The sequence below is a fragment of the Paracoccus sigandri genome, from assembly GCF_003709565.1.
Classification (GTDB): Bacteria; Pseudomonadota; Alphaproteobacteria; order Rhodobacterales; family Rhodobacteraceae; genus Paracoccus; species Paracoccus siganidrum.
Genome location: NZ_QNRC01000012.1, coordinates 1 through 111661, shown reverse-complemented (window position 1 = coordinate 111661; position 111661 = coordinate 1). Strand labels below are relative to the sequence as shown.

107 protein-coding genes, 1 tRNA gene and 3 pseudogenes (1 of these 111 cut by a window edge) are annotated in these 111661 nt (G+C 68.9%); 71 read left to right on the top strand and 40 right to left on the bottom strand.

Annotated elements, in window-relative coordinates:
* The 4 genes in view from ruvC to ruvB are tightly spaced (at most 9 nt apart) and all read left to right on the top strand, a layout consistent with a single transcriptional unit that may run on beyond the window.
* Positions 1-168: the 3' end of a crossover junction endodeoxyribonuclease RuvC gene (gene ruvC, locus C9E82_RS12810; RefSeq protein ID WP_119896560.1), read on the top strand. Its footprint begins 342 nt before the window's first position; 168 of the gene's 510 nt are visible here — the last part of the coding sequence; its start codon lies beyond the left edge, outside the window; the stop codon is at positions 166-168.
* Positions 165-857, top strand: coding sequence for a Holliday junction branch migration protein RuvA (gene ruvA / locus C9E82_RS12805; RefSeq protein ID WP_119896559.1), 693 nt, complete (start codon positions 165-167; stop codon positions 855-857). Before ruvC ends, ruvA begins: the two co-directional genes overlap by 4 nt.
* Before the next feature lie 9 nt (positions 858-866).
* Positions 867-1703, top strand: a complete 837-nt coding sequence (locus C9E82_RS12800) for a M48 family metalloprotease (protein ID WP_122449293.1) — start codon at positions 867-869, stop codon at positions 1701-1703.
* Positions 1700-2731 carry a Holliday junction branch migration DNA helicase RuvB gene (gene ruvB, locus C9E82_RS12795; protein ID WP_119896557.1) on the top strand — a complete coding sequence of 344 codons (1032 nt, stop codon included), beginning with the start codon at positions 1700-1702 and terminating at the stop codon, positions 2729-2731. The genes C9E82_RS12800 and ruvB overlap by 4 nt, the downstream gene beginning before the upstream one ends.
* Positions 2732-3013: 282 nt before the next feature.
* Here ruvB and folD read toward each other — a convergent pair whose 3' ends face one another.
* The 14 genes from folD to C9E82_RS12725 form a co-directional block, all read right to left on the bottom strand.
* Entirely contained in the window at positions 3014-3889 is an 876-nt protein-coding gene (gene folD / locus C9E82_RS12790; RefSeq protein ID WP_119896556.1) for a bifunctional methylenetetrahydrofolate dehydrogenase/methenyltetrahydrofolate cyclohydrolase FolD, read from the bottom strand.
* On the bottom strand, positions 3886-4188 hold the full coding sequence (locus tag C9E82_RS12785; protein WP_119896555.1) for a chorismate mutase: 303 nt from the start codon (positions 4186-4188) through the stop codon (positions 3886-3888). Before C9E82_RS12785 ends, folD begins: the two co-directional genes overlap by 4 nt.
* A gap of 182 nt (positions 4189-4370) precedes the next feature.
* Positions 4371-6263 (bottom strand): ATP-dependent zinc metalloprotease FtsH, encoded by a 1893-nt coding sequence (gene ftsH / locus C9E82_RS12780; RefSeq protein ID WP_119896554.1) that lies wholly within the window; start codon positions 6261-6263, stop codon positions 4371-4373.
* 59 nt (positions 6264-6322) lie between these two features.
* Entirely contained in the window at positions 6323-7558 is a 1236-nt protein-coding gene (gene tilS / locus C9E82_RS12775; protein WP_119896553.1) for a tRNA lysidine(34) synthetase TilS, read from the bottom strand.
* Between the two features lie 10 nt (positions 7559-7568).
* Complete coding sequence (locus C9E82_RS12770; RefSeq protein WP_119896596.1) at positions 7569-8531, bottom strand: tol-pal system YbgF family protein; 963 nt, start codon at positions 8529-8531, stop codon at positions 7569-7571.
* A gap of 8 nt (positions 8532-8539) precedes the next feature.
* On the bottom strand, positions 8540-9076 hold the full coding sequence (gene pal, locus C9E82_RS12765; protein ID WP_119896552.1) for a peptidoglycan-associated lipoprotein Pal: 537 nt from the start codon (positions 9074-9076) through the stop codon (positions 8540-8542).
* 10 nt (positions 9077-9086) lie between these two features.
* Entirely contained in the window at positions 9087-10406 is a 1320-nt protein-coding gene (gene tolB, locus C9E82_RS12760; RefSeq protein ID WP_119896551.1) for a Tol-Pal system beta propeller repeat protein TolB, read from the bottom strand.
* A 60-nt stretch (positions 10407-10466) separates the two neighbouring features.
* Entirely contained in the window at positions 10467-12254 is a 1788-nt protein-coding gene (locus C9E82_RS12755; protein ID WP_122449292.1) for a protein TolA, read from the bottom strand.
* A gap of 3 nt (positions 12255-12257) precedes the next feature.
* On the bottom strand, positions 12258-12713 hold the full coding sequence (gene tolR, locus C9E82_RS12750; RefSeq protein ID WP_119899801.1) for a protein TolR: 456 nt from the start codon (positions 12711-12713) through the stop codon (positions 12258-12260).
* A gap of 3 nt (positions 12714-12716) precedes the next feature.
* Positions 12717-13409, bottom strand: coding sequence for a protein TolQ (gene tolQ / locus C9E82_RS12745; protein ID WP_119899804.1), 693 nt, complete (start codon positions 13407-13409; stop codon positions 12717-12719).
* Between the two features lie 134 nt (positions 13410-13543).
* Positions 13544-13948, bottom strand: coding sequence for a tol-pal system-associated acyl-CoA thioesterase (gene ybgC / locus C9E82_RS12740; protein ID WP_119899806.1), 405 nt, complete (start codon positions 13946-13948; stop codon positions 13544-13546).
* 16 nt (positions 13949-13964) lie between these two features.
* On the bottom strand, positions 13965-14543 hold the full coding sequence (locus C9E82_RS12735) for a hypothetical protein (protein WP_119899809.1): 579 nt from the start codon (positions 14541-14543) through the stop codon (positions 13965-13967).
* A 153-nt stretch (positions 14544-14696) separates the two neighbouring features.
* Complete coding sequence (locus tag C9E82_RS12730) at positions 14697-15323, bottom strand: 3-oxoacid CoA-transferase subunit B (protein WP_119899811.1); 627 nt, start codon at positions 15321-15323, stop codon at positions 14697-14699.
* The gene (locus tag C9E82_RS12725; RefSeq protein ID WP_119899813.1) at positions 15323-16027 is read right to left on the bottom strand and encodes a CoA transferase subunit A; all 705 of its coding nucleotides are present in this window, start codon (positions 16025-16027) and stop codon (positions 15323-15325) included. The genes C9E82_RS12730 and C9E82_RS12725 overlap by 1 nt, the downstream gene beginning before the upstream one ends.
* A 269-nt stretch (positions 16028-16296) precedes the next feature.
* Here C9E82_RS12725 and C9E82_RS12720 point away from each other — a divergent pair, with 269 nt between their 5' ends.
* A complete protein-coding gene (locus C9E82_RS12720) occupies positions 16297-17025 on the top strand; it encodes a prephenate dehydrogenase (protein WP_119899815.1) in 729 nt (242 codons plus the stop codon).
* 1 nt (position 17026) lies between these two features.
* Here C9E82_RS12720 and topA read toward each other — a convergent pair whose 3' ends face one another.
* The 3 genes from topA to tldD all read right to left on the bottom strand — a co-directional run bounded on the left by topA (position 17027) and on the right by tldD (position 22517).
* Positions 17027-19720 carry a type I DNA topoisomerase gene (topA, locus tag C9E82_RS12715; RefSeq protein ID WP_119899817.1) on the bottom strand — a complete coding sequence of 898 codons (2694 nt, stop codon included), beginning with the start codon at positions 19718-19720 and terminating at the stop codon, positions 17027-17029.
* A 112-nt stretch (positions 19721-19832) separates the two neighbouring features.
* Positions 19833-20990 carry a DNA-processing protein DprA gene (dprA, locus tag C9E82_RS12710; protein ID WP_119899819.1) on the bottom strand — a complete coding sequence of 386 codons (1158 nt, stop codon included), beginning with the start codon at positions 20988-20990 and terminating at the stop codon, positions 19833-19835.
* Between the two features lie 105 nt (positions 20991-21095).
* Positions 21096-22517 (bottom strand): metalloprotease TldD, encoded by a 1422-nt coding sequence (tldD, locus tag C9E82_RS12705; protein WP_119899821.1) that lies wholly within the window; start codon positions 22515-22517, stop codon positions 21096-21098.
* Between the two features lie 201 nt (positions 22518-22718).
* Between tldD and coxB the strand changes: the two genes are divergently transcribed.
* The 10 genes from coxB (at position 22719) to C9E82_RS12655 (ending at position 31732) form a co-directional block, all read left to right on the top strand.
* Positions 22719-23621 carry a cytochrome c oxidase subunit II gene (gene coxB, locus C9E82_RS12700; protein WP_119899823.1) on the top strand — a complete coding sequence of 301 codons (903 nt, stop codon included), beginning with the start codon at positions 22719-22721 and terminating at the stop codon, positions 23619-23621.
* Between the two features lie 29 nt (positions 23622-23650).
* Entirely contained in the window at positions 23651-24568 is a 918-nt protein-coding gene (gene cyoE / locus C9E82_RS12695) for a heme o synthase (RefSeq protein WP_119899825.1), read from the top strand.
* Entirely contained in the window at positions 24562-24819 is a 258-nt protein-coding gene (locus C9E82_RS12690) for a hypothetical protein (protein ID WP_338068125.1), read from the top strand. Before cyoE ends, C9E82_RS12690 begins: the two co-directional genes overlap by 7 nt.
* Positions 24816-25379 carry a cytochrome c oxidase assembly protein gene (locus tag C9E82_RS12685; RefSeq protein WP_119899827.1) on the top strand — a complete coding sequence of 188 codons (564 nt, stop codon included), beginning with the start codon at positions 24816-24818 and terminating at the stop codon, positions 25377-25379. The genes C9E82_RS12690 and C9E82_RS12685 overlap by 4 nt, the downstream gene beginning before the upstream one ends.
* Before the next feature lie 32 nt (positions 25380-25411).
* Positions 25412-26212: a cytochrome c oxidase subunit 3 gene (locus C9E82_RS12680; RefSeq protein ID WP_119899829.1), complete on the top strand. Its 801-nt coding sequence runs from the start codon at positions 25412-25414 to the stop codon at positions 26210-26212.
* Positions 26213-26333: 121 nt separating this feature from the next.
* Positions 26334-27005, top strand: a complete 672-nt coding sequence (locus C9E82_RS12675; RefSeq protein ID WP_119899831.1) for an SURF1 family protein — start codon at positions 26334-26336, stop codon at positions 27003-27005.
* A 10-nt stretch (positions 27006-27015) separates the two neighbouring features.
* Positions 27016-28398, top strand: coding sequence for a threonine synthase (gene thrC, locus C9E82_RS12670; protein ID WP_119899833.1), 1383 nt, complete (start codon positions 27016-27018; stop codon positions 28396-28398).
* On the top strand, positions 28395-29669 hold the full coding sequence (locus C9E82_RS12665; protein ID WP_276312120.1) for a M16 family metallopeptidase: 1275 nt from the start codon (positions 28395-28397) through the stop codon (positions 29667-29669). Before thrC ends, C9E82_RS12665 begins: the two co-directional genes overlap by 4 nt.
* Positions 29669-30250, top strand: a complete 582-nt coding sequence (locus C9E82_RS12660; protein ID WP_119899835.1) for a GNAT family N-acetyltransferase — start codon at positions 29669-29671, stop codon at positions 30248-30250. The genes C9E82_RS12665 and C9E82_RS12660 overlap by 1 nt, the downstream gene beginning before the upstream one ends.
* Before the next feature lie 75 nt (positions 30251-30325).
* Entirely contained in the window at positions 30326-31732 is a 1407-nt protein-coding gene (locus C9E82_RS12655) for an FAD-binding oxidoreductase (RefSeq protein ID WP_119899838.1), read from the top strand.
* On the opposite strand, the gene C9E82_RS12650 is transcribed toward C9E82_RS12655, so the two are convergent.
* Positions 31729-32262, bottom strand: a complete 534-nt coding sequence (locus tag C9E82_RS12650) for an adenine phosphoribosyltransferase (protein WP_119899840.1) — start codon at positions 32260-32262, stop codon at positions 31729-31731. The genes C9E82_RS12655 and C9E82_RS12650 overlap by 4 nt on opposite strands.
* Complete coding sequence (locus C9E82_RS12645; protein WP_119899843.1) at positions 32259-32861, bottom strand: flavin reductase family protein; 603 nt, start codon at positions 32859-32861, stop codon at positions 32259-32261. Before C9E82_RS12645 ends, C9E82_RS12650 begins: the two co-directional genes overlap by 4 nt.
* 113 nt (positions 32862-32974) lie before the next feature.
* Between C9E82_RS12645 and C9E82_RS12640 the strand changes: the two are divergent.
* Positions 32975-33451: pseudogene (locus tag C9E82_RS12640) on the top strand (GNAT family N-acetyltransferase); the annotation flags it as partial.
* 85 nt (positions 33452-33536) lie between these two features.
* Positions 33537-34319, top strand: a complete 783-nt coding sequence (locus C9E82_RS12635) for an EcsC family protein (protein ID WP_119899847.1) — start codon at positions 33537-33539, stop codon at positions 34317-34319.
* A gap of 114 nt (positions 34320-34433) precedes the next feature.
* On the opposite strand, the gene C9E82_RS12630 is transcribed toward C9E82_RS12635, so the two are convergent.
* Positions 34434-35504: an ABC transporter substrate-binding protein gene (locus tag C9E82_RS12630; protein ID WP_122449296.1), complete on the bottom strand. Its 1071-nt coding sequence runs from the start codon at positions 35502-35504 to the stop codon at positions 34434-34436.
* 512 nt (positions 35505-36016) lie between these two features.
* Positions 36017-37186 carry an aromatic ring-hydroxylating oxygenase subunit alpha gene (locus C9E82_RS12620; protein ID WP_119901129.1) on the bottom strand — a complete coding sequence of 390 codons (1170 nt, stop codon included), beginning with the start codon at positions 37184-37186 and terminating at the stop codon, positions 36017-36019.
* A gap of 119 nt (positions 37187-37305) precedes the next feature.
* Here C9E82_RS12620 and C9E82_RS12615 point away from each other — a divergent pair, with 119 nt between their 5' ends.
* Positions 37306-38235 carry a LysR family transcriptional regulator gene (locus C9E82_RS12615; RefSeq protein WP_119901128.1) on the top strand — a complete coding sequence of 310 codons (930 nt, stop codon included), beginning with the start codon at positions 37306-37308 and terminating at the stop codon, positions 38233-38235.
* On the opposite strand, the gene C9E82_RS12610 is transcribed toward C9E82_RS12615, so the two are convergent.
* The 8 genes from C9E82_RS12610 to C9E82_RS12575 all read right to left on the bottom strand — a co-directional run bounded on the left by C9E82_RS12610 (position 38225) and on the right by C9E82_RS12575 (position 46216).
* Positions 38225-39430: an NAD(P)/FAD-dependent oxidoreductase gene (locus tag C9E82_RS12610; RefSeq protein ID WP_119901127.1), complete on the bottom strand. Its 1206-nt coding sequence runs from the start codon at positions 39428-39430 to the stop codon at positions 38225-38227. The genes C9E82_RS12615 and C9E82_RS12610 overlap by 11 nt on opposite strands.
* A gap of 214 nt (positions 39431-39644) precedes the next feature.
* Positions 39645-40484, bottom strand: coding sequence for an alpha/beta fold hydrolase (locus C9E82_RS12605; RefSeq protein ID WP_119901126.1), 840 nt, complete (start codon positions 40482-40484; stop codon positions 39645-39647).
* A 60-nt stretch (positions 40485-40544) separates the two neighbouring features.
* Complete coding sequence (locus C9E82_RS12600; protein WP_119900743.1) at positions 40545-41333, bottom strand: enoyl-ACP reductase FabI; 789 nt, start codon at positions 41331-41333, stop codon at positions 40545-40547.
* Between the two features lie 25 nt (positions 41334-41358).
* A complete protein-coding gene (gene fabB, locus C9E82_RS12595; protein WP_119900742.1) occupies positions 41359-42588 on the bottom strand; it encodes a beta-ketoacyl-ACP synthase I in 1230 nt (409 codons plus the stop codon).
* A 24-nt stretch (positions 42589-42612) separates the two neighbouring features.
* A complete protein-coding gene (gene fabA / locus C9E82_RS12590) occupies positions 42613-43122 on the bottom strand; it encodes a bifunctional 3-hydroxydecanoyl-ACP dehydratase/trans-2-decenoyl-ACP isomerase (protein WP_119900741.1) in 510 nt (169 codons plus the stop codon).
* 140 nt (positions 43123-43262) lie between these two features.
* Positions 43263-44630: an anti-phage deoxyguanosine triphosphatase gene (locus C9E82_RS12585; RefSeq protein ID WP_119900740.1), complete on the bottom strand. Its 1368-nt coding sequence runs from the start codon at positions 44628-44630 to the stop codon at positions 43263-43265.
* 12 nt (positions 44631-44642) lie between these two features.
* The gene (locus tag C9E82_RS12580; RefSeq protein WP_119900739.1) at positions 44643-45509 is read right to left on the bottom strand and encodes a glycosyltransferase family 2 protein; all 867 of its coding nucleotides are present in this window, start codon (positions 45507-45509) and stop codon (positions 44643-44645) included.
* Positions 45506-46216 carry a hypothetical protein gene (locus C9E82_RS12575; protein WP_240643681.1) on the bottom strand — a complete coding sequence of 237 codons (711 nt, stop codon included), beginning with the start codon at positions 46214-46216 and terminating at the stop codon, positions 45506-45508. Before C9E82_RS12575 ends, C9E82_RS12580 begins: the two co-directional genes overlap by 4 nt.
* A 208-nt stretch (positions 46217-46424) precedes the next feature.
* On the opposite strand from C9E82_RS12575, the gene infC reads away from it, so the two are divergent.
* From infC to C9E82_RS12550, 5 genes are all read left to right on the top strand, one after another.
* Positions 46425-46964 (top strand): translation initiation factor IF-3, encoded by a 540-nt coding sequence (infC, locus tag C9E82_RS12570; RefSeq protein ID WP_119900738.1) that lies wholly within the window; start codon positions 46425-46427, stop codon positions 46962-46964.
* 78 nt (positions 46965-47042) lie between these two features.
* Positions 47043-47540, top strand: a complete 498-nt coding sequence (gene dut / locus C9E82_RS12565) for a dUTP diphosphatase (RefSeq protein ID WP_119900737.1) — start codon at positions 47043-47045, stop codon at positions 47538-47540.
* Positions 47540-48589 (top strand): HesA/MoeB/ThiF family protein, encoded by a 1050-nt coding sequence (locus C9E82_RS12560; protein WP_119900736.1) that lies wholly within the window; start codon positions 47540-47542, stop codon positions 48587-48589. Before dut ends, C9E82_RS12560 begins: the two co-directional genes overlap by 1 nt.
* Positions 48590-48634: 45 nt before the next feature.
* Positions 48635-50659, top strand: coding sequence for a M3 family metallopeptidase (locus C9E82_RS12555; protein WP_119900735.1), 2025 nt, complete (start codon positions 48635-48637; stop codon positions 50657-50659).
* A gap of 27 nt (positions 50660-50686) precedes the next feature.
* Positions 50687-51076, top strand: a complete 390-nt coding sequence (locus C9E82_RS12550; RefSeq protein ID WP_119900734.1) for a hypothetical protein — start codon at positions 50687-50689, stop codon at positions 51074-51076.
* Between the two features lie 34 nt (positions 51077-51110).
* On the opposite strand, the gene C9E82_RS12545 is transcribed toward C9E82_RS12550, so the two are convergent.
* Positions 51111-51749, bottom strand: coding sequence for an SH3 domain-containing protein (locus tag C9E82_RS12545; protein WP_244936024.1), 639 nt, complete (start codon positions 51747-51749; stop codon positions 51111-51113).
* Between the two features lie 190 nt (positions 51750-51939).
* Here C9E82_RS12545 and C9E82_RS12540 point away from each other — a divergent pair, with 190 nt between their 5' ends.
* The 3 genes from C9E82_RS12540 (at position 51940) to C9E82_RS12530 (ending at position 54750) form a co-directional block, all read left to right on the top strand.
* A complete protein-coding gene (locus tag C9E82_RS12540; RefSeq protein ID WP_119898234.1) occupies positions 51940-52947 on the top strand; it encodes a 2-hydroxyacid dehydrogenase in 1008 nt (335 codons plus the stop codon).
* 99 nt (positions 52948-53046) lie between these two features.
* On the top strand, positions 53047-54210 hold the full coding sequence (locus tag C9E82_RS12535) for an MFS transporter (RefSeq protein WP_205962171.1): 1164 nt from the start codon (positions 53047-53049) through the stop codon (positions 54208-54210).
* 123 nt (positions 54211-54333) lie between these two features.
* Complete coding sequence (locus C9E82_RS12530) at positions 54334-54750, top strand: VOC family protein (RefSeq protein ID WP_119898236.1); 417 nt, start codon at positions 54334-54336, stop codon at positions 54748-54750.
* Between the two features lie 86 nt (positions 54751-54836).
* On the opposite strand, the gene panB is transcribed toward C9E82_RS12530, so the two are convergent.
* Both panB and panC read right to left on the bottom strand, forming a co-directional pair.
* The gene (panB, locus tag C9E82_RS12525; RefSeq protein ID WP_119898237.1) at positions 54837-55646 is read right to left on the bottom strand and encodes a 3-methyl-2-oxobutanoate hydroxymethyltransferase; all 810 of its coding nucleotides are present in this window, start codon (positions 55644-55646) and stop codon (positions 54837-54839) included.
* A 9-nt stretch (positions 55647-55655) separates the two neighbouring features.
* Complete coding sequence (gene panC, locus C9E82_RS12520; RefSeq protein WP_119898238.1) at positions 55656-56513, bottom strand: pantoate--beta-alanine ligase; 858 nt, start codon at positions 56511-56513, stop codon at positions 55656-55658.
* Between the two features lie 173 nt (positions 56514-56686).
* Between panC and C9E82_RS12515 the strand changes: the two genes are divergently transcribed.
* On the top strand, positions 56687-59188 hold the full coding sequence (locus tag C9E82_RS12515; protein WP_119898239.1) for a GcvT family protein: 2502 nt from the start codon (positions 56687-56689) through the stop codon (positions 59186-59188).
* 26 nt (positions 59189-59214) lie between these two features.
* Here C9E82_RS12515 and C9E82_RS12510 read toward each other — a convergent pair whose 3' ends face one another.
* Together C9E82_RS12510 and C9E82_RS12505 are read right to left on the bottom strand one after the other, a co-directional pair.
* On the bottom strand, positions 59215-59802 hold the full coding sequence (locus C9E82_RS12510; protein WP_170162081.1) for a TetR/AcrR family transcriptional regulator: 588 nt from the start codon (positions 59800-59802) through the stop codon (positions 59215-59217).
* A 286-nt stretch (positions 59803-60088) separates the two neighbouring features.
* Positions 60089-60163: transfer RNA gene (locus tag C9E82_RS12505), tRNA-Gly, on the bottom strand.
* Positions 60164-60322: 159 nt separating this feature from the next.
* Here C9E82_RS12505 and C9E82_RS12500 point away from each other — a divergent pair.
* On the top strand, positions 60323-60940 hold the full coding sequence (locus C9E82_RS12500) for a DUF5671 domain-containing protein (protein WP_119898241.1): 618 nt from the start codon (positions 60323-60325) through the stop codon (positions 60938-60940).
* Positions 60933-61343: a hypothetical protein gene (locus tag C9E82_RS12495; protein ID WP_122449291.1), complete on the top strand. Its 411-nt coding sequence runs from the start codon at positions 60933-60935 to the stop codon at positions 61341-61343. The genes C9E82_RS12500 and C9E82_RS12495 overlap by 8 nt, the downstream gene beginning before the upstream one ends.
* Before the next feature lie 11 nt (positions 61344-61354).
* Here the strand turns inward: C9E82_RS12495 and C9E82_RS12490 are convergent, their stop codons facing one another.
* The gene (locus C9E82_RS12490; RefSeq protein ID WP_119898243.1) at positions 61355-61720 is read right to left on the bottom strand and encodes a DUF4260 family protein; all 366 of its coding nucleotides are present in this window, start codon (positions 61718-61720) and stop codon (positions 61355-61357) included.
* On the bottom strand, positions 61717-64581 hold the full coding sequence (gene uvrA, locus C9E82_RS12485) for an excinuclease ABC subunit UvrA (RefSeq protein ID WP_119898244.1): 2865 nt from the start codon (positions 64579-64581) through the stop codon (positions 61717-61719). The genes C9E82_RS12490 and uvrA overlap by 4 nt, the downstream gene beginning before the upstream one ends.
* Positions 64582-64686: 105 nt before the next feature.
* On the opposite strand from uvrA, the gene C9E82_RS12480 reads away from it, so the two are divergent.
* From C9E82_RS12480 to recN, 42 genes and pseudogenes are all read left to right on the top strand, one after another.
* The gene (locus tag C9E82_RS12480) at positions 64687-65037 is read left to right on the top strand and encodes a GFA family protein (protein ID WP_119898268.1); all 351 of its coding nucleotides are present in this window, start codon (positions 64687-64689) and stop codon (positions 65035-65037) included.
* Positions 65038-65136: 99 nt separating this feature from the next.
* Positions 65137-68583, top strand: coding sequence for a pyruvate carboxylase (locus C9E82_RS12475; protein ID WP_119898245.1), 3447 nt, complete (start codon positions 65137-65139; stop codon positions 68581-68583).
* 389 nt (positions 68584-68972) lie between these two features.
* Positions 68973-69338 carry an NADH-quinone oxidoreductase subunit A gene (locus C9E82_RS12470; protein WP_119898246.1) on the top strand — a complete coding sequence of 122 codons (366 nt, stop codon included), beginning with the start codon at positions 68973-68975 and terminating at the stop codon, positions 69336-69338.
* Complete coding sequence (locus tag C9E82_RS12465; RefSeq protein WP_119898247.1) at positions 69329-69862, top strand: NuoB/complex I 20 kDa subunit family protein; 534 nt, start codon at positions 69329-69331, stop codon at positions 69860-69862. The genes C9E82_RS12470 and C9E82_RS12465 overlap by 10 nt, the downstream gene beginning before the upstream one ends.
* 2 nt (positions 69863-69864) lie before the next feature.
* On the top strand, positions 69865-70485 hold the full coding sequence (locus C9E82_RS12460) for an NADH-quinone oxidoreductase subunit C (protein ID WP_119898248.1): 621 nt from the start codon (positions 69865-69867) through the stop codon (positions 70483-70485).
* Positions 70482-70910 carry a thioesterase family protein gene (locus C9E82_RS12455; RefSeq protein ID WP_119898249.1) on the top strand — a complete coding sequence of 143 codons (429 nt, stop codon included), beginning with the start codon at positions 70482-70484 and terminating at the stop codon, positions 70908-70910. The genes C9E82_RS12460 and C9E82_RS12455 overlap by 4 nt, the downstream gene beginning before the upstream one ends.
* 3 nt (positions 70911-70913) lie before the next feature.
* Positions 70914-72152, top strand: a complete 1239-nt coding sequence (locus C9E82_RS12450; protein WP_119898250.1) for an NADH-quinone oxidoreductase subunit D — start codon at positions 70914-70916, stop codon at positions 72150-72152.
* Positions 72153-72271: 119 nt separating this feature from the next.
* Positions 72272-73168 (top strand): annotated as a pseudogene (gene nuoE, locus C9E82_RS12445) (NADH-quinone oxidoreductase subunit NuoE); the annotation flags it as partial.
* 47 nt (positions 73169-73215) lie between these two features.
* Positions 73216-73758 carry a hypothetical protein gene (locus C9E82_RS12440; RefSeq protein ID WP_119898252.1) on the top strand — a complete coding sequence of 181 codons (543 nt, stop codon included), beginning with the start codon at positions 73216-73218 and terminating at the stop codon, positions 73756-73758.
* Positions 73758-73982: a DUF5337 domain-containing protein gene (locus C9E82_RS12435; protein WP_119898253.1), complete on the top strand. Its 225-nt coding sequence runs from the start codon at positions 73758-73760 to the stop codon at positions 73980-73982. Before C9E82_RS12440 ends, C9E82_RS12435 begins: the two co-directional genes overlap by 1 nt.
* Positions 73983-74012: 30 nt before the next feature.
* Entirely contained in the window at positions 74013-75308 is a 1296-nt protein-coding gene (gene nuoF / locus C9E82_RS12430; protein ID WP_119898254.1) for an NADH-quinone oxidoreductase subunit NuoF, read from the top strand.
* 104 nt (positions 75309-75412) lie between these two features.
* Positions 75413-75817 carry a DUF5333 domain-containing protein gene (locus C9E82_RS12425; protein WP_119898255.1) on the top strand — a complete coding sequence of 135 codons (405 nt, stop codon included), beginning with the start codon at positions 75413-75415 and terminating at the stop codon, positions 75815-75817.
* Positions 75818-75828: 11 nt separating this feature from the next.
* Positions 75829-77850: an NADH-quinone oxidoreductase subunit NuoG gene (gene nuoG, locus C9E82_RS12420; protein ID WP_119898269.1), complete on the top strand. Its 2022-nt coding sequence runs from the start codon at positions 75829-75831 to the stop codon at positions 77848-77850.
* Between the two features lie 6 nt (positions 77851-77856).
* Entirely contained in the window at positions 77857-78615 is a 759-nt protein-coding gene (locus tag C9E82_RS12415) for a hypothetical protein (protein ID WP_119898256.1), read from the top strand.
* An 18-nt stretch (positions 78616-78633) separates the two neighbouring features.
* On the top strand, positions 78634-79665 hold the full coding sequence (gene nuoH / locus C9E82_RS12410; RefSeq protein ID WP_119898257.1) for an NADH-quinone oxidoreductase subunit NuoH: 1032 nt from the start codon (positions 78634-78636) through the stop codon (positions 79663-79665).
* Positions 79666-79669: 4 nt separating this feature from the next.
* Positions 79670-80161, top strand: coding sequence for an NADH-quinone oxidoreductase subunit NuoI (gene nuoI / locus C9E82_RS12405; protein WP_119898258.1), 492 nt, complete (start codon positions 79670-79672; stop codon positions 80159-80161).
* Complete coding sequence (locus C9E82_RS12400) at positions 80158-80571, top strand: carboxymuconolactone decarboxylase family protein (protein WP_119898259.1); 414 nt, start codon at positions 80158-80160, stop codon at positions 80569-80571. Before nuoI ends, C9E82_RS12400 begins: the two co-directional genes overlap by 4 nt.
* Complete coding sequence (locus tag C9E82_RS12395) at positions 80568-81170, top strand: NADH-quinone oxidoreductase subunit J (RefSeq protein WP_119898260.1); 603 nt, start codon at positions 80568-80570, stop codon at positions 81168-81170. Before C9E82_RS12400 ends, C9E82_RS12395 begins: the two co-directional genes overlap by 4 nt.
* A 66-nt stretch (positions 81171-81236) precedes the next feature.
* Positions 81237-81542: an NADH-quinone oxidoreductase subunit NuoK gene (gene nuoK / locus C9E82_RS12390; RefSeq protein ID WP_119898261.1), complete on the top strand. Its 306-nt coding sequence runs from the start codon at positions 81237-81239 to the stop codon at positions 81540-81542.
* 6 nt (positions 81543-81548) lie between these two features.
* The gene (nuoL, locus tag C9E82_RS12385) at positions 81549-83687 is read left to right on the top strand and encodes an NADH-quinone oxidoreductase subunit L (RefSeq protein WP_119898262.1); all 2139 of its coding nucleotides are present in this window, start codon (positions 81549-81551) and stop codon (positions 83685-83687) included.
* Between the two features lies 1 nt (position 83688).
* A complete protein-coding gene (locus C9E82_RS12380; RefSeq protein WP_119898263.1) occupies positions 83689-85242 on the top strand; it encodes an NADH-quinone oxidoreductase subunit M in 1554 nt (517 codons plus the stop codon).
* 9 nt (positions 85243-85251) lie between these two features.
* On the top strand, positions 85252-86739 hold the full coding sequence (gene nuoN / locus C9E82_RS12375) for an NADH-quinone oxidoreductase subunit NuoN (protein ID WP_119898264.1): 1488 nt from the start codon (positions 85252-85254) through the stop codon (positions 86737-86739).
* Complete coding sequence (locus C9E82_RS12370; protein WP_119898265.1) at positions 86732-87505, top strand: biotin--[acetyl-CoA-carboxylase] ligase; 774 nt, start codon at positions 86732-86734, stop codon at positions 87503-87505. The genes nuoN and C9E82_RS12370 overlap by 8 nt, the downstream gene beginning before the upstream one ends.
* 1 nt (position 87506) lies before the next feature.
* Positions 87507-88286 (top strand): type III pantothenate kinase, encoded by a 780-nt coding sequence (locus tag C9E82_RS12365; RefSeq protein ID WP_119898266.1) that lies wholly within the window; start codon positions 87507-87509, stop codon positions 88284-88286.
* Positions 88279-89955: a ribonuclease J gene (locus C9E82_RS12360; protein ID WP_119898267.1), complete on the top strand. Its 1677-nt coding sequence runs from the start codon at positions 88279-88281 to the stop codon at positions 89953-89955. The genes C9E82_RS12365 and C9E82_RS12360 overlap by 8 nt, the downstream gene beginning before the upstream one ends.
* Before the next feature lie 146 nt (positions 89956-90101).
* The gene (trmB, locus tag C9E82_RS12355; RefSeq protein WP_122449289.1) at positions 90102-90815 is read left to right on the top strand and encodes a tRNA (guanine(46)-N(7))-methyltransferase TrmB; all 714 of its coding nucleotides are present in this window, start codon (positions 90102-90104) and stop codon (positions 90813-90815) included.
* Between the two features lie 533 nt (positions 90816-91348).
* The gene (locus C9E82_RS12350; protein WP_119898563.1) at positions 91349-94003 is read left to right on the top strand and encodes an Rne/Rng family ribonuclease; all 2655 of its coding nucleotides are present in this window, start codon (positions 91349-91351) and stop codon (positions 94001-94003) included.
* Positions 94004-94123: 120 nt separating this feature from the next.
* Positions 94124-94867, top strand: a complete 744-nt coding sequence (locus C9E82_RS12345; protein WP_119898562.1) for a cytochrome c biogenesis CcdA family protein — start codon at positions 94124-94126, stop codon at positions 94865-94867.
* Between the two features lie 75 nt (positions 94868-94942).
* Positions 94943-95809, top strand: a complete 867-nt coding sequence (locus tag C9E82_RS12340; protein WP_119898561.1) for an urea carboxylase-associated family protein — start codon at positions 94943-94945, stop codon at positions 95807-95809.
* A gap of 157 nt (positions 95810-95966) precedes the next feature.
* Entirely contained in the window at positions 95967-97130 is a 1164-nt protein-coding gene (locus tag C9E82_RS12335; RefSeq protein WP_119898560.1) for an FtsW/RodA/SpoVE family cell cycle protein, read from the top strand.
* On the top strand, positions 97130-98215 hold the full coding sequence (locus C9E82_RS12330; protein ID WP_119898559.1) for a UDP-N-acetylglucosamine--N-acetylmuramyl-(pentapeptide) pyrophosphoryl-undecaprenol N-acetylglucosamine transferase: 1086 nt from the start codon (positions 97130-97132) through the stop codon (positions 98213-98215). Before C9E82_RS12335 ends, C9E82_RS12330 begins: the two co-directional genes overlap by 1 nt.
* On the top strand, positions 98212-99639 hold the full coding sequence (gene murC / locus C9E82_RS12325) for a UDP-N-acetylmuramate--L-alanine ligase (protein ID WP_119898558.1): 1428 nt from the start codon (positions 98212-98214) through the stop codon (positions 99637-99639). The genes C9E82_RS12330 and murC overlap by 4 nt, the downstream gene beginning before the upstream one ends.
* Positions 99636-99902, top strand: a complete 267-nt coding sequence (locus C9E82_RS12320) for a DUF2484 family protein (protein ID WP_240643568.1) — start codon at positions 99636-99638, stop codon at positions 99900-99902. Before murC ends, C9E82_RS12320 begins: the two co-directional genes overlap by 4 nt.
* Before the next feature lie 9 nt (positions 99903-99911).
* A complete protein-coding gene (locus C9E82_RS12315) occupies positions 99912-100301 on the top strand; it encodes a hypothetical protein (protein ID WP_119898557.1) in 390 nt (129 codons plus the stop codon).
* 79 nt (positions 100302-100380) lie between these two features.
* Positions 100381-101325 carry a UDP-N-acetylmuramate dehydrogenase gene (gene murB / locus C9E82_RS12310; protein WP_119898556.1) on the top strand — a complete coding sequence of 315 codons (945 nt, stop codon included), beginning with the start codon at positions 100381-100383 and terminating at the stop codon, positions 101323-101325.
* A 207-nt stretch (positions 101326-101532) separates the two neighbouring features.
* Positions 101533-102423, top strand: a complete 891-nt coding sequence (locus C9E82_RS12305; protein ID WP_240643567.1) for a D-alanine--D-alanine ligase — start codon at positions 101533-101535, stop codon at positions 102421-102423.
* Positions 102411-103358: a cell division protein FtsQ/DivIB gene (locus C9E82_RS12300; protein WP_338068119.1), complete on the top strand. Its 948-nt coding sequence runs from the start codon at positions 102411-102413 to the stop codon at positions 103356-103358. Before C9E82_RS12305 ends, C9E82_RS12300 begins: the two co-directional genes overlap by 13 nt.
* A gap of 3 nt (positions 103359-103361) precedes the next feature.
* Entirely contained in the window at positions 103362-104696 is a 1335-nt protein-coding gene (gene ftsA, locus C9E82_RS12295; RefSeq protein ID WP_119898554.1) for a cell division protein FtsA, read from the top strand.
* A gap of 220 nt (positions 104697-104916) precedes the next feature.
* Positions 104917-106521 carry a cell division protein FtsZ gene (gene ftsZ / locus C9E82_RS12290; protein WP_119898553.1) on the top strand — a complete coding sequence of 535 codons (1605 nt, stop codon included), beginning with the start codon at positions 104917-104919 and terminating at the stop codon, positions 106519-106521.
* A gap of 229 nt (positions 106522-106750) precedes the next feature.
* On the top strand, positions 106751-107683 hold the full coding sequence (gene lpxC / locus C9E82_RS12285) for a UDP-3-O-acyl-N-acetylglucosamine deacetylase (protein ID WP_119898552.1): 933 nt from the start codon (positions 106751-106753) through the stop codon (positions 107681-107683).
* A 184-nt stretch (positions 107684-107867) separates the two neighbouring features.
* On the top strand, positions 107868-108722 hold the full coding sequence (locus tag C9E82_RS12280; protein WP_119898569.1) for an outer membrane protein assembly factor BamD: 855 nt from the start codon (positions 107868-107870) through the stop codon (positions 108720-108722).
* 31 nt (positions 108723-108753) lie between these two features.
* Complete coding sequence (gene recN, locus C9E82_RS12275) at positions 108754-110397, top strand: DNA repair protein RecN (RefSeq protein ID WP_119898551.1); 1644 nt, start codon at positions 108754-108756, stop codon at positions 110395-110397.
* Here recN and C9E82_RS12270 read toward each other — a convergent pair.
* The 4 genes and pseudogenes from C9E82_RS12270 to C9E82_RS12255 all read right to left on the bottom strand — a co-directional run.
* Positions 110387-110587, bottom strand: a complete 201-nt coding sequence (locus tag C9E82_RS12270) for a YgaP family membrane protein (RefSeq protein WP_119898550.1) — start codon at positions 110585-110587, stop codon at positions 110387-110389. The genes recN and C9E82_RS12270 overlap by 11 nt on opposite strands.
* Before the next feature lie 86 nt (positions 110588-110673).
* Positions 110674-111015 carry a hypothetical protein gene (locus C9E82_RS12265; protein ID WP_119898549.1) on the bottom strand — a complete coding sequence of 114 codons (342 nt, stop codon included), beginning with the start codon at positions 111013-111015 and terminating at the stop codon, positions 110674-110676.
* Between the two features lie 90 nt (positions 111016-111105).
* Complete coding sequence (locus C9E82_RS12260) at positions 111106-111411, bottom strand: hypothetical protein (protein WP_119898548.1); 306 nt, start codon at positions 111409-111411, stop codon at positions 111106-111108.
* Between the two features lie 98 nt (positions 111412-111509).
* Positions 111510-111661: pseudogene (locus C9E82_RS12255) on the bottom strand (NAD-binding protein); the annotation flags it as partial.

Sequence of the window (111661 nt, the reverse complement as noted above, 5' to 3'; positions counted from 1 at the left end):
GTCGGCGTCGGCCATGCCGGCAAGGAACAGGTGCAGCACATGGTGCGGGTGCAACTGCCCGGCGTGAGTTTCGACAGCCCGGATGCGGCCGACGCGCTGGCCATCGCCATCTGCCACGCCCGCCACCTGCAGGGCCGCAGCCTGCGCATCGTGGCGAGGTCGGCATGATCGGGCGGATCGCCGGGATCATCCTGCACCGCGCCCGCGATCACGTGATGATCGACGTGCGCGGCGTGGGCTATATCGTCCATGTCAGCGAAAGGACCGCGGCGGCGCTGCCGCCGGCGGGGCAGGCGGTGGCGCTCTATACCGACCTGCTGGTGCGCGAGGACCTGCTGCAGCTGTTCGGCTTTCCGACGCTTCTGGAAAAGGAATGGCACAAGCTGCTGACCAGCGTGCAGGGCGTCGGCGCGAAGGTGTCGCTGGCGGTGCTGGGCACGCTGGGCCCCGAGGGGCTGGCGCGGGCGATCGCGCTGGGGGACTGGTCGGCGGTGCGCAAGGCGCAGGGCGTCGGGCCGAAACTGGCGCAACGCGTGGTGCTGGAACTGAAGGACAAGGCGCCGCAGGTCATGGCGCTTGGCGGCGACCTGACGGTCGATGCCGGCAGCGCGCCCGGCCCGGCCATCGAGGCCGAACCGGGCGCGGTCCCCGCCCCCTCCGGGGCAGGGACGGCCGCTCCCTCGGCGGCCGTGGCCTCGGCCCGCATCGCGGCGGATGCGCTGTCGGCGCTGACCAATCTGGGCTATGCCCAGTCCGAGGCCGCCGCCGCCGTGGCCGAGACGCAGGCCGGGGAACCGGGCGCCGACACATCCGCGTTGATCCGCGCGGCGCTGAGGTCGCTGGCTCCGAAGGGGTGAGGCAGGAAGATGGAAGGAAACGCACGGACATTCATCCTGATGGCGGCGCTGACCGCCATCGTCATGGCGCTTGGCTGGATGATGGGCGGGCAGGGCGGCGCGGTCATCGCGCTCTTGATCGCCGGGGCGGGCAACCTGTTCGCGCTGTGGAACAGCGACAAGATGGTCCTGCGCCAGCATGGCGCGGTGGAACTGACGCCCGCCCAGGGGGGCGATCTTCACGCGCTGACGGCGGCCCTGGCCGAACGGGCCGGGCTGCCGATGCCGAAGCTCTACCTGCTGCCGACCGAGCAGCCCAATGCCTTCGCCACCGGCCGCAACCCCGACAATGCCGCCGTGGCGGTGACCCAGGGCCTGCTGCGCGGGCTGAACCGCGAGGAACTGGCCGGCGTCATCGCCCATGAGCTGGCCCATATCCGGCATCGCGACACGCTGACCATGACCGTCACCGCCACCATGGCCGGCGCCATCGCGATGATGGGCAACATGCTGCTGTTCACCGGCGGGCGCGAGGGCCGGGGCGGCGGGCTGGGCGCGATCCTGGCGATGGTGCTGGCGCCGCTGGCGGCGGCGATGGTGCAGATGGCGATCTCGCGCACCCGCGAATACGAGGCCGACCGGACGGGCGCCGAGATCTGCGGCCAGCCGATGGCGCTGGCCTCGGCGCTTGCGCGGATCTCGCAGATGGCCGGGCGCAGCATGAACATCCCGGCCGAGCGCAACCCCGCCTCGGCCGCGCTGTTCATCGTCAACCCGCTGAACGGGCTGCGCATGGACAATCTGTTCGCCACCCATCCGCCCGTCGAGGAGCGTATCGCCCGGCTCAGCGCCATGGCCCGCCGATGACCCAGCCCGACCCGGCCCTGCGCCCCGAACGGCTGGAAGGCGAGCCCGAGGACCGCGCCCTGCGCCCCCAGTCGCTGTCCGATTTCGTCGGCCAGGCCGAGGCGCGCGCCAATCTGCGGGTCTTCATCGAAAGCGCGAAGATGCGCGGCCAGGCGATGGACCACACGCTGTTCTTCGGCCCGCCGGGGCTGGGCAAGACCACGCTGGCGCAGATCATGGCGCGCGAGCTGGGGGTGAATTTCCGCATGACCTCGGGGCCGGTCCTGGCGCGGGCGGGCGACCTGGCGGCGATCCTGACCAATCTGGAAACCCGCGACGTGCTGTTCATCGACGAGATCCACCGCATGAACCCGGCGGTCGAGGAGGTGCTCTATCCGGCGATGGAGGATTTCGAGCTGGACCTGGTCATCGGCGAAGGCCCCGCCGCCCGCACCGTCAGGATCGAGCTGCAGCCCTTCACGCTGGTCGGCGCGACCACCCGGCTGGGCCTGCTGACCACGCCGCTGCGCGACCGCTTCGGCATCCCGACCCGGCTGCAATTCTACGAGATCGACGAGCTGGACCTGATCGTGCAGCGCGGCGCGCGGATGATGGGCATCGATGCCGACAAGGACGGCACGCGCGAAATCGCCCGCCGCGCCCGTGGCACGCCGCGCATCGCGGGCCGGCTGCTGCGCCGGGTGGTGGATTTCGCGCTGGTCGAGGGCGACGGCCGCCTGACCCGCGCCATCGCCGATGCGGCGCTGACCCGCCTGGGGGTGGACGACCTGGGCCTGGACGGGGCGGACCGGCGCTATCTGACGCTGATGGCGGAACATTACGGCGGCGGGCCGGTGGGGGTCGAGACCCTGTCGGCGGCACTCTCCGAGAGCCGCGACGCGATCGAGGAGGTGATCGAGCCCTATCTGCTGCAGCAGGGCCTGATCGCCCGCACCCCGCGCGGCCGGCAGCTTGCTGCGCGCGCCTGGCGGCATCTGGGACTGGACGCGCCCCGGCCGCCGGGACAGGCGGCGTTGTTCGAGGATTAGGTCGCATCGAGGACCGGCCGCGGCGGGACGAAGAAGGGGGGCGCTGCCCCCGCCGCCATTCCGGCGGCTCCCCCGGGATATTTCAGGACCAAAGCAGGATCGGAGAACGCCCCGCCCTGGGAAAGGACGGGGCGCCTGCTTCGGTCACGGTCATCGGCGTCCCCGCCTGTACCGTAACGCCACTCTGGCAGCGAAGGGTTAAGACACGGTTAAGCCGCCCCTGCTTTGGTCCTGAAATATCCCACGGGGGTCCGGGGGTGTGAAACCCCCGGCGCGCGCGGTTCAGGGCGTCAGGCCCTCAGGATCGGGCAGGCCGTTGGCGCGGGCCGTGGCGGTCAGCGTATTGGCCAGAAGGCAGGCGATGGTCATCGGGCCGACACCGCCGGGCACGGGGGTGATCGCGCCGGCCGCCTGGCGGGCGCCGGCGAAATCGACATCGCCGACCAGGCCGGAATCGATGCGGTTGATGCCCACGTCGATCACCGTGGCGCCGGGCTTGATCCAGTCGCCCTTGACGAAATGCGGCCGGCCCACCGCCGCGACCAGGATGTCGGCGCCGCGGCAGAGCGCGGGCAGGTCCTGCGTCCTGGAATGGGCGATCGTCACCGTGCAGCTGTCGCGCAGCAGAAGCTGCGCCATCGGCTTGCCGACGATGTTGCTGCGGCCGATGACCACGGCGCTTTTCCCCGACAGATCGCCCAGCCGGTCGCGCAGGAGCATCAGGCAGCCCAAGGGCGTGCAGGGCACCATCGCCTTCTGGCCCGTCGCCAGCCGGCCGGCATTCAGGACGTGGAAGCCGTCCACGTCCTTTTCCGGGCGGATCGCGTTGATGACCGCGGCCTCGTCCATATGGGCGGGCAGGGGCAGCTGCACCAGGATGCCGTTCACCGCCGGATCCTCGTTCAGCCGCGCGATCAGGGCCAGCAACTCGGCCTCGGGCGTCTCGGCCGGCAGGCGGTGCTCGTAGGAATTCATGCCGACCTCGACCGTCATCCTGCCCTTGGAGCGGACATAGACCTGGCTTGCCGGATCCTCGCCCACCAGCACCACGGCAAGGCCCGGCGTGATGCCGCGATCCTTCAGCGCGGCGGTCTGGGCGGCGATGCGGGCGCGCAGCCCGGCGGCGAAAGCCTTGCCGTCGATCAACGTGGCGGTCATGAACGGTCCCCCTTCAGATGGCGGTCTTCCTGCGCGATGGCGGCATCGACCAGCTGGCGCCAGATTGACTCGAAAAGCGCGCCGTCCAGCCCCGCGGCAACGGCATGACGGCGCACATTCGCGACGACTTCCTCGACCCGCGCGTCGATCCGGGCGGGCAGGCCCTCGCGCGCCTTGATCCGCGCGGCGCGGTCGATCAGGGCGTGGCGTTGCGCGAACAGCGCCACCAGCTGCTGGTCCAGCGCGTCGATATGGGCGCGCAGGGTGGCCATGTCGTTGATGTCGTCGATCCGGGTCATGGCAGCCTTCCTTTCGCCAAGGGGGATGCACCGGGGCGGGCCGGGACGCAAGGCCCCAGGAGGGCGGCAAGGCGTCGCCGGGCCGCAGAATGGCGGGGCACGGCCGTCGCGGCCGGCCGCGCGACGCCCCCGCAACCGAAAACCCCGGCCGGGGCCGGGGTTCGCGCGCATTCGGGAATGGATCAGGCCGGGGCCGGATCGCCGCCCGGCGCGGGCTTGCCGCCCGCCTTCGGCACCGAGGTGACCGAGGGGATCACGCTGCCCGGCGTGTCGTCGTCGCCCCCCAGCTGCTCGCCGCGAAGGATCTTGCCGATCTCGTCGCCGGTCAGCGTCTCGTATTCCAGCAGGCCCTTGGCCATCCGCTCGAATTCCTCGGATTTCTCGGTCAGGATGCGATGGGCGGTCTGATAGCCTTCCTCGATCAGGTCGTGGACCTCGCGTTCGATCAGCTCCTTCGTCGCCGCCGAGACCGAGAAGCCGCCGGTATTGCCGGAATAGCCCTCATGCGCCTCGGCATAGTCGATATTGCCGACCTTGTCGGACATGCCCCAGCGCATCACCATCGCACGGGCCAGCTGGCTGGCCTGCTGGATGTCGCCCGCCGGGCCGTTCGAGACGCCCTCTTCGCCGTATTTGATGATCTCGGCCGCCTTGCCGGCCATGGTCATCGCCAGCTTCTGCTTGGCCTCGTCCTTGTGGAAGTTCAGCCGGTCCATTTCCGGCAGGCTGACCACCATGCCAAGCGCGCCGCCGCGCGGGATGATCGTCGCCTTGTAGACCGGGTCGCATTTCGGCAGGCTGAGCCCGACGACGGCGTGGCCGGCCTCGTGATAGGCGGTCTTTTCCTTCTGCTCGGGCGTCAGCACCATCGAGCGGCGCTCGACCCCCAGCATCACCTTGTCCTTGGCGTTCTCGAAATCTTCCATGGAAACGAAGCGGCGGCCGATTCGCGCGGCCATCAGCGCGGCCTCGTTCACCAGGTTCATCAGGTCGGCGCCGGAAAAGCCCGGCGTGCCGCGGGCGATGATGCGCAGGTCCACGTCGGGGCCGACCGGCACCTTGCGCGAATGCACGGCCAGGATCTTCTCGCGGCCCTTGATGTCGGGATTGGCGACATAGATCTGCCGGTCGAAGCGGCCGGGGCGCAGCAGCGCCGGGTCCAGCACGTCCTTGCGGTTGGTCGCGGCGATGATGATGATGCCCTCGTTGGATTCGAACCCGTCCATCTCGACCAGCAGCTGGTTCAGGGTCTGCTCGCGCTCGTCATTGCCGCCGCCGATGCCGACGCCGCGCGACCGGCCGACCGCGTCGATCTCGTCGATGAACAGGATGCAGGGGGCGCTTTTCTTGGCCTGCTCGAACATGTCGCGCACGCGCGAGGCGCCGACGCCCACGAACATTTCCACGAAGTCCGAACCCGAGATGGTGAAGAAGGGCACGCCCGCCTCGCCGGCGATGGCGCGGGCCAGCAGCGTCTTGCCGGTGCCCGGAGGGCCGACCAGCAGCGCGCCTTTCGGGATCTTGCCGCCCAGGCGGCTGAACTTCTGCGGGTTGCGCAGGAATTCGACGATCTCCTCAAGCTCTTCCTTGGCCTCGTCGATGCCGGCCACGTCGTCGAAGGTCACCCGGCCGTGCTTTTCGGTCAGCAGCTTGGCGCGCGACTTGCCGAAGCCCATCGCGCCGCCGCGCCCGCCGCCCTGCATCCGGTTCATGAAGAAGATCCAGACCCCGATCAGCAGGATGAAGGGCAGCCAGACGCCCAGCATCGACATGAAGCCGGATTGCTGCTGCTTGACCACCTTGACCTCGACCCCCTGGGTGATCAGCCGGTCGGCGATATCCTCGCCCAGGGGGCGGACCGAGGTATATTGCTGGCCGTCGGCGCCGGTGATCACCAGATCCTCGCCATCGATGGTCACGGCGGTGACCTGGTCGTTCTGGACCCGCTCGATGAAGTCCGAATAGCTGATCTGGCGCCCGTTCATGGTCGAGGCCCCGTCGCTGAACAGGTTGAACAGCGCCAGGATCATCAGGAACAGGACGACCCAGAAAGCGAGATTGCGTGCGTTGCCCAAAGACGGCTCCTCCGGCGGGAAATCGGTTTGCGTTGAAAATAGGGATTATCGGCGCAGGTTCAATGCGCCATCACCAGCCTGCGGAATTCTGTCGCGCCGCGCAGGGGCGAAACCCGCAGGGGCGGCGCGGGCCGCAGCAGCGGCGCGGCGATCAGGCGGCCGCCCTGCCAGATCGCGGGGCTGGCGGCGGCCTCGTCGCGGGGCAGGCCCGACAGCCGCCAGTTCACCTGGGCCAGCGCCTCCAGCCCCAGCGCGGCGACATGCTGGCCGGGCCGCAATCCGGTGATTCGCCAGCGATTGTCCCAGAGCGGCCCTTCCGACGGCTCGGCGCGCATCGCGGCGGCGGGTTCGCGCGACAGCCGGATGCGGTCGCCCGCCGGCTCGATCAGCGCGCCGTCCAGCGTCACCCGGCTGCCCGCCGCCATGGCGTTCAGCGCGTGCAGCAGGGTGGCGCGGCGGGGCGGATAGTCGGCGCCGGTGATCCAGCGGCAGCCCGCGACCAGAAGCCGGCGCCGGATCTCGGCGGGCGCGTCGCTGAACGGGCGGCGGGGCAGGATCAGTGCGCCGTTGCGGATGATCGCCCCCTGCGAGGCCAGCGCGGCATAATGCGACAGCGCATCGCGCGCCTCGCCGATATGGGCGGCGGCGCGGGCCAGGGCGGCGATGTCCAGCCCCATCGCCGCGATCGCGTTGCGGATGCGGATGCGCTCGAATTCCTCTTTCTCGTTGCTGGGATCCTCGATCCAGGGAATGTCGCGGGCGCGCAGCCAGTCGCGCAGCTCGTCGCGGCCCACGCCCAGCATCGGGCGCAGCCAGCGGATGCCGAAGGCGTCGCGCCATTCGGTCATCGCGGCCAGCCCGTCGATGCCCGAGCCGCGCGCCAGCCGCATCATCAGCGTCTCGGCCTGGTCGTCGGCGGTATGGCCCAGGGCGACGGCGGCCAGCTCGTTGCGCTGCGCCCAGGCCGACAGCAGCCGCAGCCGGGCGTCGCGGGCATGGGCCATCAGGTTGCCGGCCTCGGTCTCGCGCTGCCACAGAAGCGCGGCATGGGGCAGGCCAAGCGCCCTGGCGGCCTGGCCGACCTGGCGCGCCTCGGCCTCGCTTTCGGGGCGCAGCCCGTGATCGACGGTGGCGACCATGATCCGCCGCCCGCGCGCCCATTCGGCGATGATCCGCATCAGCGCGACCGAATCACCCCCGCCCGAGACCGCCACCCCCAGCGAGGGCATGTCGCCCGCCAGCCGGTCCAGCGCGGCGCGGATGCGAGCGGCCGGATCGCGGGGCGGGGCGGTCATCGGCGTCGCCTCACTGATGCTCGGCCATGTCGGCTGCGGCTTCCGGGTCCTCCATCAGCCCGTCCAGCGTCGCCCCGGCGGCCCCCAGGCCAAGCTCGGCCGAGCCGCATTGCAGCGCGGCCATTCGGCGGTCGGCCTCGGCGGCATGGTCGCTGCCGGGAAAGCGGGCCGGGATCTCGGCCAGATACAGGCAGGCGGCCATCGCGTCGCCCTGATCGGCGATGACGCGGGCGATGCCCAGCAGGTTTTCCCCGGCGCGCGGCCCGTCGGGATCGGCGGCGAAGCCCTCCAGCCAGGCGGCGGCGGCGGCGCGCGGCTCTCCGGCGCTGTCCAGCGCGGCGCCGCGCAGATACAGCGCCTCGCCGGTCAGCGGGCCGCCCGCGTGGTTCTGGGCGACGGTGGCGAACAGCTCGGCCGCGCGGCGGAAATCGCCCTGGCCCAGCACCTGCCGGGCAAGGTCGAAATCGGCCTGCTCGGCGGCGCTGGCGGCCTTGGCGCCGTTCGCGCCATCGTTGCCTGCCGGCGCCGAGGGCAGCACGTCGACCGAGATCGCGCCGCCGCCGATCATCTCCATCCCGCCCAGCTCGGGCGAGGTCAGCGCGCTGAGGTCGCAGGTCTCGTCCATCTCGCAGAGCCGGAATTCCAGGTCGCCGATGCGGCGGGTGCCGTCCTCGACGATGCGGTTGATGCGGTTCTGCGACTGCTCGATCCGGTCGGTCAGCCGCGCGATCTGGGTCTCCATCGCATTCATGCGGTCGATGGCGCTGTCGCCGCCCGCCGCCTGGAAACCCTGCGCGCCCGAGGCGACCAGCTCGGCCCGCAGCGATTGCAGGCCCTGCTGCACGGCGGCCAGTTCCGCCCACATCTCGGCCAGCGTCGCCCCGTCCTGCTGCGCGGCGGCCGGCAGCGCCAGAAGCGCGGCCAGCCCCAGCCCGGCAAGTCCCAGCCTGGCAGGCCCCAATCTGGCGGTCATGGCGCGCATCACGTTCCGGGCCCGGCCGGGGTGACCACGGTCACGACGCGGCGATTCTGGGCATAGCAGGCCTCGTCCGAGCAGACGGCGGCGGGGCGTTCCTTGCCGAAGCTCAGCGTGCGGATGCGGCTGGCGGGCACGCCCTGGGCGATCAGGTATTCCTGCACCGCGCTGGCCCGGCGGGCGCCAAGCGCGAGGTTGTATTCGCGGGTGCCGGTTTCCTCGGCATGGCCCTGGACCACGGCGTTGAAATCCGCGTGCCGGTTCAGCCATTGCGCCTGGCGCGACAGCGTCGCCCGCGCCTCGGCGCTCAGCGTGGTCTGCTCGGCCGCGAATTGCACGGTGTCGCCGACCTGGGCGCGGAAATATTCGGCGCTGGCCTCGCCCCCCAGCGCGCCGCCGGGTAACCCGCCCTGATACAGCGCGCCCGAGCCCATGTTCGCATAGGGGTCCACCACCGGCGCCTGCTGCTGGGGGGGCGGGGCGCAGGCGGCCAGCCCGGCCAGGCAGGCGGCGGCGATCAGCGGGGCAAGGCAGGGTTTCATCGCGCTCTCCTTATCGCAGCAGCGGCCCCCACGAGGGGTCCGAGGCGGCAAAATCGAGTTTCAGGGGCCGCATGTTGCGGCCGGTAATATCCACCGAATGCAGACGCGGCTCACCATTGCCACCCGGTGTCACGCGGGTGAACATCACGACGCGGCCATTGGGCGCCCAGGTCGGGCCCTCGTCAAGGAACGATTCCGTCAAAATCTTCTCATCCGAGCCGTCGGTGCGCATCACGCCGATATGGAACTTGTCGCCCAGCCGCTTGGTGAAGGCGATCATGTCGCCCTTGGGCGACCAGGCGGGCGTGCCATAGCGGCCCTCGCCGAAGCTGATCCGGGTCGGCTCGCCGCCCGTGACGGGCATGATGTAGAGCTGCGGCGTGCCCGAGCGGTCGGATTCGAACACCACCCGCTTGCCGTCGGGGCTGAAGCTGGGCGAGGTCTCGATCGCCGGGGATTGCGCCAGCGGGCGTTGCGCGCCGGTCGCGGCATCCATCAGCCAGATGTCGGTATTGCCGCCCTGTTCCAGCGAATAGACGATCCAGCGCCCGTCGGGCGAGAAGCGCGGCGAAAAGGCCATGCTGTCGCCGCCCTGGGTCAGCGGGCGCGAGGTGACGGTGGCCACGTCCATCGCCCGGATCTGGGGGAAACCACTGTCGAAGCTGGTATAGAGCAGCTGCCGCCCGTCGGGCGAGAAATGCGGCGCCAGCACCAGCGACGAGCTGTCGGTCATCCAGCGGATGTTCTGGCCGTCGTAATCCATCACGCCGATGCGCTTGATGCGGGCGTCCTTGGGCCCGGTCTCCTGCACGAAGGCGATGCGGCTGTCGAAATAGGGCTGCTCGCCGGTCAGGCGCGAATAGATCTGGTCGGCGATCTTGTGGGCGGCGCGGCGCCAGTCGCCGGCGCGGGCGTCGAACTGCATCCCGTCGCCGAGCGGCTGGCCGGCGAAGACGTCGAACAGGCGGAACTTGACGCTGATCTCCTCGCCCGAGCGGGTCACCTCGGCGGTGACCAGCGCCTGGGCGTTCACCGCGCGCCAGTCCTCGTAGGCGACGGCGGCGGCGAAGCTGTCGGGCTGGGCGATCATCGCCTCGGAGGGGATCTCGCGGAACAGGCCGGTGCCGGTCAGGTCGTCGGCGACCACCCGGCGGATCTGCTGGGCGGCCTCGGAATCGCCGTGGAAATCGGCGATGGCGATGGCCATCGGCTCGACCACGCCGTCGGTGATCTCGATGCGCAGCGGGCCGTCCTGCGCGGCAAGCGGCAGGGCGGTCAGGGCGGTGGATCCGAATCCCAGGATCAGGGCGACGGTCAGCGTGCGGAACATGACGTCCTCTTTATCTCGATTGCGCAGGGGGAAAAAGCCATCCGGGTCCTGCTTTTTTCGTCACTGGAAGCCGATGCCGTCGGGACGGAAATCGACGACGACATCCTGCCAGCGGCCGTATTTCTCGCGCGGCAGGGGGAAACCGTTGCGGCCGCACATGCGGATCGCGCGGCTGGCCACCTCGAAGGCGTGCTGCGCGGCGCCTTCCGAGCCGTCGCGGTAGCCGGCCAGCCGCAGGCTGGCGGGGTCGGGGCGGCCGTCCGGCGTCATGCGGAAGCCGACCGAGACGGTCATGCGCGAGGCCTCGACCGACAGCGCGCCCAGGTTCCAGCATTCGCGCAGCGCCATGCGGAAGCCCTCGCGCTCGGACAGCGACAGCGGCTCGCCCATCGGCAGCCCGCCGGGGGGCGCGGCCGCGGCCTCGGGCTCGGTCGCGGGCTCGGGCAGCACGGTCGGCCGGATGGTCGAGGGCGCCAGGGGCATCACCTCGCCGGTTTCCGCCGGCGCGCCGGATTCGGCCCCGGATTCGGAGTTGCGGCCCTGCGCCATGGCCCCGGCCAGCGCCGCCGCCAGCGGGTCCTGCGCGGCCGAGGCGCCGTCGCCGCCCTCGATCCGCTGCGCGCCGCCGAAGGGGTCGGTCCCGGTCGTGGCCGTGTCGGTGCCTTCCGCGCCCGCCTCGCCCTGCCGGGCCTCGCGCAGGGCATCCTCCAGCGCGCGCTGGCGTTCGGCCTCGGCGGCGCGGCGTTCTTCCTCGGCGCGTGCCTCCGCCGCCCGGCGCTCTTCCTCGGCGCGAGCTTCGGCCTCGCGACGTTCCGCCTCGGCGCGTTCCGCGGCCCGGCGCTCCTCTTCCGCACGCGCCTCTGCCTCACGGCGTTCCGCCTCGGCGCGCTCGGCCGCGCGACGTTCTTCCTCTTCGCGTGCGGCGGCTTCTGCGGCCCGGCGCTGCTCCTCGGCACGGGCTTCCGCAGCCCGGCGTTCCTCCGCCGCCTGACGCTCTTCCTGCGCCCGCGCTTCGGCTTCGCGGCGTTCCTCGGCGGCGCGCGCCTCGGCAGCCTGCCGTTCTTCCTCGGCGCGGGCCTCGGCCTGGCGCTGCGCTTCGGCCGCGCGCTCGGCCTCCTGCCGGGCCGCTTCCTGACGCGCGGCCTCTTGGGCGGCGGCGGCTTCCGCGGCCTGGCGTGCGGCCTCGGCGGCGGCTGCCGCCTGGCGCGCCGCCTCGGCGCGGGCGGCTTCCTGCGCGGCGATTCGCGCCTCATAGGCCTCGACCAGCCCCTCGGGACGCCCGCCCGGACGCGGCGAGTCGTCCAGCGCCAGCGCCGAGCGCGGCGCGACCGGCTGGGCCGCGTCGTCGGGCGCCGGAGAGGCGGGCAGGGCGGGGCTGGCCTCGGTCACCGGGGGCTGCGCGGCGGCGGGCGCGTCGGGCGCGGCCTCGGGTTCGGGCTGGCTGGGCGTCGGGCGCGGCAGGTCGGTGGCGACGGTGACCGGCTGGGTCGGGGTGAAATCGCTCAGGTCGGGCTCGGCCTCGGGTTCGGCGGGCGCGGGCAGCGGCTGCGCCTCGGCCTCGGCCACGGGCGGGCTGGCCTCGGCGGGCGCGGTGGCGCTGTCCTCGGGTTCGGGCGCGGGGGCGGGCATGGTCGCCACGGCGGTGGCGTCGCGGCCCACCGGCCCCGCGCCCCGCGCGGCGGCGGCATAGGCCTCGAACTCGGCGCCGCTCATGGTCGCCACCTCGGTCGTGCGGATCGCCGGGCTGGGCTGCGGCCGGAACAGCACGCCGCCAAGGATCGCCCACAGGATCACGCCCGTATGCACGATCCCCGAGATCCACCAGCCGATGCGTCCGTCGCGATCCATCGCTCAGCCGTCCATTCGCGGGCCGCCGGTATCGGTGACCAGCACGATGTCGGAAAACCCCGCCGCATTCAGCGCGCCCATCACCTGCACGACGCGCGCATAGGGAAGCGCGCCGTCCGCGCGCAGGAAAATGCGCTGCGACTGGCGCTGCTCAATCACCGCGCGCAGCCGGGTGACGATCTGGTCCTCGGCCAGGGGCTCGTTCATCAGCGTGATCTCGCCCTCGGCCGGGATCGAGATCACCAGGGGCTCCTCGGGCTCGGTCGGCATGGCGGTGGCGGCGGTGCGCGGCAGGTTCAGCGGCACGCCCGCCGTCATCAGCGGCGCGGCGACCATGAAGATCACCAGCAAGACCAGCATCACGTCGACGAAGGGGGTGACGTTGATTTCCGACATCGGCGCGTTGCGGCGCCTGCCCCTTCCCTTGCGCGCGACCCTCTTGACGACATCCGACGACATGGCTCAGTCCTCGTCGAGCTGGCGCGACAGCAGGGTCGAGAATTCGTCGGCGAAGGTTTCCCAGTTGCCCACGACGCGCTCGGCATCGCCCGACAGCTTGTTGTAGAAGATCACCGCCGGGATCGCGGCCAGCAGGCCAAGCGCGGTGGCCAGCAGCGCCTCGGCGATGCCGGGGGCGACGACGGCCAGGCTGGTGTTCTGGGTCATGGCGATGCCCTCGAAGGCGGTCTTGATGCCCCAGACCGTGCCGAACAGCCCGATGAAGGGCGCGGTCGAGCCGGTGGTCGCCAGGAAGGACAGGCCCTTGAACAGCCGCGCCTCCTCGCGCTGGATGGCGACGTTCATCGCCCGGTCGATGCGCTGCGGCCCGCCGGGGATCAGCCTGCCGTCGTCGCGATGGCTGCGGCGCCACTCGGTCATGCCGGCGGCGAAGATGCGCTCGGAGGCGCCCGAGGGGCGTTCCCCCAGCCGGTCGTAGAGATCGTCCAGCGGCTCGCCCGACCAGAAGCTGCGGTCGAAGCGGGTGGCCTCGCGCCTCGCATTGGCGAAGGCGATCATCTTCTGGATGATGATCGCCCAGGCCCAGAACGAGGCCACGACCAGCAGCACCATCACGATCTGGACCGTCAGGGATGCCCGCGCGAACAGCGCCACGAGCGAGAAATCAACGGCCTGCGCGGCCTGAATGGGTTCCATTTGCTGCCTCATCGTCACGGACCGTCAGTCGCGGCCTTCTAGCGCCTCTCTAGCAGGGGTTTTACCCCCCTGCGTAACACAAAGCCGTCAATTTCGGGAGAGTGGCCGCGGCGCGACAGCGGCCGGGGCGCGGCTCAGATCACCCCGCCGCCGCGAAGCGCGTCCATCACCCGGACCGGAATCCGCGCCGGGCGGCCGTCGGGAGCCAGGCAGGCGATGGTCACGCGGGCGGTGAACAGCAGGTCGTCCCCGCGCATGACCTGCTGGGACAGGACCAGCCGCGCCGGGGTGATCTGCGCGACATCGGTCCTGACCTCCAGCATCTCGTCGAAGCGGGCCGGGCGCAGATAGTCGGCCTCGATCCGGCGGACCGCGAAGACCTCGCCGGTCTCGGCCTTCATCGCCGACTGCTCCACCCCCAGCTCGCGCAGCCATTCGCTGCGGCCGCGTTCGATGAATTTCAGGTAATTCGCGTAATAGACGATCCCGGCAAGATCGGTGTCCTCGTAATAGACGCGCAGGCGGAAGGAATGCGGCATGGCTTGGGGTCCGGGTTCAGGGCGTGGGGGCGAGGCGCGCGGCAAGCCGCATCGCGTGGCTGGGATCATGCGCGGCCACCGGCAGGACCGGGTCATAGGCGGCGCGGATCAGGGCGGCCAGGGCGGGGCCGGGCACGACCTCGCCCGCGAAGCTCAGGGCCGAGCGCATCACCAGCGCCTCGGCCAGTTCCGCCGGATGGCTGTCGGCCAGCGCCCCCGACATGCGCAGGAAAGCCAGGCAGGCGCGGATCCCGCCATCGCCGTCGAAGCGGAACAGCCGGTACTGGTCGGCGCCCTCGGCGGCCAGCCGCGCGGGCAGGCCCGGCATGCCGGTCAGCCGCTCCAGGTCGGGCACGGCCTCCAGCTCGGACCAGTCGCGCAGAAAGAACAGCATCAGGTTGGCGCCCATCTCGGGATCGGCATCGGTGACCGGATGGCCCGCATGGGCGAAACCGGCGCGGATCGCGGCGCGGAAGATGTCCAGGCTCTCATCCGCCAGCCCGAAGACGACCGGCGCCACCGGCCGCCCCCAGCGGGCGCAGAGATAGCTGCCATCCGGCCGCGTGAACAATGCGGCGATCTGTTCTGGCGTCATGTCCGGCCTCCGCCTCTCACTCGTCAATCGCGGCGCGCCGATTCGCGGCACCCCGCCCCCCTTCATCTTGGCACCAAATATCCTGGGGGGAGTCGCCAGATATGGCGACGGGGGGCAACGCCCCCCGCCGCGACGGCTTTCGGGGCGTGCCCTTCAGCCGACGATGGTCGCCTCGGTCGCGCTGCGCAACTCCTCCTCGCTGACGCCCTCGGCCAGCTCGACGATCCGCAGCCCGCCTTCTGCCACATCCAGCACCCCCAGGTTGGTGATGATCCGGTCCACGACGCCCTTGCCGGTCAGCGGCAGGGTGCAGGCCTTCAGCACCTTCGATTCGCCGGCCTTGTTGGTGTGGTCCATGACCACGATCACCCGGCCGACGCCCGCCACCAGGTCCATCGCGCCGCCCATGCCCTTGACCAGCTTGCCGGGGATCATCCAGTTGGCCAGGTCGCCGTTCTCGGCCACCTCCATCGCGCCCAGGATCGCCGCCGCGATCTTGCCGCCGCGGATCATGCCGAAGCTGGTCGCGCTGTCGAAATAGGACGTCCGCGCCAGTTCGGTGATGGTCTGCTTGCCGGCATTGATCAGGTCGGGATCCTCCTCGCCCTCGAAGGGGAAGGGACCCATGCCCAGCATGCCGTTTTCCGATTGCAGGGTGATGTCCTTGTCGCCGACATAATTGGCCACCAGCGTCGGAATGCCGATGCCCAGGTTCACATACATGCCGTCTTCCAGCTCCTCGGCCGCGCGGGCGGCCATCTGGTTGCGGTCCCAGGGCATCAGGCGGTCTCCTTCTTGCGGGTGGTGCGCTGCTCGATGCGCTTCTCGTGCTGCCCCTGGATGATCCGGTGGACATAGATGCCGGGCAGGTGGATGTGGTCGGGGTCCAGGCTGCCGCGCGGCACGATCTCCTCGACCTCGGCCACGCAGACGCGCCCGCACATCGCCGCCGGCGGGTTGAAGTTCCGCGCCGTCTTGCGGAAGACCAGGTTGCCGGTGTCATCGGCCTTCCACGCCTTCACGATGGACAGGTCGGCGACGATGCCGCGCTCCAGGATATAGGTCTCGCCGTCGAATTCCTTGTGCTCCTTGCCCTCGGCGATCACCGTGCCGACGCCGGTCTTCGTATAGAAGCCGGGAATGCCCGAGCCGCCGGCCCGCATCCGTTCGGCCAGCGTGCCCTGCGGGTTGAATTCCAGCTCCAGCTCGCCCGACAGATATTGCCGCATGAACTCGGCATTTTCACCCACATAAGAGCTGATCATTTTACGGATCTGCCGCGTGTCCAGCAGCTTGCCCAGCCCGAAGCCGTCGACGCCGCAATTGTTGCTGGCGATGGTCAGGTCCTTGACGCCGCTTTTCACCAGCGCGTCGATCAGCAGCTCGGGGATGCCGCACAGCCCGAAGCCCCCGGCGGCGATGGACATGCCGTCCTGCAAAAGCCCGTCAAGCGCCTCATCCGCATTCGCATAGACCTTCTTCATCGGCCCTCCCCTGATGAAATCCGAAACCTGTCCCGAGTTGTGGCCCGCGGGTCGGGCCAAGTCAATCTGGCGGCCGACTGTTTGCGACAGCACTTGACTTCGGCGGCCCGAACGGCCCATCAGGGCGGCATGAACCGGATCGCTGCCGCCCCTGCCGCCTATTATCGCCCGCTGAAATAGCGGGGGCAGCATCATGTCAACCGCGCGGGGCCCGGCGGTTGACAGCATCCAGTAACCACGACCTTGCGCCAATCGGAAAGGTCGTTCCCATGCCCCGCCACCTCGCCTCCCCGCCGCGCATCGCCATCATCGGCTTCGGCGCCTTCGGCCAGCTGATCGCCCGCCACCTGCGCGATCACGTCCCGCTTTGCATCTGCGATCCGCAGGTCCGCGCCAATGACCTGCCGCAGGTCCCGCTGGCTGCGGCCGCCCGCTGCCAGGTGGTGGTCCTGGCCGTGCCGCTGTCACAGCTTGAAGGCGTGCTGCGCGGGATCGCCCCGCATCTGCGGCCGGGCGCGCTGGTGGCCGATACCTGCTCGGTCAAGGTCCGTCCGGCCGAGCTGATGCGGCAGATCCTGCCCGCGCATTGCGACCTGCTGGCCTGCCATCCGCTTTTCGGTCCGCAAAGCGCGGCGACGGGCCTGGCCGGGCATCGCGTCGCCTGGTGCCCGCTGCGGGGTCGGGGCCACCTGCGGGCCGCGGCACTGCTGCGCCGGATGGGCCTGCGCCTTCTGCCCACCACGCCCGAACATCACGACCGAGAGATGGCGGTGGTGCAGGGGCTGACCCATCTGATCGCCCGCGGCCTGGCCGGGCTCGGCCCGCTGCCTGACCGGCTGGCCACCGCCAGCTTCCGGCACCTGGCCCGCGCGGTCGGCATGGTCCAGGCGGATTCGCCCGAGCTGCTGCGGACGATCCTGGCCGAGAACCCCTATGCCGAGCCGGTGCGGAAGCAGTTCCTGGCCGCCGCCGATCTTGCCGCGCGGCAGGCGGGCTAGCTCACTCGCCCGCCTTCGCCTCGGCCTTGGCGGCGGTCTTCTTGCCGGCCGCCTTCACTGCGGGCTTTTTCGTCCCGGCTGCCTTCGCGGCTTTCGCGGCCGGTTTCTTCGCCCCCTTCCTGGGCGATTTCGCCGCCTTGGCCGCGATCAGCTCCAGCGCCTGCTCGGTGCTGATATCCTCGGGCGACATGTCGCGCGGCAGGGTCGCATTGATCTTTTCCCATTTGACATAAGGGCCATAGCGGCCGTTCATCACCTGGATCGCGCCGCCGTCGGGATGCTCGCCCAGCTCTTTCAGCGGTGCGGCCGCCGCGGCGCGGCCGCGGGTCTGCTTGGCGGCAAGAACCTCGACCGCGCGGTTCATGCCGATGGTGAAGACCTCATCGACCTCGGGCAGGTTCGCGTATTTCGCGCCGTGCTTCACATAGGGGCCGTAACGCCCGATCCCGGCCTCGATCAGCGCGCCGTCCTCGGGATGCGGGCCGACGGGGCGGGGCAGGGACAGCAGCTGCAGCGCCTTTTCCAGGTCCAGCTGCGCGGGGTCCCAGCCCTTGGGGATCGAGGCGCGGGGCGGCTTCGGGTTCTCGGCCGTGGCCTCGCCGCGCTGCACATAGGGGCCGAAGCGGCCGGTCTTCAGGCTGATCTCCTCGCCTGCGTCATGGCCCAGGATGCGGTCGCCCACCGGCTCCTCGCCATCGGGGGCGGAAAGCGGGCGGGTATAGCGGCATTCGGGATAGTTCGAGCAGCCGATGAAGGCCCCGCCCGAGCGCGCCGTCTTCAGGTTCAGCCGCCCCTTGCCGCAGAGCGGGCATTCGCGCGGATCGCCGCCATCGGCGCGCGGGGGGTAAAGATGCGGGGCCAGCGCCTCGTCGATCGAGTCCAGCACCTCGGAGATGCGCAGCTCGGACGTGCCCTCCAGCGCCTTGGAAAAATCCTTCCAGAAGCGCCCCAGCACGTCGCGCCACATCAGGTCGCCGGCGCTGATCTCGTCCAGCTCGTTTTCCAGGTCGGCGGTGAAGTCATAGCTGACATAGCGCGGGAAATACTTGACCAGGAAGGTGGTCACCAGCCGGCCCTTGTCCTCGGGGATCAGCCGGTTCTTGTCCTTGCGGACATATTCGCGGTCCTGGATGGTGGTGACGATGCTGGCATAGGTCGAGGGCCGGCCGATGCCCAGCTCCTCCATGCGCTTGACCAGCGTGGCCTCGGTATAGCGGGGCGGCGGCTGGGTGAAATGCTGGCGCGCGGCGACGGCGGCCGCGTCGGACATCAGCAGGCCCGGCGCGGCGCGCTGGCCCTTCGGCGCCTCGGGGGGCGTCGTCTCCTTGTCCCGCGCCCTGGCGAATTCGGCCTCGAAGGCCTGGGCGACCAGCGTCGCGGGCTCGCCCTGGGCGATGGCGGGCAGGCGGGCGCTGTCCTCGCCCTCGTCGTCGTCGCGGCCCTGGTCGTAGACCCGCAGGAAACCGTCGAACAGCATCACCTGGCCGGTGGCGCGCAGCCCGACCTGGCCGTCGGGGCTGGCGATCTCGACCGTGGTGCGCTCCATCCGCGCGGCCTCCATCTGGCTGGCGATGGTGCGCTTCCAGATCAGGTCGTAGAGCTTGCGCTGGTCATCCGCGCCGACCTTCAGCCGGTCCGTGGACAGCATCATGTCGGTCGGGCGGATGCATTCGTGGGCTTCCTGGGCGTTCTTGGCCTTGTTCTTGTACATGCGCGGGCTTTTCGGCAGGTATTGCTCGCCGAAGCGCGCCCGGATCGCGTCGCGCGCGGCCATCACCGCCTCGGGCGCCATGTCGATGCCGTCGGTCCGCATGTAGGTGATCAGCCCCGCCTCGTAGAGCCTTTGCGCCGCCGACATGCAGGCCTTGGCGCCCATGCCCAGCTTGCGCGAGGCCTCCTGCTGCAGGGTCGAGGTCATGAAGGGCGGCCAGGGGTTGCGGCTGGCGGGTTTGGCGCTGACGCCGGTGACGCGCAACTCGCGGCTGGCGACCGCGCTGACCGCCATCGCCGCCCGTTCGGCATCGGCCAGGTCGAAGCGTTCCAGCTTCGATCCTGCCAGCGAAACCAGCTGCGCATCATATTCGTCGCCGCCCGGAGTGGCCAGCCGCGCATGGACCGACCAGTATTCGCGGGCCTTGAAGGCCTCGATCTCCATTTCCCGGTCGACGATCAGGCGCAGGCAGACCGATTGCACGCGGCCCGCCGATTTCGCGCCGGGCAGCTTGCGCCACAGGACCGGCGACAGGTTGAAGCCGACCAGGTAGTCCAGCGCGCGCCGGGCCAGATAGGCATCGACCAGCGCCTGGTCGATCTGGCGCGGCTGGGCCATCGCCTCGGTCACGGCGTTCTTCGTGATGGCGTTGAAGGTGACGCGGTTGACCGCGCTGCCCTTCTTCAGCGCCGGGGCCAGCGCCTCCAGCAGGTGCCAACTGATCGCCTCGCCCTCGCGGTCGGGGTCGGTGGCCAGGATCAGGTTCTGGTCCTCCTTCAGCGCGTCCCTGATCGCCTTCAGGTGTTTCTTGCTGTCGCTGGCGACCTCCCATTTCATGTCGAAATCCTGGTCGGGATCGACGCTGCCGTCCTTGGGGGGCAGGTCGCGGACATGGCCGAAGCTGGCGAGAACGCGGTAATCGCCGCCGAGATATTTCTCGATGGTCTTGGCCTTGGCCGGGGATTCGACGACGACGACGGGCATTCTTACCTCGGGCGGTTGCAATGGCCCGGCAACATGGGTTCAGGGGCGGGGACTGTCAACGGCCGAGGATGGTGCGGCGATCAACAAGGCTTGTGGTCGGGCTGTCCTCCGTTCAGCTGAGCGCCAGCCTTCCCCCCGCCAGCCGGTTCAGCCTGCCCTGCAGTTCCAGCGACAGGATCGCGGCGCTGGCGGTGGCGGCCGGGACGCCCAGGTCGCGGATCAGGTCGTTCTCCTCGGTCGGGCTGGGACCCAGCCGCGACAGGATCCGCGCCTCCAGATGGACGGGGCCGCCCGAATCGGGTAGCCGGGCCGCGGGTTGGGGCGGTGCGGGGGGCAATGAAGGGGTCGCGGCTTCGGGCCTTGCGGGACGGTCCCGGCCGGCGGCCAGCGCCTCGGCCACGTCGCCCGCGCCGCGCACAAGCAGCGCGCCGTCGCGGATCAGCATGTTGCAGCCAGCCGCCCGCGCGTCCATCGGATGGCCCGGCACCGCCATCACCTCGCGGCCCTGGTCCAGCGCGTTCTTCGCGGTGATCAGCGTGCCCGAGCGATGCGCGGCCTCGATCACCACCACGGCGCGCGACAGGCCCGACACGATGCGGTTGCGCGGCGGGAAATGCCGCGCGGCGGGTTCCGTTCCGGGCGGCTGTTCGGAAATCAGCGCCCCCTTCTCGGCGATCTGCGCGGCCAGGACCGCGTTCTCGGCCGGATAGATCACGTCGACGCCCCCGGCCAGCACCGCGACGGTCCCGGTGGGCAGCGCCGCGTTATGGGCGGCCGTGTCGATCCCGCGCGCCAGCCCGGCGACGACGCAATGCCCGGCCTCGCCCAGGCCCGCCGCCATGCCGCGCGCCATGCGCAGCCCCAGCGACGAGGCGTTGCGCGCGCCGATCACCGCCACCGGATCGCGGGTCATCCAGGCGGGATCGCCGCGCAGCCACAGCACCGGTGGCGCGCCGTCGATCTCCTTCAGCGCCGGCGGATAGAGCGGCGAATCGCAGCGGATCAGCTGCGCGCGCGCCCGGCGGCCGGCCGCCAGCTCGGCCTCGGCCACGCCTTCGGGGCAGGGCTGATAGTCGCTGATGCCCGCCGCCGCGGCGATCTGGGGCAGGGCGCGCAGCGCCTCGCTGGCCGAGCCGTGTTCGGCCAGCAGCCGGTGGAAGGTCGCCGGCCCGACGCGGCGCGAGCGGATGAGGCGGAGGACGCTCAGGTCGTCTTCCGCCGAGTTGGGTGGGGTTGGGGGAACGCCGAAAGACCTGGACCCGATACGCATGTTGCCTCTGCCTCATCCTGGGACAAGGCATAGCCGGCAGTCGTTAACACAAGGTTAGCGCCGGGCGGAATTCCTGCGGTCCGGCGGGGCGCGCGCCCGGCGGCCTCAGGCGGCCGAGCCGCCCACCGTCAGCCCGCCGATCAGCAGCGTCGGCTGGCCCACGCCGACCGGCACCCATTGCCCCTGCTTGCCGCAATTGCCGATGCCGGGGTCCAGCCTCATGTCGTTGCCGATGGCCCGGACCTGCTGCAGCGCGGTGGCGCCGTCGCCGATCAGCGTCGCGCCGCGAATCGGGTCGCCCAGCACGCCGTCCTTCACGCGATAGGCCTCGGTGCAGGAAAACACGAACTTGCCGTTGGTGATGTCGACCTGCCCGCCGCCGAAGCCCACCGCATAGATGCCGTCCTTCAGATCGGCCAGGATCGCCGCCGGGTCGGCGTCGCCGCCGGGCATGTAGGTATTGGTCATGCGCGGCATCGGCGCATGGGCGAAGCTTTCGCGGCGGCCGTTGCCGGTCGGCGCCACGCCCATCAGCCGGGCGTTCTGGCGGTCCTGCATGTAGCCCACCAGGATCCCGTCCTCGATCAGCACGTTGCGGGCCGGCGGCGTGCCCTCGTCGTCGATGCTGATGCTGCCGCGCCGGTCGGGGATGGTGCCGTCATCGACCACGGTGACGCCGGGCGCGGCGACGCGGCTTCCCATCAGCCCGGCGAAGGCCGAGGCCTTCTTGCGGTTGAAATCGCCCTCCAGCCCGTGGCCCACGGCCTCGTGCAGCAGGATGCCCGGCCAGCCGGGGCCCAGCACCACGTCCATCACCCCGGCGGGCGCGGGGACCGAGCGCAGGTTGACCAGCGCGATTCGCAGCGCCTCCTCGACGGCGGGGCGCCAATGGGCCGGGTCCATCAGCCCGGCCAGCGGCACCCGCCCGCCGCCGCCATGGCTGCCGGATTCCCGCCGGTCGTTGTTTTCCACGATGACTGCGACATTCAGTCGCGCCATGGGCCGGACATCGCCGGCCAGCCCGCCCTCGGGGCGCAGGATGAACACCTCCTGCAGCGATGTGGCGATCGAGGCGGTCACCTGCACCACCCGCGGGTCCAGCGCGCGGGCATAGTCGTCGATCTCGCGCAGAAGCTCGATCCGGCGGGCGAAGGGGATGCCCTCGGCCGGGTCGATCGCGGCATAGAGCGGGCGGACCTGCATCGGCGCCGGATCGGCGGCCACGCCGCCGCCCGCGCCCACCGCCAGCCGGGCGGTTTCGGCGGCGCGGCGCAGCGAAGCGTCGGAGATCTCGGTGGAATGGGCGAAGCCCGTCACCTCGCCGCGCACCGCGCGCAGGCCGAAGCCCTGGGCCGCGGTATAGTTGGAATTGCGCAGCCGCCGGTCGTCATAGACCAGCGTCTCGGCGGTCGAGCGTTCCAGGAACAGCTCGCCATCGTCGGCGCCGCTCACCGCGTCGCGCAGGACGGCCAGCGCGCGGTCGCGATCCAGAAGCTGGGCGAAGGGGTCGAAGGGGTCGCGGCTCATGGCGGATATCCTGCTTGTTGCGGGGCGCCCGCGTGGCATCCGGGGCAGGGATGCGGCGGGAATTCGTATCTATTTCTTAGGTATCACTTGCCCGAGAGGACGAGATATGGTCATAGAACGGTCACTGTGAAAGGGAAAGGGGCGGCCTTCCGGCGGCCCTTGCGGTCCATTTATGGGCCAGACCAAACGCTACGGGATGGAATGATGGCAAATGCGATGATTCGCCGTGCAGGCGCGGCAGCTTCGGGGTTCGCGACCGCGGCAATGTTGGGCGGCGCTGCCTGGGCGCAGGACGCACTGGGCGATCTGCCGGTGATCGGCAAGCCCGAGGCGAGGGGCCTGGGCTTCCAGCCGGCGGCGACCGAACTGGCGCGCGACCAGCAATGGCTGGACTATTTCGTGCTGATCATCATCACGGTGATCACGGTCTTCGTCTGCCTGCTGCTGCTGATCGTCATCTTCCGCTATAACAGCCGCAGCAATCCCGTTCCCGCCAAGTTCACCCACAACACACCGCTGGAGATCGCCTGGACGCTGGTGCCGGTGCTGATTCTGGTGGCGATCGGCGCCTTCTCGCTGCCGGCGCTGTTCCGCAGCCAGGAAATGCCGGAAAATCCCGATGTCGTCATCAAGGCGACCGGCCATCAGTGGTACTGGTCCTATGAATATCCCGACAATGGCGTGATGTTCGATTCGATCATGCTGGCCAAGGAAGAGCTGGAGGCGAACGGCTATGCCGAGGACGAATACCTGCTGGCCACCGATACCGCCGTGGTCGTGCCGGTCGGCCGGACCGTGCTGCTGCAGGTGACCGCCAGCGACGTGATCCATTCCTGGACCATCCCGGCCTTCGCGGTGAAGCAGGACGCCGTTCCCGGCCGGATCGCCCAGGCCTGGTTCAATGTCGAGCAGGAAGGCGTCTATTTCGGCCAGTGCAGCGAGCTGTGCGGCATCAACCACGCCTACATGCCGATCGTCGTGAAGGCGGTCAGCCCCGAAGTCTATGACGCCTGGGTGGTCGAGCAGGGCGGTACGCTGGAAGGCGAGGAGGCGCAGGCCTCGGCCGCCGATCCGGCCCCGGCCCGTTTCGCCAGCGTCGACTGACGCCAGCCTTAAGCCCCGACGAACGCGCAATGAGCGATATCCACACATATGAAGGCGCCCCCGAGGCCGAATTCCGCGACTATGTCGCGCTGCTGAAGCCGCGGGTCATGTCGCTGGTGGTCTTCACCGCCTTCGTCGGGCTGTGGATCGCGCCGCAGCCCATCCATCCCTTCCTGGCCTTCTGCGCGGTGCTTTTCATCGCCCTGGGCGGCGGCGCCTCGGGCGCGCTGAACATGTGGTACGACGCCGATATCGACGCGGTGATGCGCCGCACGCAGGGCCGCCCGATCCCCTCGGGCCGGGTCAGCGGGGCCGAGGCGCTGGGGCTGGGCATCGCGCTGTCGGGCCTGTCGGTGATGATGCTGGGCCTTGCGGCCAACTGGTTCGCGGCGGGCTTCCTGGCCTTCACGATCTTCTTCTACGCCGTCGTCTACACCATCTGGCTGAAGCGCTGGACGCCGCAGAACATCGTCATCGGCGGCGCCGCCGGGGCCTTCCCGCCGATGATCGGCTGGGCCTGCGCGACCGGCGGCGTCAGCCTGGAATCGCTGCTGATGTTCGCGCTGATCTTCTTCTGGACGCCGCCGCATTTCTGGGCGCTGGCGCTGTTCATGAAAGAGGATTACCACAAGGCCGGCGTACCGATGCTGACCGTGACCCATGGCCGCGCCGCCACCCGCCGCCACATCTTCGCCTATACGCTGGTGCTGGCGCCCTTCGCGATCTGGCTGGGGCTGACCCCGGTCGGCGGGCCGCTCTACATGGCGGTGGCGGTGGTGCTGAATGCGCTGTTCATCCATGGCGGCTGGCGCATCCTGCGCCGCAGCGAGGACCAGGCGCAGGCCGATGGCTATGGGGCCGAGCGGCGCTTCTTCAAGCTGTCGCTCTATTATACCTTCCTGCATTTCCTGGCGCTTCTGGTGCAGCACGGGATGGGGACATGGTGATGCCGCTGAACAACGAACATGAGCTGCATGGCCGCCGCCGCTCGCGCAATGTCGGGCTGGGGCTGGTGCTGGTGGGCTTCGTGGCGCTGGTCTTCGCGCTGACCGTGGTCAAGGTCCGCCAGGGCGACAGCCTGGAGGCCTTCGACCACCAGCCGCGGGTCTCGATCCTGCCGCGCGACGAGGCCGCCGAGGCCCCCGCCGCCCAGGCGCCGGCGGCCGTGGAACCCGCAACCGAGGAGGCTCAGCAATGAGACGCGAAACCCGCACCGCCCTGTCGCTGGTCGGCGTCGTCGTGACCATGGGCGCGCTGGCCTGGGCCGCCGTGCCCTTCTACGACTGGTTCTGCCGCGTCACCGGCTTCGGCGGCACCACGCAGGTCTCCAGCGCCGCCCCCGACGAGGTGCTGGACGAGATGGTCCGCGTCCGTTTCGACGCCAATGTCGATCCGAACCTGGAATGGACCTTCCGCCCGCTGCAGACCCGCATGGACCTGCAGATCGGCGAGAACGGGCTGGCCTTCTACGAGGCGATCAACAACAGCGACCAGCCGATCACCGGCACCGCCAGCTATAACGTCGCCCCCGAGGTCGCCGGCTATTACTTCGACAAGATCGAGTGCTTCTGCTTCACCGAGCAGACCCTGCAGCCCGGCGAACGCATCGAGATGCCGGTCAGCTTCTATGTCGACCCGCGCATCGTCAGTGATCGCGACGCGGGCCGGGTGCGCGACATCACGCTGTCCTACACCTTCCACCGGACCGAGCCGAAACGGGCCGCGCTTGACAGTGCCCCGGCCGAGACCATCAACTGAAACGAGTACGAGGAACCGACGGGGATCCGCACATGGCGCACGCTAAGAACCACGACTATCATATTCTTCCGCCGTCCATCTGGCCCTTCATCGGCGCGGTCTCGACCTTCGTGATGCTGTTCGGGGCGGTCCTGTGGATGCAGGACGGCGGCCCCTGGATGTTCCTGATCGGCCTGGTCGGCGTGCTCTACGTGATGTTCAGCTGGTGGGCCGACGTCATCCGCGAGGGCGAGTCGGGCGATCATACCCCGGTGGTGCGGATCGGGCTGCAATACGGCTTCATCCTGTTCATCATCTCCGAGGCGATGTTCTTCGTCGCCTGGTTCTGGAACTTCATCAAGAACGCCATGTATCCGATGGGCCCGGAAAGCCCGCTGAAGGATGGCGTCTGGCCGCCCGAGGGCATCGTCACCTTCGACCCCTGGCACCTGCCCTTCATCAACACGCTGATCCTGCTGCTGTCGGGCGTGGCCGTGACCTGGGCGCACCATGCGCTGGTCCATGAAAACGACCGCAAGACCACCATCAACGGGCTGATCGTCGCCGTGGTCCTGGGCGTGATCTTCACCGTCATGCAGGCCTATGAATACAGCCACGCCGCCTTCGGCCTGGCCGATACCGCCTATGCCAGCGCCTTCTACCTGGCGACGGGCTTCCACGGCTTCCACGTCATCATCGGCACGATCTTCCTGGCCGTCTGCCTGTTCAGGATGCTGCGCGGGCAGATGACCCAGGAACAGCATGTCGGCTTCGAGGCCGCCGCCTGGTACTGGCACTTCGTCGATGTGGTCTGGCTGTTCCTGTTCGCCGTCGTCTATATCTGGGGCAGCTGACCCCCGATCCGGCATCCGGTCTGCGCGCGGGGGACAACCTCCGCGCGTTTTTCGTTGCCGCCGCCCCCTCCGCGAAACCCGCCCCCCGCAACCCGCTCGCGAAACACGTAAGGTCCGATCCATGCGCCGCTACCTGTTCCCGCTGATCCTTGGCATCCTGGGCTGCGCGATCCTGGTCGGGCTGGGACTGTGGCAATTGCAGCGGATGGGCTGGAAGGAGGCGATGCTGGCCGACATCCAGGCGCGCATCGACGCCCCCGCCGTGCCGCTGCCCGCCGAGATCGACCCCTCGATGAAATACATGCCGGTCGAGGTCCAGGGCACCACCACCGGGGACGAGATCGACATCCTGTCGGGCAGCCGGGAACAGGGCGGCGGCTATCAGGTCGTCTCGGGCTTCGTGACCGATGACGGGCGGCGGATCATGGTCGATCGCGGCTTCGTGCCGCAAGAGGCGCGCCATGCGCCGCGCCCCCCCGTCCGGCTGCAGGTCCAGGGCAACCTGCACTGGCCCGACGAGAAGGGCAGCGCCACGCCCGCGCCCAACCTGGCCGAGAACATCTGGTTCGCCCGCGACGTGCCGGCCATGGCCGGGGCGCTTGGGACCGAGCCGATCCTGGTCGTCGCCAGCCAGGTGCGCGGCGAGGCGCAGGGAGTCCAGCCGATCCCGGTCGCCATCGAGGGCATTCCCAACAACCACCTCTCCTATGCGGTGCAATGGTTCCTGATCGCGCTGGCCTGGGCAGGGATGACAGTCGCGCTGATCTGGCGTATCAGGCAGCAGAAATACTGAAGGAACGGCGATGCGTTACATCTCGACGCGGGGCGAAGCCCCGGCTCTGGACTTCGAACAGGCGATGCTGACCGGGCTGGCGCGCGATGGCGGGCTTTATGTGCCCGAAACCGTTCCGGCCATCTCCGACATCGCCGCGCTGGAAGGGCTGCCCTATGAAGAGGTCGCCTTCCGCACCGTCCGCCCCTTCACCGGCGACAGCTTTTCCGAGGACGAGCTGCGCGACGCCATCGCCCGCGCCTATGGCCGCATCAGCCATGCCGCCCGCGCGCCGCTGGTCCAGCTGGCCCCCGGCCATCACCTGCTGGAGCTGTTCCACGGCCCGACCCTGGCCTTCAAGGATTTCGCGATGCAGCTGATCGCGCAGCTGTTCCAGATCGCGCTGAAGCGGTCCGGCCAGCGGATCACCATCGTCGGCGCGACTTCGGGCGATACCGGCTCGGCCGCGATCGAGGCGTTCAAGGGGCTGGACAATGTCGACGTCTTCATCCTGTTCCCGCATGGCCGGGTCAGCGAGGTGCAGCGCCGCCAGATGACCACGCCCGACGCGCCCAATGTCCATGCGCTGGCGCTGAGCGGCCATTTCGACGATTGCCAGGCGCGGCTGAAGGATCTGTTCAACGACCATGATTTCCGCGATCGCGTGGGGCTTGCGGGCGTCAACAGCATCAACTGGGCGCGGATCGTGGCGCAGGTGGTCTATTATTTCACCGCCGCCGTCAGCCTGGGCGCGCCGCATCGCGAGGTGGATTTCACCGTCCCCACCGGCAATTTCGGCGACATCTTCGCGGGTTCCATCGCGCGGGCCATGGGCCTGCCGATCCGCCGCCTGGTGGTCGCGACGAACCAGAACGACATCCTGCACCGCGCGCTGGAGACCGGCGAATACCGCACCGGCACGGTCGAGCCCTCGATCAGCCCCTCGATGGACATCCAGGTCAGCTCGAATTTCGAACGCGCGCTGTTCCTGGCCTATGGCGGCGATGCCGGCGCGATCCGGCAGCTGATGGAGGAGCTGAAATCGGGCGGCTTCGCGATCAGCCAGGGGGCGCTGGAAGCCCTGCGCGCGCAATATGCCTCGGGCCGGGTGTCCGAGGAGGAGACGCTTCAGATGATCCGCACCATCCGCGAGGAAACCGGCGAGGTGCTGTGCCCGCACAGCGCCGTGGGCGTGGCGGTCGCGCGTCGCCACCTGGAAGCCGGCGTGCCGATGGTGACGCTGGCCACCGCCCATCCGGCGAAATTCCCCGATGCGGTCGAAAGCGCCGTGGGCATCCGCCCGGCCCTGCCGCCGCACATGGCGCAACTGTTCGACCTGCCCGAGCGGGTCAGCCGGGTTGAAAACGACGTGACGGCGCTTAAATCGCTGATCCTCGAACGGAGGACCGCGTGAGCCACGACCCCGATTTCAACCTGACGACCCTGCCCAACGGCCTGCGCGTGGTCACGCGCCACATGCCGGGGCTGCATTCCGCCGCCCTCGGCGTCTGGATCAGCGCCGGCGGGCGCGACGAGCGCGCCGAGCAGAACGGCATCGCGCATTTCCTGGAACACATGGCCTTCAAGGGCACCAGGACCCGCAGCGCGCTGCAGATCGCCGAGGCGATCGAGGATGTGGGCGGCTTCATCAACGCCTATACCTCGCGCGATGCGACGGCCTATTACGTGCGCGTACTGGAAAACGACGTGGCGCTGGCCTTCGACGTGATCTCGGACATCGTGCTGAACCCGATCTTCGACGAGCGCGAGATCGAGGTCGAGCGCGGCGTGATCCTGCAGGAGATCGGCCAGTCGCTGGACACGCCCGACGACGTGATCTTCGACTGGCTGCAAGAGGCCGCCTATCCCGACCAGGCGATGGGCCGCGCCATCCTGGGGCAGGCCGAGCGGGTCAGCGGCTTCGGCCGCGCCGACCTGGCCGGCTTCGTGGCCGAGAATTACGGCCCCGGCCAGATGATCGTCGCCGCCGCCGGGGCGGTCGATCACGACCGCATCATCCGGCTGGCCGAGGCGGCCTTCGGCCACCTGTCGCCGATCATCCAGCCGCCGCGCGAGGGCGCCCGCTGGGACGGCCGCGAGGTGCGCCAGCTGAAGCGGCTGGAACAGGCGCATTTCGCGCTGGCGCTGGAGGGGCCGGGCTACCTGGCCCCCGATTTCGACGCGGCGCAGATCTTTTCCTCGGCCCTGGGCGGGGGCATGTCCTCGCGCCTGTTCCAGAAGATCCGCGAGGAGCGGGGCCTGTGCTACACGATCTTCGCGCAGTCGGGTTTCCATGACGATACCGGGATGCTGACCATCTATGCGGGCACCGGTGCCGGCGATATCGGCGAGCTGGCCCGGCTGACCGTGGACGAGATCCGCCGCGCCGCCGAGGACATGAGCGAGGCCGAGATCGCCCGCGCCAAGGCGCAGATCCGCGCCAGCCTGCTGATGGGGCTGGAAAGCCCGTCCTCGCAGGCCGAGCGCATGGCGCGGACGCTGGCGATCTGGGGCCGCGTGCCCGACCCGGCCGAGGTGGCCGAGCGGATCGCGGCGGTCTCGGTCGCCGAGGTGCGTGCCCATGCCGAGCGGCTGATCGCGGCGGCGCGGCCGGCGCTGGCGCTGTATGGTCCGGTCGAGGGGGCGCCCGCGCGCGAGGAACTGGCCGAGCGGCTGGCCGCCTGATGTTCCTGCGGCGCCGTTCCTTCCGGCTGGAAAGCGAGCGGATCCTGTTGCGGCTGCCGGCCCATTCGGATTTCGCCGCCTGGACCGCGCTGCGGATCGAAAGCCGGGATTTCCTGACCCCGTGGGAGCCCGTCTGGGCCCATGACCACCTGTCGCGGAAAAGCTTCACCAATCGCGTCTACTGGGCGGCGCGGGCCAGCAAGGCGGGTTCGGCGCTGCCGCTGTTCCTGGTCAGGCGCGACGGGGTGCTGCTGGGGGCGATCACGCTGGACAATATCCGCCGCGGCCCGGCGCAATCGGGCACGATCGGCTATTGGATCGGCGCGCCCTTCGCGCGCCAGGGCTTCATGCGCGAGGCGATCGGCGCGCTGGTCCATCACGCCTTCACGACGATGGACCTGAGCCGGATCGAGGCCGCCTGCCTGCCCGAGAACGCCGCCTCTCGCGGGGTGCTGGAACGGTCGGGCTTCAAATACGAGGGCGTGGCGCAGAGCTATCTGCAGATCAACGGGCGCTGGCGCAACCATGTGCTTTACGCCAATCTGCGCAGCGACCGGCGCGGGCGGACGGATATCCGCTGAGCGTGGTCGCGGGCGGCGAGGCCGGGGGTTTCACACCCCCGGACCCCCGTGAGGTATTTGGAAGGAGTGCGAGGCATGGCGGCAGGGCTGAATTCGGCGGACGGGGCCCTGGCGGCGCGCCTGCCCGAGGGCGTGCTGCGCGAGGTGGCGCCGGCCTATCTGGAAGAGCCGCGCGGGCGCTGGCCGGGCCGGGCCGGGCTGGTGGCGGCGCCGCGCGATGCGGATGAATGCGCGGCGGTGATCCGCGCCTGTGCGGATGCGCGGGTGGCGGTGGTGCCGCGCGGCGGCGGCACCGGGCTGGTCGGCGGGCAGGTGATGCCCGACGGCCCGGCGCCGCTGGTCCTGTCGCTGGAGCGGATGGCCGCGATCCGCGCGATCTTTCCCGACGAAGGCGTGATGATCGCCGAGGCCGGCACCACCCTGCAGGCCGCGCGCGAGGCGGCGCAGGCGGCCGGGTTGCAGTTCCCGCTGTCGCTGGCCTCGCAGGGGACGGCGCAGCTGGGCGGGGTGCTGTCGACCAATGCCGGGGGCGTCAACGTGCTGCGCCATGGCAATGCGCGGGCGCTGTGCCTGGGGATCGAGGCGGTGCTGCCCGCGGGCGAGGTGATGCATGACCTGAAGCGGCTGCGGAAGGACAATACCGGCTATGACCTGCGCGACCTGTTGATCGGGGCCGAGGGCACGCTGGGGGTGATCACCGCGGCCTCGCTGGTGCTGGCGCCGGTCCCGGCCGAGACGGGCGTGGCCATGCTGGTGGTCGAGAGCCCCGAGGCCGCGCTGCGCCTGCTGGGCCTTGCGCAGGCGCGCATGGCCGGCGGGGTGACGGGTTTCGAGCTGATCTCGGGGCAGGGGCTGCGCTTCCTGGACGAGGCGCTGCCGCAGATCCGCCAGCCCTTCGCGGCCCGCCCGGACTGGCTGGTGCTGGTCGAGATCGGCCTGCCCGAGGGCCTCTCTGCCGATGCGGCGCTGGAGGGGCTGTTCGAGGCGGGTGTCGGGGCCGGGCTGGTCGGCGACGGGGTGATCGCGCGTTCGGGCCAGCAGGCGGCCGAGTTCTGGGCGCTGCGAGAGCATATTCCGCTGGCCAATCGCGCGATCGGCGCCATTGCCAGCCATGACATCAGCCTGCCCTTGTCCGAGATCGCCGGCTTCATCCGCGATGCCGGGGACTGGCTGGCCGGGCAGGAGGAGATGCGGATCAACTGCTTCGGCCATCTGGGCGACGGCAACCTGCATTACAACCTGTTCCCGGCCAAGGGCCGCGACCGCGCCGAATATGACGCGATCCGGTCCGGCCTGTCGCGCCACCTGCACCAGATGGTGGTGGCGCGGGGCGGGTCGTTCTCGGCCGAGCATGGCGTCGGGCGGCTGAAGGTGGCCGACCTGGAACGCTGGGGCGATCCGGCGCGGCTGCGGGCCATGCGCGCGATCAAGCAGGCGCTGGACCCGGCCGGCATCATGAATCCGGGGGCGGTGCTGGGCTAGGCGCCCTCGAATTCGCACAGCACATGGACGGGCATGTCCATCGCCTCCAGCAGGCGCCGCCCGCCCAGTTCCGGCAGGTCGATGATGAAGGCGCAGCCCACGACCTCGGCGCCCAGGCGGCGGCACAGCGTGATCCCGGCCCCGGCCGTGCCGCCGGTGGCCAGCAGGTCGTCCACGATCAGCACGCGCTCGCCCGCAGCCAGCGCGTCGTCGTGGATCTCCATCACCGCCTCGCCATATTCCAGCTGATAGGCTTCCGAGATCACCGTGCCCGGCAGCTTGCCCTTCTTGCGGATCGGCACGAAGCCGGTGGACAGCTGATGCGCCACCGCGCCGCCGATGATGAAGCCGCGCGCCTCCAGCCCGACCACCTTGTCGATGCGCATCCCCGCATAGGGGGTCAGCAACTGGTCGATCGCCATGCGGAAGCCGCGCGCATCGGCGAACAGCGTGGTGACGTCGCGGAAGATGATCCCCTCATGCGGGAAATCGACGATGCTGCGGATATAGTCCCTGACGCTCTTGCTCATTCGGGGCGTTCCATCTCGAACAGCTCGGTGACGGCGGTATAGTCCCTGTAGCCCAGCCGGGCGATCCAGCCGCCGGCGGCGCGCGGATCGAAGCGGCCCTCGCGCAGGCAGTCGTCGCGGATGTGGATGCCGGTGACGACGCCGAAGATGGCGAAATTCGCCGCGCCGGCCAGGGGCAGGACGCGGGTCATGCGGCATTCCAGCGCCGCCGCCGCGTGGGCCACGCGCGGGCAGTCGATGGTCTCGCATTCGGTCGCCTCGATTCCCGCCGCCTCGAACTCGCTGGTCCCGGCCGGCAATGTGGCCGAGCTGGCATTGACCTGGTCGCGCAGGTCGCCGGTGGCGATATTGACGCAGAAGACGCCCGATTCGACGATCTGCGCCACGCTGTCCTTGGTGCCGCGCCGGTCGGGCTTGGCCGAGGTCGAGGCGAACATGACCTGCGGCGGCACATAGGCCACGGCATTGAAGAAGGAATAGGGCGCCAGGTTGTCGCCCCGCGCGCCGCGCGTCGAGATCCAGCCGATCGGCCGCGGCGCCACCAATGCGTTGAAGGGGTTGTGCGGCAGGCCGTGGCCGGCTTCGGGTCGGTAGAACATGGGTCTGCCTTCTGGTGTTGTGCGCCGCCAAACTGCCACCGCTTTTCCCGCGGTGCAATGTTCCGCCGGCAGGCAAGCCGTGTTATGGGCGCCTCCCGGACCAAGGAGGCGCGATGTTCGAGATCTGCCCCGAGTCGCCTGCGGACGAATATGAAGTCGAGGCGCTCTACGACCTGTGCTTCGCGCCGGGCCGCACGGCGCTGTCCTCCTACCGGCTGCGCGAGGGGGTGGCGCGGGTGGCCGAGCTGTGCCTGACGCTGCGCGACGGCTCGGGGATCCTGCTGGCGGCGATCCGCTTCTGGCCGGTGCGGGCGGCGGGGCGGCGGGCGCTGCTGCTGGGCCCGATCGCGGTCCATCCGACGGCGCAGGGCGAGGGGCTGGGCGCGCTGCTGATGCGCGACAGCCTGGAACGCGCGCGGGCAGGGGGCTGGGCGCGGGTGCTGCTGGTGGGCGACGCGCCCTATTACCAGCGCTTCGGCTTTCGCAAGCTGGAGGATGTCGAGATGCCGCCGCCGACCAATCCCGACCGGGTGCTGGGGCTGGAACTTCGGCCCGGCGCATGGGTTGGTCTGACGGGTCCGGTGACGCGCGCGGAAATGCCCGCGCCACTGGCACAGACCCCTCCGGCCCCCCATATCAGGCCGGATCAGAAGCCGCATCCGGGAGAGAGCGCAGATGAACGCAAACCGGCAGATGGTGCTGCCCCCGATCAACGACCCCTCGGTCCATGAGCAGGTGGACCGGCTGGCGCGCCGCTACCTGGACGCCTCGGGGCTGGGGATGGAGATCATGCATGTGGTCGGCAGCGGCGCCGAGGGGCTGGTCGACAAGCTGCCCGGCTTCGTGCGCGGGCGGCTGGACCGGATCACGCGGGCGGCGCTGAACCGGGCCTTCTCGACCGCCTCCGGCTCGCGGCGGCTGTTGCGCGACCGGGGCGAATGGTTCAACCGCATGGCCTCGACGGTCAGCGGCGCCGCGGGCGGCGTCGGCGGCTTCGCCGGCGCGCTGATCGAACTGCCGGTGACGATCACCCTGCTGCTGCGCGCCATGCTGGACATCGCGGCCGAACACGGGCTGGACACCGACAGCGAGGAGGTGCGCATGGAATGCCTGCGCATCTTCGCCGCCGCCGGCCCGATGGCCGAGGATGACGGCACCGACCTGGGCCTTCTGGCCGCGCGGCTGTCGATCACCGGCCAGTCGCTGCAAGGGCTGATCAGCAAGGTGGCGCCGAAGCTTTCGGTCTCGATGGGCCAGAAGCTGGCCGCGCAGGCGGCGCCGGTCTTCGGCGCGGTGGTCGGCGCCTCGATCAACTATACCTTCACCCGCTACTACCAGGAACTGGCGCGGGTCCATTTCGGCCTGATGCGCCTCTCGCATGAAACCGGCATCCCGCACGAGGCGCTGGTCGAGGCGCTGCGCCTTTCGGCCGAACGGCTGGACCACCGCCGCCCCTGACCGCGAACCCCGCTTCGCCTCGCACTCCTTCCAAATACCTTCTGGGGGTCCGGGGGGCGAAGCGCCCCCGGCGGTCGCGGGACGCAAGCGATGCGCCCCGCCCGAGCCCCGCCCCTACTGGGTCAGCCAGGTATTGAACCGCTCGGCGATCTCCATCTCGTGATCGACCCAGAACTCGTGCGAGGATTGCAGCGCGGTCTTCAGGTTCTCCTCGTTCGTCGGCAGATGCGGCTTCATGTCGGTCTCCTCGTCCTCGAACAGGCCGACCAGCGGGATCGAGGACTGGCGCGCCGGGCCATAGCTGATCCATTTCGTCTGGGCGGCCAGGCGCTCGGTTCCGGTCGCGAAGCGGATATAGTCCAGCGCCTCGTCCCTGTTCGGCGCCCCCTTCGGGATCGCGAACAGCTCGTATTCCAGCACCTGCCCGTCCCAGACGATCTCGAAGGGCTTGTCCTCGGTCACCATGGCCGCGAACAGGCGGCCGTTATAGGCGGTGGTCATCGCCACCTCGCCATCGGCCAGAAGCTGCGGCGGCTGGGCGCCGGCCTCCCACCAGGTGATCTGCGGCTTGATGCTGTCCAGCTTGGCGAAGGCGCGGTCCAGCCCCTCGGGCGTGGCCAGTACCTCGTAGACCTCGGCCGGGGGCACGCCATCGGCCATCAGCGCCAGTTCCAGGTTGATCTTCGGGCCGCGCCGCAATCCGCGCTTGCCGGGGAACTGCTCCAGGTCGAAGAAATCCGCCAGGGCCGAGGGCTTCGCGTCCGGGAACTTCGTCGCATCGAAGCCATAGACGGTCGAGAAGACCATCGAGGCGACCGCGCAATCGGTCAGCGCGCCGGGCAGGAAATCCTCGGCGGCGGGGGTGCCGTCGGGGGCGGGCGGCAGCGATTCCAGGTCGATCTCCTCCAGCGCGCCCTCGTCGCAAAGCCGCACGGCATCGGTATATTCCAGGTCGGCCACGTCGATGGTGACATTGCCCGCCTCGACCATGGACTTGATCGGGGCGGCGGGGTTGTCGGCGGCCAGCATGGTGACGGCGATGCCCGTCTCGGCCGTGAAGGGCTTGTTATAGGCCTCGACCTGGCTTCTCTCATAGGCGCCGCCCCAGCTCATCACCGTCAGGTCGGCATGGGCCGGCAGCGCCAGCGCGCACAGCGCGCCCGCCGGGACCAGAAGTTGCTTCATCATCGTAGCTCCCTGTTTTTCTGTTGTGGTTGTTGGTCTTTCGCCATTCGCGCCGGAACCCGAGGGCCCGCGCATCGCCGGATGCGCGCCCCTGCCGGGGGCAGGATCCGGGGCTTCGCCCGCAAGCGGCTGGCCGCGGCGACGTTCCCGGTCCCGATCGCGGGCAGCGCCGGCATCGCCGGCAGGCATGTCGCCCGCAGCCGTCCCGTTCGGGACGGCCGGATCCTGAAGGAAAAGCTTCATCGCATGGGTCTCGCGCTGCGTTCCCGATGGATCTTCCAAACCCCGCCGCGCCAGGTAAATTAGCGTTTTCCGCTGTCTTGCTTCGGCTGATCCTAAGCCCGTCGCGGGGCTTTCGCCGGCTGCCCATGCAGGAAGCACCGCGCGGCGCCGGCGCGGCAGGGATGCCCGTCATATGGCCAGATCCGGCCCGGCGCCGGCCCGGACATCCGGGCGGCGGGGCGGGGGTGACGGGGGGCGGTGGGGGGGCGACTGGCCGGGGTGGGCGGGCGCTATTCGGCGGCCAGCGCGAAGTCGCGCCGGAAGCCCGCCGTGCGCTCGGCGACATATTGCATGAAGTCGTAGATGGGCCGTTCCAGATAGGACAGGTGCCCGGCCCGCGCCGCATCCGCGCCAAGGCCGCGGAACACCTTCTCGGTGCAGCCGCGATCCTCCAGGTTCACCTCGTCCAGCAGCTGCTTCAGCGTCGCCACATATTCCTCGGCGCGCGGGTCGGCCATGAATTCCGGCGCAAGCCCGCCGCCGAAGACGATCGAGACCTGGCCGGTGCCCTTGGGATGCAGCGACAGATACCAGAAATAGCCCGGCGTCAGCGTGATCAGGTGGCTGGGATAGAGCGTGATCAGCGCGGTCGTCTTGCGCCAGTGGCCTTCCAGCCGGGTGTTGTCGGGATGCGCATTGCCCATCGGCAGCGAGGCTTCCTTGGTGATCCAGTGATAGTTGAAGGCGGGCAGGCCCGGCGGGCAGTCCATTTCCTCCAGCCGCGAATGGCCGCCGACGGTGGCGGCATGGCAGACCGGCAGGTGATAGCTTTCCATGAAATTCTCGGCCAGCACCTTCCAGTTCGTGTCCCAGACATGGGTCTCGCGGAAGCACTCGACATAGTTCTCCATCCGGTAGGGCGCGATCATCTCCTCCAGCGCGCCCAGCCCGGCGGCAAGGCCGGGGCGGTCCTTGTCCAGCGTGACATAGATCCAGCCCAGCCATTCCTCGCAGCGGATCTGCGGCAGGGCATAGTTCTCCTTGCAGAAGCCGGTGGTCCTGGTCATGAAGGGCGCCCCGCGCAGCTTGCCGTCCAGGTCGTAGGTCCAGGCGTGATAGGGGCAGACGATGACCCGCCTGTTGCCCGAGCCTTCCAGCAGCGTCGACATGCGGTGCAGGCAGACATTCGAGAAGGCGCGCAGCTGCCCCTGCCGGTCGCGCAGCACGACGATCGGCTGGCCGGCAAGGTCATGGGTCAGATAGTCGCCGGGCTTCGCCAGGCCGCTGGAACGGCCGACGCAGATCCATTCCCTTGCGAAGATCGTCTCCAGCTCCCGTTCCAGGAAATCGGCGCTGGTATAGACCGAGGGCGGCATGGCGCGGGCGTCCTCCAGCGGGCGGCTGGCGGCGTCCAGCAGTTCGGCGACGGGGCGATCAAGCGACGGGCGATCAAGCGACATGGGGTCCTCCTTGGCGGCGCGGAACATGCCTGGGTGGGATGAAACAGGGTCAGACCCAGCTTGACTCGGCGCGAAGGAATATGAAAACTTGATTTTCCTTCGATAAAGGAAGGCATCATATGGTTCGATTCACCCTGCGCCAATGCGCCTATTTCCGCGCGGTGGCCGAACAGGGCGGCATCGCGCAGGCGGCGCGGGTGCTGCACATCTCGCAGCCCTCGGTCGCGCAGGCCATCGACAAGCTGGAAGACGTGACCGGGCTGGTGCTGTTCGACCGCCATCACGCCCGCGGCCTGACCCTGACCCTGCAGGGGCGGCTGTTCCTCGATCATGTCGGCCGGCTGCTGGACCAGGCCGAACAGGTCGCGCGCGAGGCCGCGGCGCTGGCGGCGGAGACCGCGGGCGAGATCCGCCTGGGCATGTTCTGGACGCTGGCGCCCTTCCATGCCGCGGGCCTGGTGCGCAGCTTCGCCGAGGTCGCGCCCGGCGTGGTCGTCCGGCAGCGGGAAATGTCGCTGACCCAGCTGGCCGAGGCGGTGCGCGAGGGCTCGCTGGATGTCGCCGTGACCTATGACCGCGGCGCCGAGATGGAGGATCTGGAGCTGGTCGAGCTGGCGGCGCTGCGGCCGATGGTGGTCGTGGCGCGCGACCATCCGCTGGCCGGGCGGGCCTCGATCGACCTGGCCCTGTTGGCCGACCAGCCCTATGTCATGTTCGACGCGCCCGGCAGCCGCAGCTATTTCGAGGAGCTTCTGGCCGAGGGCGGGATTTCCCCGCCCATCGCCCACAGCTCGACCTCGATGGAGGCGGTGCGCAGCGCGGTCGCGGCGGGGCTGGGCTTCACGCTGCTGGTGATGCGCCCGCCCTCGCCGCTGACCTATGACGGGGGCGAGGTCCGCACCATCGAGATCGAGAACGAGGTCCGCCCGCTGCGGGTGGTGCTGGTCTCGCGCCGGGGCGGCCATTCGGGGCGGATCATGCGGCGCTTCGCCGAACATGCGGCGGCCTATTTCGCCGCGCGCCACCGGCCGGGTCCCGTCAGCGCATGAGCGTCTTCAGGTCGGTCCCCGCATCGGCCACAAGCGCGGGATCCACCGTCCTGCCCGCCTCGATCAGCCGCTTGCCGATCATATAGGCGCGCGGGTCGTTCATCGCGTCGACCGCCAGAAGCCGCGGGCCGGCATAATACCAGACGCTCAGCGCGCCTGCCGCGCCGGGCCGGGCGATCACCCGGTCATGGCCGGCATTCAGCCCGGCGATCTGCAGCTTGCAGTCATATTGGTCCGACCAGAACCAGGGCCGGGGCAGGTAATCCCGTTCCGCGCCCAGCAGGTTCTCGGCGACCAGCTCGGCCTGGGCGATGGCGTGCCCGACCGATTCGAGACGCATGAACCCGCCCCCGTAGGGAAAGGAGGCGCAATCGCCCGCCGCCCAGAGATGGGGAACCGAGGTCCGCCCCCGCGCATCGGTGCGGATGCCGTTCTCGACCACGGCCCCGGCCATCGCGGCCAGTTCGGTCGCAGGCAGGACCCCGATGCCGAGGATGACGAAATCGGCCGGCAACTCGCGCCCGTCCCGCAGCCGCACGGCCGCGACGCGCCCCTCGCCCAGCAGCCTGTCCAGCGCCGCGGTCTCGATCAGCGCGACGCCGCGATCGCGGTGCAACTCGCGGAAATAGGCCGAGGTCTCGGGCGCGGCGACGCGCTGCAGGATGCGGGGCGCCATCTCGGTCACGGTGACATCCAGCCCCAGCTTGCGGCCGACCGCCGCCGCCTCCAGCCCGATATAGCCGCCGCCGATCACCACCAGGCGGCGGCCGGGGACGAACTCGGCGCGGATGGCGTCTATATCCGCCAGGGTGCGGATGGTGTGGACCCCTGCCAGATCGCCCCCGATCCGGGCGGGCAGGCGGCGCGGCACCGCCCCGGTCGCCAGCACAAGCTGGTCATAGCCCAGGCTTTCCCCGCCGACCCGCAGGGTCCGGCTTTCGGCATCGATGGCGGTGACCGGCGCGCCCAGCCTCAGCGCGATCCGGTTGTCGCGCCAGTAATCGGCCGAGCGCAGCCACAGCCGTTCCTGCGCAAGCTCTCCCAGCAGATAGGCCTTGGTCAGCGGCGGGCGCTGGTAGGGGGGCGCGTCCTCTTCCCCGATCAGGGTGATCTCGCCCCCGAAATCCAGGGCGCGCAACCTGGCGGCCAAGGCGGCCCCCGCCTGTCCGGCCCCGACCACGACGATATGCGGCATGATGGCTCTCTCCGGTTCCGCCGGCCCCAGGGCGCGGCCTGGCCTGCCTCGGGGGTGTCGGCGCTTGCGGAAAAATGGGCCGGCGCGGCGCCGATGGCCACCAGCTTTTCCCGAAGCATTGCATCGCCTTTCCCGAAGCAGCGGGGCCTTCGGCAGCGCCGCACCGGCGCGAAGGACGGCATCCTCACGGCCAGGCGCGCGCCCGGCGCCGGAATCACCCGGCGCCGCTTCGGCAGGCGGCCAGCCAGGCCTCCAGCACGGCGATGCTCTCGGGCTCGTCCAGCCAGGGCACATGCGCCCGGCCCGGCACGTCGGCCCGGATCATGTCCGGCCGCCGCCGCTGCATCTCGGCGGCCACCCCGGCCGAGAGCAGATCGGAATTCGCGCCCCGGATCAGCGCCACCGGAAGGCCCGCCGTCGCCTCCCACAGCGGCCACAGATCCGGCGCCTCGCCCTCGAAGGCGGCCAGAAAGGCCTCGCGCAGGGCGGGGTCGTATCTGATCCGCAGTCCCTCGGGCGTTTCGTCGTAATGCCTCTGCGCATCCGCCAGCCAGCGCCCCTCGGGAACATCGGCAAAGCCCGGCATGGCGCCGGGCAGCCGCGCCGCCAGCGCCGCATGGGTCCGCGCCGCCGGGTTGCGCCCGACATAGTCGAAGATCCGCTCCAGCCCGGCGCGCTCGATCACCGGGCCGACATCGTTCAGGCACAGGCCCAGCAGCCGCTCATGCGCCACCGCCGCCAGCAAAAGCCCGATCAGCCCGCCGCGAGAGGTGCCCAGCACCGCCGCCCGGCCGATCCCCAGATGGTCCAGCAATTCCAGCGCATCGCGGCCCTCCTGCGGCACGGTATAGGTCGCGGCGCCAGTCCATTCCGACTGCCCGCGGCCGCGATAATCCATGCGGATCAGCCGCACATCCGGCAGATGCGGCGCGACATGGTCGAAATCGCCCATGTTGCGCGTCAGCCCCGCCAGGCACAGCACCGGCAAGCCCTCGCCCTCGTCGCGATAGGCCAGCCGCGCCCCGTCGCCTGCCTGAAAGAAATCAACGCCCATTCATCTTGGCCCAAATATCCCGCGGGGGGTCCGGGGGGCGCGAAGCCCCCCGGCCTCGCCTCACAGGTTTTCGCTCTGCGGCATGCCCAGCACGTGATAGCCGCCATCGACCATGACCACCTCGCCGGTGGTGCAGGCGCCCCAGTCCGACATCAGCCAGACGGCGGTGCCGCCGATCGCCTCCAGCGTGGCATTGGCACGCAGCGGCGCATTGGCCTCGGTGTGGCGGAAGGTCTTGCGCGCCCCGCCGATGGCCGCGCCGGCCAGGGTCTTCATCGGGCCGGGGCTGATCGCGTTCACCCGGATCCCGTCCGGCCCCAGGTCGTTGGCCAGGTAGCGCACCGCGCTTTCCAGCGCCGCCTTGGCCACGCCCATGACGTTGTAGAAGGGCGTCACCCGGTTCGAGCCCGCATAGGTCAGCGTCAGGATCGAGGAGCCCGGCGCCATCAGCGGCATGGCGCGCCGCGCCACCTCGATCAGCGAATAGCAGGAAATGTCCAGCGAATGCTTGAAATTCGCCCGGCTGGTATCGACGAAACGGCCGGTCAGCTCGTCCTTGTTGGAATAGGCGATGGCATGGATCAGGAAGTCCAGCCGCCCCCAGCGTTCGGCCAGCCCGGCGAAGCCCGCCTCCAGCGATGCGTCATCCGTCACATCCATGTCCAGCAGGACATCCGAACCCAGCGTCTGCGCCAAGGGCTGGACCCGCTTGCCGAAAGCCTCGCCCTGATAGCTGAAGGCCAGCTCGGCCCCCTGGGCCGCGGCCGCCTTCGCGATGCCCCAGGCGATGGAGCGGTCATTGGCGACCCCCATCACAAGGCCGCGTTTGCCCTTCAGAAGTTCGCCCATATGCCGTCCTCGTTCCTGTTTCTTCTTATTCCATGTATCTGGACATCAGCAGCGTGGCATTGGTGCCGCCGAAGCCGAAGCTGTTGGACAGGAGCGAATCCAGCCCGGCATCGTCCACGCGGGTGGTGGCAATCTCGCCCGGCTGCAGCTCGGGGTCCAGCGTGCCGACATTCGCCGAGGCCGCGATGAAGTCGTTCTGCATCATCAGCAGGCAATAGATCGCCTCATGCACGCCGGTCGCCCCCAGCGAATGGCCGGTCAGCGACTTGGTCGAGCTGACCGGGGGCGTGGACCCCTCGCCGAAGACGCGGCGGATCGCCTTGATCTCGCCGATATCGCCCACCGGGGTCGAGGTGCCGTGCGAATTGACATAGCTGACCTTGCGCCCCTCGGGCAGGGTTTCCAGCGCCAGCCGCATCGACCGCTCGCCGCCCTCGCCCGAGGGCGCGACCATGTCATAGCCGTCCGAGGTGGCGCCATAGCCCGTCACCTCGGCATAGATCTTCGCGCCGCGCGCCAGGGCGTGGGACAGTTCCTCCAGCACCACGACGCCGCCGCCGCCGGCGATCACGAAACCGTCGCGGCTGGTGTCATAGGGGCGCGAGGCGGTCTCGGGCGTGTCGTTGTATTTCGACGACATCGCCCCCATCGCGTCGAACAGGCAGGAAAGCGTCCAGTCCAGCTCCTCGCCGCCGCCGGCGAAGACGATGTCCTGCTTGCCCATCTGGATCTGCTCGACGCCATTGCCGATGCAATGCGCGCTGGTCGAGCAGGCCGAGGTGATCGAATAGTTCACGCCCTTGATCTTGAAGGGCGTCGCCAGGCAGGCCGAATTGGTCGAGGACATGCAGCGCGTGACCATGAAGGGGCCCATGCGCTTGGGGCTGCCCTTCTCGATGACGATCTGGTGGGCGTCGAAGAAATTGCTGGTCGACGGCCCGCCCGAGCCCATGATCAGCCCGGTGCGCGGGTTGGACACGTCGGCTTCCTCCAGCCCGCTGTCCCTGATCGCCTGCTCCATGGCGATGAAGTTATAGGCTGCGCCGGGGCCCATGAAGCGCAGGTTGCGCTTGTCGACATGGTCTTCCAGCACGATCTGCGGCATCCCGTGGATCTGGCTGCGGAAACCGTGTTCGGCATATTCCGGGGCGAAGACGATCCCGGACCGGCCGGCGCGCAGGCTTTCGGTCACCTCGTCGGCATTGTTGCCGATGGGCGAGACGATCCCCAGCCCGGTGATGACGACGCGTCGCATGAGAGGGCTCCTCCTGAATGTTTCTCAGCTGGCCGACAGCGCGACCTTCATGTCCTTGACCAGATAGATGGTTTCGCCATCCGCTTCGACGCGGCCATCCGCCACGCCCATGGTCAGCCGGCGGGTCTGCACCGCCTTGGTGAAATCGACGTAATAGCGCAGCATCTTGCGGTCGGGGCGGACCATGCCGGTCAGCTTGACCTCGCCCACACCCAGAGCATAGCCGCGCCCCTCCCAGCCACGCCAGCCCAGATTGAAGCCGGTCAGCTGCCACAGCCCGTCGAGGCCCAGGCAGCCCGGCATGATCGGGTTGCCGGGGAAATGGCAGGGAAAGAACCACAGGTCGGGATGGATGTCGAATTCGGCCACCACATGGCCCTTGCCATGCGCGCCGCCATCCTCGGAAATATCGGTGATGCGATCCATCATCAGCATCGGGGGTTCGGGCAGTTGCGCATTGCCGGGGCCGAACAGCTCTCCGCGCGCGCAGGCCAGCAGGTCGTCGCGGTCGAAGCTGGTTTGGGTCATTGCCATGCGGTCTTGCCTTTCCTGTCGGCGCGGGCGGGCGCGCCGCCATCGCCGTTTCGTGATCAAATTGACGTTCCGTCTATCATTCGCGGCAAACCGCGTGCAAGTGCAAGCGGGTTGCGGCGGATTGTGCCGCGACCGTGGCATCACAGCCGGTCGAAGACCGAGCCCATGCGCGGCGCGAACAGCCGCTCGTAGCTGCGCAGCAGGTGGGCGTCGGTCATCGCCGCCAGGGTGTCGCAGATCACCCGCAGGGCGTCCTCGCCCCGCCCCAGGCGGTCCCGCGCCTCGTCGGGCAGCAGGCGTTCGGGGTCGGATTCCAGCGCCTCGAACAGGGCGACGACCATGCGCTGGCCCTTGAATTCCAGCTGCTGGACGCCGGGGCTGCGGATCAGGCGGCGGAAGACGAAATCCTTCAGCGCCGCCAGGAACGCGGCCTGCGGGGCGGGCAGGGCCGCGCGCCAGCGCAGCAGCGGATCGGCGAATTGCGGCGCCTGGGAAAATTCGACGGCGGTGATCAGATGCCCGACCATGCGGCTGATATGGCGCTTGCGGCTGCCCGCCTCGCCGAACAGCGCGGCGACCATGCTGGCATGGGGATCGTTGCTTTCGCCGGGATAGTCGCGCCGCAGCGCCGCGACGAAGGAGGAGCAGCGATCCGGCGTCACTTCCTCGCGGAACTGCTCGGGCGTGACCAGCCGCAGGGCGATCGCGTCCTCCAGGTCGTGGACGCCATAGGCGATGTCGTCGGCCAGGTCCATCAGGCTGCAATCCAGCGACTTGTGCAGCGGTTTGCGGTGGCCCTCGGCGCCTTCGCGGCTGTCCTGGAAGGCGTCGCGATCCGCGGGGGACAGCGGCGCCAGGATCCAGTCCACGACATCGGATTCGCTGTCCAGGTAGCATTTCGGCGGCGTCGAGGCCGCCACGTCGATGGTCTGCAGCGTCGACAGGCCCCGGTGCAGGCGCGGGCTTATCGCCGGATTGCGCGCGGCCGAGAAGGCCAGCGGATATTTCAGCACGCCCAGCAGGCTGCGCCGGGTCAGGTTCGCGCCCGCATTGGCCGAGAAATTCTCCAGCCGCGACAGGATGCGCAGGGTCTGGCCGTTGCCCTCGAAGCCGCCGGGCTGGCACCCGTCGCGGTCGCGCATGCAATAGTTCAGCGCCACCTCGCCGCCATGGCCGAAGGGCGGGTGGCCCAGGTCGTGGGTCAGCGCGATGGCCTGGATCATCGCCCGGTCGGGCAGGGCGGCGGCGGCGGGGTGATCCGGGAAGGCGCGGCGCAACCGCTGGACCAGCCCGCCGGCGATCTGCGCCACCTCCAGCGAATGGGTCAGCCGGGTGCGGTAGAAATCGCTGTCGCCCAGGTTCAGGATCTGCGTCTTGCCCTGCAGCCGGCGGAACGAGGCCGAATGGATCACCCGGCCGAAATCGACATCGCCCTCGTCGCGGGCATCCGCGTCCTGCCGGCGCCAGCCCTCGCGCCGTTCCAGCCAGGCTGCGGGGTCAGCCTGCATGCGGCGTTCCGTTCAGAACCATTGCCCCGGCTCCATCAGGCCCAGATCCATCAGCTGCTGCGACGACCAGTCGAACCGGTGCGAGCTGCGCCAGACGAAGCCGCCGATCCGGTCGCGCGAGCCCGGATTGCTCGCCAGGGCCTTGGCGACCCGGAACGAGGCGATGGCGGCGGTCAGGTTGTGGTGCCAGGGGCAGGAATAGGTGTTGTATTCCGGGATGTTGAAGCGGTGGTCGGGGGTGACGCGCAGCTCGGGCAGGGCGCGGAACAGGCCGATCCGGTCGATCCGGCGGCGGTCGGCGGGCACGAATTCCTCGAAGCGCCAGCGCAGCCCGCCGTGGAAATCCAGCTGCCGTTCCAGCGGGTGGCCGTCCGGGCCGGGCCGCCCCAGCGCGTAATAGCCGGTGCGGTCGAACATCGCCTGTTCCAGGTCGACGGCATCGGGGTGGGCCGCCAGGTCGGGCGCATAGAGGTCGATCACATAGGTCAGCATCGCGTCGCGCCGTTCCTCGGCATGGAAGGCCAGCATTTCCCCCACGCGGCGCGATTCCGAGAAGGGGAAGAACAGGAATTCGGCGTTGAAGCAGTAATAGAGCCAGGTGCCGGCGGGCACGGCCCGGATGACCGCGTTGACGGCGCCGACATGGGCGGCGGGGCGGCGGGTGTTCCAGATCAGGTTGGTGATATGGGTTGCGGTGTCCTGCGGCATCGCCACCGGCTCGGGCGACAGCGCCAGGACGTGGCGGAAGCCGGCGCGCAGGTGGTGCAGCAGGGTTTCCTCGACGGCGGCGGAATCCTCGATCAGGACGACGGCGATGGGTCCCTTCGCCAGCGTGGCGGGGCGCCGGGCCAGATAATCCTCCAGCCGGGGCGGGTTCATTGCATGACGGCCTTCACCTGCTCCAGGGCCTGCCGCAGCAATTCGGGATTGTCCGAGGCGCTCTCGACCAGCCGTTTCAGCGTCTGCTTCTGCAGGTCCGGAATGGCGGCATTGTCGATGATCCGCTCGACCTGGGCGGCGTCGAATCCCTCGGGGCTCAGCAGCGCCTCGATCCGCGTCGCGGTGACGGCCGCGTCGGCGGCCTCGTTGGTGGCCTCTGCCGCGTCGCGGGCCGCCTGGGCGGCGCCCGAGGCCGAGGCATTGCCCGCCGCGGTCGCCTGTCCCGCCACGTCCGAGGCGATGCCCGCCGCCGCATCGGCCGCGCGGGCGGCGGCGTCCAGCGCCGCCTCGGCGGCGGCCTCGGCCTCTTGCGCGGCCTCGCTGGCCTGGGGCAGGCCGGTCTGGTCCGAGGCACGGGCGGCCTCGGCCGCCGCATCCGCCGCGATCGCCGCCGCATCGGCCGCGGCGTCGGCGGCGGCATTGGCGGCCGCCTCGCGCTCGGCCTCCAGCGCGGCCTCTTCGGGCGAAGGTTCGGCGGACGTTTCCTCGGGCGCGGACTCGGGGGCCGAATCGGCTGGCGGCGGGGTGGTCTGGGTCGCCTCGGGCACCGGTTGCTGCGTCACGCTGGTCGATTGCCGGCTGTTCCACCACAGCAGCGCACCCAGAATGACGACCAGAATCACGATGACGGGCAGGATCTTGCGCATGGGGCGTCCTTTGCGACTGGAACGGCGTTGCCGCATCTATCGCATAGCGGCGTGCAGGGGAAAAGCCGGCAACCCGAAAGCGGATCGGCGAAATTCGACGTAAAAACCGACCCGACAGGCCCCCGGCACGATCAAATCAGGTTGAACTGGCGCCGCGCGGCGCTTATTTTCCGCCCATTCCCGCCATGGCCATAAAAGGAGCAACGCCATAGCCCGCAGACCGCATAACGCACCGCCCACCCGCGACACCGGCCCCCGCGTCAACGAACGCATCCGCGTGTCCGAAATCCGCCTGATCGGCGCTGATGGAGAGAATGTCGGCGTCGTGCCGCCATCCGTCGGGCTGCAGATGGCGCAGGATGCCGGGCTGGATCTGGTCGAAATCTCGCCGAATGCGACCCCGCCCGTCTGCAAGGTGATGGATCTCGGCAAGTTCAAGTACGAACAGCAGAAGCGCGAGGCCGAGGCGCGCAAGAAGCAGAAGATCATCGACATCAAGGAGGTCAAGTTCCGTCCGGGGACCGACACCCATGATTACGACGTGAAGATGCGCAACGTGATGAAGTTCCTCGAGGCGGGGGACAAGGTGAAGGTCACGCTGCGCTTCCGCGGCCGCGAGATGGCGCACCAGGAACTGGGCCTGGACCTGCTGAACCGGGTCAGGGACGATGTCGGCGAGGCCGGCAAGATCGAGGCCATGCCGAAGCTGGAAGGCCGCCAGATGGTGATGATGATCGCCCCGCGCTGAGGCGGTCTGCGATCGGAAGGAACCGGGCCGCGCTGGCACTGCCGCGCGGCCTTTGCTTTGCAGGAAACGGGGGACGACATGGCGCAGGCACCGGTCATCAGGATCAAGCGGCTGGAGGGGGCGGACCCCGCCCTGCCGCTGCCGCGATACGAAACAGTGGGTGCGGCGGGGGCCGATCTGCGCGCCGACCTGCCGGAGGGGCTGGAACTGGCGCCGGGCCAGCGGGCACTGGTCCCGACCGGGCTGGTCTTCGAGATCCCCGAGGGCTGGGAGGTGCAGATCCGCCCGCGCTCGGGCCTGGCGCTGAAACACGGGGTGACGCTGGTCAATGCGCCGGGCACCATCGATTGCGACTATCGCGGGCCGGTCGGCGTGATCCTGGTCAATCTGGGGCAGGAACCCTTCCGCATCGGCCATGGCGACCGCATCGCGCAGATGGTCGTCGCCCCCGCCCCGCAGGCCCGTTTCGAGGAAGTGGCCGCGGTCGGCGGCACGGCGCGCGGGGCGGGCGGCTTCGGCTCGACCGGGGTCGCGGCAGAGCGCGGGGCGCAGGCCGGGGCCGGCGGCACGGGCTGATGCTGGGGCTTGCGCTTCTTGCCGGGCTGGGGGCGCTGGCCTTGCTGCTGCGGCTGCCGGGGCGGGTCGCGGCGCTGGCGGCGCTGCTGCTGTGGGCGGGGATCCTGCTGCTGCACGGGCTGGCGCCGAACAGCCCGGCGGCGCGCGCCCTGGGGGGCGATCTGCGCATCTGGCTGGTCGCCGGCGGCGCGGCGCTGCTGGTGCTGGCCTATCGCGCCGGGCTGCGCCGCCTGCGGGCGGGCGCGATCCCGGTTCCGGGTCCCGAACCCGCCGCGCAGGACGGCATGAGCGATGCCGAGCTTGACCGCTATGCCCGCCACCTGGTGCTGCGCGAGATCGGCGGTCCCGGCCAGATGCGGCTGCGCGGGGCGAATGTGCTGGTCGTCGGCGCGGGGGGACTTGGCGCGCCGGTCTGTCTCTATCTGGCGGCGGCGGGGGTCGGGCGGATCACCCTGGCCGACGACGATACGGTCGGGCTGTCGAACCTGCAGCGGCAGGTGATCTTTCGCGCCGATCAGCGGGGCCAGATGAAATCCCGCGCCGCCGCCGCCAATATGGGCGCGCTGAACCCGCATGTCGCCGTCACCGCGCTGGAGCGCCGCATCACCGAGGCCGATACCGCGCTGGTCGCCGCGCATGACCTGGTGCTGGACGGCACCGACAGCTTCGCCAGCCGAGAGGTGGTCAACCGCCTCTGCGTCCGGGCGGGCGTGCCGCTGATCGCGGGGGCGATCGCGCAATGGGAGGGGCAGGTGACGCTTTACGACCCGGCGCGCGGCGGCCCCTGCATGGCCTGCCTGTTCCCCCAGGCGCCCGCCCCCGGCCTTGCGCCGCCCTGCGCCGAGGCGGGCGTGATCGGCCCCCTGCCGGGCGTGGTTGGCAGCCTGATGGCGCTGGAGGCGATCAAGCACCTGGCCGAGGCGGGGCAGGGGCTGCGCGGCCGGATGCTGATCTTCGACGGGCTCTATGGGGAAAGCCGGATGATCGGCACCAATGCCCGCCCGGATTGCCCGGTTTGCGGTGGTGGCCATTTCGTGACTGGAACATGACGGCGGGGACTTCTAAGTAAGCCCCTGAAACCGCAGGAGGTCCGCATGAATTCCGAACTGATCCGCTGGACCGGCCCCGAGGGGCTGCCCCGTTTCGACCGGATCGCTGACGGCGATTTCGCCGCGGGTTTCGATGACGCCCTGGCCCGCGCCGAGGCCGCGATGGAGGCGATCGCCGCCAATCCCGAACCGCCCAGCTTCCAGAATACCCTGGCCGCGATGGAGGTGGCCGAAGAGGGGCTGAACCGCGTGCTGGCGATCTTCTACACGCTGGCCTCGGTCGATTCGAACCCGCTGCGGCAGGAATTGCAGCGCGATTTCGCGCCGCGCCTGGCGGCCTATAACAGCCGGGTCAGCATGGATCCGCGGCTTTACGCGCGGGTGAAGGCGGTGGCGGCGGACCTGGCGGCGCTGGATCCGCAGGACGCGCGGATCACCGAACTGGCCCTGCGCGACCTGACGCGGGCGGGCGCCGGGCTGGACGAGGCCGCGCGCGAACGCATGGCCGCGATCCGCGCCCGCATGGCCGAGCTGACCACGAAATTCACCCAGAACGTGCTGGCGGACGAGCGCGACTTCGTGCTGCCCCTGCGGGACGACCAGCTGGCCGGGCTGCCCGACTGGCTGGTCCGCGCCATGCGCGCGGCGGCGAAGGAACGCGGGCTGGACGGGCAGGTCGTCACGCTGAACCGCTCGCTGATCGTGCCCTTCCTGGAACATGCCCGGGACCGGGCGCTGCGCGAGCTGGCCTTCCGGGCCTGGGCCGCGCGCGGCTCGGGCGAGGGCGCGGGGGGTGCGGCCACCGACAACCGCGCCATCGCCGCCGAGATCCTGGCGCTGCGCCACGAGCGCGCGCAATTGCTGGGCCATGCCGATTTCGCCGCCTGGAAGCTGGAGCCCGAGATGGCCGGCACCGCCGGGCGGGTCGAGGAACTGCTGCACCAGGTCTGGGACGCCGCCCGCGCCCGCGCGGCCGAGGACGAGGCGAAGCTGACCGCGATGCTGCATGCCGACGGCGTCAACGGCGCGCTGGAACCCTGGGACTGGCGGCTCTACGCGGAGCGGCTGCGCCGGCAGGCCCATGATTTCGACGCCGACCGGGTCAAGCCCTATCTGACGCTGGAGGCGATGCTGGGCGCGGTCTTCGACGTGGCCAATCGCCTGTTCGGGCTGGAATTCCAGCCCATCGAGGCGCCGCTCTGGGCGCCGGAGGTGCGGGCCTGGCGGGTGACGCGCGACGGCCGGCCGATGGCGATCTTCCTGGGCGACTACTTTGCGCGGCCCTCGAAACGCTCGGGGGCCTGGTGTTCGGCGCTGCAGGTCCAGCACAAGATCGGGCAGGGGCAGCGGCCCATCGTGGTCAATGTCTGCAACTTCACCCCGCCCGAGCAGGCCGGCGCGCCCGCCTTCCTGTCCTGGGACGACGCGCGGACGCTGTTTCACGAATTCGGCCATGCGACGCATCACATCCTGTCGGACGTGAAATGGCCCTCGATCTCGGGCACCTCGGTCGCGCAGGATTTCGTCGAGCTGCCCAGCCAGCTGTATGAGCATTGGCTGGAACAGCCTCAGGTGCTGGACGCCCATGCCCGGCATTTCGAAACCGGCCAGCCGCTGCCCGCCGATCTGCGCGACCGGCTGCTGGCGGCGGGCAAGGCGGATGCGGGCTTCGCGACCACCGAATACCTGGAAAGCGCGCTGGTCGACCTGGCCTTCCATCGCGGTCCGCCGGCGGGCGACGTCATGGCGCGGCAGGCCGCGATCCTGTCCGGGCTGGGCGCGCCATCGGCGATTCCGATGCGCCACGCGACGCCGCATTTTGCCCATGTTTTCAGCGGCGACAGCTATGCCAGCGGCTATTACAGCTATATGTGGTCGGAAGTGATGGACGCCGACGCCTTCGCCGCTTTCGAGGAAACGGGCGACATCTTCGACCCCGCCACCGCCCGCCGGCTGGAGGAGACGATCCTGTCGCGCGGCGGATCCGCGCCTGCCGACCAGCTGTGGATCGCGTTCAGGGAACGGATGCCGGGGGTCGAGGCGTTGTTGCGTGGGCGCGGCTTGATCTGACCGCCCCGTCAGCAAGGGAGAGACGCGATGAAGACTTCGGGCACCGTCCTGATCCTGTCGGCCTTGGCCATCGCCGCCTGCGTACCCGATGCCGTGCCGGAAAGCGGGTCGGATCCGGCGCCGGGCGATCCGGTGCCGGTGATCGACGGACGCTATGATCTGGATGCCGCCCAATGCGGCGACCCGAACTCGCAGACCCGGATGACCGTGCAGGGCGACGGGTTCGAATTCTACGAATCCAGCTGCACCTTCGGCCGCAAGGGCGGCCAGTCGGGGGCCTCGGAAGGGGTGATGATCTGCCTGGGCGAGGGGCGGCGCTTCACCCGCGACCTGCGGCTGGAAAGCCGGCCCGAGGGGCTGGTGCTGCACGAGAACGGCAGCCAGCGCGTCTATGCGCGCTGCCCCGCCTCGGCCTGAGCCGCCCGGCCGGGGCCGAGCGCCGGGGCCGCGATCAGTCCCGGACCTCGCCCGGATCGACGCCCCAGATGGCCGATTTGGGCACCCAGCCGCGTTCGCCCCCGCCCGAGATGCGGCACCAGTCGGGGTTGCATTCGCCCAGGCGGACGATGGCCCCGGCCTCGGCCCGCGCGACCACGTCCGCCTCCATGTTCGGCCTTGCCCGCAGCTCGGCCATGTCCTCGACGACCAGCGCGGTGCGCACGCCCGACAGCAGCGCGTAATGGATCCAGCCGCCGGCACCGTCCTTATCCTCGACCCGGCGCCAGTGGCCGAATTCGGCGACCACCCGCAGCGGCATCCCGGCATGGCGGAAGACCCAGTCGATCCGGTGCGACAGGCTGGGGCCGCGCCGCGCATTGCCTTCGCCGCCCTTCAGGCTGACATAGCGGGGCAGGGGCAGGTTCGTCACCGGGCCGCGCATGGTGCCGCCGCCTTCGGGGGTGCGGCTGATCTGCGCATCGGCCGAAGGCGCCGCCTGCGCCAGGCGGACGGGCTGGCCCGCCCCCGGCCCCTCGGCCCCCGGTCCATCTGCCGCTACCGGGCCCGCGCCCCAGGCCATCGCAGCCGCCATCGCCACCGCCGCAGCCAGACCCATCGCCCCGCGGTGCCCGAACCCTATCCGTGCTGTCATCCGTTTTCCGTTTCTGCCTGACCCAACCGCCGGTCGCCCTCTTGTTTCCGGGCCGTCCGCCGGTGGGGCCTTGCCCCGCTGCCCGCGACCCGTGGGGTCTTGTGCCTGCCCCTCATCGCGGGCAGTTTGCCAAAAGCCGTCCGTCATTGGAAGTGCGCGGCCGACACGAGTTCGAGAAAGTGAGGTCATCATGCAAGCCGTCCCCACCTCGCCTGCCCGCCAGCGCCTTCGCGTCGCGGTGACGCGCCGCCTGCCCGAGGCGGTCGAGACCCGGATGAAGGAGTTGTTCGACGTCGCGCTGAACGAATCGGATCGCAGGATGAGCCGGGACGAGCTGGTCCTGGCGATGCAGAACAGCGACGTGCTGGTGCCCACCGTGACCGACCATATCGATGCCAACATGCTGGCGCAGGCCGGCGGGCGGCTGAAGCTGATCGCGAATTACGGCGCCGGGGTGGACCATATCGACGTGCTGTCGGCCCGGCAGCGCGGGGTCCTGGTGTCGAACACGCCGGGCGTCGTGACCGAGGACACCGCCGACATGGTGATGGCGCTGATCCTGGGCGTGACGCGGCGCATCCCCGAGGGCATGGCCGAGATGCAGGCCGGGCGCTGGCAGGGCTGGGCGCCGACCGCGCATCTGGGCGGGCGCGTCGGCGGGCGGCGCCTGGGGATCCTGGGCATGGGCCGGATCGGCCAGGCGGTCGCGCGGCGCGCCAATGTCTTCGGGATGCAGGTCCATTACCACAACCGCCGCCGCCTGCGCCCCGAGATCGAGGCGGAATTGCAGGCGACCTGGTGGGAGAGCCTGGACCAGATGCTGGCGCGGATGGACATCATCAGCGTGAACGCGCCGCATACGCCCTCGACCTTCCATCTGCTGAATGCGCGGCGGCTGAAGCTGTTGAAGCCGACGGCCGTGGTGGTGAACACCTCGCGCGGGGAGGTCATCGACGAGAACGCCCTGACCCGGATGCTGCGCGCCGGGGAGATCGCCGGGGCGGGGCTCGACGTGTTCGAGCATGGCCACGAGATCAACCCGCGGCTGCGGGAACTGCCCAATGTGGTGCTGCTGCCGCATATGGGGTCGGCCACGGTCGAGGGGCGCGCCGAGATGGGCGAGAAGGTCATCATCAACATCAAGACCTTCGCCGACGGGCACCGGCCGCCGGACCTGGTCGTGCCGAGCATGCTGTAGCCGGGGAAGGCGGCGGCCGGGGCAGGGGGGCGCTGCCCCCATCCCCGTGCCGGGGATTCCCCCGGGGTATTTTGCGCAACGGAGATGAGGGCGGGCATGATGTCCCGAGCTTACGCCGCAGGAGGGGCCGGACGGCTGGCCGTTTCGGGGCTGTTCTTCTGCAACGGGGTCCTGGTCGGCAGCTGGGCGCCGAAGCTGCCGGTGCTGATGCAGCGGCTGGGGATCGGCGAGGCCGTGGCCGGGCTTCTGGTCCTGGCGCTGGGGCTGGGGTCGCTGGTGGTGATGCCGCTGGTGGGGGCGATGGTGGCGCGGCGCGGCTCGGACGCGGCGCTGCGGCTGATGGCGGTGCTGGCCTGCTTGCCGCTGCTGCTGGTCACGCTGGCGCCCGGCTTGTGGACGGTGGCCGTCGCGGTCTTCCTGTTCGGGGGGATGCTGGGCGGCATGGATGTGGCGATGAACGCCAATGCCGTCGCGGTCGAGCGCGCGCGGCGCCGGGCGATCATGTCCTCGTGCCACGGGTTCTGGAGCCTGGGGGCCATGGCCGGCGCGGGCCTGGGCGGGATGCTGATGGCCGGGCTGGGCGAGACGCGCCACGGCCTCATGGTCACGCTGCTGGTGGGCCTGGCCGTCGCCTGGCTGCTGCCGCGCCTGCTGCATGACCGGCCGAGTGCTGCCGAGCGCGGCCAGAAGCTGCGCCTGCCGCGATCACCCATGCCCTATGTGATCGGCACGGTGGCCCTGTGCTGCATGATCCCCGAGGGGGCGGTGCTGGACTGGGCGGCGGTCTATCTGAAGCGCGAGTTGGGCGCCTCGCTGTCGCTGGCCGGCTGGGGATTCGCGGCCTGTTCGGGCACGATGGCGGTGATGCGCTTCCTGGGCGACGGGTTGCGGCGCCGGCTGGGCGCGGTGAGGACATTGCGGCTGAGCGCGATGGCGGCGATCGCCGGGCTGGGCCTGGCGGGCATGGCGGGCAGCGCCGGCTGGGCCATCGCGGGTTTCGGCCTGGCCGGGCTGGGCATCGCCAACATGGTGCCGATCGCCTTTTCGGCGGCGGGCAACCTGCCCGGCATGGCGCGCGGGGTCGGGCTGTCGGTGGTGACGATGATGGGCTATTCCGGGATGCTGTTCGCGCCGGGCTCGATCGGGTTTCTGGCCGAACATGTCAGCCTGGCCAGCATCTATGCCGGGCTGGCGGTGCTGCTGCTGGTGCCGCTGAGCCTGTCGCATCTGGTCGCGGCCGCCGATTTCGAGGCTCGGGAGTGAGGTGGTATGGTTGGAGGGCGGCTTTGCGGGACGAAGCGGACATTGAGCGGGGGTGCGAGTGAGTGCTATCGCGATGCGACGACTTCGTCAGATCAATCAACCATCCTGAAGAGAATGCACAATATGATTGGTTACGTCACCGTCGGCGCTGACGATATCGCTCGCGCGAAAAGGTTCTTCTCTGCCTTGCTGCCAGCCCTTGGCTACGAACTGACGGAGGGAGAAGACGGTCTGAGTTACGTGCTGCCCGATCAACCGGATGGGTCAGCCGTTCTTCCGGATTTCTATGTCAAACCTCCCTTTGACGGACGCCCGGCCACGGCTGGCAACGGCGCGATGGTCGCATTTCAGGCTCGCAGTCAAAAGCAAGTTCGTGACCTTCACGCCGCGGGTGTTGCCGCTGGCGGCGTTGACGAGGTCCAACCGGGATTCCGTGACTTGTATGGACCCCACTTTTATGTCGGTTACCTTCGTGACCCTCAGGGCAACAAGATCGCCCTGTTCTCCAACGATCCGAACGAACCGGGGCGAGACGGATAGTGCGGGTTCCTGCGGGCGCGTAAGGCCATGTCATTCCGGCTGGTAGCCAGTAGAATGGCCGCTAGGAGCTTACCGCCCCCGCGATTTCACCGGTAAACCTGCTCCTCGGTCGGGAAGCTGCGGTCGCGGACGGCGGCGGCGTATTCGGCGATGGCCGCCGATGCCCGCGGCCCCAGGTCGCCGAACTTCTTCACGAAGCGCGGCACCCGGCCCGACAGGCCCAGCATGTCGTCCAGCACCAGCACCTGCCCGTCGCAGCGGGCCGAGGCGCCGATGCCGATGGTCGGCACCGGCACGGCCTCGGTGATGCGGTCGGCCAGGCCCTCCATCACGCCCTCGACCACGATGCTGAAGGCGCCGGCCTCGGCCACGGCCGTCGCGTCCTCGATATGGGCGGGCCAGCTGTCCTGGTCGCGGCCCTGGGTCTTGAAGCCGCCCATCGTCAGCGTGGATTGCGGGGTCAGCCCGACATGGCCCATGACCGGGATGCCGCGCCGGGTCAGGAAGCGGATCGTGTCGGCCATGCGCGCGCCGCCCTCCAGCTTGACGGCGCCGCAGCCGGTCTCACGCATCATCCGCGCGCAGTTGCGGAAGGCCTGCTCGGGGCTTTCCTCGTAGCTGCCGAAGGGCATGTCGATCACCACCATGGCGCGGCGGCTGCCGCGCATGACGGCCTGGCCGTGCAGGATCATCATCTCCATGGTCACGCCGATGGTCGATTCCAGCCCGTGGACCACCATGCCCAGGCTGTCGCCGACCAGGATCACGTCGGCATGGTCATCGACCAGCGCCGCCAGCGGCGCGGTATAGGCGGTCAGCACGACGATGGGCTGGTCGTTCTTGCGGGCGGCGATTTGCGGCACGGTGACGCGGCGGATCGGGGCTTGCGCGGACATGGGATCTCCTTACGGGTGGGCGACGCGCTGGTCGATCAGCAGGACGGTGCCGAAGCGCACCGCCAGCAGGATCACGACCGGGCGGTCGATGGTGACGATGCGCGACAGGTCGGCCGCATCGCGGATGTCGATCGAGCGGACCTCGGCCCGCGGCTCGGCGGCGATCAGCGCGCGCAGCTCGCGCCGGATCGCGCCAAGGGGGCTGCCCGCCTGGACCATCGCCTGGGCCCGGTCCAGCGCGCGGGCCAGGATCGGGGCGGCGGCGCGGTCCTGGGGCGTCAGGCGCAGGTTGCGCGAGGACATCGCCAGCCCGTCCTCCTCGCGCACGGTCGGCACGCCGATGATCGCGACCGGCATGTCCAGGTCCGCGACCATCTGCCGGATCACGGTCAGCTGCTGGTAATCCTTTTCGCCGAAGGCCGCCGCATCGGGGCCGACGATGTTGAACAGCTTGGTCACCACCGTCGCCACGCCGCGGAAATGGCCGGGCCTGAGCCGCCCCATCAGCATCCGCGACAGGCCGGTCACGTCGACCATGGTCTGCGCGCCGGGGCGATAGATGTCCTGGACCGAGGGCAGGAAGGCCGCGTCCGCGCCGATCTGGCGCAGCAGGCGCAGGTCGTTTTCCTCGTCGCGGGGATAGGTGGCCAGATCCTCGTTCGGGCCGAACTGCGTCGGATTGACGAAGATCGAGGCGACCAGCCGCCCGCCGCCATGCGCGTCCAGCCAGTCGCGCGCCCGTTCGCACAGCGTCAGGTGGCCGCGATGCAGCGCCCCCATGGTCGGCACCAGCGCCACGCGCTGGCCCTCGGCGCGCCATTCCGCCACGCAATCGCGCATCGCCTGCTTGCTGCGGCAGATCTGCATCACTGTCCTCCCGGCCCCTCGGCGTGGCGCGCAACCTAAGGCTTCGGGGGGATTCAGGCAAGTGCTGCGACGCAGCATGTCGTTTTTGGCCGCCAAAGGTCGGGGCGATGGCTCCGGCGGGATCAGTCTCTGGCAGTAACGGGAGCAGAGAACAGGCCAGGGGAGTCGCGCCGATGAAAACGCATGTGAAGGTTCTTGTCGTCGGAGGCGGCGCGGTCGGCTGCGGCATCGCCCTGCATCTTGCCCGCGCCGGATGGGAGACGCTGCTGGTCGAGCGCGACGAGCTGACGGCGGGGTCCACCTGGCACGCGGCGGGCCTGCTGCCGCTGTTCAACATGGGCTATGCGACCAGCCATATCCACGACTATTCGGTCAGGCTCTATGCCGGGCTGGAGGCCGAGACCGGGCTGAACGCGGGCTTTACCCGCTGCGGCAACCTGCGCATGGCCCAGACCGATGCGCGGATGGACGAATACATGCTGTATTCCGCCACCGCCGAGACGGTGGGCGTCGAGCATGAATTCCTGACCCCCGCCCAGATCAAGGAACGCTGGCCGCTGCTGCGCACCGAGGACCTGAAGGGCGCGCTGTTCCACCCGACCGACGGCTATATCAACCCTGCCGACGTGACCCAGGCCATGGCCAAGGGCGCGCGGATGGCCGGCGCCAGCATCGAGCGCAAGCTGCAGGTCAACGGCTATCGCTGGACCGGCAGCGAATGGGTCGTCAGCTGCGAGAAGCTGGTCGAGAAGGGCGGCAACCTGGTCCCCTCGGGCGAGCAGTTCGAGATCCGGGCCGAACATGTCGTGACCGCGACCGGCAACCATGCGCAGCGCACCGCGCGACTTCTGGGCATCCGTATCCCCGCGATCCCGGTCGAGCATCAGTATATCGTCACCGAGCCCGACCCGGCGCTGGCCAGGTGGCGGGCCGAGGGCAACCCGGAACATCCGGTGCTGCGCGACGCCGACGCCAAGTGGTATGTCCGCGAGGAACGCGGCGGCTGGATCCTGGGCCCCTATGAGCGCAATGCGCCCGCCCGGTTCCTCTATGAGGTGCCCGAATCGTTCCGCGCCGATCTGTTCCCGCTGGACCTGGAACGGATCGAGGAGGAATACATGTCGATGATCCACCGCCTGCCGACCTCCGAGACGGTGGGGCTGAAGGACGATTTCAACGGCCCGATCTGCTATACGCCCGACGGCAACCCGCTGGTCGGCCCGGCGCCCGGCCTGCGCAACATGTGGCTGGCCGAGGGCTTCAGCTTCGGCATCACCGCGGCGGGCGGCGTCGGCCACTACCTGGCGCAGATGATGGTCGAGGGCGAGGCCGAGATCGACATGGCCAGCCTCGATCCGCGCCGCTATGGCGGCTGGATGACCACCGAATATGCGGCGCGGAAGAACGAGGAATGCTACGAGCATGTCTTCGTCCTGCACCATCCCGACGAGGAACGCGAAGCGGCCCGCCCGCTGCGCAGCTCGCCCGCCTATGACCGCCAGAAGGCGCGGGGCGCGCAGTTCGGCCAGGTGAACGGCTGGGAGCGGCCGAACTATTTCGGCCCGCTGGACGCGCCGGCCGGTTTCGACCACGATGCCCGCAGCTTCCGCCGCGGCGGCTGGTGGCAATATGCGAAGGCCGAGGCCGAGGCGATCCGCAATGCCGCCGGGCTGATCGACGCCACCGCCTTCGCCAAGCACATGGTCAAGGGGCCGGGCGCGACCGCCTTCCTGGACTGGCTGACCACCAACCGCCTGCCCAAGGTCGGCCGCATCAACCTGACCTATGCGCTGACCGACAAGGGCACGACGCGGACCGAATACACCATCGTGCGGCTGGCCGAGAACGACTATTACTTGGTCTCGGCCGGGGCCTGGGCGGCCTATGACGGCGACCACCTGCTGAAATCGGCCGAGGATTTCATGGCCTCGGGCGGCGAATTCGTCAGCATCCAGGACGTGACCACGCAATGGGGCGTCTTCGCCATCGCCGGGCCGGCCTCGCGCGATGTCCTGGGCCGGCTGATCCGCGATGCGCAGCCGGAAACCGCCTTGTCGAACAAGCGTTTCCCCTGGCTGTCCTCGAAACGGATCGAACTGGGCATGGTGCCGGTCCAGGCCATCCGCGTCGCCTATACCGGCGAATTGGGATGGGAGCTGCACCACCCGATCGAGATGCAGAACCACCTGTTCGACCGGCTGCTGGAGGCGGGCGAGCCGCTGGGGGTGAAGCTGGTCGGCGCGCGGGCGCAGAACTGGCTGCGGCAGGAGAAATCCTATCGCGCCTTCGGCACCGAGCTTGGCCGCGACGCCACGCCGCTGGAGGCCGGGCTGGATCGTTTCGTCGACCTCTCCAAGGAGTTCCGCGGCAAGGCGGCGATGGAGGCCACGGGCATCCGCTCGAAATGCGTCACGCTGCTGATCGACGGGCCGCAGGACGCCGATCCCTGGGGCCGCGAGGGGCTGTTCCTGGAGGGCCAGCGGGTCGGGCGGCTGACCTCGGGCGGCTGGTCGGTGGCCTTCGGCAAGCAGATCGGCATGGGCTATGTCCGCCCCGGCCTGGCCCAGCCGGGCACGAAGCTGAAGGTGCGCATGTTCCGCGAACTGTGGGATGCCGAGGTGGCCGAGGACAGCCCCTATGATCCGACCAACGCCCGGATCCGCGTCGACGGCTAGGCGTCCTCACCGGCAGGCGGCCGGGTTCAGCGCCCGGCCGCGTCGATCCGGTCCGCCAGCAGCAGCCGCAGGTGCCGCTCGTAATCCTGGGCGGGGAGGGGGCGGTCGGGCCGCGCCTGGCCCAGATGCAGCACCGCGAAGCCATGGGTCAGCGCCCAGACCGCGGGCGCCAGCGCCGCATCGCCGCCGCTGAAGGGCGCGCAGATCATCCCCAGGACGTCATGGCATTCCTGGGCGACCTGGCGCAGCCCGGCATCCCGGCCGTGATCCGCTTCCTCGAACATGACGTGGAACAGGCCGGGATGGGCGTCGGCAAAGCCGATATAGGCCAGGTTGCAGGCCAGCAGGCGGGCGAAGGGCTGCGGCGCGGGCCGCGCCAGCACCTGCGCCAGCTGGGCCAGGAACAGCTCGAAGCCGCGCCGGGCGATGGCGTTCTTCAGCCCCTGCAGCCCGTCGAAATGATATGCCGGCGCGGCATGGGAAACCCCGGCCCGCGCGGCCGCGCGCCGCAAGGTCAGCCCGCCGATCCCGGCATCCTCAAGCAACGCGATGCCGGCCTCGATCAGCGTGTCGCGCAGGCCGTTCCGGCCGTCCCTGGGGCGCGCCGCGCTCATGGCGTTACATGCAGTTGCATTGAACTTGACAGTGTAAAACATCTGTGGGAAATGCGCGCAGCCCAAATGGTGTGCTGTGGGCGAGCCGTGTCGGCAGGGGCGCGTTCTCGCGGTTTGTGATGTTGCATTGGGCACCCTGCCCGCAATCCCTCATGGTCTTTCCCCGGAATCTGTCAGGCGCTGGAATCTGTCAGGCCGCCGCCTGTGCGACGGCACGGGATCTACATGGCACCATGAACGACCAAATCAAAAAGCCGGACCCTGGACAGGTCCGGCTTTTTGATTTTGGAGCGGGCGATGAGATTCGAACTCACGACCCTTACCTTGGCAAGGTAATGCTCTACCCCTGAGCTACGCCCGCATCCGGTTCCTTCGGCGTTGCCGCCTTCGGTGAGCGGTGATTTATGGGACTGCGCCGGGGGGTGCAAGGGGAAAAATGGGTCGCCGGCCAGATTTTTTCCGTTGCTTGACAGCGCCGGGTTCGCGTCCGAACCTCGGCCCCGAGCAGCAGGAGGAAACGGTGCGTCCGGCCGATCAACTCGCCGATTTCGTCAGGGCGTCGCTGCAGGCGGGGCAGGGCCGCGAGGCCGTTGCCGAGGCGCTGCGGCAGGCCGGCTGGTCGGGCCGCGAGATCGAGGAGGCGCTGGCCGGCTGGGCCGATCCGGCGCCCGGCCTGCCGCCGGTGCCGCGTCCGCGCCCGGTCGTCTCGGCCCGCGACGCGGTGGTCTATGGGCTGCTGTTCGTGGCGCTGGTGACGATCGCCTGGCATGTCGTGCAGCTGGGCTTCGGCATCATCGAGGCGCTGTTGCCCGAACTGGACGACTGGGGCGCGGCGCCGGGCAGGATCCGTTGGGCCATCGCCGCGCTGGTGGCCTTCCTGCCGGTCTTCCTGCTGCTGGACCGGCGGGTGGCGCGGGCCTCGGGGCAGGATCCGGGGCAGCGGCGGTCGCTGGTGCGGCGCTGGTTCGCCTCGGTCGCGCTGCTGATCGCGGCGCTGGTGCTGCTGGGCGACCTGGTGGCGGTGGTCTATGCGGCGCTGACCGGGGACCTGACGCTGCGCTTCGCCGCCAAGGCGGTCCTGGTGGCCGTGATGGGCGGTCTGGTGCTGGCCTATTACCGGGGGGATCTGGATGGCTGAGCGGGTGCAGGGCTGGCCGGTCTGGGCGATCACCGCGCTGGCGCTGGCGGCGATCGGCGGCGGGCTGGCCGTGACCGGCGGCCCCATGCAGGGCCGGGTCGAGCGCCGGGACGATGTGCGCCGCAGCGACATCGCGGCGCTGGCGCGGCAGGCGAACTGCCTGTCGGCGGCCGAGGGGCGCGCGGATGGCGAGTTGTCGGCCACCGCGCTCTGTCCCGATCCGCCGCGCCTGGACGACCCCTATACCGGCACGCCCTACCGGGTCGAGCCGCTGGACGGGCGGCACATGCGGCTCTGCGCCGAATTCGAGCAGGACGAGGACCGGTTGTCGCGCCGATGGGCCTATGGCCTGGGCGAATGGCAGGGCGGTTGCGTGGTGATCCAGCTGTCGCAGCCCGGCTGAGGCTGAGGCGCTCAGCCCCGCCCGATCCGGCCCAGATGGGTGTCCTGGAAGCCGCTGGCCTCCTTCAGCCCATAGCCCAGGGCGCGGTCCGCGCCGACATGCGCCATCCAGATGGCGCCGCCGGCGATCAGCGCGGGCAGCCCCGCCAACAGCCCGATCAGCGCCAGGACCAGCCCGCCGGCATAGAGATGCGCGGCATTATACAGTGCCGCGCCGATGCGCGGTCCGGCCAGGTAGCCGATCATCGCCAGGTCGGGCGCCAGCAGCAGCAAGGGCCACAGCCACAGCGGCCAGCCGGGCGCGACCGCCCCGGCCAGCGCCAGCGCGGCCAGGGCAAGCAGCGCGCCCTCCAGCCGCTGCCAGGCGACGGCGCTCATTCCGCGGCCCGGATGCGGGCGGGCTTCAGCATCGGCGCCAGATAGCGGCCGGTATGGCTTTCGGCGATCTGCGCGACATCCTCGGGCGTTCCCGTCGCCACGATCCGGCCGCCGCCATCGCCGCCTTCGGGGCCGATGTCGATGATCCAGTCGGCGGTCTTGATGACGTCGAGGTTATGCTCGATGACGATCACCGTGTTGCCCTCGTCGACCAGGTGGTGCAGCACCTCCAGAAGCTTGCGCACATCCTCGAAATGCAGGCCCGTGGTCGGCTCGTCGAGGATGTAGAGCGTGCGCCCGGTCGAGCGCCGCGACAGTTCCTTGGACAGCTTGACCCGCTGCGCCTCGCCGCCCGACAGGGTCGTCGCCTGCTGGCCGACCTTGATATAGCCAAGCCCGACCTGCATCAGCGCGTCCATCTTCTCGCGGATCGCGGGGACGGCGGCGAAGAAGCCCTGCGCATCCTCGACCGTCATGTCAAGAACGTCGGCTATGCTCTTGCCCTTGAAGCGGATTTCCAGCGTCTCGCGGTTGTAGCGCTGGCCCTTGCAGGTCTCGCAGGTGACATAGACGTCGGGCAGGAAATGCATCTCGATCTTGATGACGCCGTCGCCCTGGCAGGCCTCGCAGCGGCCGCCCTTGACGTTGAAGCTGAACCGGCCGGGCTTGTAGCCGCGCGCCTTCGATTCCGGCAGGCCGGCGAACCAGTCGCGGATCGGGGTGAAGGCCCCGGTATAGGTGGCGGGGTTACTGCGCGGCGTGCGGCCGATGGGGCGCTGGTCGATGTCGATGACCTTGTCCAGATGTTCCAGCCCCTTGATGGTCTCGCAGGGGGCGGGGGTCTGGCGGGCGCCGTTCAGCCGCAGGCTGGCGGTCTTGAACAGCGTCTCGATGGTCAGCGTCGACTTGCCGCCGCCCGAGACGCCGCTGACGCAGACGAACTTGCCAAGCGGGAATTCGGCGGTGACGTCCTTCAGGTTGTTGCCGGTCGCGCCGACCACCGTGACCGACTTGCCGTTGCCCTTGCGGCGCTCGGCCGGGACGGCGATCTCGCGCGTGCCGGCCAGGTATTGCCCGGTCAGGCTGGCCGGGTCGGCGGCGATCTGCTCGGGCGTGCCGTGGCTGACCACGGTGCCGCCATGCACGCCCGCGCCGGGGCCCATGTCGAAGACGTAATCGGCATGGCGGATCGCATCCTCGTCATGCTCCACGACGATGACCGAGTTGCCCTGGTCGCGCAGCCCCTTCAGCGTTCCCAGCAGCCGGTCGTTGTCGCGCTGGTGCAGCCCGATCGACGGCTCGTCCAGAACATACAGCACCCCGGTCAGGCCCGAGCCGATCTGGCTGGCCAGCCGGATCCGCTGGCTTTCGCCGCCCGACAGCGTGCCCGCCGCGCGCGACAGCGTCAGATAGTCGAGGCCCACATTCACAAGGAAACCAAGCCTTTCGCGGATCTCCTTCAGGATCGCGGCGGCGATCTCGTTCTTCTGCTTCGTCAGGCTGGCCGGGGCGGATTCGATCCAGGCCAGGGCCTCGCGGATCGACAGCTCGACCACCTCGCCGATATGGTTGCCGGCGATCTTGACCGCCAGGGCCTCTGGCTTCAGGCGATGGCCGTGGCAGGCGCCGCAGCTGCGGTTGTTCTGGTAGCGCTCGAATTCCTCGCGCACCCACTGGCTGTCCGATTCGCGCAGGCGCCGCTCCATGTTCGGGATCACCCCCTCGAAGACGCGGGCGATCTGATAGACCCGGCCGGCATCGTCGAAGCGGAACTGGATCTCTTCCTTGCCCGAGCCGTAGAGGAACATCTGCTGCACCGCCTCGGGCAGGTCCTTCCAGGGGGTCTTCTTGTCGAAGCCGTAATGCTTCGCCAGGGCGTTGACGGTCTGGGTCAGATAGGCCGATTTCGACTTGGCCCAGGGGGCGATGGCGCCCTTGTCCACCGACAGCGCGGCATCGGGGACGACCAGCCTTTCGTCGAAGAACAGCTCCACCCCCAGCCCGTCGCAGACCGGGCAGGCGCCGAAGGGGGCATTGAAGGAAAACAGCCGCGGTTCGATCTCCGGGATGGTGAAGCCGCTGACCGGACAGGCGAAATTTTCGCTGAAGGTGATGCGCTCGGGCTCGGCTCCGTCTGCGGGCGCGGCGGTCTCCAGCACGGCGATGCCGTCGGCCAGGTCCAGCGCGGTGCGCAGGCTGTCGGCCAGCCGGGTCTCCAGCCCCTCGCGCACCACGATCCGGTCCACCACCACGTCGATATTGTGGCGGAACTTCTTGTCCAGCGTGGGCGGCTCGTCCAGCTCGTGAAAGGCGCCGTTCACCTTGATGCGCTGGAAACCCTGCTTGCGCAGCTCCAGGAATTCCTTGCGATATTCGCCCTTGCGGTCGCGCACGATCGGGGCCAGCAGATAGGCCCGCGTGCCCTCGGGCAGGGCCATGATCCGGTCGACCATGTCCTGGACCTGCTGCGCCTCGATCGGCAGGCCGGTGGCGGGCGAATAGGGCGTCCCCGCCCGCGCGAACAGAAGCCGCAGGTAGTCGTAGATTTCCGTGACGGTTCCGACGGTTGACCGAGGATTCTTCGAGGTCGTCTTCTGCTCGATGCTGATCGCCGGCGACAGGCCGCTGATATGGTCCACATCCGGCTTGCCCATCATGTCCAGGAACTGCCGCGCATAGGCCGACAGGCTTTCGACATAGCGGCGCTGCCCCTCGGCATAGATCGTGTCGAAGGCGAGGCTGGATTTGCCGCTGCCCGACAGCCCGGTGATGACCACCAGCCTGTCGCGCGGGATGTCCATGTCCACGCCTTTCAGATTGTGTTCGCGCGCGCCGCGCACCTCGATGAACTTCTGTTCCATGGGCGTGCCTCAATCGACCAAGCGCATCAGATAGTCATGCGACTTGAAAAAGCAACCGCAAAATGAGAACGTAGCATGAACTTTGGCGGAAAGGGGGGATTCGTCATGTCACGCGCGGAATATTCCGGCAGCTGCCAATGCGGCGCCGTCGCATTCGAGGTCGCGGCGGACCTGGACCAGGTGATCGCCTGCAACTGTTCGCGCTGCCGCAGGCTGGGCTGGGTGCTGACCTTCGTGCCGGCGACGGATTTCCGGCTGGTGAAGGACGGGCCGACCGCCGAATACCTGTTCAACAAGCACGCGATTTCGCATCGTTTCTGCCCGGCCTGCGGGATCCAGACCCATGCCATGGGCGCGCAGGACGGGGTGGCGATGGTGGCGGTGAACGTCAATTGCCTCGACGGCGTCGATGCGCGAAGCCTGACGCCGCAGCAGGTGGATGGCGCAAGCCTGTAAGGCGTCGCGGGCGGGGCGTGGTCTCTTTTGCCGATGGCTCTAACGCTTGCGCTGCATCGCAGCATTGCTAGGATGCCGCGACTGAACAAGGGGGACGGCATGTTCAACAAGATTCTTGTAGCGAATCGTGGTGAGATTGCGATTCGCGTGATGCGTGCGGCGAACGAGTTGGGGAAGCGGACGGTTGCGGTCTTTGCGGAGGAGGACAAGCTGGGCCTGCACCGTTTCAAGGCGGACGAGGCTTACCGGATCGGGGCGGGGCTGGGTCCGGTGGCGGCCTATCTGTCGATCCCCGAGATCATCCGGGTGGCGAAGCTGTCGGGCGCCGACGCGATCCATCCGGGCTATGGGCTGCTGTCGGAAAACCCCGATTTCGTGGATGCCTGCGCCGCGGCGGGCATCGCCTTCATCGGGCCGCGCGCCGACACGATGCGGGCGCTTGGCGACAAGGCCTCGGCGCGGCGGGTGGCGATTTCGGCCGGCGTGCCGGTGATCCCGGCGACCGAGGTGCTGGGCGAGGATTTCGAGGCGATCAAGACCGAGGCCGAGGCGATCGGCTATCCCTTGATGCTGAAGGCCAGCTGGGGCGGCGGCGGGCGCGGGATGCGGCCGATCAACACCCCCGAGGAACTGGTCGAGAAGGTCCGCGAGGGCCGGCGCGAGGCGGAAGCCGCCTTCGGCAATGGCGAGGGCTATCTGGAAAAGATGATCCTGCGCGCGCGCCATGTCGAGGTGCAGCTTCTGGGCGACACCCATGGCGGTCTTTACCATCTCTATGAACGCGACTGCACCGTGCAGCGCCGCAACCAGAAGGTCGTGGAGCGCGCCCCCGCGCCCTACCTGACCGAGGAACAACGCGCCGAGGTCTGCGAGCTGGCGCTGAAGATCGGCCGGGCGGTGGGCTATCAGAACGCCGGCACGGTCGAGTTCCTGATGGACATGGACACGGGGCGCTTCTACTTCATCGAGGTGAACCCGCGGGTGCAGGTCGAACATACCGTGACCGAGGAGGTCACCGGCATCGACATCGTGCAGGCCCAGATCCGCATCGCCGAGGGCGCGAGCCTGGCCGAGGCGACCGGGGCGGCCTCGCAGGGCGAGATCCAGCTGTCGGGCCATGCGCTGCAATGCCGGGTGACGACCGAGGATCCGCAGAACAACTTCATCCCCGATTACGGCCGCATCACCGCCTATCGCAGCGCCACCGGCATGGGCATCCGCCTGGACGGCGGCACCGCCTATTCGGGCGGCGTGATCACCCGCTATTACGATTCGCTGCTGGTCAAGGTCACGGCCTGGGCGCAGACGCCGGACCAGGCGATCAAGCGCATGGACCGGGCCCTGCGGGAATTCCGGGTGCGCGGGGTGTCGACGAATATCGACTTCGTCATCAACCTGCTGAAGCACCCGACCTTTCTCGACGATACCTATACAACCAAGTTCATCGACACCACGCCCGACCTGTTCAGCTTCCGCAAGCGACGCGACCGGGCGACGAAGATCCTGACCTACCTGGCCGATATCAGCGTGAACGGCCATCCCGAGACGGCCGGGCGCAAGGCCCCGCCGGCGCAGGCCCGCCTGCCGGTGCCGCCCGCCCCCGCCATCGAATCGGGGGCCGAGCCCGCCCCAGGCACGCGGCAGATGCTGGAGGCGCAGGGCCCGCAGGCGGTGGCCGACTGGATGGCGGCGCAGCAACGGCTGCTGATCACCGACACGACGATGCGCGACGGGCACCAGTCGCTGCTGGCCACGCGGATGCGCTCGATCGACATGATCCGGGTGGCGCCCAGCTATGCGGCGAACCTGCCGCAGCTGTTTTCCGTCGAATGCTGGGGCGGGGCGACCTTCGACGTCGCCTATCGCTTCCTGCAGGAATGCCCCTGGCAGCGGCTGCGCGACATTCGCAAGGCGATGCCGAACCTGATGACGCAGATGCTGCTGCGGGCCTCGAACGGGGTGGGCTACACCAATTATCCCGACAATGTCGTGCAGGCCTTCGTGCGCCAGGCGGCGGAAACCGGGGTCGACGTCTTCCGGGTCTTCGACAGCCTGAACTGGGTCGAGAACATGCGCGTCGCCATGGATGCGGTGATCGAGAGCGGCAAGATCTGCGAGGGCGCGGTCTGCTATACCGGCGACATGCTGGACCCGGAGCGGTCCAAATACGACCTGAAATATTACATCCGCACCGCGCAGGACCTGAAAGCCGCCGGCGCGCATGTGCTGGGGCTGAAGGACATGGCGGGGCTGCTGAAGCCGGCCGCCGCCTCGGTCCTGGTCCGGGCGCTGAAGGAAGAGGTCGGGCTGCCGGTGCATTTCCATACCCATGACACCTCGGGCATCGCCGGGGCGACGATCCTGGCCGCGGCCGAGGCCGGGGTGGATGCGGTCGACTGCGCGATGGACGCCTTCTCGGGCGGCACCTCGCAGCCCTGCCTGGGCTCGGTGGTCTCGGCGCTGCGCGGCACGGATCGCGACACCGGCCTGGATATCGGAAGGGTCCGCCAGATCAGCAATTACTGGGAACGGGTGCGGGAAAACTACGCGGCCTTCGAATCGGGCCTGCAGGCCCCGGCCTCGGAAGTCTGGCTGCACGAGATGCCGGGCGGCCAGTTCACCAACCTCAAGGCCCAGGCGCGTTCCATGGGGCTGGAGGATCGCTGGCACGAGGTCGCGCAGGCCTATGCCGACGTGAACCGGATGTTCGGCGACATCGTCAAGGTCACGCCCAGCTCCAAGGTGGTGGGCGACATGGCGCTGATGATGGTGGCCCAGGGGCTGACGCGGGCGCAGGTCGAGGATCCGGGCGTCGATGTCAGCTTCCCCGATTCGGTCGTCGACATGATGCGCGGCAACCTGGGCCAGCCCCCCGGCGGCTGGCCCGAGGCGATCCAGGGGAAGGTGCTGAAGGGCGAGGCCCCGATCACCGACCGCCCCGGCGCGCATCTGCCGCCCGTGGACCTCGAGGCCGCTCGGGCGAAGCTCTCGGAGGAGCTGGACGGCAAGCCGGTCGATGACGAGGACCTGAACGGCTGGCTGATGTATCCCAAGGTGTTCCTCGACTACATGGCCCGGCACGAGACCTATGGCCCGGTGCGGGTGCTGCCGACGCGGACCTTCTTCTACGGCATGGAGCCGGGCGAGGAGATCACCGCCGAGATCGACCCCGGCAAGACGCTGGAGATCCGCCTGCAGGCGATCGGCGAGACCGACGAGACCGGCGAGGTGAAGGTGTTCTTCGAACTGAACGGCCAGCCGCGCATCATCCGGGTGCCGAACCGCAAGCTGGCCGGCGCCTCGGCGGCGCGTCCCAAGGCGGATGCGGCCAACCCCGCCCATGTCGGCGCGCCGATGCCCGGCGTCGTCGCCTCGGTCGCGGTGACCCCCGGCGCCAGGCTCCGCCAGGGCGACCTGATCCTGACCATCGAGGCGATGAAGATGGAAACCGCCCTCCACGCCGACCGAGACGGAACGGTGACGGCGGTCCACGTCACGCCCGGCGCGCAGATCGACGCAAAGGATCTGCTGGTGGAAATGGAATAGGCCGGGCCGGATCCATCCCCCGTCTCCGGGCCGGGCGGCCCCGCGAAGCTTCGCGCCCCGCCCGGCCCGCGCCCCTGCAAGGGCACCCCACGGCAGCCCCGCGCCAGCTTTCATCTTGGCAAAATATCCCACGGGGGGTCGCCGGCTGGTGCGCCACTGGTTCGAGAACCAGCCGGCGACGGGTGTGAAACCCCCGGCGTGGCCAACCGCGAACCCGCCCGGAAATCGCCGGAAGGCGACATCGGAAGCCTCGAATGCGTCGCATTTCGGCGCCCGCGAAAGCCCGAGGGGCAATTGACCCTGCCCGCAGTCGGGTCTAAACGGACCCTAGCCAACCCGTCGCGGGGCAGCTAGTGCATCCCCCGCGACCGAAAAGGGGACACTAGCCCGTGGAAAACCTTCTGCAGGAATATCTGCCGATCCTCGTCTTCGCGGGGATGGCGTCTGCCCTGGCGATCGTTCTGCTTCTGGCCGCCGCCGTCATCGCCGTGCGCAATCCCGACCCCGAAAAGGTCAGCGCCTATGAATGCGGCTTCAACGCCTTCGACGACGCGCGGATGAAGTTCGACGTCCGCTTCTACCTGGTCTCGATCCTGTTCATCATCTTCGACCTGGAAGTGGCCTTCCTGTTCCCCTGGGCGGTCAGCTTTGCCGGACTTTCCGACGCGGCCTTCTGGTCGATGATGGTCTTCCTGGGCGTGCTGACCGTGGGCTTTGCCTATGAATGGAAGAAGGGGGCGCTGGAATGGGCGTGATGACCGGAGCCAATGCCGCCGGCCCCGACCGCGAGGTCGCCACGGCGGCGCTGAACCGCGAATTGCAGGACAAGGGCTTCCTGCTGACCACGACCGAGGACATCATCAACTGGGCCCGCAACGGGTCCCTGCACTGGATGACCTTCGGCCTGGCCTGCTGCGCGGTCGAGATGATGCAGACCTCGATGCCGCGCTACGACCTGGAACGCTTCGGCACCGCGCCGCGCGCCAGCCCGCGCCAGTCGGACCTGATGATCGTCGCCGGCACGCTGACAAACAAGATGGCCCCGGCGCTGCGCAAGGTCTATGACCAGATGCCCGAGCCGCGCTATGTCATCAGCATGGGCTCCTGCGCCAATGGCGGCGGCTATTACCATTACAGCTACTCGGTGGTGCGCGGCTGCGACCGGATCGTGCCGGTGGACATCTATGTTCCCGGCTGCCCGCCCACGGCCGAGGCGCTGCTCTACGGTATCCTGCAACTTCAGCGCCGCATCCGGCGCACCGGTACGCTGGTGAGGTAACGATGGCCGTCTATCCCGATACCGATGCGCTGAGCCAGCTGGCCGAACATATCCGCCTGCGCCGCGCCAGCGAGGTGCTGGACGCCGAGGTCGCGTTCGACGAGCTGAACGTGACCTGCACGCTGAGCGGCCTGCCGGGGCTGATCGAGTTCCTGCGCAGCGATTCCGGCTGCCGCTTCTCGACGCTGGTGGACATCACCGCGGTGGACCATCCCGAGCGCCCGCAGCGTTTCGACGTGGTCTATCACCTGCTGTCGATGTACCAGAACCAGCGGATCCGCGTGAAGGTGGCGGTCCGCGAGGATGAATCGGTGCCCTCGCTGACCGGGATCTTCCCGAACGCGAACTGGTACGAGCGCGAGGTCTTCGACATGTTCGGGATCCTGTTCTCGGAACATCCCGACCTGCGCCGCATCCTGACCGATTACGGCTTCCACGGCTTCCCGCTACGCAAGGATTTCCCGACCACCGGCTATGTCGAGGTCCGCTACGACGAATCCGAGAAGCGGGTGGTCTATGAACCCGTCAACCTGGTCCAGGAATACCGGCAGTTCGACTTCCTCTCGCCCTGGGAGGGCGCGAAATACGTCCTGCCGGGCGACGAGAAGCAGGGGGCGAAATGAAGCCGGGGCTGGCAGTCGGCTCGACGGGCCGCCATGCGCTGAAGATCGGCGACGAGCATCTGGTGCCGGCGCTGTTCGGCGGCGTGGCCTTCCCAAACATGCCGGCGGTCTTCGCGACGGCGCAGATGGTCGGGCTGATGGAATGGGCCTGCGTCGCGCATCTGCGCCCCTATTACGAGGCGGGCGAGGATTCGCTGGGGATCCATGTCGATGTCGACCACGGCGCGCCGACGCTTTCGGGCCAGACCGTGACGGTCGAGACCGAGGTCGAAGAGATCGACGGCCGCTTCGTCTGGTTCCGGGTCCGCGCCCATGACGGCGTGGAGGTGATCGGCCAGGGGCGCCACCGCCGCGCGGTGATCGACGTGGCGAAATTCAACGACCGGCTGGCCGCCAAGCGGGCCGTGGCCGGGCTGGAGGGCTGACGGATGGACGGCGATATCCGCAAGAACAGCTATGACGACGGCTCGACGGACATGCTGTCCGGCGAACAGAGCATCCGCAATTTCAACATCAACTTCGGCCCGCAGCACCCGGCGGCCCATGGCGTGCTGCGCATGGTGCTGGAACTGGACGGCGAGGTGGTCGAGCGCGCCGACCCGCATATCGGCCTGCTTCATCGCGGCACCGAGAAGCTGATGGAAAGCCGCACCTTCCTGCAGAACCTGCCCTATTTCGACCGGCTGGACTATGTGGCGCCGATGAACCAGGAACATGCCTGGTGCCTGGCGATCGAGAAGCTGACCGGCACCGTCGTGCCGCGCCGCGGCAGCCTGATCCGGGTGCTGTATTCGGAAATCGGCCGCATCCTGAACCACCTGATGGGGCTGACCACCGGCGCCATGGACGTGGGCGCGCTGACCCCGCCGCTGTGGGGGTTCGAGGCGCGCGAGGAGCTGATGATCTTCTACGAACGGGCCTGCGGGGCGCGGCTGCACGCGGCCTATTTCCGGCCCGGCGGCGTCCACCAGGACCTGCCGCCCGACCTGCTGGACGATATCGAGGAATGGTGCGAGCGCTTCCCGAAGCTGGTCGACGACCTGGACACGCTGCTGACCGAGAACCGGATCTTCAAGCAGCGCCTGGTCGGCATCGGCGTGGTGGCCGAACAGGATGCGCTGGACTGGGGCTATAGCGGGGTGATGGTCCGCGGCTCGGGGCTGGGCTGGGACCTGCGTCGCGCGCAACCCTATGAATGCTATGACGAATTCGACTTCATGATCCCGGTCGGCAAGAATGGCGACTGCTATGACCGCTATCTGTGCCGGATGCAGGAGATGCGCGAGTCGGTGAAGATCATGAAGCAGGCGGTCCAGAAGCTGCGCGCCGAGCCCGAGGGCGACGTCATGGCCCGCGGCAAGCTGGCCCCGCCCAGGCGCGCCGAGATGAAGCGCAACATGGAAAGCCTGATCCACCACTTCAAGCTCTATACCGAGGGTTTCAAGGTCCCCGCGGGCGAGGTCTATGCCGCCGTCGAGGCCCCCAAGGGCGAATTCGGCGTCTATCTGGTCAGCGACGGCACCAACAAGCCCTATCGCAGCAAGATCCGCGCGCCCGGCTTCACCCATCTGCAATCCATGGACTGGATCGCCAAGGGGCATCTGCTGGCCGACGTGCCGGCGATCATCGCGACGCTGGATATCGTCTTCGGCGAGGTGGACCGGTGATGTTGAACAATATCGGCCTTCCAGGATTGGTGATGCTGCTCGGCATATCAACCAATCCATTCCTGCAGTTCTTCGCGTTGGCCGGGATCGCGGCCGCATCAACTTTCGGGGGCTAATTCATGCTTCGCCGTCTTCATCCCGAACAGCCCGCCAGCTTCGAATTCACGCCCGCCAACCTGGAATGGGCGCGGGCGCAGATGACCAAATACCCGGAAGGCCGCCAGCAATCGGCGATCATCCCGGTCCTGTGGCGCGCGCAGGAGCAGGAGGGCTGGCTGACCCGCCCGGCCATCGAATATTGCGCGACGCTGCTGGGAATGCCCTATATCCGGGCGCTGGAAGTCGCGACATTCTACTTCATGTTCCAGCTGCAACCGGTTGGTTCCGTGGCGAATATCCAGATCTGTGGCACCACCAGCTGCATGATCTGCGGGGCCGAGGACCTGGTCGAGGTCTGCAAGCGTCGCATCGCGCCGACGCCGCATACCGTCTCGACCGACGGCAAGTTCAGCTGGGAAGAGGTCGAATGCCTGGGCGCCTGCGCCAATGCGCCGATGGCCCAGATCGGCAAGGACTATTACGAGGACCTGACGCCCGCCAAGCTGGAGGCGCTGCTGGATGCCTTCGCCGCCGGCCAGGTGCCGCTGCCCGGCCCGCAGAACGGCCGCTATGCCTCGGAGCCGCTGACCGGGCTGACCAGCCTGGCCGAGCTGAAGGGCACCGGCCACGAGCTGAACGCCAGCGCCGAACGGGCCCGCGAATTTGGTGAGACGGTCAAGCGCATCGACGGCAGCGAGGCGCCGATCCTGACGAAATGGCTGCGCCCCGACCCCTCGGCCGACCAGCAGGAGGGCCAGGACGGGCTGCCCGACCAGGAACCCGACGCCGCCAAGCCCGTGGTCGAGAAGGCCGCGCGGGCCGATGCCGAGAAGGTTCGCAGCGAAGGTGACAAGGAACGCGAGATCGAGGCCGAGGTCTCGTCCAGCGCGCCGGAAAATGCTAAGGAAGATAAGGGCTGAGGGCCAGCCGACGGGATTGGGACCGCAACACGGGGATGACCGCCATGCCGGTATCGGACAGCGCAAGGACCTGCTGGATCGCCGCGGCCGTGATGGGCCTGCTGGTGTGGGTCTTCACAGCCGGCTTCGGCGAGTTGCGCTGGTTCGAGGGGCTGTTCCTGGCGCTGATGGCGGGCTGGCTGCTGGGATCGGCGCTGGTCTGGATCTCTTGCCGCGGGCAGCAGGTGATGGACGGCGACGCCTGGCAGCCCGATCTGCCGCGCGATCTGCCGCAGCCGGGCAGGGAGCCCGCGCCGGTGGCCGAGGAGCCTGTGACCCGCGCCGCCGCGCCGGTCGAGACGCCGAAGGTTGCGGCGCCGCAGGCGCAGGTGGACGACCTCAAGCAGATCAAGGGCATCGGCCCCAAGCTTGAGGAGGTGCTGCAAGCCGAGGGCGTGACCGGCTTCGCCCAGATCGCGGCCTGGGACGAGGCCGAGATCGACCGCTTCGCGGAACGGCTTGGCCGCCTGGGCCGGCGCATCCGCAGCGACGACTGGGTCGGGCAGGCGCGGGCCCTGGTTGCCGCGCAGAAAGGTGGCGGCGCGTGATGTCGAAGCCACAGGACAGGCCGGGGGACAGGGACGCGCGGCAGATGCGGCTGGCCGCCATCGTGATCGCGCTGGCCATGCTGGGCTGGCTGGTCGTGCAGGCGCTTGGCCGGGAATATGGCTGGGCCGGGAAATGGGCCTTCCTGGCCGATCTCGCGGCCATCGGAGCTTTTGTCTGGTCGCTGCTCGTGACCTGGCGTATCTGGCGGCGCAGGAATGGGTGACGCCCGGATGATGAGGATAGGCAGGCAAGGATGCTGAAAGATCAGGATCGTATATTCACCAACCTCTACGGGATGGGCGACCGCTCTCTGGCTGGTGCGAGGAAGCGCGGGCTGTGGGACAACACCGCCGAGATCATCGGCCGCGGCCGCGACAGGATCATCGAGCAGGTGAAGGCCTCGGGCCTGCGCGGGCGCGGGGGCGCGGGCTTCCCGACCGGGCTGAAATGGTCCTTCATGCCCAAGGAAAGCGACGGGCGGCCGTCCTACCTGGTCATCAACGGCGACGAATCCGAGCCCGCGACCTGCAAGGACCGCGAGATCATGCGCCACGATCCGCATACGCTGATCGAGGGCGCTCTGGTGGCCAGCTTCGCGATGGGCGCGAATGCCGCCTATATCTACCTGCGCGGCGAATTCATCCGCGAGCGCGAGGCGCTGCAGACGGCCATCGACGAATGCTATGACGCGGGCCTTCTGGGTGCCAATGCGGCGGGTTCGGGCTGGGATTTCGACCTCTATCTGCATCACGGCGCCGGCGCCTATATCTGCGGCGAGGAAACCGCGCTGCTGGAATCGCTGGAAGGCAAGAAGGGCATGCCCCGGATGAAGCCGCCCTTCCCGGCGGGGGCGGGGCTCTACGGCTGCCCGACCACGGTGAACAACGTCGAATCCATCGCCGTCGTGCCGACCATCCTGCGCCGCGGCCCGGAATGGTTCGCGGGCTTCGGCCGCCCGAACAATGCCGGCGTCAAGCTCTACGGCCTGACCGGGCATGTCAACGCGCCCTGCGTGGTCGAGGAAGCCATGTCGATCCCGATGCGCGAGCTGATCGAGAAGCATGGCGGCGGCGTGCGCGGCGGCTGGAAGAACCTCAAGGCGGTGATCCCCGGCGGCGCCTCCTGCCCGGTGCTGACCGCCGAACAGGCCGAAAACGCCATCATGGATTACGACGGCATGCGCGAACTGCGGTCGTCCTTCGGGACCGCCTGCATGATCGTGATGGACCAGCAGACCGACATCATCAAGGCGATCTGGCGGCTGTCCGCGTTCTTCAAGCATGAAAGCTGCGGGCAATGCACGCCCTGCCGCGAGGGCACCGGCTGGATGATGCGGGTGATGGAGCGGCTGGTCAGGGGCGATGCCGAGGTCGAGGAGATCGACATGCTGCTGGACGTGACCAAGCAGGTCGAGGGCCACACGATCTGCGCCCTGGGCGACGCGGCCGCCTGGCCGATCCAGGGGCTGATCCGCAATTTCCGCGAGGAGATCGAGGACCGCATCAAGGCCAAGCGCACCGGCCGCATGGGGGCATTGGCGGCGGAATGAGGGTTGCGGCGGCATATGCTCACGCCCCGCGCACGGGGATGTGCGGGGCGAAGCCCTCGGCCAGTGGTTATGTCTGCGGACGCAACCACCGAAAGAGGCATGCCATGAACCGCAAGACCCTGACCGCCCTTGTCGCGCTGGCCGCCCTGGCCGCGCCCGCCGCCGCGCTGGAGCCGCTGGCGCAGGAGCGCCATATCAACGACAGCCTGGTCCAGGCGCGCGTGGCCGACGTGCTGCGCCGCGGCTGCCCCGACCTCGGCGCCCGGATGGTCCGCGCCTTCAACGAGGCGCGCAAGCTGAAGCGTTACGCGCTGGACAGGGGCTACAGCGAGGCGCAGATCGACGCCTTCCTGGACAGCCGGGAAGAGCGCCAGCGGATCTATCGCGAGGCCGATCGCTACATGGTCGCGAATGGCGTCGTGAACGGCGAGCCCGAAACATTCTGCCGCCTCGGGCGGGAAGAAATAGCCCGGAAGACGATCGCGGGATCGCTTCTGGTTGCCAGGTAAGGATAGCGATGATGGCCGAATTGCGGACAATCAGGATCGACGGCAAGGAAATCGAGGTCGATCCCAACCTGACACTGATCCAGGCCTGCGAACTGGCCGGGATCGAGGTGCCGCGCTTCTGCTATCACGAGCGGCTGTCCATCGCCGGCAACTGCCGGATGTGCCTGGTCGAGGTCGTGGGCGGCCCGCCCAAGCCCGCCGCATCCTGCGCCATGCAGGTCAAGGACCTGCGCCCCGGCCCCGACGGCGCGCCGTCCGAGATCCGCACCAATTCGCCCATGGTCAAGAAGGCTCGCGAGGGGGTGATGGAATTCCTGCTGATCAACCACCCGCTGGATTGCCCGATCTGCGACCAGGGCGGCGAATGCGACCTGCAGGACCAGGCCATGGCCTATGGCGTGGATTTCAGCCGCTATCGCGAGCCGAAGCGCGCGACCGAGGACCTGAACCTGGGCCCGCTGGTCGAGACCCACATGACGCGCTGCATCAGTTGCACCCGCTGCGTGCGCTTCACCACCGAGGTGGCGGGCATCACCCAGATGGGCCAGACCGGCCGCGGCGAGGACAGCGAGATCACCAGCTATCTGAACCAGACGCTGGATTCGAACCTGCAGGGCAATATCATCGACCTCTGCCCGGTGGGCGCCTTGGTCTCCAAGCCCTATGCCTTCACCGCCCGCCCGTGGGAGCTGACCAAGACCGAGACCATCGACGTGATGGACGCGCTTGGCAGCAGCATCCGCGTGGACACCAAGGGGCGCGAGGTCATGCGCATCCTGCCGCGCAACCATGACGGCGTGAACGAGGAATGGATCAGCGACAAGACCCGCTTCGTCTGGGACGGGCTGCGCCGCCAGCGGCTGGACCGGCCCTATATCCGCGAGAACGGCAAGCTGCGCCCGGCCAGCTGGCCCGAGGCGCTGGCCGCCGCGGCCCGCGCGCTGAAGGGCGGCAAGGTGGCGGGGCTGGTCGGCGACCTCGTCTCGGTCGAGGCCGCGTTCAGCCTGAAGCAGCTGATCGAGGGGCTGGGCGGGAATGTCGAATGCCGCACCGACGGCGCGCGGCTGCCCGCCGGCAACCGTTCCGCCTATGCCGGCACAGCGCGGATCGAGGATATCGACCATGCCGCGATGATCCAGCTGATCGGCACCAACCCGCGCGACGAGGCGCCGGTGCTGAACGCGCGGATCCGCAAGGCCTGGGCGCTTGGCGCGCAGATCGGGCTGGTGGGGGAAGCGGTCGACCTGACCTATGACTATGCCCATCTGGGCAATGACCGGGCGGCGCTGGAGAACCTGTCCTCGAAGGAGATCAGCGAGGAGACGCGGGGCAAGCCGACCCTCGTGATCGTCGGACAGGGCGCGATCCGCGAGGCCGATGGCGAGGCGGTGCTGGCCCATGCGATGAAGCTGGCCGAGAACTCGAATTCGAAACTGCTGATCCTGCATACCGCCGCCAGCCGCGTGGGCGCGATGGATGTCGGCGCGGTGACCGAGGGCGGGCTGCCCGCCGCCATCGACGGCGCCAGCGTGATCTACAACCTGGGCGCGGACGAGGTCGACATCGATTCGGGCGCCTTCGTGATCTACCAGGGCAGCCATGGCGACCGCGGCGCGCATCGCGCCGACCTGATCCTGCCGGCGGCCTGCTATACCGAGGAAGGCGGGCTCTTCGTGAATACCGAGGGCCGCCCGCAGCTGGCCATGCGCGCCAATTTCGCGCCGGGCGAGGCCAAGGAGAACTGGGCGATCCTGCGCGCGCTGTCGGCCGAACTGGGCGCGACGCTGCCCTGGGACAGCCTGGCACAGCTGCGCCAGGCCCTGGTCCGCGAGGTGCCGCATCTGGCGCAGCTCGACCAGGTTGTGCAGAACGAGTGGCAACCGCTGGAGCTTCGTGACATGGGCAAGGCAAGTTTCGTCAACCCGATCAAGGACTTCTACCTGACCAACCCGATCGCGCGCAGCTCGCCCCTGATGGCTGAGCTGTCGCGGATGCAGGCGGCGCGCCGCGCCCCTGCTATGGCCGCGGAGTAGGGCGCGATGCGGCCGGCCCTCCGCCAGCCCCTGGTCCTGACCGGCGCGCTTGCGCTGGCCGCGCTGCTGTCGGGCTGCGGCAAGCAGGGAAATCCCGACGGGCGCCCGCCCGCGAAACCCGCCGAGATGACCGCCGCCATGGTCGATCCGGGCAGGGGCACGCTGTCGCGGGCGCGGATCTCGACGAAATCGGGCGAGATCCTGATCCTGGAGCCCGACGGATCGGTCTCGACCATGGCGCTGGACAGCCCCGGCGGGCGCGACGCCTTCGCCGTCACCGAGGCCGATCTGGCGGCGCTGAACGCCAACCTGGACCTGAACCTGTCGGGTGTCGCTGCCCCGGTGCGCCGGCGCGGCCCGACCGCGCAGGAACTGGCGCTGGAGGCCTTCGCGGCCCGCACCCGGCCCGCGCTGCCCGCCTGGCAGGAGGGGACCGAGCTTGCCCCCGAGGACTTCATCGCCGTGCGCGTCGATACGCTGAACGCCTCGGGCGCGGGCGACCTGGTCGAGGTGACGGCGAATCTGCGGCAGGGGGTGGACGCCGATATCGCGTTCTCGTATGCCACCTGCGCGCTGGCGGGGTGGGCGAAGGACAACGGCGGCAAATACGGCCGCCACATTCGCACCCTGCAGGATACACGCAACGGCAAATTGCTGATCGGCGCCGCCTTCACGGTGTCGGACAGCAAGCCGATGGGACTGCGGGTGATGGAAACGAACGAGACCTTGCGCGAATGCAAGGCACGCGGCATTCCCGCGGCGTAGGAAGAGGGACGGTCGGTCATGGCTGAATTCTGGGCATCCTCCTGGGGCATCGCGCTGATCCTGCTGCTGCAGGGTCTGGCGGTGATCGCCTTCGTGATGCTGTCGCTGGTCTACATGGTCTATGGCGACCGCAAGATCTGGGCCGCCGTGCAGATGCGGCGCGGTCCCAACGTGGTCGGCCCCTGGGGGCTGCTGCAGACCTTCGCCGACGCGCTGAAATATGTCGTCAAGGAGATCGTGATCCCGGCGGGGGCCGACAAGTTCGTCTTCTTCCTGGCGCCCTTCCTGTCGATGACGCTGGCGCTTCTGGCCTTCGTGGCGATCCCCTTCGCGCCGGGCTGGGTGATGGCCGACATCAACGTGGGCATCCTGTTCATCTTCGCCGTCTCCTCGCTGGAAGTCTACGGGGTGATCATGGGCGGCTGGGCCTCGAACTCGAAATACCCGTTCCTGGGCTCGCTGCGCTCGGCCGCGCAGATGATCTCCTACGAGGTCAGCCTGGGCCTGATCATCATCGGCATCATCATCTCGGCCGGCTCGATGAACCTGACCGCCATCGTCGAGGCGCAACGCGGCATGGGCGCGCTGTCCTGGTTCTGGCTGCCGCACCTGCCGATGGTGGTGCTGTTCTTCGTCAGCGCCCTGGCGGAAACCAACCGCCCGCCCTTCGACCTGCCCGAGGCGGAATCCGAGCTGGTCGCGGGCTTCATGGTCGAATATTCCTCGACCCCCTACCTGCTGTTCATGGCCGGCGAATACATCGCCATGTGGCTGATGTGCGCGCTGATCAGCCTGCTGTTCTTCGGCGGCTGGCTGTCGCCCATTCCCGGCATCCCCGACGGGGCGCTGTGGATGTTCGCCAAGATGGTCTTCTGGTTCTGGATGTTCGCCATGGTGAAGGCGATCGTGCCGCGCTACCGCTATGACCAGCTGATGCGGATCGGCTGGAAGGTGTTTCTGCCGCTGTCACTGGGCTGGGTCGTGATCGTGGCGTTCCTTGCGAAATTCGAGGTGCTTGGCGGGTTCTGGACCCGTTGGGCGGGAGTGTAAGACGATGGCGTTCGATATCGCGCGGGCCACCAAGTATTTCCTGATGGTGGATTTCATCAAGGGCTTCGGCCTGGGGCTGCGATACTTCTTCGCGCCCAAGGCGACGCTGAACTATCCCCACGAGAAGGGGCCGCTGAGCCCGCGCTTCCGGGGCGAACACGCGCTGCGCCGCTATCCCAATGGCGAGGAACGCTGCATCGCCTGCAAGCTGTGCGAGGCGATCTGCCCCGCCCAGGCGATCACCATCGATGCCGAGCCGCGCGAGGATGGATCCCGCCGCACGACGCGCTATGACATCGACATGACGAAATGCATCTATTGCGGCTTCTGCCAGGAGGCTTGCCCGGTCGATGCCATCGTCGAGGGACCGAATTTCGAATTCTCGACCGAGACCCGCGAGGAGCTGTTCTACGACAAGCAGAAGCTGCTGGACAACGGCGCCCGCTGGGAGGCCGAGATCGCCCGCAACCTTGCCATCGATGCGCCCTACAGATGAGTGATCCGCTGCAAAAGCTGTTCCAGCAGATGCTCCAGTCGGGGCAGGAGATGGCGCGCGCCTTCAACCCGGCGCTGGAGAATGTCGATACCAAGGCATTCGAGAAGCTGATCCCGACCATGCCCGCCGACATGCTGGAAATGTGGTTCGGCAAGACCTTCAACCGCGACGGGCTGGACGCGCGGACCCGGCTGCTGGTGACCATCGCCGCGCTGACCGTGCAGGGCGCATTCGCGGAACCGCAGCTGCGCCTGACCATCCGCCATGCGCTGTCGGCCGGCGCCACCCAGCGCGAGATCGCCGAGGTGATCTATCAGATGGGGATGTTCGGCGGCATCCCGGCCATGCAGAAGGCGCTGGAAATCGCCCAGGGCGTCTTTACCGAATCCGAGGGGGACCAGAGCTCATGATCACCTTTGCCTTCTACCTGTTCGCGATTTCGGTCTGCGTGTCGGGCTTCATGGTCGTGCTGTCGCGCAACCCGGTCCATTCGGTGCTGTGGCTGATCCTGGCTTTCGTCTCGGCCGCGGGGCTGTTCGTGCTGACCGGCGCGGAATTCGTCGCCATGCTGCTGGTCGTCGTCTATGTCGGCGCGGTGGCGGTGCTGTTTTTGTTCGTCGTCATGATGCTGGATGTCGATTTCGCCGAGCTGAAGGGCGAGCTGGCGCGCTATCTGCCGCTGGCCGGGCTGATCGCGATCGTGCTGCTGGCGCAGCTGGCCATCGCCTTCGGCGCCTGGGAAAGCTCTCAGCTGGCCGAAAGCCTGCGCGCCGCGCCGATCACCGATCAGGCGCATAACACCAACGCCCTGGGGCTGCTGCTTTACGACCGCTATCTGCTGGCCTTCCAGCTTGCCGGGCTGATCCTGCTGGTCGCGATGATCGGCGCGATCACCCTGACCATGCGCCACCGCCGCGACATCAAGCGGCAGGACGTCGTGGCCCAGATGCATCGCGATCCCGCCAAGGCGATGGAGCTGCGCGACATCAAGCCGGGGCAGGGGCTTTGAGCCGCGGCGCATCGATCGCGGCGAACGGAATATTCAACGGGTGACGGACCCGGAGGGACAGAAACGATGATAGGGCTGACACATTATCTGGTCGTGGGGGCGATCCTCTTCGTCACCGGGATTTTCGGGATCTTCGTGAACCGGAAGAACGTCATCGTCATCCTGATGTCGATCGAGCTGATGCTTCTGTCGGTGAACATCAACTTCATCGCCTTTTCCGCCCATCTGGGCGATCTGGCGGGGCAGGTCTTCACCATGTTCATCCTGACCGTCGCCGCCGCCGAGGCCGCGATCGGCCTGGCGATCCTGGTGGTCTTCTTCCGCAACCGCGGCACCATCGCGGTGGAAGACGTCAACGTGATGAAGGGGTAAGAGACCATGGCCCAATTCATTCTCTTCGCCCCGCTTCTGGGCGCGATCATTGCCGGTTTTGGCTGGCGGATCATCGGCGAGAAGGCGGCCCAGTACCTGACCACGGGCATCCTGTTCGCGGCGATGCTGTTTTCCTGGATCATCTTCCTGGGCTTCGACGGCCAGACGCAGCACATCCCGGTCCTGGACTGGGTGGTCTCGGGCGATTTCCACGCCGAATGGGCGATCCGGCTGGACCGGCTGACCGCGATCATGCTGATCGTCGTGACCAGCGTGTCGGCGCTGGTCCATCTCTATTCGATGGGCTACATGGCCCATGACGACAATTTCGAGCATCACGAGCATTACAAGGCGCGCTTCTTCGCCTATCTCTCGTTCTTCACCTTCGCCATGCTGATGCTGGTGACGGCGGACAACCTGCTGCAGATGTTCTTCGGATGGGAGGGCGTGGGCGTCGCCTCCTACCTGCTGATCGGCTTCTACTACAAGAAACCCTCGGCGGGCGCGGCGGCGATGAAGGCCTTCATCGTCAACCGGGTCGGCGATTTCGGCTTCCTTCTGGGCATTTTCGGGCTGTTCTGGCTGACAGGCTCGATCCAGTTCGACACGATCTTCGGGCAGGTGCCGGACCTGGCGCAGACGCAGATCCGTTTCCTGTGGACCGAATGGAACGCCGCGAACCTGCTGGCCTTCCTGCTGTTCGTGGGCGCCATGGGCAAGTCGGCGCAGCTGTTCCTGCATACCTGGCTGCCCGACGCGATGGAGGGCCCGACCCCGGTTTCCGCGCTGATCCACGCCGCGACCATGGTCACCGCCGGGGTCTTCCTGGTCTGCCGCATGTCGCCGCTGTTCGAATTCGCGCCCGAGGCGAAGATGTTCGTCGTCATCATCGGTGCGACCACCGCCTTCTTCGCCGCGACCGTGGGCCTAGTGCAGAACGACATCAAGCGCGTCATCGCCTATTCGACCTGTTCGCAGCTGGGCTACATGTTCGTGGCGGCGGGCGTGGGCGTCTATTCGGTCGCCATGTTCCACCTGTTCACCCATGCCTTCTTCAAGGCGATGCTGTTTTTGGGCGCCGGCTCGGTGATCCATGCGATGCATCACGAACAGGACATGCGCAACTATGGCGGCTTGCGCAAGAAGGTGCCGCTGACCTTCTGGGCGATGCTGATCGGCACGCTGGCCATCACCGGCGTCGGCATCCCGCTGACCCATTTCGGCTTCGCGGGCTTCCTGTCCAAGGACGCGGTGATCGAAAGCGCCTATGTCGGCTCGTCCTATGCCTTCTGGCTGCTGGTGATCGCGGCGCTGATGACCAGCTTCTATTCCTGGCGGCTGATGTTCATGACCTTCTGGGGCAAGCCGCGCGGCGATCACCATGCGCATGACCACGCCCATGAAAGCCCGCCGGTGATGCTGGTGCCGCTTGGGGTGCTGGCGCTTGGCGCGGTTTTCTCGGGGATGGTCTGGTACAACAGCTTCTTCGGCAAGGAAGACAGCGTGCGTGGCTTCTTCGGCATGCCCGAGGTGGTGGCCCAGCACGAGGAACCCGCCGAATCCACCGAAGGCGCGACCGCGCTGGAGGGTTCGGTGGCCGAGGATGCGCATGTCCAGCCCGAGGGCGCCGCGACCCATGCCGCTTCGGGCGCCGCCTCGGACCCGGCCGAGGAGGCCGCCGCCGCGATCGTGGTGACCGAGGGCGCGATCTACATGCACCCGGAAAACCACGTGCTGCACGATGCGCATTACGTTCCCGCCTGGGTCAAGCTGTCGCCCTTCGTCGCGATGCTGATCGGGTTGTCGCTGGCCTGGCTGTTCTATATCCGCCGCCCGGATTTCCCGGCGAAACTGGCGGCGCAGCAGCCGGCGCTGTACCAGTTCCTGCTGAACAAGTGGTATTTCGACGAGATCTATCACTTCGTCTTCGTCCGTCCGGCGCTGTGGCTGGGCCGCAAGCTGTGGACGGGCGGCGATGGAGCCGTTATCGACGGCGCCATCAACGGGGTGGCCATGGGAATCATCCCGCGCCTGACCCGTTTCGCCGGCCGGGTGCAGTCGGGCTATCTGTTCCATTACGCCTTCGCGATGGTTCTGGGCATCGTGGGCTTGCTGATCTGGGTGATGATGCGGGGCGCGCACTGACATGACGAACCTTCTTTCCATCATCACCTTCCTGCCGATCGTCGCCGCGGCCATCCTCGCGCTGTTCCTGCATGGCGAGGACGAGGCGGCGCAGCGCAACGCCAAGTGGCTGGCGCTGATTGCCACCTCGGCGACCTTCGTGATCTCGCTGTTCCTGCTGGCGGGCTTCGATCCGTCCGACACGGGCTTCCAGTTCGTCGAGGATCACCCCTGGATCATGGGGCTGCGCTACAAGATGGGCGTGGACGGGATCTCGATCCTGTTCGTCATGCTGACCACCTTCCTGATGCCGCTGACCATCCTGTCCTGCTGGGACGTCAAGGCGCGGGTCAAGGAATACATGATCGCCTTCCTGGTGCTGGAAGGGCTGATGATCGGCGTCTTCACGGCGCTGGACCTGATCCTGTTCTACCTGTTCTTCGAGGCCGGGCTGATTCCGATGTTCCTGATCATCGGCATCTGGGGCGGCGCGAACCGCATCTATGCGGCCTTCAAGTTCTTCCTCTACACCTTCCTCGGCTCGGTGCTGATGCTGGTCGCGATGATCGCCATGTATCGCATGTCGGGCACGACCGACATCGTGGCGCTGCTGGACCCCGCGACCACCTTCCCGTCCGAGACGATCCGGGTCCTGGGCATCACCGTCATCGGCGGCGTGCAGACGCTGCTGTTCATCGCCTTCTTCGCCAGCTTCGCGGTCAAGATGCCGATGTGGCCGGTCCATACCTGGCTGCCCGACGCCCACGTCCAGGCGCCGACCGCGGGCTCGGTCGTGCTGGCGGCGGTGCTTCTGAAGATGGGCGGCTACGGCTTCCTGCGCTTTTCCATGCCGATGTTCCCGGTGGCCTCGGACTTCATGCAGCCGCTGGTCTTCTGGATGTCGGCCATCGCCATCGTCTATACCTCGCTGGTGGCGCTGGCGCAGTCGGACATGAAGAAGCTGATCGCCTACAGCTCGGTCGCGCATATGGGCTATGTGACCATGGGCATCTTCGCGGCGAACCAGCAGGGGCTGGACGGGGCGATCTTCCAGATGCTGTCGCACGGCTTCATCTCGGGGGCGCTGTTCCTGTGTGTCGGCGTGATCTACGACCGCATGCACACGCGCGAGATCGACGCCTATGGCGGGCTGGTGAACCGGATGCCGGTCTATGCGCTGGTCTTCATGTTCTTCACCATGGCCAATGTCGGCCTGCCCGGCACCTCGGGCTTCGTGGGCGAGTTCCTGACGCTTCTGGGCGTGTTCTACGCCAATACCTGGGTGGCCTTCGTCGCCGCCACCGGCGTGATCCTGTCGGCGGGTTATGCGCTGTGGCTCTATCGCCGGGTGACGCTGGGGGCGCTGATCAAGGAAAGCCTGAAGACCATCACCGACATGACCCCGCGCGAGAAATGGATCTTCGCGCCGCTGATCGCGATGACGCTGATCCTCGGCGTCTATCCGCGGCTGGTCACCGACATCACCGGCCCCTCGGTCGAGGCGCTGCTGGTGAACTTCCACGACGCCCTGCCGTCCGAGGCCGAGGGCCTCGCGACCGCCGCCGCCAGCCATTGAGGTAAGCACATGACCGCGCTCGATTTCTCGACGATCCTGCCCGAGCTGCTGCTGGCCCTCTATGCGCTGCTGGCGCTGATGGCCGGGGCCTATCTGGGCAAGGACAATATCGCCCGGCAGATCCTGTGGGTGACGGTGGCCGCGCTGCTGGTCGCCGCCTTCTATGTCGGCTTCACGGACCGGCCCGAGGGCACCGCCTTCTTCGGCGTGTTCATCGACGATGCTTTCGCGCGCTTCGCCAAGGTCACGTTGCTGGTCGCCGCCGCCGCCGTCCTGGCGATGAGCGCGGATTACATGCACCGCCACGGGCTTCTGCGCTTCGAATTCCCGATCCTGATCACCCTGGCCGCGCTTGGCATGATGATCATGGTTTCGGCCGGCGACCTGCTGTCGCTCTACATGGGGCTGGAGCTGCAATCGCTGTCGCTCTATGTCGTGGCCGCCATGCGCCGCGACAGCGTGAAATCCTCGGAGGCGGGGCTGAAATATTTCGTGCTGGGCTCGCTCAGCTCGGGGATCCTGCTCTACGGCGCCTCGCTGGTCTACGGCTTCGCCGGCACCACCACCTTCGAGGGCATCATCTCGACGATGAGCGCGGGCGAGATGTCGCTGGGGGTGCTGTTCGGCATGGTCTTCCTGACCATCGGCCTGGCCTTCAAGGTCTCGGCCGTGCCCTTCCACATGTGGACGCCCGACGTCTATGAAGGCTCGCCCACGCCGGTGACGGCCTTCTTCGCGACCGCCCCCAAGGTCGCCGCCATGGCGCTGATCGCGCGGCTGCTGTTCGAGGCTTTCGGCACCGTTCCCGGCGACTGGGGCCAGATCGTCGCGGCGCTGGCGGTGATGTCGATGTTCCTCGGCTCGATCGCCGGGATCGGCCAGCGCAACGTCAAGCGGCTGATGGCCTATTCCTCGATCGCGCATATGGGCTTCGCGCTGGTCGGTCTGGCGGCGGGCACCGCCTATGGCGTGCAGGCGATGCTGCTCTACATGGCGATCTATGCGGTGATGAACGTCGGCACCTTCGCCTTCATCCTGTCCCTGGAACGCGACGGCCGTCCTGTCACCGACCTGGACAGCCTGAACCAGTTCGCGAAGGCCGCGCCGCTGAAGGCGCTGGCGGTGCTGCTTCTGATGTTCAGCCTTGCCGGCGTGCCGCCCTTCCTGGGCTTCTTCGCGAAATACGGCGTGCTGTCCGCGGCGGTCGAGGCCGGCATGGCCTGGCTGGCGGTGCTGGGCGTGATCGCCTCGGTCATCGGCGCCTTCTATTACCTGCGCATCGTCTACTACATGTATTTCGGCGCCGATTCCGAGGGCGTGGACAGCCGCATGGGCCCGGTGCAGCTTGTCGCGCTGCTGGTTCCGGCCGCCGTCCTGCTGCTGGGCGCCATCTCGATGATGGGCGTCGAGGAAGCCGCCGCCACCGCCGCGCAATCGCTGGTGCCGGGCGAGGCGGCAGCCGCCGGCGCCCCGGCAGAGACCCCGGCGGGTGACTGAGCCCGCGCGGGACAGCTGGCCCGAGGATGTGGCAAGGCACGTCCTCGACCGGGTGGACAGCACCAATGCCGAAGCCCTGCGCCTGGCCCCCTCGCTGAGCGGGCCGGCCTGGATCCTGGCGCGCCGGCAGCAGGCCGGCCGCGGCCGGCGCGGACGGTCCTGGTCCGATCCGCCGGGCAATTTCGCCGCCACCCTGGTCCTGCGCCCCGAAGGCGGGCCGGGCGATGCCGCGCGGCTGTCCTTCGTCGCGGCGCTGGCGCTGCATGATGCGCTTGGCCGCCTGATCGGCCCGCATGGCCGGCTGGCGCTGAAATGGCCCAATGACGTGCTGCTGAACGGCGGCAAGCTGTCGGGGATCCTGCTGGAAAGCGCCGGCGCGGGCCCGCAGGTCGCGGCGCTGGCCATCGGCATCGGCGTCAACCTGGCTGCCGCGCCCGAGGACGGGGCCATCGAGCCCGGCGCGGTCCGTCCGGTCAGCCTGAAGGGCGAGACGAGGCTGGAGGTCGCGCCCGAGGAATTGCTGGACGTGCTGGCCCCGGCCTTTGAACACTGGTGGCGCCAGCTGCGCAGCTACGGGTTCCAGCCGATCCGCCGCGCCTGGCTGGCCCGCGCCGCCCGGCTGGGCGAAACCATCGTCGCCCGCACCGGCGAGACCCGGACCGAGGGCCGCTTCGAGGGGATCGACGACAGCGGCGCGCTGATGCTGACCACGGCGCGGGGCAGGGTGCTGATCCCCGCCGCCGACATCTATTTCCGCGAGGGCTGAGATGCTGCTCTGTATCGATACCGGCAACACCAATACCGTCTTCTCGATCTGGGACGGCGGCAAGTTCCTGGCGCATTGGCGGATCAGCACCGATCACCGGCGCACCGCCGACGAATATTACGTCTGGCTGTCGACGCTGATCGCGGTCCAGAAATTCGGGCTGCAGATCAATGCCTGCATCATCAGCGCCACCGCGCCGCGGGTGGTCTTCAACCTGCGGGTGCTGTGCAACCGCTATTTCGACACGCGCCCGCTGGTGGTGGGCAAGCCCGACTGCCTGCTGCCGGTCGCGCCGCGGGTCGATCCGGGCACCTCGGTCGGGCCGGACCGGCTGGTCAATACCGTCGCCGCCTTCGACCGCCACGGCCCCGACCTGATCGTGGTCGATTTCGGCACCGCGACGACCTTCGATGTGGTCGATGACGACGGCGCCTATATCGGCGGGGTGATCGCGCCGGGGGTGAACCTGTCGCTGGAGGCGCTGCACATGGGCGCGGCCTCGCTGCCGCATGTCGACGTGACCATGCCCGCCAGCGTGATCGGCACGAATACCGTGGCCTGCATCCAGTCGGGCATCTTCTGGGGCTATATCGGCCTGGTGGACGGGATCGTGCGGAAGATCCGCGAGGAACGCCACCGGCCGATGAAAGTCATTGCGACCGGGGGGCTTGCGCCGCTATTCGATCAGGGATTTGATCTTTTCGACGCGATCGAGGACGACCTGACCATGCATGGGCTGCGTCTGATACATGATTACAACAAGGAGATGGGCAATGGCTGAGCGCCTGATTTATCTGCCGCTTGGCGGCGCGGGCGAGATCGGCATGAATGCCTATGTCTACGGCTATGGCGCGCCGGGCAAGGAACGCCTGATCCTCGTCGATCTGGGCGTGACCTTCGGCGACATGGACGGCAGCCCCGGCATCGACCTGATCATGCCGGACCTGGCCTGGCTGCAGCAGAACCGCGACCGGCTGGAGGCGATCTTCATCACCCATGGCCACGAGGATCACCTGGGCGCGGTCGGCCATCTGTGGCAGCGGCTGGGCGTGCCGATCTATGCCCGCCAGTTCACCGGCGCCCTGGTGCGGCTGAAGCTGGAGGAGATGGGCCATCCCGCCAATGTCGTGAACATCACCGGCCCGCGTCCCGAGGTGACCCGCACCGGCCCATTCACCGTGCAATTCGTGCCGGTCAGCCACTCGATCCCCGAAAGCGCGGCGCTGATCATCGATACGCCGGCGGGCCGGATCGTCCATACCGGCGATTTCAAGCTGGACGGCACCCCGGTGGTCGGCGATCCCTTCGACCCGATCCTGTGGCACGATATCGCGGGCGAGGGGCGGGGGATCAAGGTCCTGGCCTGCGATTCCACCAATATCTTCACGCCCCATCCCGGCCGGTCCGAGGCGGTGCTGGCCAATCCGATCCTGGAATGGGTGATGGCGCAGAAGAACCTGGTCGTCGCCACCACCTTCGCCAGCAACATCGCCCGGCTGAAGACCCTGGCCGAGGCGGCGATCGCCTCGGGGCGCAAGGTCTGCCTCCTGGGCCGGGCGATGCGGCGCATGGTCTCGGTCGGGCTGGAAACCGGGGTTCTGACCGATTTCCCCGACACGATCAGCCCCGACGAGGCCGCGGGCCTGCCGCGCAACCAGGTGATGCTGATCGTGACCGGCTCGCAGGGCGAACGCCGCGCCGCCAGCGCGCAGCTGTCGCGCGGCCGCTATCTGGGGCTGCAGCTGAAAGAAGGTGACAGCTTCCTGTTCAGCTCGAAGACCATCCCCGGAAACGAGCGTCCGGTCGGCCGGATCATGAACGCCCTCAGCGAACTGGGCGTCGACGTCTATGACGCCGATGACGGGCTCTACCATGTCTCGGGCCATGCCAACCGCCCCGATATCGAGGCGCTGCACGAGCTGCTGAAGCCCGAGATCGTCATCCCCATGCATGGCGAGCACATGCATCTGCGCGAACATGTGCAGATGGCTCGCGCCCGGGGGCTGCAGGCCGAGATCGCGGTCAACGGCACCATGCTGGATCTGACCGGCGAGGCGCCGAAGGTGGTCGATCAGGTCGAATCCGGGCGGCTCTACCTGGACGGCACGGTGCTGATCGGCGCGATGGACGGCATCGTGCGCGACCGCATCCGCATGGCGCTGAACGGCCATGCGCTGGTCAGCGTGATCGTCGACGAGGAAGACAACGTGCTGCCCGACGCCTGGGTCGAGCTGATGGGCCTGCCGGGCCGGACCCGCGGCGGCGACGACCTGGCGCGCCATGTCGAGGGCGAGCTGGCGGAATTCCTGGAAGGCGCCGATGCCCGCACGGTGGGCGACGACCGCAAGCTGGACGAGGCGATCCGCAAGATCACCCGCCAGGTCGCCATGGAAGAGATCGGCAAGAAGCCCGAGGTGACGGTCATCATCAGCCGCCTGATGGCCGACTGACCCCTCAAAAGATCTCCCATCTTTCATCTTGGCCAAATATCCTCGGGGGGTCCGGGGGGCGAAGCGCCCCCGGCTTCCGCGGGACGCCACCCCGCGCAACGCTCGGCCCTTGACCCGGCCCGCCGCCCGGTGCAAAGCCCCGCGCCATGAGCGACACGCCGAAATCCGCCTTCGACCCGAACCCGCCGCGCCGCAACTTCTACGGCCGCCGGCATGGCAAGACCCTGCGCCAGAGCCAGAAGGGCTATCTCTCCGAGGATCTGGGCGAGCTGCGCCCGCGCGGCATCACGCCTCGGGAAAACCCCGCGCGCGCGCCCATCGACCCGGCGGCGATCTTCGGCGACGCCCGGCCCGTCTGGCTGGAGGTCGGCTTCGGCGGCGGCGAGCACATGGTCCACATGGCAGCGAGCTATCCCGAGATCGGCATCATCGGCTGCGAGCCCTTCATCAACGGCGTCGCCATGCTCCTGGGCAAGATCCGGGCGGCGGGCGTCGGCAATGTCAGCGTCCATCCGGGCGATGCGCGCGACCTGATGGACGTGCTGCCCCCGGCCAGCATCGCGAAGGCCTTCCTGAACTATCCCGACCCCTGGCCCAAGGCGCGCCACCATCGCCGCCGCTTCGTGACCCCCGAACATCTGATCCCGCTGGCACGGGTGATGCAACCGGGGGCGGAATTCCGCGTGGCGACCGACATTCCCGACTACATGCGCCAGACGCTTGAGGAGGTGCCCCTGGCCGGGTTCGACCTGGTGGCCGAGGGGCCCGAGCCCTGGCAGGACTGGCTGTCCACCCGCTATGAGCAGAAGGCTCTGCGCGAGGGGCGGGTGCCCCATTACGCCACCTTCCGCCGCAGGTGATCCCGGTCAAGGGGCTGAATTCCTGCAAGACCGCGGGGCCATGTCGCGGCGTTTTCGACTGCCTGCGAGGCGGGGCCGCGACGGCCGGTCCTGGCCGATGCCGATCAACCGAGACGATTGGTCGGATTTTCGCCATTGAAATCGCCCTGTCATAGCCTCTATGTTGCAGTCATGCGCTTTGCGATCCTCAACCACGGGTTGCTTGCGCCGACAGTTTCGCAGCGTGGCACCTCTGGTCCCGACCGATTGGCGGGCAGCATGTGCCACGCGGAAAACGCGCCCTTCGCTGCGGTCATTCGCGCCGGGGGCGGTAACGGACAGCGACCCGGTCCGGCCTCGTGCCGCCGGGTATTTCGAAGGAACAGACGCGATGACGCGCGCGCAGGAAGGATCGGACCAGGGGAGGCGGACGGCATGTCCGGCCCAGGGTCGGCTTGTCTCTGCCGCGGCGCCCGTGTCCTCATCATATCGCAGCCATCAACCGGGGGCGCCCTTGGCGCCACCCGGCGCATGCCTGCGCGAAAGACATAAAAATGGCAAAAAAGATGCTGATCGACGCCACCCATGCCGAGGAAACTCGGGTGGTCGTGGTCGATGGAACAAAGGTCGAAGAATTTGATTTCGAGACCGTAAACAAGCGACAGCTTTCCGGAAACATCTACCTGGCCAAGGTCACGCGGGTCGAGCCCTCGCTGCAGGCGGCCTTCGTGGATTACGGCGGCAACCGCCACGGTTTCCTGGCCTTCGCCGAGATCCACCCGGATTACTACCAGATCCCCGCCGCCGACCGCGAGGCGCTGATCGCCGAGGAACGCGCCTATGCCGAGGCGCAGGAGGCCGAGGAATCCAGCCCGCGCGGACGCCGCCGCAAGCCCGCCCCCAGGGCGCAGAAGGCCGAGCAGGGCGACGAGATCGCCACGCAGGAGGCGGCCTCGGCCGATATCGAAGCCGACGCCGATAGCGCGGCCGAGGCGGGCGACAACGGCGACGACCAGGGCGCCGACGATGCCGGCGACCGGCCCGAAAGCGATGCCTCGGACCGCGACGAGACGATCGAATCCGTCGCCGAAGAGGACGTGACCGAGGAAATCCGCGTCTCGAAGAAGCCGCGCCCGCGCCGCTACAAGATCCAGGAAGTGATCAAGGTCCGGCAGATCATGCTGGTCCAGGTCGTCAAGGAGGAACGCGGCAACAAGGGCGCCGCGCTGACCACCTACCTGTCGCTGCCCGGCCGTTACTGCGTGCTGATGCCCAACACCGCGCGCGGCGGCGGCATCAGCCGCAAGATCACCAATGCGGCCGACCGCAAGAAGCTGAAGGACATCGCGGGCGAGCTGGACGTGCCGAAGGGCGCGGGCCTGATCATCCGCACCGCCGGCAGCCAGCGCACCCGGACCGAGATCAAGCGCGACTACGAATACCTGCTGCGCCTGTGGGAACAGATCCGCGATCTGACCTTCAAGTCCATCGCCCCCGCGCCGATCTACGAGGAGGGCGACCTGATCAAGCGCTCGATCCGCGATCTCTACTCCAAGGAGATCGACGAGGTGCTGGTCGAGGGCGAGCGCGGCTATCGCGTGGCCAAGGACTTCATGAAGATGATCATGCCGTCCCACGCGAAGAACGTGAAGCATTACGGCGACCAGATGCCGCTTTTCGCCCGCTATCAGGTGGAAAGCTACCTGGGGGCGATGTTCAACCCGGTCGTGCAGCTGAAATCCGGCGGCTATATCGTCATCGGCGTGACCGAGGCGCTGGTCGCCATCGACGTGAACTCGGGCCGGGCGACGAAGGAAGGCTCGATCGAGGAAACCGCGCTGAAGACCAACCTGGAGGCCTCTGACGAGGTCGCCCGCCAGTTGCGGCTGCGCGATCTGGCCGGGCTGATCGTCATCGACTTCATCGACATGGAAGAGCGCAAGAACAACGCCGCCGTCGAGAAGCGCCTGAAGGACAAGCTGAAATCGGACCGCGCGCGGATCCAGGTCGGCCGCATCTCGGGCTTCGGCCTGATGGAGATGAGCCGCCAGCGGCTGCGGCCGGGGATGCTGGAATCGACCACCCAGCCCTGCGCCCATTGCCACGGCACCGGCCTGATCCGCAGCGACGACAGCCTTGCGCTGACCATCCTGCGCGCCATCGAGGAGGAAGGCACCCGCAAGCGGTCGCGCGAGGTGCTGGTCAAGGCGCCGGTCGCGGTCATCAACTTCCTGTTCAACACCAAGCGCGAGCATATCGCCGGGATCGAGGCGCGCTATGGGCTCTCGGTCCGGCTGGAGGCCGATCCGGCGCTGATCTCGCCCGATTACGCGATCGAGAAGTTCAAGACCGCGACCCGCGCCGTCCCCGAGGTCGCCCAGCCGGTCCTGTCGGTCGATGCCGACCTGATGGCGCGGATCGACGACGAGGAAGAGGACCTGGTCGAAGAGGATCTGGAGGTCGAGGAAGAGCGCGCCGAGGAGCCGCAGGCCGCTGCCGAGGACGAGAACGGCGAGGGCCGCGGACGCCGCCGCCGCCGCCGTCGGCGCCGGAAACCCGGCGAACGGCCGGAGGCGGGCGAGGGCGAGGACGCCGCCGCCGATGGTGACGAGGTCGAACCCGTTGCCGCCGAGGCCGCCGAGGCCGAGCCTGATGTCGAGGCAGAGCCGGTTGTGGCAGCCCCCGAGGGCGAGGCGGAGGAGGGCGGCAAGCGCCGGTCCCGCTCGCGGTCCCGGTCGCGGCGCAAGGGGGATCGGGCCGAGCTGCAGGGCGAGGCGCTGCCCGAAGTGGTCGACCTGCGCGACCAGGCAGGGGATGCCCGCGCCGATGCCTTGCCCGGCCTGAATGCGCCGAAACCGGCGGTTGCCGACAGCGCGCCGGTCGAGCCTGTGGCCGAGCCCGCCGCCGAACCCGCGCCGCAAGCGGTCGAGGAAACCGTCGCCTCCGAGGCGCCGGCCGAAGCCGAAATCGTCGCGGAAGCGCCGGTTGCGGAAGCGCCTGCCGAGGAAGCGCCTGCCGAGGAACCCTCGGCACCCGAGGCGGAACCCGCCGAGGAGCCTGTCGCGGATGCCGATGCCGACGCGGAACCCGCGCCGGCCGAGGATCCCGCCGCCAATGTCGCCACGGCGCCCGAGGCGCGCGAGCCCGAGCTGGCCGAGACCGATGCCGACCGGCCCAAGCGCCGCGGCTGGTGGTCCGGCGGCCGCTGACCGGACAGGCGAACAGGAAATCGGGCGCGGGGGGAAACCTTCGCGCCTTTTTCCATGATGCACGCAGCCGTGACGTTCTGGCCTCTGGCCCCGGCCGCGCCAGCGGCTAGAGTGCCTGCCATGCTGGGAATCGATCTTGCCGCCGCCGCCTTCCTGCCTGCCGCCTTCGTGGCGCTGCTGGCCGGGCTTCTGTCCTTCCTGTCGCCCTGCGTGCTGCCGATCGTGCCGCCCTACCTGGCCTATATGACCGGCGTGGGCGTGGGCGGGCTGAAGGCGCGGGAACGCAGCGCGGTGCTGCCGGCCTGCTTCTTCGTGCTGGGCCTGTCGACGGTGTTCCTGGTGATGGGCTTCGCGGCCTCGGCCTTCGGGCGGGCCTTCCTGCAATATCAGGACGTGCTGGCCAAGGTCGCGGGCGTCATGGTCATCGCCATGGGTCTGCATTTCCTGCATGTCTTCCGCATCCCGATCCTGGACCAGGAGGCGCGGCTGGAGGCCGGGCGGCAGGATGGCGGCGCGTTCGGCGCCTATGTGCTGGGCCTGGCCTTCGCCTTCGGCTGGACGCCCTGCATCGGCCCGCAGCTGGGCATGATCCTGTCGCTGGCCGCGACCGGGGGCGAATTGTCGCGCGGCACGGCGCTGCTGGCCGTCTATGCGCTGGGGCTGGGCATTCCCTTCCTGCTGTCGGCCATCTTCATCAACCGCGCCATGGGGCTGATGAACCGCATCAAGCCGCATCTGAAGGCCATCGAGCGGGCGATGGGCGCGCTGCTGGTCGTGGTGGGGGTGATGCTGCTGACCGGCGCCTTCTCGGCCTTCGCCTTCTGGCTGCTGGAAACCTTCCCGATCCTGGCCACCCTGGGCTGATCCGGGCGGATGATCGGGGCTGGTCTTCGCCCGCGCTTGCGCCATGATGGCAAGGCGCCAGCACAGGAGAGCCCCATGAAACCCGCCACGCCCGAACATCCCGCCCCCCAGGACGCCGATGCGCGCCGCGCCGTGGCGCCGGTCATCTGCTATCCGGTCCAGCACCTGCCGGATCCCGGCCTGCCGGCGCTGCGGGCCGCGCGGGCGGGCTGGGCGCGGATCGGCGAACATGTCGTGCCCGCGCGCGAGGCGCGCTGCTTCGAGGTACCGGCCGGGCATTTCTTCCGCATCACCAGCATCGAGGGGCCGCAGGTGGGCGATTTGAACCTGTGGTCGGCCGACCTGTCCGAACGGTTCTATTCCGGCAAGACCCGTGCGCTGCATGGCACGCATCTGTCGGCGGGGGACCGGATGTGGTCCTCTTTCCCGACGCTGCGGCCGATGGCGACGATCACCGAGGACACGCTGGACTGGTATGGTTTCGACGCGTTCGGCGGCGGGGTCCATGACGTGATCGGCACGCGCTGCGATCCCTATACGCACAACCTTCTGTCGGATGGCGGGCAGTATCACCATTGCTGCCATTCCAACCTGACCCGCGCTCTGTCGCAGGCGCGCGGCCTGCCGCTGGCCGAGGCCGAGCGCCATGTCCATGACGTGCTGAACGTCTTCATGTGCACCGGATTCGCGCGCGACACGGGCCAGTATTTCATGAAGGCCAGCCCGGTCCGGCCCGGCGACTTCATCGAGTTCTTCGCCGAGATCGACCTTCTGGGCGCGCTGTCCGCCTGTCCGGGCGGCGATTGCGGGGGCGAGCATTCCTCGGACAAGGCCGCCTGCCATCCGCTGCTGGTCGAGATCTTCCGCCCCGCCGCCGCGCCCGAGGGCTGGGCGCCGCCCCCGCCCAACGGCTATGACCGCAGCCACGGCACGGCCGAGTGATCCGGGCGGGCTGATCCGGGCGGGGGCGCCGGCAAATCCTGTCAAGTATCTGCGATCAACGCATAATCGACTGTGGCGCGGAGGCATCTTTCGCGCTATGCTGGCGGCCAGATCCGGGAAAACCGGACAGGACAGAGGCAGTGACGGCGGTATTCCCATGACCGAGATGGTCTTTGGCTCCACGCCCGCGCGGGCGGGCGACCCGATTCTTCCACGCTGGTGGCGCACATTGGACAAATGGTCGCTGGTCTGCGTGCTGGGCCTGTTTGCGATCGGGCTGCTGCTGGGTCTGGCGGCCTCGGTGCCGCTGGCGGAAAAGAACAACCTGCCGCGCTTCTACTATGTGCAGCGCCAGGCCTTCTTCGGCGGCGTGGCGCTGTTCGTGATGCTGGTGATCTCGATGCTGTCGCCGCGCCAGGTGCGCCGGCTGGGGGTGCTGGGCTTTGCCGGGGCTTTCCTGATGATCCTGGCGCTGCCGGTGATCGGCACCGATTTCGGCAAGGGCGCGACCCGCTGGCTGAGCCTCGGCTTCATCTCGATCCAGCCGTCCGAGTTCCTGAAACCCGCCTTCGTCGCGCTCTGCGCCTGGTGCATGGCGGCGGCGCAGCAGGTCGGGGGGCCTCCGGGACGCTCGATCTCGCTGGCGGTCGCAGCCATCGTGGTGACGCTGCTGGCGCTGCAGCCCGATTTCGGCCAGGCCTCGCTGGTGCTGTTTTCCTGGGGCGTGATGTATTTCGTCTCGGGCTCGTCGCTGCTGCCGCTGATGATCGTCGCCGGGCTGGCGGTTGTGGGCGGGGTGTTCTCCTACGGCGCCTCGGACCATTTCGCGCGCCGCATCGACGGATTCCTGTCGCCCGAGATCGACCCGCGCACCCAGATCGGCTATGCCACCCATGCGATCATGGAGGGCGGCTTCTTCGGCGTCGGCGTGGGCGAGGGCAGCGTGAAATGGCAGCTGCCAGACGCGCATACCGACTTCATCATCGCCGTCGCGGCCGAGGAATATGGCCTGGTCATGGTGCTGGCGATCATCGTGCTTTACGCGATCATCGTCACCCGCAGCCTGCTGCGCATGATGCGCGAGCGCGAGCCCTTCACCCGCATCGCCGGGGCGGGGCTGGCCTGCGCCTTCGGCGTGCAGGCGCTGATCAACATGGGCGTCGCGGTGCGGCTGCTGCCGGCCAAGGGGATGACGCTGCCCTTCGTCAGCTATGGCGGCTCGTCCGTGATCGCCTCGGGGATCGCGGTGGGGATGCTGCTGGCGCTGACCCGGACGCGGCCGCAGGGCGAATTCGCCGAATTGCTGCGGCGGGGGCGCTGATGGCGGCACCCCTGGCCCTGATTGCCGCCGGCGGCACCGGCGGGCACATGTTTCCCGCGCAGTCGCTGGCCGAACTGCTGCTGGCCGAGGGCTGGCGGGTGAAGCTGTCCACCGACGATCGCGGCGCGCGCTATGCCGGGGCCTTCCCGCCCGCGGTCGCGCGCGAGGTCGTGGCCTCGGCCACCACCGCGCGGGGGGGGCTGCCGGGCAAGCTGGCCGCGCCCTTCAGGATCGCCGCCGGGGTGATGGCGGCGCGGCGGGCCTTTCGCGGCGACCGCCCCTCGGTCGTGATCGGCTTCGGCGGCTATCCGACGATCCCGGCGCTGTCGGCAGCGGTGACGCTGGGGCTGCCGCGCATGATCCACGAACAAAATGGCGTGATGGGCCGGGTGAACCGGATCTTCGCGCCGCGCGTGGGCCGCGTCGCCTGCGGCATCTGGCCGACCGAGCTGCCCGAGGGCGTCAAGGGCGTCCATACCGGCAATCCGGTCCGCGCCGCCGTGCTGGAACGGGCGGGCGCGCCCTATGCCGCGCCGGGCGAGGGGGTGCTGGAGCTGCTGGTGATCGGCGGCAGCCAGGGCGCGCGGGTGCTGTCCGACGTGGTCCCCGCCGCCGTCGCCGCCCTGCCCGAGGAGATGCGAAAACGCCTGCATGTCAGCCACCAGGCGCGGGCCGAGGACGCCGCGCGCGTCACCGCTGCCTATGCCGATGCGGGCGTCCGGGCCGAGGTGCGGCCCTTCTTCGACGACGTGCCGCAGCGGATCGCGGCGGCGCAGCTGGTCGTCAGCCGGTCGGGCGCCTCCTCGATCGCCGACATCACCACGATCGGCCGGCCGGCGATCCTGATCCCCTATGCCGCCGCGGCAGGCGACCATCAGAGCGCCAATGCCCGGATGCTGTCGGAAGGCGGCGCGGCCAGGGTCTGGCCCGAATCGAGGCTTGACGCCGCATCGCTGGCGGGCGACATCCGCGCGATCCTTTCCGACCCCGCGCAGGCGCAAGCCATGGCCAGTGCTGCGCTGTCCCTCGGCCGGCCCGATGCGGCGCGGCGCCTGTATGAACTCGTGACGGAGATAGCGACATGAACGCCGCCACCAAGCTGCCCTTCGATCTGGGCCCGATCCATTTCGTCGGCATCGGCGGCATCGGCATGTCCGGCATCGCCGAGGTGCTGCTGACGCTTGGCTATCCCGTGCAGGGCAGCGACCTGAAACGCTCGAAGATCACCGACCGGCTGGAAGGCCTGGGCGCCACCGTCTTCGAGGGCCAGCGCGCCGAGAATATCGGCGAGGCGGGCGTGGTGGTGATCTCGACCGCGATCAAGAAGGGCAATCCCGAGCTGGAGGAGGCCCGCCGCCGGGGCCTGCCCGTGGTGCGCCGGGCCGAGATGCTGGCGGAACTGATGCGGATGCGCTCGAACATCGCGATTGCCGGGACGCATGGCAAGACGACGACGACGACCATGGTGGCGACGCTCTTGGATGCGGGCGGGCTGGATCCGACGGTCATCAATGGCGGCGTGATCCATGCCTATGGCAGCAACGCGCGGGCCGGCGCCGGCGAATGGATGGTGGTCGAGGCCGACGAGAGCGACGGCAGCTTCAACCGCCTGCCCGCCGACATCGCCATCATCACCAATATCGACCCCGAGCATATGGAGCATTGGGGCAGCTTCGACGCGCTGCGGAAGGGGTTTTACGATTTCGCCTCGGGCATTCCCTTCTACGGGCTGGCGGTGTGCTGCACCGACCACCCCGAGGTTCAGGCGCTGGTCGGCAAGCTGACCGACCGCCGCGTGGTCACCTTCGGCTTCAACGCCCAGGCCGATGTGCGGGCGATGAACCTGCGCTATGAATCGGGCATCGCGCATTTCGACATCGCGCTGCAGGGCGAGGGTCCCTCCGAGACCGGCGATATCGAGATGATCGAGGGCTGCAGCCTGCCCATGCCGGGCGATCACAATGTCAGTAACGCGCTGGCCGCCGTGGCCGTCGCCCGCCACCTGGGCATCAAGAAATCCGAGATCCGCGAGGCAATGGCCAAGTTCGGCGGCGTGGGCCGCCGCTTCACCCGCGTGGGCGAGGTGAACGGCGTCACCATCATCGACGATTACGGCCACCATCCGGTCGAGATCGCCGCCGTGCTGAAGGCCGCGCGCCAGGCGACGACCGGCCGGGTCATCGCCGTGCATCAACCGCATCGCTATTCCCGGCTGTCCAGCCTCTTCGACGATTTCTGCACCTGCTTCAACGAGGCCGACGTGGTCGCCATCGCCGAGGTCTATGCCGCGGGCGAGGAGCCGATCCCCGGCGCCAGCCGCGACGACCTGGTCGCCGGGCTGATCGCCCATGGCCATCGCCACGCCCGCGCCATCCTGTCCGAGGACGACCTGGAGCGGCTGGTGCGCGAACAGGCGCGGCCGGGGGACATGGTGGTCTGCCTGGGCGCCGGGACGATCTCGACCTGGGCCAACGGGCTGCCGGCGCGCTTGCAGGGACGGGCCGCGTGATCGTTCCCTCCTACCTCTCGCTGCTGGTGGCCTCGGCCTGGCTGGTCGCGGCCTGCCTGATCCCCTTCCTGCGCGCGAAGCATCGCCCGGCGGCCTTCTGGGGGCTGGTGCTGGTCGGCGTGCCGGTGCTGGGCTGGCTGACGCTGCATTGGGGGCCGGTCATGGGCTTCGGCGCCTTCGCCATGGGGCTGTGGGTGCTGCTGCGTTCGCCGCTGCAGACGGTGCGGCGGCGGCGAGAGCCGGTCCATCGCGGCCTGCACTGAGGCGCGGGCATGATCGATGTCGCGGTCTTCGCCGTTCCGGCCGTTCTTGCGCTTCTCGCCGCATGGTCGGGCTGGGTGCGCGTGGCGGCGCGCAGCTTCGGCTGGCTGCTTGGCGCGCTTGCGGTTTTCGGGCTTGGCGCGATTGTCTGCTGGGTTATCAGCGAGGGAAAGACCGTCGGCTACCTAGCCGGGATCGTCGGCATCATCATGATGATCCTGATGGGTGTGGGTGCGGCGGGCATGGTTGTGGGCGCGCTGCTGCGCTGGGGATATGAGCTGTTTCAGCGCCATGTCGCAGGGCGCCCGGTGACGCGGCACGCGTCTTTCGCAAAGCCCTGGGACGTTATCGCCTTTGCTATCGTGGCCGGGATTGCCGTCATGCTCAGCGCGATCGAATAGGGCGGGATCGCCGCCGATCCCCCGCGCGCGGCGGTTTCGGGGCTTCTGATCCGCGATATGTGGTGATATTTCCGCAGCCATGACAAGCGAACTTCCCCCCACCCGTGGCAACCTGATCCCGAACCGCGCCCTTGACGGGCTGACCTGGCTGCGCGTGGGCGGACCCGCCGACTGGCTGTTCCAGCCCGCAGACGCGCAGGACCTGGCCGACTTCCTGCGCGATCTGGACCCGGCCATGCCGGTCTTTCCCATCGGTGTCGGCAGCAACCTGATCGTGCGCGACGGCGGCATCCGGGGCGTGGTGGTCCGGCTGGGGCGCGGCTTCAACGCCGTCTCGGTCGAGGGCGATCTGGTCACCGCCGGGGCCGCGGCGCTGGACGCGCAGGTGGCCAGGCGCGCGGCGGATGCCGGGCGCGACCTGACCTTCCTGCGCACCATTCCCGGCAGCATCGGCGGGGCGGTGCGGATGAATGCCGGCTGCTATGGCACCTATGTGGCCGATCACCTGGTCCAGGCCCGCGCCGTCACCCGTGACGGGCGCGAGGTGGTGCTGACGCCCGCGGACCTGAACTTCGCCTATCGCCATTCCGACCTGCCCGAGGGCTGGGTGCTGACCGAGGCCGTCTTCCGCGCCGACTCCGGCGATCCCGACGCCCTGCACGAGAAGATGGCCGCGCAGCTGGCAAGGCGCGACGAGACCCAGCCGACCAGAGAGCGCAGCGCCGGTTCGACCTTCCGCAACCCGGCCGGCTTCAGCTCGACCGGGCGCGAGGACGACACGCATGACCTGAAGGCCTGGTCGCTGATCGACCGGGCGGGGCTGCGCGGCCACAGCTGGGGCGGCGCGCAGATGTCGGAAAAGCACCCGAATTTCCTGCTGAATACCGGCGGCGCCACGGCGGCCGAGCTGGAGGCCCTGGGCGAGCTGGTCCGCCGCCGCGTGCTGGAAGACAGCGGCCACGAGCTGCAATGGGAAGTGATCCGCGTCGGCGATCCTCTGCCCGAGGGCGACCAGCCGGCCTGAGCGGCCGGATTCCGCCAATATTCTGATGTGATTGCGCGAAATGGCCCTTTTGTGATTCGCGCTTTGACGCTATCCTGCCCTGGCAGGCGCAGGACCGGGCTGAACCCGGCCGCGCGAAATTGAACGAAAGCCCGGACAAACCGGGCGCGAAAGGCAAAGAACGTGGCGGGCAGGTCGAGCAGGACAGCCCACACCGTAGCCGTTCTGATGGGCGGACCCTCGGCCGAGCGCGAGGTGTCGCTGTCCTCGGGGCGCGAATGCGCGGCGGCATTGCGGGTGGCGGGTTACAAGGTGATCGAGATCGATCCGGGCAAGGCGCTCGGCGGCGGGCTGGTGGCCCGGCTGGCCGAGGCCGCCCCGGATGTGGTCTTCAACGCCCTGCATGGCCGCTGGGGCGAGGATGGCTGCGTGCAGGGGCTGCTGGAATGGCTGGGTCTGCCCTATACGCATTCGGGCGTGCTGGCCTCGGCCCTGGCGATGGACAAGACCCGCGCGAAAGAGGCCTTCCGCGCCGCCGGCCTGCCGGTGGTCGAAAGCGTCATCGCCGAGGCGGCCGAGGTCTGCCGCCGCCACGTCATCGCCCCGCCCTATGTGGTCAAGCCCAATGACGAGGGTTCCTCGGTCGGCGTATATATCGTCCAGGACGGCGCCAACCAGCCGCCGCAGCTGGGGGCGGAGATGCCCGCGCGGGTGATGGTCGAAACCTATGCGCCGGGGCGCGAGCTGACCACCGCGGTGATGGGCGACCGCGCGCTGGGTGTGACCGAGATCCTGACCGATGGCTGGTATGACTATGACGCCAAATACACGGCGGGCGGCTCTCGCCACGTGATCCCGGCGGAAATCCCGGCCGAGATCGAGGCCGCCTGCCTGGACTATGCCGTCCGCGCCCATGCCGCGCTGGGATGCCGGGGCCTGTCGCGCACCGATTTCCGCTGGGACGACTCGCGCGGGCTGGACGGGCTGATCCTGCTGGAAGTGAACACCCAGCCCGGCATGACGCCCACCTCGCTGGCGCCCGAACAGGCCGCCCATGCCGGCATCGACTTTCCCGCGCTGATGCGCTGGATGGTGGAGGACGCGCTGTGCCCGAGGTGATCGATCATCGGCCCGGCCGGCAGCCCCAGCCCCAGCCGGTCCAGCGCGTCAGGCGCGACCCGGCGCCCTCGCGGCTGAAATACCGGCTGGAGCGGATGTGGCTGCGGCCGATCTGGCGCCGCACCGTGCGCATCGGCCTGCCCGCCTTCCTGGTCGCCATGACCGCCGGGCTGTGGCTTGCCGACGAGGATCGCCGCGCCAGCCTGACCGACGGCATCGACGGGCTGGTCCAGAAGGTCCAGAGCCGCGAGGAATTCATGGTCAGGATGATGACCATCGAGGGCGCCTCGCCGGTGGTGGACAAGGCGCTCAGGGCGATGCTGCCCGTCGATCTGCCGGCCTCCAGCTTCGACATCGACCTGACCGCGCTGCGCCTGCAGGTGATGCAGCTTGACGCGGTGGAAACCATCGACCTGCGCATCAAGCCCGGCGGGATCCTGTCCGCCGTGGTCAAGGAACGCGTGCCCGCGCTGCTGTGGCGGCATGGGCGCGGCATCGAGATCCTGGACGCCTCGGGCCATCGTGTGGCCAGCGTGACCTCGCGCGAGGTGCGTCCCGACCTGCCGCTGATCGCGGGCGAGGGGGCGGATCGCGCTGCGCAAGAGGCCTTGGCGCTGGTCGATGCGGCGGGGCCGATCCTGCCGCGGCTGCGCGGGCTGGTCTATCGCGGCGAACGGCGCTGGGACGTGGTGCTGGATCACGGCCAGCGGATCATGCTGCCGGCCGAAGGCGGCGCCGTCGCGCTGGAGGCGGCGATCGCGCTGCACCGGCAACAGGACCTGCTGGGGCGCGACATCGACGTGATCGACCTGCGCAATCCCTCGCGGCCGGTGATGCGGCTGGGGGTCGATGCGCGCAACACGATTCGTTCCGTTCGCGGGCTGCCGCCGCTGGGGCCCGACGGCAAGGTCATTGACGAGAAACAGGGGGGCTAGGCGATGGCGGCACTGTATCAGACGCAACGGGCAATGCGGAACATGCGGCGCGCGGCATTGCAGCGCGGCGTGATCGGCATCCTGGATGTCGGGACCTCGAAGATTTCCTGCCTGGTGCTGAATTTCGACGGCACCGGCACGTTTCGCGAAACCGACGGCGTCGGGCCGATGGCGGGGCAGGCGAATTTCCGGGTGATCGGCGCGGCCTCGACCCGGTCGCGCGGGATGCGCCATGGCGAGATCGAGACCATGGCCGAGACCGAAAAGGCGATCCGCACCGTCGTCGCCCAGGCCCAGAAGATCGCCGGCGTGCGCGTCGATCACGTCATCGCCTGCATCTCGGGCGGGCGGCCCGCATCCTATGGGCTGGCCGGAGAGATCCCGCTGGCCTCGGGCAAGGTGACGGAACATGACGTGGCCTCGGTCCTGGCGGCCTGCGATGTGCCGGATTTCGGCCGCGGCCGCGAGGTGCTGCACGCCCAGCCGGTGAATTTCGCCGTGGACAACCGCTCGGGCCTTGCCGATCCGCGCGACCATGCCGGCAACAAGCTGGCCTGCGACATGCATGTGATGACCGTCGACGGCGATGCGGTCGGCAACCTGGTGCAATGCATCCGGCGCTGCGACCTGGAACTGGCGGGGATCGCCTCGGCCTCCTATGCGGCGGGGCGCGCCAGCCTGGTCGAGGACGAGCAGGAACTGGGCGCGGCCTGCATCGATTTCGGCGGCGGCGGGACCGGCGTTTCGATTTTCATCAGGAAACACATGATCTTCGCCGACACAGTTAGAATCGGCGGCAACCTGGTCACGCAGGATATCGCGCAGGGGCTGCGGGTGCCGCTGCCGGTGGCCGAGCGGCTGAAGACCCTGAATGGCGGCATCGAGGCCACCGGCCGCGACGATCGCGACATGATCGAGGTGGGCGGCGAGACCGGCGACTGGGAATCCGACCGCCGCACCGTCAGCCGTGCCGACGTGATCGGCGTGATGCGCCCCAGGGTCGAGGAAATTCTGGAAAACGTCCGCCAGATCCTTGATGCGGCTGGATTTGACTACCTTCCCAGCCAGCAGATCGTGCTGACCGGCGGCGGCAGCCAGATCCCCGGCCTGGACGGGCTGGCGACGCGGATCCTGGGCCCGAACATCCGCTGCGGGCGGCCGCTGAGGATCGACGGGCTGGCCCATCAGTTCACCGATCCCAGCTTCTCCAGCGCGGTCGGGCTGGCGCTGTTCGCGGCCCATCCGCAGGACGAATGGTGGGATTTCGAGATGCCGGTGGACAGCTATTCCGCGCGCAGCCTGCGCCGCGCCTATCGCTGGTTCCGCAACAACTGGTAGCGGCGCCGGCCCCGGAATATGGTGGGGACCCCGGTCTTCCACCATATTGTGATGCCGTGGCAAGATACCGCCTAGAGTCGCGGAATTCACCGCCAGATTTTGCGTTACTTCGCCCTTTTTCGGGTGACGTGACGCGGCAGAAACGCTACGATTGGCGGAATAACGGGGATTCGAGCGGGTGGACCGCGCCCGGCCAGACCAACGAGAACAGGCGGAAACCATGAACCTCAATCTGATGATGAACGACGAAGAAGAGCTGAAGCCGCGGATCACCGTTTTCGGTGTGGGCGGGGCAGGCGGCAACGCGGTCAACAACATGATCGAAAAGCAGCTCGACGGGGTCGAGTTCGTGGTCGCCAATACCGATGCGCAGGCGCTGGCCGGCTCGCGCTCGAACAGCCGCATCCAGATGGGTCCGAAAGTGACCGAGGGGCTGGGCGCGGGCGCCAAGCCCTCGATCGGCGCGAAGGCCGCCGAGGAAACCATCGAGGATATCGTCGATCACCTGATGGGCGCGCATATGTGCTTCATCACCGCCGGCATGGGCGGCGGCACCGGCACCGGCGCCGCCCCGATCATCGCCCAGGCCGCGCGCGAGATGGGCATCCTGACCGTCGGCGTCGTGACCAAGCCCTTCCAGTTCGAGGGCACCAAGCGGATGCGCCAGGCCGAGGAGGGCGTCGAGGCGCTGCAGAAGGTCGTCGACACGCTGATCATCATCCCCAACCAGAACCTGTTCCGCCTGGCCAACGAGAAAACCACCTTCACCGAAGCCTTCGCCATGGCCGACGACGTGCTCTATCAGGGCGTCAAGGGCGTGACCGACCTGATGGTGCGTCCGGGCCTGATCAACCTCGACTTCGCCGACGTCCGCGCGGTGATGGACGAGATGGGCAAGGCGATGATGGGCACCGGCGAGGCCGCGGGCGACAACCGCGCGCAAGAGGCCGCCGAGCGCGCCATCGCCAACCCGCTGCTGGACGAGATCAGCCTGAACGGCGCCAAGGGCGTGCTGATCAACATCACCGGCGGCTATGACATGACCCTGTTCGAGCTGGACGAGGCCGCGAACGTCATCCGCGACAAGGTCGATTCGGACGCGAACATCATCGTCGGCTCGACGCTGGACCCGGACATGGAGGGCTCGATCCGCGTGTCGGTCGTGGCCACCGGCATTGATGCGGCCGCCGCTGCCGCCGCCGAGGCGCCGGCCCCGCGCCGCGGCATGGCCGCGCCGCTGACCCAGAACCCGCCCGTCGCGCAGAAAGACGCCCCCGCCGCCCGGCTGGAGGACGACGACCAGGTGCCGCCGCGCCGCAGCCCGGCGCCGATGGCCGAGCCCCGCGCGGCCGAACCCGCCGCGCTGGACGACGACCTGCCGCCGCCCGCCTACCAGGCCCGCGCCGCCGCGCGCCCGGCCGCGACCCCCTCGGTCGAGCAGGGCACCGACAGCTTCTTCGCCCCGACCCGCGGCAGCGCCGCGCCCGGCACGCCCTCGCCGCAGGTGCAGGAGCGTCTGCGCCGCGCGGTCGAGAACCAGCCGGGCCGTGCCGCCGCGCAACAGCCCGCCGCGCCGGCGCAGACCGAGCAGGATCGCCACCAGGGCCGCATGGCCGGCCTGGGCCGGATGCTGGAGCGGATCGCCGGCCACGGGGGCGACCAGCCGGCCGCCAAGCCCGCCGCCGCCTCGATCGCCGAGCGCGTCAGCGACCGCATGGCCGTCCGCTCGCGCCAGCAAGAGGCCGATTTCGACGATCTGGCCAGCCCGGACCACGCCCAGGACAATGTCGAGATCCCGGCTTTCCTGCGTCGCCAGGCCAATTGATCCGATCACGAATCCGGCATGAATGCCGCCTTGAAGGGCCGCCCAGAGCGGCCCTTTTTTCGTTCCGTGTCATGGGGTTGGGTGTTTCCCCGCAGGGGCCGTGCGGGGTCGGGCGGCGAATGTTTCACCCCGTTACAATTCGTTAATTGAATGCGTGTGCGGCGCGTCCTAGCTGGATGGATACCGGAGCGAGTGATTCCGGGAAGATCAATTCACAGGCAGGCATGACATGCAGGCGACGCTGAAATCCAAATCTGTCTTCACCGGGGTCGGGCTTCATTCCGGCGCCCCGGCGCGGCTGGAGATTCATCCGGCTCCGGCGGGATTCGGCATCATGTTCCGCCGCACCGACCTGACGCCCTCGGTCGACATCCCGGCCCGCTGGGACCATGTGACGCCCTCGCAGCTGTGCACGCTGATGGACAACGGCAAGGGCGTGACCCTGTCCACGGTCGAGCATGTGATGGCCGCGCTGGCCGGGACCGGCATCCATAACGCGCTGGTCACGGTCGACGGGCCGGAAGTGCCGATCCTGGACGGCTCGGCGGCGCCCTTCGTGCGCGGCATCCTGCGCGCCGGCATCCTGGTGCAGGCCCAGCCGCTGCGCGCGATCCGCGTGCTGCGCCCGGTCGAGGTGCGCGACGGCGCGGCCTGGGCGCGCCTGACCCCCGCCGATCACCTGGAGATCGATTTCCAGATCGACTTCACCGATGCCGCCATCGGCCATCAGGAGAAGGCGCTGGACATGGCCAATGGCGCCTTCCTGCGCGAGCTGGCCGACAGCCGCACCTTCTGCCGCCAGGCCGATGTCGAGGCGATGCGCCAGAATGGCCTGGCCCTGGGCGGCACCTATCTGAACGCGGTGGTCGTCGACGGCGCCCGCGTCCTGTCGCCGGGCGGCCTCCGCCATCGCGACGAGGCCGTGCGCCACAAGATGCTGGACGCGATGGGCGACCTGGCGCTGGCTGGCGCGCCGCTTCTGGCGCGCTATACCGGCCACCGGGCGGGTCACGCGATGACCAACCGGCTGCTGCGCGCGCTGTTCGCCGATCCCACCGCATGGGAATGGGTGACCTGCTCCAGCGACCTGGAAAGCCGCCTTCCCGGCGCCGGCGTCGCCGCCTATGGCGCCGAGGCGGGAATCGACGCGATGGCGATCTGAACGCGGCGATTTGGACCCGAGTCGGCGGGCGGCGTTTTCTTGCGCATCACCCGCCGACAGGGCGCTGGAAACAGGCGCGGAATTCAACGGATTGCCATTTTGCGCCCCCTGATGTTCTGTGCTAGGAGGTGCCGGCGGCCAGCCAAAGGCGGGCGGCACGGCAGGATCTAAGGGCAGGATGAAGATGGCGCGCTCGAAACTTTCGGCTTCTCTGATTGCTGCGGTGGTTTGCTCGGCCATGCTGGCGGGATGCGGCGATCGCGGGGCCCTCTCATCGGCAGAGAAGCGCAACCTTGACCGCTTCACCGCCGAGGAAATCTACAAGCGCGGCGAATTCGAGCTGGAGAACAGCCGCCGCCCCGGCGAGGCGGTCTTCTTCTTCTCCGAGGTCGAGCGGCTCTATCCCTATTCCGAATGGGCCAAGCGGGCGCTGATCATGCAGGCCTATGGCCACCACCGGGCCAAGGATTACGAAGAGGCGCGCGGCGCCGCGCAGCGATTCCTGGACACCTATCCGGGCGATGCGGACGCGGCCTATGCGCAATATCTGCTGGCCCTGTCCTATTACGACCAGATCGATGAGGTCGGCCGCGACCAGGGCCTGACCTTCCAGGCGCTGCAGGCGCTGCGCCGCGTGATCGAGGAATATCCCGACAGCGAATATGCCCGCAGCGCGATCCTGAAATTCGACCTGGCCTTCGACCACCTGGCCGCGAAAGAGATGGAGATCGGGCGCTATTACCTCAAGCGCGGGCATTACAGCTCGGCCATCAACCGATTCCGCGTCGTGGTCGAGGAATTCCAGACCACCACCCAGACCCCCGAGGCGCTGCTGCGCCTGACCGAGGCCTATCTGGCGCTTGGCCTGACCGACGAGGCGCAGACGGCCGGGGCGATCCTGGGCCACAACTTCCAGTCCTCGCCCTTCTACCAGGACGCCTATGCGCAGCTGCGCGGCCGCGGCCTGTCGGCGACGGTGCAGGGCGACAGCTGGCTGACCTCGGTCTATCGCCAGATGATCCAGGGCCGGTGGCTGTAGCGGCCGCCCGCGCGGTCTGAAAGGGGCGGCGATGCTGCGTTCGCTGGACATCCGCGACATGCTGCTGATCGACCGGCTGGAGCTGTCCTTCGGGCCGGGCCTGAACGTGCTGACCGGCGAGACCGGGGCCGGCAAGTCGATCCTGCTGGATTGCCTGGGCTTCGTGCTGGGCTGGCGCGGCCGGGCCGACCTGGTCCGGCAGGGCGCGGCGCAGGGCGAGGTCACGGCGGTGTTCGACCTGCCCCCCGCCCATCCGGCCCGCGCGATCCTGTCCGAGGTCGGGATCGAGCCCGAGGACGAGCTGATCCTGCGCCGCATCAATGGCGGCGACGGGCGCAAGACCGGCTATGTGAACGACCGGCGCGTCTCGGGCGAGGTGCTGCGGCAGCTCTCCGAGGTTCTGGTCGAGCTGCATGGCCAGCATGACGATCGCGGGCTGCTGAACCCGCGCGGCCACCGGGCGCTGCTGGACGCCTTCGGGGGGCTGGACCTGTCGCCGGTGCGCCAGGCATGGGCGGCGCGGCGCGAGGCGCGCCGCGCGCTGGCCGAGGCCGAGGCGGCGCTGGCCCGCGCGCGCGAGGAAGAGGATTTCCTGCGCCACGCGGTCAGGGAACTGGACGACCTGGCGCCCATGCCGGGCGAGGAGGCCGAGCTGGACACCCGCCGCCGCTCCATGCAGGCGGCCGAGCGGATCCGCGAGGATGTCGCCCGCGCCCTGCAGATGCTGGGCGCCGAGGGTGCCGAGGGCGCGATGCTGGACGCGAATCGCTGGCTGGAAGGGGCGGCGGACCGGGCCGAGGGGCGGCTGGACGAGCCGATCCAGGCGCTGTCGCGGGCGCTGATCGAGCTGGGCGAGGCGCATCGCGGCGTCGAGGATGCGCTGTCGGCGATGGAATTCGATCCCGCCGCGCTGGAATCCGCCGAGGAGCGGCTGTTCGCGCTGCGGGCCCTGGCGCGCAAGCATGACGTGCTGGCCGACGACCTGGCGGGGCTGGCCGACGAGCTGCGCCAGCGGCTGGGGCGGATCGATGCGGGCGAAGCCTCGCTCGCGGCGCTGCAACAGGCCGCCCGTGCCGCCGACGAGGCCTATGCCGAGGCCGCCGATGCGCTGAGCGTGGCGCGTGCCCAGGCGGCGGCGCGGCTGGACCGGGCGGTATCGGCGGAGCTGGCGCCCCTGAAGATGGAGCGCGCGGTGTTCGAGACCCGCCTGGCCGAGGCCGAGCCCGGCCCCGAGGGCCAGGACGCGGTGGCCTTCACCGTCGCCACCAATCCCGGCGCGCCCTCGGGTCCCCTGGACAAGATCGCCTCGGGGGGCGAGCTGTCGCGCTTCCTGCTGGCGCTGAAGGTCTGCCTGGCGCGCGGCAATGACGCGCTGGTGCTGATCTTCGACGAGATCGACCGGGGCGTGGGCGGGGCCACCGCCGATGCGGTCGGGCGGCGGCTGAAGCGGCTGTCCGAGGATGCGCAGGTGCTGGTCGTGACCCATTCGCCGCAGGTCGCGGCGCTGGGGACGAATCATTTCCGGGTGGCGAAATCGGTCGAGGACGGGATGACCACCTCGACCGTCGCCGCGCTGGCCCGCGACCAGCGGGTCGAGGAGATCGCGCGGATGCTGTCGGGCGACCGGATCACCGAGGCCGCGACCGAGGCCGCGCGCGTCCTGATCAGCGGTTGATCCGGCAGGTATTGATGCCGAAAAGCGAATAGAGCGGGCAGGTTCCGGCCACCGCCGTCAGCAGCGGCACGATTCCGATCAGATACAGCCAGCGATGGCCCGCCTCGCGGTCGATCAGGAAGGCGGCGATCAGCGCCATGCCAAGGACCAGGCGCAGGATGCGGTCGATGCCGCCGACATTGCGGGTCATGAGAACCTCCAGACACATTACGTTATCAGAATGTGTCTGGGCGGGTCGGGCCGTCAAGCCCGGACCGGCGCCGGGGGCTGCGGCATTCAGTCCAGGATCTGGTCGGTCTGCCGCAGGATCGACAGCAATTGGCCGTCGCTGGCGCTGAAGCGGACGATCTGCCCGTCAAGCACGCCATAGCGGCTGCCCGACGGCGCCAGGCTGAGCCCGTAGCGGCCGGGATGGGTGATGACATGCAGCGCCTCTTCGTCGACCGGCTCGCCGATGGCGGGCAGGGGCTGGCCGCCGCCCGCGCAATCCGCGAGGCAGCTGGCGGTGACGGCGCTTTCGGCGGCCGTGGAATCGCTCAGGACCCAGGCGCTTGTCGCGGCGATGGCGGACAGCGCGATCCCCACCGCCGTGGCGGTCAGGTAAAGCCTCTGTGCCACGATATTCTTCCTTCTGCTCGTTTTCGGGACAACCATCCAGGGCACCCCGTGGTTCCGCCGCCGCGCGCGAAAAGCCGCGAATAGCGGCCCTCAGTCCAGCGGCCGCGCCTGCTCTCGCAGGACGGACAGCACCTTGGTCGTTTCCGCATCGACCCGGATCAGCATGCCATGCGCCACCGCATAGCGGCTGCCCGGGGGCTCGGGCCCCAGCCCGTAGACGCCGGGCGAGGTGACGATATGCACATCCGCCTCGGGCAGGACGTCGCCGACCTGGAAGATCGGGGGTGAACTGGCGGCGCCGTCATTGGTGGCGCCCTGGGCGAAACTGGATACGGTAAAGCAATAAGCCAGCACCGCCGCTGCGGCAGAGGCCGCGACCGGTCGGGCAATCGTCATCGTGGGTTTCCTTGGCCTGCGTTAACTCTCAGGCAAAACGATGCCGCGGAGGGTTCCGTTCCGCGACATCGGCTTTGGTTCCCGCGAAAAGCGCCGGATCAGCGGTTTTTTTCGACGAACTGTGGCAACATTGCCGAAAAATCGCGGCCCTTGCCGCCTTCCTCTTCGACAAATCGATCATATAGCTGCCGGGCCAGCGCCCCCATCGGCGTCTGCGCCCCGGCCGAGGCGGCGGCCTCTTGCGACAGGT

What these genes read in the sequence shown, in the direction of transcription:
- C9E82_RS12575 (WP_240643681.1), bottom strand. Translation starts at nt 46,216, where the DNA reads ATGCGCAAGATCCTGCCCGTCATCGTGATTCTGGTCGTCATTCTGGGT.
- C9E82_RS12350 (WP_119898563.1), top strand. Translation starts at nt 91,349, where the DNA reads ATGGCAAAAAAGATGCTGATCGACGCCACCCATGCCGAGGAAACTCGG.
- C9E82_RS12340 (WP_119898561.1), top strand. Translation starts at nt 94,943, where the DNA reads ATGAAACCCGCCACGCCCGAACATCCCGCCCCCCAGGACGCCGATGCG.
- recN (WP_119898551.1), top strand. Translation starts at nt 108,754, where the DNA reads ATGCTGCGTTCGCTGGACATCCGCGACATGCTGCTGATCGACCGGCTG.
- panC (WP_119898238.1), bottom strand. Translation starts at nt 56,513, where the DNA reads ATGCAGATCTGCCGCAGCAAGCAGGCGATGCGCGATTGCGTGGCGGAA.
- C9E82_RS12550 (WP_119900734.1), top strand. Translation starts at nt 50,687, where the DNA reads ATGAAGACTTCGGGCACCGTCCTGATCCTGTCGGCCTTGGCCATCGCC.
- C9E82_RS12490 (WP_119898243.1), bottom strand. Translation starts at nt 61,720, where the DNA reads ATGAGCGCCGTCGCCTGGCAGCGGCTGGAGGGCGCGCTGCTTGCCCTG.
- fabA (WP_119900741.1), bottom strand. Translation starts at nt 43,122, where the DNA reads ATGGCAATGACCCAAACCAGCTTCGACCGCGACGACCTGCTGGCCTGC.
- ruvB (WP_119896557.1), top strand. Translation starts at nt 1,700, where the DNA reads ATGACCCAGCCCGACCCGGCCCTGCGCCCCGAACGGCTGGAAGGCGAG.
- C9E82_RS12680 (WP_119899829.1), top strand. Translation starts at nt 25,412, where the DNA reads ATGGCGCACGCTAAGAACCACGACTATCATATTCTTCCGCCGTCCATC.
- dprA (WP_119899819.1), bottom strand. Translation starts at nt 20,990, where the DNA reads ATGCGTATCGGGTCCAGGTCTTTCGGCGTTCCCCCAACCCCACCCAAC.
- C9E82_RS12365 (WP_119898266.1), top strand. Translation starts at nt 87,507, where the DNA reads ATGCTGCTCTGTATCGATACCGGCAACACCAATACCGTCTTCTCGATC.
- C9E82_RS12425 (WP_119898255.1), top strand. Translation starts at nt 75,413, where the DNA reads ATGAACCGCAAGACCCTGACCGCCCTTGTCGCGCTGGCCGCCCTGGCC.
- C9E82_RS12260 (WP_119898548.1), bottom strand. Translation starts at nt 111,411, where the DNA reads ATGACGATTGCCCGACCGGTCGCGGCCTCTGCCGCAGCGGCGGTGCTG.
- C9E82_RS12530 (WP_119898236.1), top strand. Translation starts at nt 54,334, where the DNA reads ATGATTGGTTACGTCACCGTCGGCGCTGACGATATCGCTCGCGCGAAA.
- folD (WP_119896556.1), bottom strand. Translation starts at nt 3,889, where the DNA reads ATGACCGCCACGTTGATCGACGGCAAGGCTTTCGCCGCCGGGCTGCGC.
- fabB (WP_119900742.1), bottom strand. Translation starts at nt 42,588, where the DNA reads ATGCGACGCGTCGTCATCACCGGGCTGGGGATCGTCTCGCCCATCGGC.
- tolR (WP_119899801.1), bottom strand. Translation starts at nt 12,713, where the DNA reads ATGTCGTCGGATGTCGTCAAGAGGGTCGCGCGCAAGGGAAGGGGCAGG.
- lpxC (WP_119898552.1), top strand. Translation starts at nt 106,751, where the DNA reads ATGCAGGCGACGCTGAAATCCAAATCTGTCTTCACCGGGGTCGGGCTT.
- ruvA (WP_119896559.1), top strand. Translation starts at nt 165, where the DNA reads ATGATCGGGCGGATCGCCGGGATCATCCTGCACCGCGCCCGCGATCAC.
- pal (WP_119896552.1), bottom strand. Translation starts at nt 9,076, where the DNA reads ATGAAACCCTGCCTTGCCCCGCTGATCGCCGCCGCCTGCCTGGCCGGG.
- C9E82_RS12510 (WP_170162081.1), bottom strand. Translation starts at nt 59,802, where the DNA reads ATGAGCGCGGCGCGCCCCAGGGACGGCCGGAACGGCCTGCGCGACACG.
- C9E82_RS12450 (WP_119898250.1), top strand. Translation starts at nt 70,914, where the DNA reads ATGGACGGCGATATCCGCAAGAACAGCTATGACGACGGCTCGACGGAC.
- C9E82_RS12585 (WP_119900740.1), bottom strand. Translation starts at nt 44,630, where the DNA reads ATGCAGGCTGACCCCGCAGCCTGGCTGGAACGGCGCGAGGGCTGGCGC.
- C9E82_RS12515 (WP_119898239.1), top strand. Translation starts at nt 56,687, where the DNA reads ATGAAAACGCATGTGAAGGTTCTTGTCGTCGGAGGCGGCGCGGTCGGC.
- tilS (WP_119896553.1), bottom strand. Translation starts at nt 7,558, where the DNA reads ATGACCGCCCCGCCCCGCGATCCGGCCGCTCGCATCCGCGCCGCGCTG.
- C9E82_RS12545 (WP_244936024.1), bottom strand. Translation starts at nt 51,749, where the DNA reads ATGACAGCACGGATAGGGTTCGGGCACCGCGGGGCGATGGGTCTGGCT.
- C9E82_RS12455 (WP_119898249.1), top strand. Translation starts at nt 70,482, where the DNA reads ATGAAGCCGGGGCTGGCAGTCGGCTCGACGGGCCGCCATGCGCTGAAG.
- C9E82_RS12315 (WP_119898557.1), top strand. Translation starts at nt 99,912, where the DNA reads ATGATCGATGTCGCGGTCTTCGCCGTTCCGGCCGTTCTTGCGCTTCTC.
- C9E82_RS12675 (WP_119899831.1), top strand. Translation starts at nt 26,334, where the DNA reads ATGCGCCGCTACCTGTTCCCGCTGATCCTTGGCATCCTGGGCTGCGCG.
- C9E82_RS12480 (WP_119898268.1), top strand. Translation starts at nt 64,687, where the DNA reads ATGTCACGCGCGGAATATTCCGGCAGCTGCCAATGCGGCGCCGTCGCA.
- C9E82_RS12280 (WP_119898569.1), top strand. Translation starts at nt 107,868, where the DNA reads ATGGCGCGCTCGAAACTTTCGGCTTCTCTGATTGCTGCGGTGGTTTGC.
- C9E82_RS12620 (WP_119901129.1), bottom strand. Translation starts at nt 37,186, where the DNA reads ATGTCGCTTGATCGCCCGTCGCTTGATCGCCCCGTCGCCGAACTGCTG.
- C9E82_RS12345 (WP_119898562.1), top strand. Translation starts at nt 94,124, where the DNA reads ATGCTGGGAATCGATCTTGCCGCCGCCGCCTTCCTGCCTGCCGCCTTC.
- C9E82_RS12770 (WP_119896596.1), bottom strand. Translation starts at nt 8,531, where the DNA reads ATGACCGCCAGATTGGGGCCTGCCAGGCTGGGACTTGCCGGGCTGGGG.
- ftsZ (WP_119898553.1), top strand. Translation starts at nt 104,917, where the DNA reads ATGAACCTCAATCTGATGATGAACGACGAAGAAGAGCTGAAGCCGCGG.
- C9E82_RS12305 (WP_240643567.1), top strand. Translation starts at nt 101,533, where the DNA reads ATGGGCGGACCCTCGGCCGAGCGCGAGGTGTCGCTGTCCTCGGGGCGC.
- C9E82_RS12610 (WP_119901127.1), bottom strand. Translation starts at nt 39,430, where the DNA reads ATGCCGCATATCGTCGTGGTCGGGGCCGGACAGGCGGGGGCCGCCTTG.
- C9E82_RS12270 (WP_119898550.1), bottom strand. Translation starts at nt 110,587, where the DNA reads ATGACCCGCAATGTCGGCGGCATCGACCGCATCCTGCGCCTGGTCCTT.
- C9E82_RS12360 (WP_119898267.1), top strand. Translation starts at nt 88,279, where the DNA reads ATGGCTGAGCGCCTGATTTATCTGCCGCTTGGCGGCGCGGGCGAGATC.
- nuoN (WP_119898264.1), top strand. Translation starts at nt 85,252, where the DNA reads ATGACCGCGCTCGATTTCTCGACGATCCTGCCCGAGCTGCTGCTGGCC.
- C9E82_RS12495 (WP_122449291.1), top strand. Translation starts at nt 60,933, where the DNA reads ATGGCTGAGCGGGTGCAGGGCTGGCCGGTCTGGGCGATCACCGCGCTG.
- murB (WP_119898556.1), top strand. Translation starts at nt 100,381, where the DNA reads ATGACAAGCGAACTTCCCCCCACCCGTGGCAACCTGATCCCGAACCGC.
- C9E82_RS12645 (WP_119899843.1), bottom strand. Translation starts at nt 32,861, where the DNA reads ATGTTCTACCGACCCGAAGCCGGCCACGGCCTGCCGCACAACCCCTTC.
- thrC (WP_119899833.1), top strand. Translation starts at nt 27,016, where the DNA reads ATGCGTTACATCTCGACGCGGGGCGAAGCCCCGGCTCTGGACTTCGAA.
- coxB (WP_119899823.1), top strand. Translation starts at nt 22,719, where the DNA reads ATGATGGCAAATGCGATGATTCGCCGTGCAGGCGCGGCAGCTTCGGGG.
- C9E82_RS12600 (WP_119900743.1), bottom strand. Translation starts at nt 41,333, where the DNA reads ATGGGCGAACTTCTGAAGGGCAAACGCGGCCTTGTGATGGGGGTCGCC.
- nuoI (WP_119898258.1), top strand. Translation starts at nt 79,670, where the DNA reads ATGGCGTTCGATATCGCGCGGGCCACCAAGTATTTCCTGATGGTGGAT.
- nuoF (WP_119898254.1), top strand. Translation starts at nt 74,013, where the DNA reads ATGCTGAAAGATCAGGATCGTATATTCACCAACCTCTACGGGATGGGC.
- C9E82_RS12630 (WP_122449296.1), bottom strand. Translation starts at nt 35,504, where the DNA reads ATGAAGCAACTTCTGGTCCCGGCGGGCGCGCTGTGCGCGCTGGCGCTG.
- C9E82_RS12615 (WP_119901128.1), top strand. Translation starts at nt 37,306, where the DNA reads ATGGTTCGATTCACCCTGCGCCAATGCGCCTATTTCCGCGCGGTGGCC.
- C9E82_RS12690 (WP_338068125.1), top strand. Translation starts at nt 24,562, where the DNA reads ATGGTGATGCCGCTGAACAACGAACATGAGCTGCATGGCCGCCGCCGC.
- C9E82_RS12535 (WP_205962171.1), top strand. Translation starts at nt 53,047, where the DNA reads ATGTCCCGAGCTTACGCCGCAGGAGGGGCCGGACGGCTGGCCGTTTCG.
- panB (WP_119898237.1), bottom strand. Translation starts at nt 55,646, where the DNA reads ATGTCCGCGCAAGCCCCGATCCGCCGCGTCACCGTGCCGCAAATCGCC.
- C9E82_RS12465 (WP_119898247.1), top strand. Translation starts at nt 69,329, where the DNA reads ATGGGCGTGATGACCGGAGCCAATGCCGCCGGCCCCGACCGCGAGGTC.
- C9E82_RS12380 (WP_119898263.1), top strand. Translation starts at nt 83,689, where the DNA reads ATGACGAACCTTCTTTCCATCATCACCTTCCTGCCGATCGTCGCCGCG.
- C9E82_RS12580 (WP_119900739.1), bottom strand. Translation starts at nt 45,509, where the DNA reads ATGAACCCGCCCCGGCTGGAGGATTATCTGGCCCGGCGCCCCGCCACG.
- C9E82_RS12755 (WP_122449292.1), bottom strand. Translation starts at nt 12,254, where the DNA reads ATGGATCGCGACGGACGCATCGGCTGGTGGATCTCGGGGATCGTGCAT.
- C9E82_RS12785 (WP_119896555.1), bottom strand. Translation starts at nt 4,188, where the DNA reads ATGACCCGGATCGACGACATCAACGACATGGCCACCCTGCGCGCCCAT.
- C9E82_RS12730 (WP_119899811.1), bottom strand. Translation starts at nt 15,323, where the DNA reads ATGCCCTGGGACCGCAACCAGATGGCCGCCCGCGCGGCCGAGGAGCTG.
- C9E82_RS12335 (WP_119898560.1), top strand. Translation starts at nt 95,967, where the DNA reads ATGACCGAGATGGTCTTTGGCTCCACGCCCGCGCGGGCGGGCGACCCG.
- C9E82_RS12685 (WP_119899827.1), top strand. Translation starts at nt 24,816, where the DNA reads ATGAGACGCGAAACCCGCACCGCCCTGTCGCTGGTCGGCGTCGTCGTG.
- C9E82_RS12605 (WP_119901126.1), bottom strand. Translation starts at nt 40,484, where the DNA reads ATGGGCGTTGATTTCTTTCAGGCAGGCGACGGGGCGCGGCTGGCCTAT.
- nuoK (WP_119898261.1), top strand. Translation starts at nt 81,237, where the DNA reads ATGATAGGGCTGACACATTATCTGGTCGTGGGGGCGATCCTCTTCGTC.
- C9E82_RS12395 (WP_119898260.1), top strand. Translation starts at nt 80,568, where the DNA reads ATGATCACCTTTGCCTTCTACCTGTTCGCGATTTCGGTCTGCGTGTCG.
- tldD (WP_119899821.1), bottom strand. Translation starts at nt 22,517, where the DNA reads ATGAGCCGCGACCCCTTCGACCCCTTCGCCCAGCTTCTGGATCGCGAC.
- C9E82_RS12475 (WP_119898245.1), top strand. Translation starts at nt 65,137, where the DNA reads ATGTTCAACAAGATTCTTGTAGCGAATCGTGGTGAGATTGCGATTCGC.
- C9E82_RS12400 (WP_119898259.1), top strand. Translation starts at nt 80,158, where the DNA reads ATGAGTGATCCGCTGCAAAAGCTGTTCCAGCAGATGCTCCAGTCGGGG.
- nuoH (WP_119898257.1), top strand. Translation starts at nt 78,634, where the DNA reads ATGGCTGAATTCTGGGCATCCTCCTGGGGCATCGCGCTGATCCTGCTG.
- C9E82_RS12660 (WP_119899835.1), top strand. Translation starts at nt 29,669, where the DNA reads ATGTTCCTGCGGCGCCGTTCCTTCCGGCTGGAAAGCGAGCGGATCCTG.
- C9E82_RS12560 (WP_119900736.1), top strand. Translation starts at nt 47,540, where the DNA reads ATGCTGGGGCTTGCGCTTCTTGCCGGGCTGGGGGCGCTGGCCTTGCTG.
- C9E82_RS12800 (WP_122449293.1), top strand. Translation starts at nt 867, where the DNA reads ATGGAAGGAAACGCACGGACATTCATCCTGATGGCGGCGCTGACCGCC.
- C9E82_RS12555 (WP_119900735.1), top strand. Translation starts at nt 48,635, where the DNA reads ATGAATTCCGAACTGATCCGCTGGACCGGCCCCGAGGGGCTGCCCCGT.
- C9E82_RS12540 (WP_119898234.1), top strand. Translation starts at nt 51,940, where the DNA reads ATGCAAGCCGTCCCCACCTCGCCTGCCCGCCAGCGCCTTCGCGTCGCG.
- tolQ (WP_119899804.1), bottom strand. Translation starts at nt 13,409, where the DNA reads ATGGAACCCATTCAGGCCGCGCAGGCCGTTGATTTCTCGCTCGTGGCG.
- nuoL (WP_119898262.1), top strand. Translation starts at nt 81,549, where the DNA reads ATGGCCCAATTCATTCTCTTCGCCCCGCTTCTGGGCGCGATCATTGCC.
- nuoG (WP_119898269.1), top strand. Translation starts at nt 75,829, where the DNA reads ATGGCCGAATTGCGGACAATCAGGATCGACGGCAAGGAAATCGAGGTC.
- C9E82_RS12655 (WP_119899838.1), top strand. Translation starts at nt 30,326, where the DNA reads ATGGCGGCAGGGCTGAATTCGGCGGACGGGGCCCTGGCGGCGCGCCTG.
- ftsA (WP_119898554.1), top strand. Translation starts at nt 103,362, where the DNA reads ATGGCGGCACTGTATCAGACGCAACGGGCAATGCGGAACATGCGGCGC.
- C9E82_RS12720 (WP_119899815.1), top strand. Translation starts at nt 16,297, where the DNA reads ATGCCCCGCCACCTCGCCTCCCCGCCGCGCATCGCCATCATCGGCTTC.
- C9E82_RS12330 (WP_119898559.1), top strand. Translation starts at nt 97,130, where the DNA reads ATGGCGGCACCCCTGGCCCTGATTGCCGCCGGCGGCACCGGCGGGCAC.
- C9E82_RS12460 (WP_119898248.1), top strand. Translation starts at nt 69,865, where the DNA reads ATGGCCGTCTATCCCGATACCGATGCGCTGAGCCAGCTGGCCGAACAT.
- C9E82_RS12415 (WP_119898256.1), top strand. Translation starts at nt 77,857, where the DNA reads ATGCGGCCGGCCCTCCGCCAGCCCCTGGTCCTGACCGGCGCGCTTGCG.
- cyoE (WP_119899825.1), top strand. Translation starts at nt 23,651, where the DNA reads ATGAGCGATATCCACACATATGAAGGCGCCCCCGAGGCCGAATTCCGC.
- trmB (WP_122449289.1), top strand. Translation starts at nt 90,102, where the DNA reads ATGAGCGACACGCCGAAATCCGCCTTCGACCCGAACCCGCCGCGCCGC.
- C9E82_RS12440 (WP_119898252.1), top strand. Translation starts at nt 73,216, where the DNA reads ATGCCGGTATCGGACAGCGCAAGGACCTGCTGGATCGCCGCGGCCGTG.
- C9E82_RS12725 (WP_119899813.1), bottom strand. Translation starts at nt 16,027, where the DNA reads ATGAAGAAGGTCTATGCGAATGCGGATGAGGCGCTTGACGGGCTTTTG.
- dut (WP_119900737.1), top strand. Translation starts at nt 47,043, where the DNA reads ATGGCGCAGGCACCGGTCATCAGGATCAAGCGGCTGGAGGGGGCGGAC.
- C9E82_RS12650 (WP_119899840.1), bottom strand. Translation starts at nt 32,262, where the DNA reads ATGAGCAAGAGCGTCAGGGACTATATCCGCAGCATCGTCGATTTCCCG.
- C9E82_RS12635 (WP_119899847.1), top strand. Translation starts at nt 33,537, where the DNA reads ATGAACGCAAACCGGCAGATGGTGCTGCCCCCGATCAACGACCCCTCG.
- ybgC (WP_119899806.1), bottom strand. Translation starts at nt 13,948, where the DNA reads ATGCCGCATTCCTTCCGCCTGCGCGTCTATTACGAGGACACCGATCTT.
- murC (WP_119898558.1), top strand. Translation starts at nt 98,212, where the DNA reads ATGAACGCCGCCACCAAGCTGCCCTTCGATCTGGGCCCGATCCATTTC.
- C9E82_RS12435 (WP_119898253.1), top strand. Translation starts at nt 73,758, where the DNA reads ATGTCGAAGCCACAGGACAGGCCGGGGGACAGGGACGCGCGGCAGATG.
- C9E82_RS12735 (WP_119899809.1), bottom strand. Translation starts at nt 14,543, where the DNA reads ATGACGCCAGAACAGATCGCCGCATTGTTCACGCGGCCGGATGGCAGC.
- topA (WP_119899817.1), bottom strand. Translation starts at nt 19,720, where the DNA reads ATGCCCGTCGTCGTCGTCGAATCCCCGGCCAAGGCCAAGACCATCGAG.
- tolB (WP_119896551.1), bottom strand. Translation starts at nt 10,406, where the DNA reads ATGTTCCGCACGCTGACCGTCGCCCTGATCCTGGGATTCGGATCCACC.
- uvrA (WP_119898244.1), bottom strand. Translation starts at nt 64,581, where the DNA reads ATGGAACAGAAGTTCATCGAGGTGCGCGGCGCGCGCGAACACAATCTG.